General features: G+C 72.6%; 99 protein-coding genes, 1 tRNA gene and 4 pseudogenes (2 of these 104 running past the window's edge). 50 read left to right on the top strand and 54 right to left on the bottom strand.

Annotated elements, in window-relative coordinates; all coding sequences use genetic code 11:
- A protein-coding gene (locus IE308_RS27625) for a penicillin acylase family protein (protein ID WP_190220000.1) crosses the window boundary here: on the bottom strand, positions 1-2,570 show its 5' portion. It extends 241 nt beyond the left edge of the window; the window shows 2,570 of its 2,811 coding nt (coding positions 1-2,570); its start codon is at positions 2,568-2,570; its stop codon lies beyond the left edge, outside the window.
- A 221-nt stretch (positions 2,571-2,791) separates the two neighbouring features.
- Between IE308_RS27625 and IE308_RS27630 the strand changes: the two genes are divergently transcribed.
- The 6 genes from IE308_RS27630 (at position 2,792) to mscL (ending at position 8,642) form a co-directional block, all read left to right on the top strand.
- Positions 2,792-4,345: a potassium/proton antiporter gene (locus tag IE308_RS27630; protein ID WP_190220001.1), complete on the top strand. Its 1,554-nt coding sequence runs from the start codon at positions 2,792-2,794 to the stop codon at positions 4,343-4,345.
- 280 nt (positions 4,346-4,625) lie between these two features.
- Positions 4,626-5,918, top strand: a complete 1,293-nt coding sequence (locus tag IE308_RS27635) for an MFS transporter (protein ID WP_190220002.1) — start codon at positions 4,626-4,628, stop codon at positions 5,916-5,918.
- Between the two features lie 67 nt (positions 5,919-5,985).
- Complete coding sequence (locus IE308_RS27640; protein WP_110628735.1) at positions 5,986-6,297, top strand: FmdB family zinc ribbon protein; 312 nt, start codon at positions 5,986-5,988, stop codon at positions 6,295-6,297.
- 150 nt (positions 6,298-6,447) lie between these two features.
- Entirely contained in the window at positions 6,448-7,281 is an 834-nt protein-coding gene (locus IE308_RS27645) for an S-methyl-5'-thioadenosine phosphorylase (RefSeq protein WP_110628736.1), read from the top strand.
- Between the two features lie 164 nt (positions 7,282-7,445).
- Complete coding sequence (locus tag IE308_RS27650) at positions 7,446-8,030, top strand: hypothetical protein (RefSeq protein WP_190220003.1); 585 nt, start codon at positions 7,446-7,448, stop codon at positions 8,028-8,030.
- A 138-nt stretch (positions 8,031-8,168) separates the two neighbouring features.
- Entirely contained in the window at positions 8,169-8,642 is a 474-nt protein-coding gene (gene mscL, locus IE308_RS27655; RefSeq protein ID WP_110628738.1) for a large conductance mechanosensitive channel protein MscL, read from the top strand.
- A gap of 10 nt (positions 8,643-8,652) precedes the next feature.
- Here mscL and IE308_RS27660 read toward each other — a convergent pair whose 3' ends face one another.
- A complete protein-coding gene (locus tag IE308_RS27660; protein WP_190220004.1) occupies positions 8,653-8,829 on the bottom strand; it encodes a hypothetical protein in 177 nt (58 codons plus the stop codon).
- 85 nt (positions 8,830-8,914) lie between these two features.
- Between IE308_RS27660 and IE308_RS27665 the strand changes: the two genes are divergently transcribed.
- From IE308_RS27665 to IE308_RS27680, 4 genes are all read left to right on the top strand, one after another.
- Positions 8,915-10,153, top strand: a complete 1,239-nt coding sequence (locus IE308_RS27665; RefSeq protein ID WP_110628739.1) for a low temperature requirement protein A — start codon at positions 8,915-8,917, stop codon at positions 10,151-10,153.
- 138 nt (positions 10,154-10,291) lie between these two features.
- The gene (locus IE308_RS27670; RefSeq protein WP_190220005.1) at positions 10,292-11,317 is read left to right on the top strand and encodes a P1 family peptidase; all 1,026 of its coding nucleotides are present in this window, start codon (positions 10,292-10,294) and stop codon (positions 11,315-11,317) included.
- Positions 11,318-11,471: 154 nt separating this feature from the next.
- Positions 11,472-12,701 (top strand): L,D-transpeptidase, encoded by a 1,230-nt coding sequence (locus IE308_RS27675; RefSeq protein WP_190220006.1) that lies wholly within the window; start codon positions 11,472-11,474, stop codon positions 12,699-12,701.
- A gap of 186 nt (positions 12,702-12,887) precedes the next feature.
- Entirely contained in the window at positions 12,888-13,634 is a 747-nt protein-coding gene (locus tag IE308_RS27680; protein WP_190220007.1) for a DUF6227 family protein, read from the top strand.
- Between the two features lie 50 nt (positions 13,635-13,684).
- On the opposite strand, the gene IE308_RS27685 is transcribed toward IE308_RS27680, so the two are convergent.
- From IE308_RS27685 to IE308_RS27705, 5 genes are all read right to left on the bottom strand, one after another.
- Positions 13,685-13,948, bottom strand: coding sequence for a hypothetical protein (locus IE308_RS27685; RefSeq protein WP_190220008.1), 264 nt, complete (start codon positions 13,946-13,948; stop codon positions 13,685-13,687).
- Between the two features lie 130 nt (positions 13,949-14,078).
- Positions 14,079-16,208, bottom strand: coding sequence for a PTS fructose transporter subunit IIABC (locus IE308_RS27690; RefSeq protein WP_190220009.1), 2,130 nt, complete (start codon positions 16,206-16,208; stop codon positions 14,079-14,081).
- Positions 16,209-16,520: 312 nt separating this feature from the next.
- Complete coding sequence (gene pfkB / locus IE308_RS27695) at positions 16,521-17,486, bottom strand: 1-phosphofructokinase (RefSeq protein WP_190220010.1); 966 nt, start codon at positions 17,484-17,486, stop codon at positions 16,521-16,523.
- Complete coding sequence (locus tag IE308_RS27700) at positions 17,483-18,244, bottom strand: DeoR/GlpR family DNA-binding transcription regulator (RefSeq protein WP_110628746.1); 762 nt, start codon at positions 18,242-18,244, stop codon at positions 17,483-17,485. The genes pfkB and IE308_RS27700 overlap by 4 nt, the downstream gene beginning before the upstream one ends.
- A 252-nt stretch (positions 18,245-18,496) precedes the next feature.
- Positions 18,497-20,002 (bottom strand): MFS transporter, encoded by a 1,506-nt coding sequence (locus IE308_RS27705; RefSeq protein WP_190220011.1) that lies wholly within the window; start codon positions 20,000-20,002, stop codon positions 18,497-18,499.
- A gap of 62 nt (positions 20,003-20,064) precedes the next feature.
- Here IE308_RS27705 and IE308_RS27710 point away from each other — a divergent pair, with 62 nt between their 5' ends.
- A complete protein-coding gene (locus IE308_RS27710; protein ID WP_190220012.1) occupies positions 20,065-21,030 on the top strand; it encodes a helix-turn-helix transcriptional regulator in 966 nt (321 codons plus the stop codon).
- A 518-nt stretch (positions 21,031-21,548) separates the two neighbouring features.
- On the opposite strand, the gene IE308_RS27715 is transcribed toward IE308_RS27710, so the two are convergent.
- Positions 21,549-22,118 carry a TetR/AcrR family transcriptional regulator gene (locus IE308_RS27715; RefSeq protein ID WP_190220209.1) on the bottom strand — a complete coding sequence of 190 codons (570 nt, stop codon included), beginning with the start codon at positions 22,116-22,118 and terminating at the stop codon, positions 21,549-21,551.
- Positions 22,119-22,584: 466 nt separating this feature from the next.
- Positions 22,585-23,583 (bottom strand): sigma-70 family RNA polymerase sigma factor, encoded by a 999-nt coding sequence (locus IE308_RS27720; RefSeq protein WP_190220013.1) that lies wholly within the window; start codon positions 23,581-23,583, stop codon positions 22,585-22,587.
- A gap of 216 nt (positions 23,584-23,799) precedes the next feature.
- On the opposite strand from IE308_RS27720, the gene IE308_RS27725 reads away from it, so the two are divergent.
- On the top strand, positions 23,800-24,339 hold the full coding sequence (locus tag IE308_RS27725; protein ID WP_190220014.1) for a GNAT family N-acetyltransferase: 540 nt from the start codon (positions 23,800-23,802) through the stop codon (positions 24,337-24,339).
- Positions 24,340-24,428: 89 nt separating this feature from the next.
- Here IE308_RS27725 and IE308_RS27730 read toward each other — a convergent pair whose 3' ends face one another.
- Entirely contained in the window at positions 24,429-25,241 is an 813-nt protein-coding gene (locus IE308_RS27730; protein ID WP_190220015.1) for a dioxygenase family protein, read from the bottom strand.
- A 150-nt stretch (positions 25,242-25,391) separates the two neighbouring features.
- Between IE308_RS27730 and IE308_RS27735 the strand changes: the two genes are divergently transcribed.
- Positions 25,392-25,892 (top strand): MarR family winged helix-turn-helix transcriptional regulator, encoded by a 501-nt coding sequence (locus IE308_RS27735; RefSeq protein WP_190220016.1) that lies wholly within the window; start codon positions 25,392-25,394, stop codon positions 25,890-25,892.
- A gap of 146 nt (positions 25,893-26,038) precedes the next feature.
- On the opposite strand, the gene IE308_RS27740 is transcribed toward IE308_RS27735, so the two are convergent.
- Together IE308_RS27740 and IE308_RS27745 are read right to left on the bottom strand one after the other, a co-directional pair.
- Positions 26,039-27,592 (bottom strand): MFS transporter, encoded by a 1,554-nt coding sequence (locus IE308_RS27740; protein ID WP_190220017.1) that lies wholly within the window; start codon positions 27,590-27,592, stop codon positions 26,039-26,041.
- 162 nt (positions 27,593-27,754) lie between these two features.
- Positions 27,755-28,399, bottom strand: coding sequence for a TetR/AcrR family transcriptional regulator (locus tag IE308_RS27745; protein ID WP_110628753.1), 645 nt, complete (start codon positions 28,397-28,399; stop codon positions 27,755-27,757).
- Positions 28,400-28,689: 290 nt separating this feature from the next.
- Between IE308_RS27745 and IE308_RS27750 the strand changes: the two genes are divergently transcribed.
- Together IE308_RS27750 and IE308_RS27755 are read left to right on the top strand one after the other, a co-directional pair.
- The gene (locus tag IE308_RS27750; protein WP_190220018.1) at positions 28,690-29,991 is read left to right on the top strand and encodes a M6 family metalloprotease domain-containing protein; all 1,302 of its coding nucleotides are present in this window, start codon (positions 28,690-28,692) and stop codon (positions 29,989-29,991) included.
- 111 nt (positions 29,992-30,102) lie between these two features.
- Positions 30,103-31,689 carry a helix-turn-helix domain-containing protein gene (locus tag IE308_RS27755; RefSeq protein WP_190220019.1) on the top strand — a complete coding sequence of 529 codons (1,587 nt, stop codon included), beginning with the start codon at positions 30,103-30,105 and terminating at the stop codon, positions 31,687-31,689.
- A 31-nt stretch (positions 31,690-31,720) separates the two neighbouring features.
- Here IE308_RS27755 and IE308_RS27760 read toward each other — a convergent pair whose 3' ends face one another.
- Entirely contained in the window at positions 31,721-31,945 is a 225-nt protein-coding gene (locus IE308_RS27760; protein ID WP_229909173.1) for a hypothetical protein, read from the bottom strand.
- 364 nt (positions 31,946-32,309) lie between these two features.
- Between IE308_RS27760 and IE308_RS27765 the strand changes: the two genes are divergently transcribed.
- Positions 32,310-32,579: a GntR family transcriptional regulator gene (locus IE308_RS27765; RefSeq protein ID WP_190220021.1), complete on the top strand. Its 270-nt coding sequence runs from the start codon at positions 32,310-32,312 to the stop codon at positions 32,577-32,579.
- Positions 32,580-32,668: 89 nt separating this feature from the next.
- A tRNA-Arg gene (locus tag IE308_RS27770) sits at positions 32,669-32,741 on the top strand.
- 97 nt (positions 32,742-32,838) lie between these two features.
- Here the strand turns inward: IE308_RS27770 and IE308_RS37615 are convergent.
- From IE308_RS37615 to IE308_RS37070, 3 genes and pseudogenes are all read right to left on the bottom strand, one after another.
- A pseudogene (locus IE308_RS37615) lies at positions 32,839-33,692 on the bottom strand (tyrosine-type recombinase/integrase); the annotation flags it as partial.
- Between the two features lie 389 nt (positions 33,693-34,081).
- Positions 34,082-34,708, bottom strand: coding sequence for a hypothetical protein (locus tag IE308_RS27780; protein ID WP_190220022.1), 627 nt, complete (start codon positions 34,706-34,708; stop codon positions 34,082-34,084).
- Positions 34,709-34,892: 184 nt separating this feature from the next.
- Complete coding sequence (locus IE308_RS37070) at positions 34,893-35,660, bottom strand: DnaB-like helicase N-terminal domain-containing protein (RefSeq protein ID WP_229909174.1); 768 nt, start codon at positions 35,658-35,660, stop codon at positions 34,893-34,895.
- 165 nt (positions 35,661-35,825) lie between these two features.
- Between IE308_RS37070 and IE308_RS27790 the strand changes: the two genes are divergently transcribed.
- A complete protein-coding gene (locus IE308_RS27790; protein WP_190220023.1) occupies positions 35,826-35,972 on the top strand; it encodes a hypothetical protein in 147 nt (48 codons plus the stop codon).
- A 109-nt stretch (positions 35,973-36,081) separates the two neighbouring features.
- Here the strand turns inward: IE308_RS27790 and IE308_RS27795 are convergent.
- From IE308_RS27795 to IE308_RS27810, 4 genes and pseudogenes are all read right to left on the bottom strand, one after another.
- Positions 36,082-36,624 (bottom strand): annotated as a pseudogene (locus IE308_RS27795) (flavoprotein); the annotation flags it as partial.
- 433 nt (positions 36,625-37,057) lie between these two features.
- Positions 37,058-37,438 carry a hypothetical protein gene (locus IE308_RS27800; RefSeq protein WP_190220024.1) on the bottom strand — a complete coding sequence of 127 codons (381 nt, stop codon included), beginning with the start codon at positions 37,436-37,438 and terminating at the stop codon, positions 37,058-37,060.
- Positions 37,435-37,677, bottom strand: coding sequence for a hypothetical protein (locus IE308_RS27805; protein ID WP_190220025.1), 243 nt, complete (start codon positions 37,675-37,677; stop codon positions 37,435-37,437). Before IE308_RS27805 ends, IE308_RS27800 begins: the two co-directional genes overlap by 4 nt.
- A gap of 19 nt (positions 37,678-37,696) precedes the next feature.
- Positions 37,697-38,209 (bottom strand): hypothetical protein, encoded by a 513-nt coding sequence (locus IE308_RS27810; protein WP_190220026.1) that lies wholly within the window; start codon positions 38,207-38,209, stop codon positions 37,697-37,699.
- 98 nt (positions 38,210-38,307) lie between these two features.
- On the opposite strand from IE308_RS27810, the gene IE308_RS27815 reads away from it, so the two are divergent.
- Both IE308_RS27815 and IE308_RS37500 read left to right on the top strand, forming a co-directional pair.
- Complete coding sequence (locus IE308_RS27815; RefSeq protein WP_190220027.1) at positions 38,308-38,790, top strand: hypothetical protein; 483 nt, start codon at positions 38,308-38,310, stop codon at positions 38,788-38,790.
- Between the two features lie 167 nt (positions 38,791-38,957).
- Positions 38,958-39,596 (top strand): annotated as a pseudogene (locus IE308_RS37500) (SCO4225 family membrane protein); the annotation flags it as partial.
- On the opposite strand, the gene IE308_RS27825 reads toward IE308_RS37500, so the two are convergent.
- Positions 39,542-40,858 carry an MFS transporter gene (locus tag IE308_RS27825; RefSeq protein ID WP_229909183.1) on the bottom strand — a complete coding sequence of 439 codons (1,317 nt, stop codon included), beginning with the start codon at positions 40,856-40,858 and terminating at the stop codon, positions 39,542-39,544. The pseudogene IE308_RS37500 and the gene IE308_RS27825 overlap by 55 nt on opposite strands.
- A gap of 78 nt (positions 40,859-40,936) precedes the next feature.
- On the opposite strand from IE308_RS27825, the gene IE308_RS27830 reads away from it, so the two are divergent.
- The 3 genes from IE308_RS27830 to IE308_RS27840 all read left to right on the top strand — a co-directional run bounded on the left by IE308_RS27830 (position 40,937) and on the right by IE308_RS27840 (position 43,482).
- Positions 40,937-42,046, top strand: coding sequence for an ArsR/SmtB family transcription factor (locus tag IE308_RS27830; RefSeq protein ID WP_190220029.1), 1,110 nt, complete (start codon positions 40,937-40,939; stop codon positions 42,044-42,046).
- 9 nt (positions 42,047-42,055) lie between these two features.
- On the top strand, positions 42,056-42,562 hold the full coding sequence (locus tag IE308_RS27835; RefSeq protein WP_190220030.1) for a glutathione peroxidase: 507 nt from the start codon (positions 42,056-42,058) through the stop codon (positions 42,560-42,562).
- A 71-nt stretch (positions 42,563-42,633) separates the two neighbouring features.
- Entirely contained in the window at positions 42,634-43,482 is an 849-nt protein-coding gene (locus IE308_RS27840; protein ID WP_373314603.1) for a MerR family transcriptional regulator, read from the top strand.
- A 167-nt stretch (positions 43,483-43,649) separates the two neighbouring features.
- Here the strand turns inward: IE308_RS27840 and IE308_RS27845 are convergent, their stop codons facing one another.
- The 3 genes from IE308_RS27845 to IE308_RS27855 all read right to left on the bottom strand — a co-directional run bounded on the left by IE308_RS27845 (position 43,650) and on the right by IE308_RS27855 (position 45,991).
- A complete protein-coding gene (locus tag IE308_RS27845) occupies positions 43,650-43,841 on the bottom strand; it encodes a DUF397 domain-containing protein (RefSeq protein WP_110628766.1) in 192 nt (63 codons plus the stop codon).
- Positions 43,842-44,057: 216 nt separating this feature from the next.
- A complete protein-coding gene (locus tag IE308_RS27850) occupies positions 44,058-44,918 on the bottom strand; it encodes a helix-turn-helix domain-containing protein (protein WP_110628767.1) in 861 nt (286 codons plus the stop codon).
- Between the two features lie 323 nt (positions 44,919-45,241).
- Positions 45,242-45,991 carry a GOLPH3/VPS74 family protein gene (locus IE308_RS27855; protein WP_110628768.1) on the bottom strand — a complete coding sequence of 250 codons (750 nt, stop codon included), beginning with the start codon at positions 45,989-45,991 and terminating at the stop codon, positions 45,242-45,244.
- A 225-nt stretch (positions 45,992-46,216) separates the two neighbouring features.
- Between IE308_RS27855 and IE308_RS27860 the strand changes: the two genes are divergently transcribed.
- From IE308_RS27860 to IE308_RS27870, 3 genes are all read left to right on the top strand, one after another.
- A complete protein-coding gene (locus IE308_RS27860; RefSeq protein ID WP_190220032.1) occupies positions 46,217-48,631 on the top strand; it encodes a D-alanyl-D-alanine carboxypeptidase in 2,415 nt (804 codons plus the stop codon).
- Between the two features lie 169 nt (positions 48,632-48,800).
- Positions 48,801-50,681, top strand: coding sequence for a DUF8823 domain-containing protein (locus tag IE308_RS27865; protein ID WP_110628770.1), 1,881 nt, complete (start codon positions 48,801-48,803; stop codon positions 50,679-50,681).
- A gap of 175 nt (positions 50,682-50,856) precedes the next feature.
- Positions 50,857-52,422, top strand: a complete 1,566-nt coding sequence (locus IE308_RS27870; protein ID WP_190220033.1) for a sodium:solute symporter family protein — start codon at positions 50,857-50,859, stop codon at positions 52,420-52,422.
- A gap of 13 nt (positions 52,423-52,435) precedes the next feature.
- On the opposite strand, the gene IE308_RS27875 is transcribed toward IE308_RS27870, so the two are convergent.
- Positions 52,436-53,551 (bottom strand): ADP-ribosylglycohydrolase family protein, encoded by a 1,116-nt coding sequence (locus IE308_RS27875; RefSeq protein ID WP_110628772.1) that lies wholly within the window; start codon positions 53,549-53,551, stop codon positions 52,436-52,438.
- A 164-nt stretch (positions 53,552-53,715) separates the two neighbouring features.
- Complete coding sequence (locus tag IE308_RS27880) at positions 53,716-55,839, bottom strand: LamG-like jellyroll fold domain-containing protein (RefSeq protein ID WP_229909227.1); 2,124 nt, start codon at positions 55,837-55,839, stop codon at positions 53,716-53,718.
- Between the two features lie 205 nt (positions 55,840-56,044).
- Between IE308_RS27880 and IE308_RS27885 the strand changes: the two genes are divergently transcribed.
- Entirely contained in the window at positions 56,045-56,554 is a 510-nt protein-coding gene (locus IE308_RS27885) for a DUF2165 domain-containing protein (RefSeq protein WP_190220034.1), read from the top strand.
- Here IE308_RS27885 and IE308_RS27890 read toward each other — a convergent pair.
- Positions 56,551-57,123, bottom strand: coding sequence for a hypothetical protein (locus tag IE308_RS27890; protein WP_110628773.1), 573 nt, complete (start codon positions 57,121-57,123; stop codon positions 56,551-56,553). The genes IE308_RS27885 and IE308_RS27890 overlap by 4 nt on opposite strands.
- A gap of 105 nt (positions 57,124-57,228) precedes the next feature.
- Positions 57,229-59,814, bottom strand: a complete 2,586-nt coding sequence (locus tag IE308_RS27895; RefSeq protein WP_190220035.1) for a bifunctional FO biosynthesis protein CofGH — start codon at positions 59,812-59,814, stop codon at positions 57,229-57,231.
- Between the two features lie 241 nt (positions 59,815-60,055).
- On the opposite strand from IE308_RS27895, the gene IE308_RS27900 reads away from it, so the two are divergent.
- Positions 60,056-61,564, top strand: coding sequence for a CehA/McbA family metallohydrolase (locus tag IE308_RS27900; RefSeq protein WP_190220036.1), 1,509 nt, complete (start codon positions 60,056-60,058; stop codon positions 61,562-61,564).
- A 6-nt stretch (positions 61,565-61,570) separates the two neighbouring features.
- Here IE308_RS27900 and IE308_RS27905 read toward each other — a convergent pair whose 3' ends face one another.
- The 6 genes from IE308_RS27905 to IE308_RS27930 all read right to left on the bottom strand — a co-directional run bounded on the left by IE308_RS27905 (position 61,571) and on the right by IE308_RS27930 (position 66,225).
- Complete coding sequence (locus IE308_RS27905) at positions 61,571-62,041, bottom strand: protease inhibitor I42 family protein (RefSeq protein ID WP_190220037.1); 471 nt, start codon at positions 62,039-62,041, stop codon at positions 61,571-61,573.
- Positions 62,038-62,436: a hypothetical protein gene (locus IE308_RS27910; RefSeq protein WP_190220038.1), complete on the bottom strand. Its 399-nt coding sequence runs from the start codon at positions 62,434-62,436 to the stop codon at positions 62,038-62,040. Before IE308_RS27910 ends, IE308_RS27905 begins: the two co-directional genes overlap by 4 nt.
- Before the next feature lie 50 nt (positions 62,437-62,486).
- The gene (locus tag IE308_RS27915; RefSeq protein ID WP_190220039.1) at positions 62,487-62,984 is read right to left on the bottom strand and encodes a protease inhibitor I42 family protein; all 498 of its coding nucleotides are present in this window, start codon (positions 62,982-62,984) and stop codon (positions 62,487-62,489) included.
- An 11-nt stretch (positions 62,985-62,995) separates the two neighbouring features.
- A complete protein-coding gene (locus IE308_RS27920; RefSeq protein WP_110628779.1) occupies positions 62,996-64,573 on the bottom strand; it encodes a peptidoglycan-binding protein in 1,578 nt (525 codons plus the stop codon).
- Positions 64,574-64,592: 19 nt separating this feature from the next.
- A complete protein-coding gene (locus tag IE308_RS27925) occupies positions 64,593-64,985 on the bottom strand; it encodes a hypothetical protein (RefSeq protein WP_110628780.1) in 393 nt (130 codons plus the stop codon).
- 415 nt (positions 64,986-65,400) lie between these two features.
- Entirely contained in the window at positions 65,401-66,225 is an 825-nt protein-coding gene (locus tag IE308_RS27930) for an endonuclease/exonuclease/phosphatase family protein (RefSeq protein ID WP_190220040.1), read from the bottom strand.
- A gap of 139 nt (positions 66,226-66,364) precedes the next feature.
- Between IE308_RS27930 and IE308_RS27935 the strand changes: the two genes are divergently transcribed.
- From IE308_RS27935 to IE308_RS27955, 5 genes are all read left to right on the top strand, one after another.
- Complete coding sequence (locus IE308_RS27935; RefSeq protein WP_190220041.1) at positions 66,365-66,760, top strand: nitroreductase/quinone reductase family protein; 396 nt, start codon at positions 66,365-66,367, stop codon at positions 66,758-66,760.
- A gap of 170 nt (positions 66,761-66,930) precedes the next feature.
- Positions 66,931-69,885: an SARP-family global regulator AfsR gene (gene afsR / locus IE308_RS27940; protein WP_190220042.1), complete on the top strand. Its 2,955-nt coding sequence runs from the start codon at positions 66,931-66,933 to the stop codon at positions 69,883-69,885.
- A gap of 201 nt (positions 69,886-70,086) precedes the next feature.
- Positions 70,087-70,326, top strand: a complete 240-nt coding sequence (gene afsS, locus IE308_RS37505) for a regulatory protein AfsS (protein WP_373314605.1) — start codon at positions 70,087-70,089, stop codon at positions 70,324-70,326.
- Positions 70,327-70,517: 191 nt separating this feature from the next.
- Positions 70,518-71,441, top strand: coding sequence for a type IV toxin-antitoxin system AbiEi family antitoxin domain-containing protein (locus IE308_RS27950; protein WP_190220043.1), 924 nt, complete (start codon positions 70,518-70,520; stop codon positions 71,439-71,441).
- A 1,113-nt stretch (positions 71,442-72,554) separates the two neighbouring features.
- Positions 72,555-73,028: a DUF4333 domain-containing protein gene (locus tag IE308_RS27955; protein WP_229909185.1), complete on the top strand. Its 474-nt coding sequence runs from the start codon at positions 72,555-72,557 to the stop codon at positions 73,026-73,028.
- Here IE308_RS27955 and IE308_RS27960 read toward each other — a convergent pair.
- The 3 genes from IE308_RS27960 to kbpA all read right to left on the bottom strand — a co-directional run bounded on the left by IE308_RS27960 (position 73,025) and on the right by kbpA (position 77,123).
- The gene (locus tag IE308_RS27960; RefSeq protein WP_190220045.1) at positions 73,025-73,597 is read right to left on the bottom strand and encodes a hypothetical protein; all 573 of its coding nucleotides are present in this window, start codon (positions 73,595-73,597) and stop codon (positions 73,025-73,027) included. The two genes, IE308_RS27955 and IE308_RS27960, sit on opposite strands and share 4 nt — an antisense overlap.
- A 195-nt stretch (positions 73,598-73,792) precedes the next feature.
- On the bottom strand, positions 73,793-76,183 hold the full coding sequence (gene afsK, locus IE308_RS27965; RefSeq protein WP_190220046.1) for a protein serine/threonine kinase AfsK: 2,391 nt from the start codon (positions 76,181-76,183) through the stop codon (positions 73,793-73,795).
- 214 nt (positions 76,184-76,397) lie between these two features.
- Positions 76,398-77,123 (bottom strand): AfsK-binding protein KbpA, encoded by a 726-nt coding sequence (gene kbpA / locus IE308_RS27970; protein WP_110628789.1) that lies wholly within the window; start codon positions 77,121-77,123, stop codon positions 76,398-76,400.
- A 134-nt stretch (positions 77,124-77,257) separates the two neighbouring features.
- Here kbpA and IE308_RS27975 point away from each other — a divergent pair, with 134 nt between their 5' ends.
- Positions 77,258-77,893 carry a TetR family transcriptional regulator gene (locus tag IE308_RS27975; RefSeq protein WP_110628790.1) on the top strand — a complete coding sequence of 212 codons (636 nt, stop codon included), beginning with the start codon at positions 77,258-77,260 and terminating at the stop codon, positions 77,891-77,893.
- A gap of 67 nt (positions 77,894-77,960) precedes the next feature.
- On the opposite strand, the gene IE308_RS27980 is transcribed toward IE308_RS27975, so the two are convergent.
- On the bottom strand, positions 77,961-78,413 hold the full coding sequence (locus IE308_RS27980; RefSeq protein ID WP_110628791.1) for an Lrp/AsnC family transcriptional regulator: 453 nt from the start codon (positions 78,411-78,413) through the stop codon (positions 77,961-77,963).
- Between the two features lie 83 nt (positions 78,414-78,496).
- On the opposite strand from IE308_RS27980, the gene IE308_RS27985 reads away from it, so the two are divergent.
- The 3 genes from IE308_RS27985 (at position 78,497) to IE308_RS27995 (ending at position 80,346) form a co-directional block, all read left to right on the top strand.
- Entirely contained in the window at positions 78,497-79,117 is a 621-nt protein-coding gene (locus tag IE308_RS27985) for a LysE family translocator (protein ID WP_190220047.1), read from the top strand.
- A gap of 99 nt (positions 79,118-79,216) precedes the next feature.
- A complete protein-coding gene (locus IE308_RS27990; RefSeq protein WP_110628793.1) occupies positions 79,217-79,642 on the top strand; it encodes a pyridoxamine 5'-phosphate oxidase family protein in 426 nt (141 codons plus the stop codon).
- A 38-nt stretch (positions 79,643-79,680) separates the two neighbouring features.
- Positions 79,681-80,346: a pyridoxine/pyridoxamine 5'-phosphate oxidase gene (locus tag IE308_RS27995; protein ID WP_190220048.1), complete on the top strand. Its 666-nt coding sequence runs from the start codon at positions 79,681-79,683 to the stop codon at positions 80,344-80,346.
- A gap of 85 nt (positions 80,347-80,431) precedes the next feature.
- Here the strand turns inward: IE308_RS27995 and IE308_RS28000 are convergent, their stop codons facing one another.
- Complete coding sequence (locus tag IE308_RS28000; RefSeq protein ID WP_190220049.1) at positions 80,432-81,028, bottom strand: GNAT family N-acetyltransferase; 597 nt, start codon at positions 81,026-81,028, stop codon at positions 80,432-80,434.
- A 184-nt stretch (positions 81,029-81,212) separates the two neighbouring features.
- Between IE308_RS28000 and IE308_RS28005 the strand changes: the two genes are divergently transcribed.
- Positions 81,213-82,814 (top strand): subtype B tannase, encoded by a 1,602-nt coding sequence (locus IE308_RS28005; protein WP_190220050.1) that lies wholly within the window; start codon positions 81,213-81,215, stop codon positions 82,812-82,814.
- A 109-nt stretch (positions 82,815-82,923) separates the two neighbouring features.
- Positions 82,924-84,132 (top strand): flavin-containing monooxygenase, encoded by a 1,209-nt coding sequence (locus IE308_RS28010; RefSeq protein WP_190220051.1) that lies wholly within the window; start codon positions 82,924-82,926, stop codon positions 84,130-84,132.
- A gap of 51 nt (positions 84,133-84,183) precedes the next feature.
- On the opposite strand, the gene IE308_RS28015 is transcribed toward IE308_RS28010, so the two are convergent.
- Positions 84,184-85,479, bottom strand: a complete 1,296-nt coding sequence (locus IE308_RS28015) for an MFS transporter (RefSeq protein WP_190220052.1) — start codon at positions 85,477-85,479, stop codon at positions 84,184-84,186.
- Between the two features lie 117 nt (positions 85,480-85,596).
- Here IE308_RS28015 and IE308_RS28020 point away from each other — a divergent pair, with 117 nt between their 5' ends.
- The gene (locus IE308_RS28020) at positions 85,597-86,592 is read left to right on the top strand and encodes a GlxA family transcriptional regulator (protein ID WP_190220053.1); all 996 of its coding nucleotides are present in this window, start codon (positions 85,597-85,599) and stop codon (positions 86,590-86,592) included.
- Positions 86,593-87,018: 426 nt separating this feature from the next.
- Here IE308_RS28020 and IE308_RS28025 read toward each other — a convergent pair whose 3' ends face one another.
- Both IE308_RS28025 and IE308_RS28030 read right to left on the bottom strand, forming a co-directional pair.
- Positions 87,019-87,477: an ATP-binding protein gene (locus IE308_RS28025; protein WP_190220213.1), complete on the bottom strand. Its 459-nt coding sequence runs from the start codon at positions 87,475-87,477 to the stop codon at positions 87,019-87,021.
- A gap of 498 nt (positions 87,478-87,975) precedes the next feature.
- Positions 87,976-88,356, bottom strand: a complete 381-nt coding sequence (locus IE308_RS28030; protein WP_110628801.1) for an STAS domain-containing protein — start codon at positions 88,354-88,356, stop codon at positions 87,976-87,978.
- 355 nt (positions 88,357-88,711) lie between these two features.
- Between IE308_RS28030 and IE308_RS28035 the strand changes: the two genes are divergently transcribed.
- Positions 88,712-89,293, top strand: a complete 582-nt coding sequence (locus IE308_RS28035; protein ID WP_110628802.1) for a sigma-70 family RNA polymerase sigma factor — start codon at positions 88,712-88,714, stop codon at positions 89,291-89,293.
- Positions 89,290-90,868: pseudogene (locus IE308_RS28040) on the top strand (zf-HC2 domain-containing protein). The gene IE308_RS28035 and the pseudogene IE308_RS28040 overlap by 4 nt, the downstream one beginning before the upstream one ends.
- A gap of 209 nt (positions 90,869-91,077) precedes the next feature.
- Here the strand turns inward: IE308_RS28040 and purU are convergent.
- Together purU and IE308_RS28050 are read right to left on the bottom strand one after the other, a co-directional pair.
- Positions 91,078-91,959 carry a formyltetrahydrofolate deformylase gene (gene purU, locus IE308_RS28045; RefSeq protein WP_110628803.1) on the bottom strand — a complete coding sequence of 294 codons (882 nt, stop codon included), beginning with the start codon at positions 91,957-91,959 and terminating at the stop codon, positions 91,078-91,080.
- 47 nt (positions 91,960-92,006) lie between these two features.
- The gene (locus tag IE308_RS28050) at positions 92,007-92,507 is read right to left on the bottom strand and encodes an SCO4402 family protein (RefSeq protein ID WP_190220054.1); all 501 of its coding nucleotides are present in this window, start codon (positions 92,505-92,507) and stop codon (positions 92,007-92,009) included.
- Between the two features lie 117 nt (positions 92,508-92,624).
- On the opposite strand from IE308_RS28050, the gene IE308_RS28055 reads away from it, so the two are divergent.
- A complete protein-coding gene (locus IE308_RS28055) occupies positions 92,625-93,932 on the top strand; it encodes an ABC transporter substrate-binding protein (protein WP_190220055.1) in 1,308 nt (435 codons plus the stop codon).
- Between the two features lie 42 nt (positions 93,933-93,974).
- Here the strand turns inward: IE308_RS28055 and IE308_RS28060 are convergent, their stop codons facing one another.
- Both IE308_RS28060 and IE308_RS28065 read right to left on the bottom strand, forming a co-directional pair.
- A complete protein-coding gene (locus IE308_RS28060) occupies positions 93,975-95,966 on the bottom strand; it encodes a hypothetical protein (RefSeq protein WP_190220056.1) in 1,992 nt (663 codons plus the stop codon).
- A 121-nt stretch (positions 95,967-96,087) separates the two neighbouring features.
- Positions 96,088-97,473 (bottom strand): NsdA family TPR-like regulatory protein, encoded by a 1,386-nt coding sequence (locus IE308_RS28065; protein WP_110628807.1) that lies wholly within the window; start codon positions 97,471-97,473, stop codon positions 96,088-96,090.
- Between the two features lie 320 nt (positions 97,474-97,793).
- On the opposite strand from IE308_RS28065, the gene IE308_RS28070 reads away from it, so the two are divergent.
- Genes IE308_RS28070 through IE308_RS28080 form a run of 3 tightly spaced genes read left to right on the top strand, consistent with a single transcriptional unit; the run spans position 97,794 to position 100,897 of the window.
- A complete protein-coding gene (locus IE308_RS28070) occupies positions 97,794-98,456 on the top strand; it encodes a bifunctional DNA primase/polymerase (protein ID WP_110628808.1) in 663 nt (220 codons plus the stop codon).
- 54 nt (positions 98,457-98,510) lie between these two features.
- Positions 98,511-99,284 (top strand): ABC transporter ATP-binding protein, encoded by a 774-nt coding sequence (locus IE308_RS28075; protein ID WP_190220057.1) that lies wholly within the window; start codon positions 98,511-98,513, stop codon positions 99,282-99,284.
- Positions 99,281-100,897, top strand: a complete 1,617-nt coding sequence (locus IE308_RS28080; RefSeq protein ID WP_190220058.1) for a transporter — start codon at positions 99,281-99,283, stop codon at positions 100,895-100,897. The genes IE308_RS28075 and IE308_RS28080 overlap by 4 nt, the downstream gene beginning before the upstream one ends.
- Before the next feature lie 104 nt (positions 100,898-101,001).
- Here IE308_RS28080 and IE308_RS28085 read toward each other — a convergent pair whose 3' ends face one another.
- Positions 101,002-101,967, bottom strand: coding sequence for an alpha/beta fold hydrolase (locus tag IE308_RS28085; RefSeq protein ID WP_190220059.1), 966 nt, complete (start codon positions 101,965-101,967; stop codon positions 101,002-101,004).
- A 422-nt stretch (positions 101,968-102,389) separates the two neighbouring features.
- Positions 102,390-103,082, bottom strand: a complete 693-nt coding sequence (locus tag IE308_RS28090) for an iron-dependent transcriptional repressor DtxR (RefSeq protein ID WP_110628812.1) — start codon at positions 103,080-103,082, stop codon at positions 102,390-102,392.
- A gap of 224 nt (positions 103,083-103,306) precedes the next feature.
- On the opposite strand from IE308_RS28090, the gene IE308_RS28095 reads away from it, so the two are divergent.
- The 3 genes from IE308_RS28095 to IE308_RS28105 all read left to right on the top strand — a co-directional run bounded on the left by IE308_RS28095 (position 103,307) and on the right by IE308_RS28105 (position 106,543).
- Positions 103,307-104,059, top strand: coding sequence for an SIS domain-containing protein (locus IE308_RS28095; protein ID WP_110628813.1), 753 nt, complete (start codon positions 103,307-103,309; stop codon positions 104,057-104,059).
- Positions 104,060-104,117: 58 nt separating this feature from the next.
- A complete protein-coding gene (locus tag IE308_RS28100) occupies positions 104,118-104,975 on the top strand; it encodes a GNAT family N-acetyltransferase (RefSeq protein ID WP_190220060.1) in 858 nt (285 codons plus the stop codon).
- A 158-nt stretch (positions 104,976-105,133) separates the two neighbouring features.
- Positions 105,134-106,543 (top strand): PAS domain-containing protein, encoded by a 1,410-nt coding sequence (locus tag IE308_RS28105; RefSeq protein ID WP_229909186.1) that lies wholly within the window; start codon positions 105,134-105,136, stop codon positions 106,541-106,543.
- Positions 106,544-106,925: 382 nt separating this feature from the next.
- Here the strand turns inward: IE308_RS28105 and IE308_RS28110 are convergent, their stop codons facing one another.
- Positions 106,926-108,032, bottom strand: coding sequence for a citrate synthase 2 (locus IE308_RS28110; protein WP_190220062.1), 1,107 nt, complete (start codon positions 108,030-108,032; stop codon positions 106,926-106,928).
- A gap of 265 nt (positions 108,033-108,297) precedes the next feature.
- Between IE308_RS28110 and pdxH the strand changes: the two genes are divergently transcribed.
- On the top strand, positions 108,298-108,990 hold the full coding sequence (pdxH, locus tag IE308_RS28115; protein WP_373314608.1) for a pyridoxamine 5'-phosphate oxidase: 693 nt from the start codon (positions 108,298-108,300) through the stop codon (positions 108,988-108,990).
- Positions 108,991-109,018: 28 nt separating this feature from the next.
- Here the strand turns inward: pdxH and IE308_RS28120 are convergent, their stop codons facing one another.
- The 5 genes in view from IE308_RS28120 to IE308_RS28140 are tightly spaced (at most 43 nt apart) and all read right to left on the bottom strand, a layout consistent with a single transcriptional unit that may run on beyond the window.
- Positions 109,019-109,633, bottom strand: coding sequence for a TetR/AcrR family transcriptional regulator (locus IE308_RS28120; RefSeq protein WP_373314609.1), 615 nt, complete (start codon positions 109,631-109,633; stop codon positions 109,019-109,021).
- Positions 109,634-109,676: 43 nt separating this feature from the next.
- Entirely contained in the window at positions 109,677-110,411 is a 735-nt protein-coding gene (locus IE308_RS28125; protein ID WP_190220063.1) for an enoyl-CoA hydratase family protein, read from the bottom strand.
- Positions 110,408-111,979 (bottom strand): 4-coumarate--CoA ligase family protein, encoded by a 1,572-nt coding sequence (locus IE308_RS28130; RefSeq protein ID WP_190220064.1) that lies wholly within the window; start codon positions 111,977-111,979, stop codon positions 110,408-110,410. The genes IE308_RS28125 and IE308_RS28130 overlap by 4 nt, the downstream gene beginning before the upstream one ends.
- Before the next feature lie 31 nt (positions 111,980-112,010).
- Complete coding sequence (locus IE308_RS28135) at positions 112,011-113,141, bottom strand: acyl-CoA dehydrogenase family protein (RefSeq protein ID WP_110628819.1); 1,131 nt, start codon at positions 113,139-113,141, stop codon at positions 112,011-112,013.
- Positions 113,138-113,836, bottom strand: the final stretch of a protein-coding gene (locus IE308_RS28140) for an ATP-binding protein (RefSeq protein ID WP_190220065.1). It continues 1,224 nt past the right edge of the window; only the last 699 of its 1,923 coding nucleotides appear in the window; the start codon falls outside the window, past its right edge; the stop codon is at positions 113,138-113,140. Before IE308_RS28140 ends, IE308_RS28135 begins: the two co-directional genes overlap by 4 nt.

Genomic DNA, 113,836 nt, shown 5'->3' on the forward strand with positions numbered 1-113,836 from the left:
GTCGCGTTGACCGCCGCCTCGCCGCCGCCGAGCTTCCACGGGCCGCGGTTGAGGACGTACTGGATGATGCCGGGGCCCTCGGTGCCCAGCGTCTGGTTCTTCAGGAACAGGCGGTGCAGCCGGCCCCAGCTCCAGGTGTCGATGTCCTTGCCGAGCTTGGCCGTCAGCTCCCAGCGCGCGTCGATCATGGCCCGCTCGAACAGCTCGTCGCGGTTGTGCGCGGCCGGGCGGGTGCCCGAGCGGGGCGCGGTCCACCAGTCGCTCTTCTCGTCGTCCATGAGGGTGCGCACCACCTCGAACCAGCGGTCGCCGCCGTCGGGCTGCGCCTGGTCGGCGTCGCGCCGGCCGCACTCGCGCACCTTGTTCGTGTCGTCGACGGGCCCGGTGGTGTCGGCCGGGTCCACCCACAGGCACTGGCCCTTGACCCGCAGCTCCTTGGGCAGCTTGTTGCCGAAGGCCAGCTTGAGGATGTTGCGCCACACCGAGTTGAAGTAGGCCGCCGCGGCCGAGTCGGCGTCCTGGGTGTAGTCCCAGCCCTCCAGCAGCTTCTGCGCCTCGCGGACGTCCGGATCGTCGATGTCGATCTTCAGCAGGACCGGCACCAGCAGCTTGGCGATCTCGCTGCTGTTGTCGAGCTGCATCTGCCGCATGTCGTCCGTGGAGATCTTGCCGCCGCCCTTGATCTTCTGCTCGATCAGGTCGCTGATGCGCTGGCTGCGGGTGCCGTAACCCCAGTCGGTGGTGAGGGTGTACGGGTACGCGTCCGGGTCGACCACGGCCTGGTTGGCCGTGACGATGTAGCCGCGCTGCGGGTCGTACTCGTGGGGCAGCTTGTCGAAGGCGAGGAAGCCCCGCCAGCGGTACCTGGGGTCCCAGCCGGGGACGGGCACCGAGCCGTTCACGCCCTTCGCGCGCGTGGGGATCTTCCCCGGCAGCTGGTAGCCGATGTGGTTCTTCGTGTCGGCGTAGACGAGGTTCTGCGAGGGCACGTCGAAGAGCTTCGCCGCGGCCCGGAAGTCGTCCCAGTCGGCCGCCTTGTCCATGGCGAAGACGGCGTCCATGGAGGTGCCCGCGTCCAGCGCGGTCCAGCGCAGCGCGATGCCGTAGCCGTCGCCGCGGTCGGGCGCGGCCGTGTCGACGGAGGCCTTCCTGCCGACCTGCACCAGCTCGTCGCTGCGGTCGGACAGCAGCGGCATGCCGTCCCTGGTCTCCCGGACGACGATCTTCTTGGCGGTGCCGCCGGCGACCTTGATGGTCTCCTCGCGCGTCCGGAACGGGACGACCTTGCCGTCGTAGAGGTAGCCGTCGCCGGTGAGCTTCTCCAGGTAGAGGTCGGTGACGTCGACGCCGGAGTTGGTCATGCCCCAGGCGATGTCCTTGTTGTGGCCGATGACCACGCCGGGCATGCCCGCGAAGGTGTAGCCGGTGACGTCGTACTGGCACGAGGCCGAGATCGTGCGGCAGTGCAGGCCCATCTGGTACCAGACCGACGGCAGCGAGGCCGACAGGTGCGGGTCGTTGGCCAGCAGGGGCTTGCCGGTGATGGTGTGCTTGCCGCCGACGACCCAGGAGTTGGAGCCGATGCCGTTGCCGTTCACGCCGACGGCCGCGGGGACGTCGTCCAGGACCTTGTAGAGGCCGGCGAGCTGGCTCTGCAGGGCCGAGGAGGCGGAACCCGAGGAGGTGCCCGAGGCCGAGCCCGAGGAGGTGCCCGTGCCGGTGCCCATGGAGCTGCCCGTGCCCGTGCCGGTGCCGGTGCCGGTGCCGGTGCCCGTGGAGCCCTCCTGGTCGTACTCCCCGGTCAGCTCGCTGTACCCGCCCTCCTGGACGATCGGCCGGTGGCGGTCGTAGGGGTACTGCGGGTACAGCTGCGCGATCTGCTGCGGGCCGAGGCGGCTCGTCATCAGCGCGCGGTCGATCTCGTCCTGCATGTTGCCGCGCAGGTCCCACGCCATCGCCTTCAGCCAGGAGACCGAGTCGACCGGGGTCCACTTCTGCGGCTTGTAGTCGTTGGTGAAGCCCAGGGCCGCGTACTCCAGGGAGATCTCCTTGCCGTCCTTGCCGTCGAGGTAGGCGTTGACTCCCTCGGCGTAGGCCTGGAGGTACTTCTTCGTCGAGGCCGACAGCTTGGTGCGGTACTCCCGCTCGGCGATCCGGTCCCAGCCGAGCGTGCGCAGGAACTCGTCGTTGTCGATCTGGCTCTTGCCGAACATCTCCGACAGGCGCCCGGACGTCATGTGCCGGCGCACGTCCATCTCCCAGAACCGGTCCTGCGCCTGGACGTAGCCCTGCGCCATGAACAGGTCCTCGTCGGAGGACGCGTAGATCTGCGGGATGCCGTAGCCGTCACGCTTGACGTCGACGGGACCCGACAGGCCCTTGAGCGTGATCGTTCCCGTGGTCTGCGGGAAGGAGGCGCGGACGGTGCTGATGGACCAGTACGCCCCGTAGGCGACGCCTCCGATGAGCGCCAGCACCAGTACGAGCACGATCAGGCGGGCTTTGCGCCCCTTCTTCCTGCCGGACTTGCCGGGCTTGTCACCCGTTGTGGCGGTGGTGTTGGGGGGCATCGCTGTCCTTGCTGTCCTAACGCGAGCGGCAGGCGGTCTGTGACATTGAATGAGCGCTGGAGCAACCATAGGCGCAGGGCCCTGTGGCACTTGACGCGGAGTCGGGAACCAGCGCGGGCAGACGTTCGATCTTGCCTCGGCGAGCGTCAAGAAATCGTCAAGAGTTAGGTAAGGTAACGAAGTAGTTGCGTGCGGCGCGCGCGGCGTTGTGTCCGGAATATGTGCGCGCCCCCGCGAAATCGGCCCCGCGGTACGGAAGGGAAGCGCCGCTGACTGTCCAGCACCTCAACCAGCTTCTGCTCGTCTGCTCGCTCGTCCTGCTCGTCGCCGTCGCAGCGGTCCGGATCTCCTCGCGCAGCGGGCTCCCCAGCCTGCTCGTGTACCTGGGCATCGGCGTCCTCATGGGCCAGGACGGCATCGCCCACATCCACTTCGACAACGCCGAACTGACCCAGGTCATCGGGTACGCCGCCCTGGTCGTGATCCTCGCCGAGGGCGGTCTCGGCACGAAGTGGAAGGAGGTCGGGCCGGCCCTGCCCGCCGCGTCCACGCTGGCGCTGGCCGGCGTCGCGGTCAGCGTCGGCGTCACGGCGGCGAGCGCGCACTACCTGGTCGGGCTGGAGTGGCGGCAGGCACTCATCATCGGCGCGGTGGTCTCCTCGACGGACGCGGCGGCGGTCTTCTCCGTGCTGCGGAAGATTCCCCTCCCCGCGCGCGTGACGGGCACGCTGGAGGCCGAGTCCGGCTTCAACGACGCCCCGGTGGTCATCCTCGTCGTCGCCTTCTCGCACGCCGGACCGGTCGAACACTGGTACGTCCTGCTCGGTGAGATCGCCCTGGAACTGGCCATCGGCGCGGCCATCGGCCTCGCGGTCGGCTGGCTCGGCGCCTGGGGCCTGCGGCACGTGGCGCTGCCCGCGTCCGGCCTCTACCCCATCGCCGTCATGGCGATCGCCGTCACCGCCTACGCGGCGGGCGCCCTGGCGCACGGCAGCGGCTTCCTCGCCGTGTACCTGGCCTCGATGGTGCTCGGCAACGCCAAGCTGCCGCACTGGCCCGCCACCCGCGGGTTCGCCGACGGCCTCGGCTGGATCGCCCAGATCGGCATGTTCGTCCTGCTGGGCCTGCTGGTCACCCCGCACGAACTGGGCGACGACGTCTGGCCCGCGCTCGTCATCGGGCTCGCCCTCACCGTGGTCGCCCGCCCGCTGAGCGTCGTGCTGTGCCTGCTGCCCTTCCGGGTGCCGTGGCAGGAACAGACCCTCATGTCGTGGGCCGGGCTGCGCGGCGCCGTGCCCATCATCCTGGCGACCATCCCGATGGTGAACGGCGTCGACGGCAGCCGCCGTATCTTCAACATCGTCTTCGTCCTGGTCGTCGCCTACACCCTGGTGCAGGGGCCGACGCTGCCCTGGCTCGCCCGCACGCTGCGGCTGGGCCGCGGACCCGAGGCCGCCGACCTCGGCATCGAGTCCGCGCCGCTGGAGCGGCTGCGCGGCCACCTGCTGTCCGTCTCCATCCCCGAGGGGTCGAAGATGCACGGCGTCGAGGTCCACGAGCTGCGGCTGCCCGCCGGGGCCGCGGTCACCCTCGTCGTGCGCGACGGCACCTCCTTCGTGCCGATGCCCTCCACGGTGCTCCGGCGCGGGGACGAACTGCTCGTCGTCGCGACCGACCCGGTACGCGACGCGGCGGAGCGCCGCCTGCGCGCCGTCGGCCGCGGCGGCAAGCTGGCCGGGTGGCTGGGGACGGGCGACGAGGACCGGGAGGATTGAGACGGCCCGAGCGGCTCCCAGGCGTCGGCGCATTCCCAGGTGGGCCGGGGCATGGTGCTCGTTTTCACAGGAGCACATGCCGTTGATCCCTGTACGATGAAGGCGCACCCTGATCGAACCAACTCTGCCTGACGCAGAGCTGGCGCGACCGTATGGCGGCCGGGTGGCCCTCCGCAATGGGCGCCGGCATCTACCGCAGTCCGCGCAAGAGGACAGCTCTCGGCGCCCGCGCCCCCTTACAAGAGGGCGCGCGCTACCAGGCGGCGGAAAGGCACGGGCCGTGGCATCCACGGTCACCGACAGGCCGGAGAACTCGCCGGCCACCCCGCGTCCGGGGTACGGGCAGCTGCTGCGCACACGCGGCGCCTGGACGTTCCTGCTCCCCGGCTTCGCGGCGCGTCAGCCGTTCGCGATGCTGACCATCTCCATCGTGCTGCTGGTGCAGCACACCACCGGCTCGTACGGCGCGGCGGGCGCCGCCGCAGCCGTCACCGGCGTCTCCATGGCGCTGTTCGCGCCCTACAGCGGCCGGCTCGCCGACCGCTACGGCCAGCGCGCCGTGCTCCTCCCCGGCGTGATCGTGCACACCCTGTCGGGCCTGACCCTGACCTCGCTCGCCCTCGCGCACGCGCCCCTGTGGGCGCTGTTCGTGGCGGCCGTGCCGACGGGCGCCTCGGTCCCGCAGGTCGGCCCCATGGTGCGGGCCCGCTGGGGCGTGAAGCTGAAGGACTCGCCCCTGATGACCACGGCGGCGGCCTTCGAGTCGGTGACGGACGAGCTGACCTTCGTCGTCGGCCCGCTGCTGGCGACCGCGCTGTGCACGGCCGTCACCCCGGCCGCGGGCCTGGTGACCGAGGCCGCGCTCACCCTGGTCGGCGGTCTGCTGTTCGCGGCGCAGAGGAGCACCCAGCCCGTGGTGCGCGCCGCCGACGGCCACGCGCGCGTGGAGCACACCTCGGCCCTGCGGATCCCGGGCGTGCGGGTGCTGATCGTGACCTTCCTGGGCATCGGCTCCGTCTTCGGCGGCATGCAGGTCTCGCTGGCCGCGTTCACCGAGTCGATCGGCGAGCCCGGCCTGAACGGCGTCCTGTACGGCGTCTTCGCCGCGGGCAACATGCTTTCGGGCATCGTGTGCGGCGCGATCGCCTGGAAGGCCGCCCCGCACCGGCGCCTGGTGATCGGCTACGCGGCGCTCGCGCTGACCGCGTCCGCGCTGTGGACGGCCCACTCGGCGCTCCTGCTGGCCGGCCTCGGCCTGCTGGTCGGCATGTGCATCGCGCCCGCGCTGATCACCGGCTACACGCTGGTGGAGGGCCTGGTGCCGGCCGGTGCCCGCACCGAGGCGTTCACCTGGCTGACCGGCGCGGTCGCGCTGGGCCAGGCGGCCGCCGTCACGGTCGCCGGGCAGCTGGAGGACCACTTCTGGGACGGTGCCGGTTTCCTGGTCCCGATGGGCGGCACACTGCTGGCCCTCGGGACGCTGCTCGCGCTGCGCTCGCGGCTGGTGGCACGGCCCGGCGGCCGGACCGTCGTACGTGGCGTCGGTCACCGCGTGCCGGTGACGGTGGACTGATCCCGCGGAATACGTCACTATGGTTCGTCGTTAGCACTCATTGAGTGAGAGTGCCAGGAGGAAGACAGTGCCCACCTACCAGTACCAGTGCACCGAGTGCGGCGAGGGCCTCGAGGCGGTGCAGAAGTTCACCGACGACGCCCTGACCGAGTGCCCCAGCTGCGGTGGCCGCCTGAAGAAGGTGTTCTCCGCGGTCGGCATTGTCTTCAAGGGCTCCGGCTTCTACCGCAACGACAGCCGCGGCGCGTCGTCGAGCAGCACGCCGGCCTCGAAGTCGACGTCCTCCTCATCGTCGGCGTCCTCCTCGTCGTCGTCTTCGGACTCGTCGTCGAGCTCGTCGTCCAGCTCCGGCTCGTCCACCGGCTCCACCGCCGCCTGAGACAAGCCGTCTGAGACAGGCCGCCTGAGACCGAGACGGGCCGTCTGAGACACCGCACCGCTCTTCGGACCCTGCCGTCGCCGACGGCGGGGTCCGCGGTGTTTCCGGAGGCCGGGGCCGAGCCGCCGGGCGTCCGGCTACTGTGCATGCATGGCTGACGCAGAGATCGGTGTAATCGGCGGTTCCGGGTTCTACTCGTTCCTCGACGACGTGACCGAGGTCCAGGTCGACACCCCCTACGGGCCGCCCAGCGACTCCCTCTTCCTCGGCGAGGTCGCCGGCCGGCGGGTCGCGTTCCTGCCCCGGCACGGCCGCGGCCACCATCTGCCGCCGCACCGGATCAACTACCGCGCCAACCTGTGGGCGCTGCGCTCGGTCGGCGTCCGCCAGGTCCTCGGGCCGTGCGCGGTCGGCGGTCTGCGCCCCGAGTACGGGCCGGGCACGCTGCTCGTGCCGGACCAGATGGTGGACCGCACCAAGGCGCGGGTGGCCACCTACTTCGACGGGCTGCCGCTGCCCGACGGCACCGTGCCGAACGTGGTGCACGTGTCCCTGGCGGACCCCTATTGCCCCACCGGGCGGGCCGCCGCGCTGAAGGCCGCGCGGGGCCGGGACTGGGAGCCGGTGGACGGCGGGACGCTGGTGGTGGTCGAGGGGCCGCGGTTCTCCACCCGTGCCGAATCGTTGTGGCACCAGGCGCAGGGCTGGTCCGTGGTCGGCATGACCGGCCACCCGGAGGCGGCGCTCGCCCGCGAGCTGGAGCTCTGCTACACGTCGCTGACGCTGGTCACGGACCTGGACGCGGGCGCCGAGACCGGCGAGGGCGTCTCGCACGACGAGGTGCTGCGCGTGTTCGCGGCGAACGTGGACCGGCTGCGGGGCGTGCTGTTCGACGCGGTGGCCGCACTGCCGCCGACCGAGGAGCGGGACTGCCTGTGCGCCGGGGCGCTCGGGGGTATGGATCCCGGGTTCGCGCTGCCGTAGCCGGTGCCGCCAGGGGGTCGGGGCGGGGGAACGTCCGGGAACGTCCCGTTCGGGTGAGGAAGTTTTCCACAACCCGTGGATCGTCCACGGGCTCCGGCGAGCGGTCGCACGAGGCGTCATCGTGGCTTCGTCAGCCGGCCTCTCGTCACAGGTGGTGATCCACGGTGTCCTTTCCGACGCCCTCCTCCGCTCCGTCCTTTCTTCCTACGTCCGCGCAGCCCCCGGGCGCCGACGCTCCGCCCCCGTGCGAGGTGCCGCACTTCGCCCCCGTGCGGGTGCGCGGCGCGCGGGTCCGGCTGTACCGGCTGCTGCGGCACCGCCGACGTGCGGTGGCGGTCGGCCTGGCGGTCACCGCGGCGGCGCTGGTGGCGGCGGGTCCGCGGGCCGAGCCGGCCCGGGGGCATCCCGACGGGAGCCCGGCGGCGCGCGCCGCGGCGACCGGTGTGCCGCCCGGGCCTGAGCGGCGCGCCGCCGGGGAGGACGTGGCGGCGCCGGTGCGCATCGCCGATGCCGCGACGGTACGGCTGCTCAGGCCGGGCGACCGGGTGGACGTCGTCGCCGCCGGGGAGACGGCGGCCGGCGGTGGTGCCCGGGTGGTGGCACGCGGGGCGCTGGTGACGAAGCTGCCGGAGCCAGTGGACGATGTCCCCGAGGCCGGGGCGCTGGTCGTGCTCTCGGTGCCGCGGGCGACGGCGGCGCGGCTGGTCGGCGCGGGCGTGACGGCGCGGCTGGCGGTGACGCTGTGCTGAGCCGGGAGATCCGCACGACCCGCACCCTGCTGTCAAGTCCCTCGTTGGAGCTACGGAATTGGACAGGGCCGCCTCGCCGTGACGTAGGTTGCGGAGCGTTTCGTTCCACGACCCGTACATACGAAGAAAGGCCCCGAGGTGAGCGAGAAGAAGGAACCGGGCGTCTGGCAGGGCTTCAAGGCCTTCCTGATGCGCGGGAACGTCGTCGATCTGGCAGTAGCGGTGGTCATCGGCGCCGCCTTCACCAACATCGTGAACTCGGTGGTGAAGGGGATCATCAACCCGCTGGTCGGCGCGATCGGCACGAAGAACCTGGACAGTTACAGCTCCTGCCTGAAGTCCCCGTGCGTGGTCGCGAAGGACGGCACGGTGACGAGCGGCATCCCGATCATGTGGGGTTCGGTGCTCGGCGCCACGCTGAGCTTCGTCATCACCGCTGCGGTCGTGTACTTCCTGATGGTCCTGCCGATGGCGAAGTACCTGGCGCGCCAGGCCAACCGCAAGGCGGCACGCGAGGGCGCGAAGGAGATCGTGGAGGTGAGCGAGCTGGAGGTGCTCAAGGAGATCCGCGACGCCTTGGTCGCCCAGCGCGGCGCCGGCCACAACGAGTAACGGCCGCGGCTCAGAGGTGGTGGGGCGGCTTCTCGTCGAGGAAGCGCTTCAGGTCGGAGACGCTGTCGCCGCCCGACTGCTCGCCCCAGCCGCGGTCCGTGTCGTCCGATGACTGCTGGTCGAACGGATCGTCGAAGATCAGCGCGGCCTTCGGCTCGCGGGGCTCGGGGGTGGAGTCGGTGGTCATGCCTCCAGGGTACGGCGCCGCGAACGGCACCCCCGGGAAACCCATGCACAAGCACACCGGCCGGTTATCTGCTGTGCTTGGAAGCATGACCTCCGGTTCCCGTCAGTCGACAGCACCGTCCGGTCGGCCCGCACGTTCCGCCCCGCTGCGCAGACTGACGGCGCGCGGACGGGAGGAGTCGCACCGGGTCGCCTCTCCGCTGGAGCTCTTCTTCGACCTGTGCTTCGTCGTCGCGATCGCGCAGGCGGGCGTCCAGCTGGTGCACGCCCTCGCCGAGGGGCACGCCGGTCAGGGCATCCTCGACTACGCGATGGTCTTCTTCGCCATCTGGTGGGCCTGGATGAACTTCTCCTGGTTCGCCTCCGCGTACGACAACGACGACGCCCTCTACCGGGTCGTCACCCTCGTGCAGATCGCGGGCGTCCTGGTGCTGGCGGCGGGGGTCTCCCGGGCCTTCGACGACCACGACTTCCTCGTCGTCTGGCTCGGCTACCTGATCATGCGGCTGGCGATGGCCTCCCAGTGGCTGCGGGCCGCGAGATCGGCGCGGGGCTCGGAGAGAACGATGGCGCTGCGCTATGCCGGCGGTGTGCTGCTGTGCCAGGTCGGCTGGCTGGGCCTGGTGCTGCTGCCGGAGCCGGCCCGGCCGTGGGTGTTCCTGGTGATGGTGGTCGCGGAGCTGGCCGTGCCGGCGGTGGCCGAGAAGGACTACGCCACCTCCTGGCACCCGCACCACATCGCCGAGCGCTACGGCCTGTTCACGATCATCGTGCTCGGCGAGACGATCGCCGCGGCCACCGTCGCGGTGAAGTCGGCCGTGGACGAGCACAACGCGCTCGGCGAGCTGCTGCCGATCGCGGCGGGCGGCCTGCTGATCGTGTTCTCCGCCTGGTGGATCTACTTCGTGGTGCCGATCCACGGTCATCTGCGCTCCAACCGGCAGGCGTTCCTGTGGGGGTACGGCCACTACCTGGTCTTCGCCTCCGCCGCCGCGATCGGCGCGGGCCTGGAGGTCGCGGTGGAGCAGGCGGTCGGCAAGGCGCACATCTCCACGATGTCCGCCTCGGCCGCGGTGACCCTGCCGACCGCGCTCTACCTGATCAGCGTCTGGGCCCTGCACGCACGGCACTTCAAGGTGGGTATCGCCCAGCAGCTGGTCCTGCCGACGACCGCGCTGCTGGTCATCTGCTGCACCTTCCTGGGCGAGTGGGCGGTGCTCGCGGCGGGGCTGGTGTCGGCGCTCGCCGTGGTGGTCGGGGTGACGCTGACGGCACGCATGGTGGCCAGGGAGAGCGCGCCCCCGGAGACCGCCGAGGCGGCGTGACACGACCCTCGCCGCACGCCGGTGCGCTCTCCGGTGCGCAGGGCCGCGTGCGGCGGGGCGGGGCCGGCCCCGGCTGGGCACCACAGCGCGTCGCTGCGGGGACACTGTCGCGCGCGTCGCTGCGGGGACACTGCCCTCATGACAGTCGACGCTTTGACGGACGTTGCCGGGGTGCGGGTCGGGCATGCGACGCGGACCGGGGACGGCTGGCTCACCGGGACCACCGTCGTCCTCGCCCCCGAGGGCGGGGCCGTCGCCGCCGTGGATGTGCGCGGCGGCGGGCCCGGCACCAAGGAGACCGACGCGCTCGATCCCCGCAACCTGGTGCAGAAGGTGGAGGCGATCGTCCTGACGGGCGGCAGCGCCTACGGGCTCGACGCGGCCTCGGGGGTGATGGCCTGGCTGGAGGAGCAGCGGCGCGGGGTGCGCGTCGGCGCCGATCCGGCGCACGTCGTGCCGGTGGTGCCCGCCGCGTGCGTCTTCGACCTCGGGCGCGGCGGTGACTTCCGGGCCCGGCCCGACGCCGCCACCGGGCGCGCGGCCGTCGAGGCCGCCGCCGCGAGCGCGCCGGGCTCGCCGGTGCCGGAAGGGTGCGTGGGCGCCGGCACCGGTGCGGTGGTCGGCGGGATGAAGGGCGGAGTCGGCACCGCGAGCACGGTGCTCGGCTCGGGCGTCACCGTGGCGGCGCTGGTGGTGGCCAACGCGGTGGGGGACGCGGTGGATCCGGGGACGGGGGTGCTGTACGGGGAGCTGTTCCAGGGGCGTGCCGCGTATCCGGCGGCGCATGTCCACGAGGCCGCGCGGCAGCGCCTGGCGCAGGCCGCGGAGCGGAACGCGCCCCCGCCGCTCAACACCACGCTGGCCGTGGTCGCGACCGACGCGGAGCTGACGAAGGCGCAGGCGCAGAAGCTGGCCGGCACGGCACACGACGGGATCGCCCGCGCCGTACGGCCGGTGCACCTGCTGCACGACGGCGACACGGTGTTCGCGCTGGCGACGGGGACACACACCCTCGACGCCGGGGACCCGCTCGCGCTGAACGAGATCCTCGCGGCGGGCGCGGACATGGTGACGCGCGCGATCGTCCGCGCCGTACGCGCCGCGGAGCCGGTGGACGGACCGGGCGGGACGTGGCCGTCGTACGGAGCGCTGTACGGCGGCTAGGCCACGTCCGTCGCGGGCGGGCGGCCGGTGATTGTCCCGGTTCTGTCACGTGATGGCGTGCGCGGCGGTCGGCTGGAACCCCGTCGGCCGCCGTTCCCCTCTTTCCCCACGCACCGGAGCGGACCACGCACATCACACCAACGGGGAGCAGTCTGTGACAACGCCGGACAGAGCAACGCGGCGCGCACTGGGAACCTGTGCCGCCCTCATGGTCGGCGCGCTGGCCCTGACGGCCTGCAGCGGCAGCGCCACCGCCGAGGACGGCGGCGGCAAGGGCGGCGGGGGCGGCCAGGGCTCCGCCAGGACCTCGACGGCGAAGATCGTCATCTCGGCCCGGGACGGCTCGACCGGCGCGTCGATCAACTCCACCGGCGTGCGGGTCAGCGACGGCACGCTCACCGAGGTGAAGATGACGGTGGCGGACACCGGGCAGGCGGTGGCCGGCTCGCTGTCCGCGGACCGCCGCAGCTGGAAGCCGAAGGAGCAGCTGGATCGGGGCACCAAGTACCGCATCGCGGCGACGGCGAAGGACGCCGGGGGGCGCACCTCGGCGGCGAACTCGGTCTTCACCACGGTCACCCCGGCGAACAGCTTCATCGGGACGTACACGCCGGACGGTGGCACGACGGTCGGCGTCGGCATGCCGGTGTCGTTCACCTTCGACAAGGCCATCGGCGACAAGAAGGCCGTCCAGTCGCACATCACCGTCACCTCCAGCAGCGGGCAGAAGGTGGCCGGGCACTGGTTCGGCGCGCAGCGGCTCGACTTCCGGCCCGACGCGTACTGGAAGGCCGGCTCCAAGGTCACGATGAAGATCGACCTGGACGGCGTGGAGGGCGCGAACGGGGTCTTTGGCGTGCAGAAGAAGACCGTCACCTTCACCGTCGGCCGCTCGCAGGTCTCCACCGTGGACGCGAAGACGCAGACCATGACGGTGGTGCGGGACGGCCGGACCGTCCAGACGATCCCGGTCTCGACGGGCAGCCCGGAGTTCACCACGTACAACGGCAAGATGGTGATCTCCGAGAAGTTCACGCAGACGCGGATGAACAGCCGGACGGTCGGGCTCGGCGGCGAGTACGACATCGACGACGTGCCGCACGCGATGCGCCTGACGACCTCGGGCACCTTCATCCACGGCAACTACTGGTACAAGCCGGGCAACCCGCCCTTCGGCCGCTTCAGCAGCAGCCACGGCTGCGTCGGCCTGCGGGACGTGCGCGGGGCACAGGGGGACACGCCCGCCAAGTGGTTCTACGACAACTCGCTCGTCGGCGACGTGGTGATCGTCGAGAACTCCGCGGACAAGACCGTGGCGCCCGACAACGGCCTCAACGGCTGGAACATGCCGTGGAACGAGTGGGTCGCCGGCAGTGCCGCGTGATACCCCACGGGCGGTCAACTCGCCGCTGAGCAGGGCTTTTTGACGTGACGTCGGGCCGTCCGGGAACTTCCCGGGCGGCCCCCGCGTTTTCCCGGCGTACGTTTTCTCGGTTCCCGGACACGATGCCCTGCCGAGGGGCTACGGTATGCACCCACAAGGTGACATGCAGCAACGCCGGGAGATGCCTTGAGCGTTCCGTACGAGACCGCAGCGTACGAACCAGCCGAGTCGCCCGAGTCTCCGGAGGAGCACCTCGCGCGGCTGCTGGGCCGCGCCCTGAACTCGTTCGAGCTGCCCGACGAGACGATCAGGCGCCTGGACTGCGCGCTGGCGCACGACAGCTCGCTGCACTCCGCCCACCACAGCGCGGGCCTGCACCGGGAGACCTACCGGCACACATGGCTCCTCCCGGACGGCGCGGCGCTCACCCTGTGGGAGCTGGTCCACAACACCGGGCGCAGCGGCGAGCCGCAGCACGAGGTGTACGTGGACGAGGAGGAGCTGCGCGCGGCGACGGCACGGCTGCCGCTGCCGCCGGACGACTCGGAGTTCGAACTGCCGGCGCTGGTGCAGCTGTCGCCGGTGCCCCCGCCGCGGCATGTGTACGTCCCCGACGACTCGGCGGACCACGCGCGCCGGCTGCTGCGCCGGGCGGAGAACCCGGACCGGCCCGGGGCGGAGACGGCGGCGCTGCTGGCCACGGCGTCCGCGCACCAGATCACGCAGGCCTTCGGGCGCCCCTGCCGGGCCGGCCGCGCCGGGCTGGGCTTCTCCCTCTACGAGCACGCCTTCCTGCTGCGCGACGGCCGCGAGGTCGCCCTGTGGGAGGTCGAGCACACGGCGACGCCCGACGGGCGGCACATGTGCGAGGTGTACACGAGCGAGGAAGCGGCGCGGGAGGCGATGGAACGGCGGGCCGCACAGCTCTCCTGACAGCGATGCCGGGGGCACCCGGGGGCGTGCGTCTGCCGGGACGTAATCCCTCAGCGGCCGTCGTCGCTAAGCTGTCGTACCAGGCCCGCGAAGGCGGCCTGCTCGGCCGGGGTCAGTTCGACGGTCTCGCGGCGCGGCCCGGTCTCGCGCGGTCCGGGCAGAGCCGACAGCGGGGTGACGACGGCCGAACGCCCGGTCGCGGCCTCGAGGCGGGCGCTGCGCAGCATGCGGGTCATACCGATCAGCCAGGCGACGCCGGCCAGGGTGAGGACGGCCGCCCCCACCAGCTGAAGGGTCGAGAGATGCTCGGGCATGACTCCAGTAGACACCACGGTCCGGGACTTCGGCCCCGGACCGTGACGAATCTCGCAGGGTGCGCGGTGCCCCTCAATCCCGCACAGAGCGCGTGAACAACTCACCTTCCCGCAAAGGGTGCAGAGGCGATCACGCCGCCACCGGCTGCTTCGGCTCCGCCGCGGCGGCGGACCCGCCCTCCGGCGAACCGGCGGCCGCACCGGCCGTGGCCGGCTTGCGCAGCCCCTTCAGGACGACGACCAGCCCCGCGGTGACGCACACGCCGACGGCGATGGCGAGCAGGTACAGCAGCGGGTTGCCGATCAGCGGGACCACGAAGATGCCGCCGTGCGGGGCGCGCAGCGTGGCGCCGAAGGCCATCGACAACGCGCCGGTGATCGCGCCGCCCACCATGGACGCGGGGATGACCCGCAGCGGGTCGGCCGCGGCGAACGGGATGGCGCCCTCGGAGATGAAGGAGGCACCCAGCACCCAGGCGGCCTTGCCGTTCTCCCGCTCGGCCCGGGTGAACAGCCTGCCGCGGACGGTCGTGGCCAGGGCCATCGCCAGCGGCGGGACCATGCCGGCGGCCATGACCGCGGCCATGATCTTCATCGCGGAGTCGCTGGGGCTGGCGACGGCGATGCCCGCGGTGGCGAAGGTGTACGCGACCTTGTTGACGGGGCCGCCGAGGTCGAAGCACATCATCAGGCCGAGGAGGGCGCCGAGGAGGACGGCGTTGGTGCCGGTGAGGCTGTTGAGCCAGTCGGTCAGGCCCTTCTGCGCCTCGGCGATGGGCTTGCCGATGACCACGAACATCAGGAACCCGACGATCGCCGAGGAGATCAGCGGGATCACCACCACCGGCATGATGCCGCGCAACGACGCCGGGATGTTCACCTTCTGGATCGCCATCACCACGCCGCCGGCGATCAGACCCGCCGCGAGGCCGCCGAGGAACCCGGCGTTGATGGTCACCGAGATCGCGCCGCCCACGAAGCCGGGGACGAGACCGGGCCGGTCGGCCATGCCGTACGCGATGTAGCCGGCGAGGACGGGGACCAGGAACCCGAAGGACACCACGCCGATCTGGAACAGCAGGGCTCCCCAGCTGTCGGCCTGGCTCCACACGAAGTGGTCCATCACCGACGGCGCCTTGTTGATCTTGTAGCCGCCGATCGCGAACCCGAGCGCGATCAGCAGACCGCCCGCGGCGACGAACGGGACCATGTAGCTGACGCCGGACATGAGCCACTTGCGGAGCTTGGTGCCGTAGCCCTCGCCGGAGTCCCCGGCGCGCTCCACCGGCGTGCCCGAGCCGGCCGCCGTCCCGGTCACCTCGCCGCGCGCGGCCTTCTCGCGGGCCTCGGCGATGAGTTCGGCGGGCCGGTTGATGCCCGCCTTCACCCCGACGTCGACGGTCGGCTTGCCCGCGAAGCGGTCCTTGTCGCGGACGGGCACGTCGTGCGCGAAGATCACCGCGTCCGCCGCCGCGACGACCGCGGGGTCGAGCCGAGTGAACCCGGCCGAGCCCTGCGTCTCGACGACGACCTCGACACCCGCGTCACGGCCCGCGTTCTCCAGGGACTCGGCGGCCATGTACGTGTGGGCGATGCCGGTCGGGCAGGAGGTGACGGCGACGATACGGAACGGACGCCCGCCCGCGCCGCCGTCGGCCCCCGGCACCGGGGCGGTCGTGCCCGCTGCGGCGCCGGCGGAGGCCGCCACCGACGCCGCAGCGGAGTCCTGGGGGGTGGACGCGGCGGCACCTGACCCCGCGTCACGGTCCGCGCCCCGGGCGGATGCGCTGCCGTCCGCGCCCCGGGCGGCGGCGCCGGCGTCCTCGCCCCGGATCAGCGCCGCCGTGGCCTCCGCGTCGTCCGCGGCGCGCAGAGCGGCGGTGAAGTCGGCGTCCATCAGCTGGCGGGCGAGGGAGGACAGGATCGTCAGGTGGGCGTCGTCGGCGCCGGCCGGGGCGGCGATCAGGAAGATCAGGTCGGCGGGGCCGTCCGCGGCACCGAAGTCGATCCCGGCGGCGCTGCGCCCGAAGGCGAGCGTCGGCTCGGTGACATGGGCGCTGCGGCAGTGCGGGATGCCGATGCCGCCGTCGAGGCCGGTGGGCATCTGCGCCTCACGGGCCGCCACGTCGGCGAGGAAGCCGTCGAGGTCGGTCACCCGGCCGAGGGCGACCATGCGCTCGGCGAGGGCGCGGGCCGCGGCTTCCTTGGTGTCGGCGGACAGGTCGAGGTCGACCAGTTCCGCGGTGATCATGTCGCTCATCGCGGGCTCCTTAGCTCGCGTATCGCCCGGGAGGAGGGGTGGGCGCAGTGGGGACGGGGGTGCGGTGGGGGGCTGCGGGGGTGCGGGCGGGGGAGACGGGCACGGGGCCGGGGAAGCCCCGCCTCCCCCGGGCGGCGGACGGGTCGGGATGGGTCCGCCACCGCTCACGGGCGGCGAGTAACGGGGAGAAGCGTCGCCGCGCCGGGGACATCCGGTGCGCGGGGACCAGGGACCACCGGTGGGTCAAGGACACCCAGGGACTCGGGGCCGACCGTTCGACCGGCAACGACGGGGCCTCCGCCACGCGGGGAGTCATGACACCGGCTCCGTCAGAAGCACCGGCTCGGTCAGGAGGCGGTCGACCGGTACGTCGGCCGTGACGCTCACCGCCGAGGGGTCCAGGTCGGCCGGGGTCGGCATGACGCTGCCGGGCAGCTGGACGGCCGCGGCGCCGTGGGCGACGGCGGAGGCCAGGGCCTCGGGGCCGCTGCCGCCGGCGATGAGGAAGCCGGCGAGGGAGGAGTCACCGGCGCCGACGTTGCTGCGGACGGCGTCGACGTGCGCGCTGCCGAACCAGGCGCCCGCGTCGTCGACGAGCAGCTGCCCGTCGGCGCCCAGGCTGGCGAGCACGGCGCCCGCACCCATCCCGCGCAGTTCCTCGGCCGCCTTCAGTGCGTCGCCCACGGTGACCAGGGGCCGCGCGACGGCCTCCGCGAGTTCCTCGGCGTTCGGCTTCACCACGTCGGGCCGGGCGCGCAGCGCCTCCAGCAGCGCACGCCCCGAGGCGTCCAGGGCGATCTGCGCGCCGCCGGCGTGCGCCCGGGTGACGACATCGGCGTACCAGGAGGGCGCGAGCCCCCGGGGCAGGCTTCCGCAGCAGGCGATCCAGTCGGCGTCGCGCGACTGCTCCCGTACGGTCTCCAGGAGCAGCTCCTGCTCCGCGGCCGACAGCTGCGGCCCCGGCGCGTTGATCTTCGTGAGGACCCCGTCCGCCTCGGCGAGCGCGATGTTGGAGCGGGTGGCGCCGTAGACGGGGACCGGGGCGACCTCGATGCCCTGCGCGTCGAGCAGATCGGCGAGGAGCGCGCCCGGCGCACCACCCAGGGGCAGGACGGCGACCGTGCGCCGTCCGGCGGCGGCCACCGCGCGCGAGACGTTGACACCCTTGCCGCCCGGGTCCATGCGCTCCGTCTCGGCGCGGATGACCTCGCCGCGCTTGAGCGCCTGGACCTCGTAGGTGCGGTCCAGGGACGGGTTGGGGGTGACGGTGAGGATCATGCGCGCACTACTTCCGTGCCGACGCGCTCGATGGCGGCGGCGTCTTCGTTGCTCAGCCCGCTGTCGGTGATCAGCAGGTCCACGTCGCCGAGGTCGCCGAAGCGGGCGAAGTGCTCCTGGCCGTGCTTGGAGGAGTCGGCGAGCAGCACCACACGCCGCGCGGCGGCCACGGCCGCCCGCTTGACGGCGGCCTCGGCGAGGTCGGGGGTGGTCAGACCGTGCTCGGCGGAGAACCCGTTGGCGGCCACGAACAGCACGTCGGCGCGGATCTCGCCGTACGCCCGCAGCGCCCAGGCGTCCACGGCGGCGCGCGTACGGTGCCGTACGCGCCCCCCGACGAGGTGGAGCTGGATGCCGGGGTGGTCCGCGAGGCGGGCGGCGATCGGCAGGCTGTGGGTGACGACGGTGAGGGAGGCCTCCAGCGGTATGGCGGCGGCCAGCCGGGCGACCGTCGTACCGGCGTCGAGGACGAGGGTGCCCTCGACCGGCAGTTCCGCGACGGCGGCCTTGGCGATGCGGTCCTTCTCGTCGGCGGCGGTGCCCTCGCGTTCGGCGAGGTCCGGCTCGAAGTCGAGGCGCCCGACGGGGATGGCGCCGCCGTGCACGCGACGCACCAGGCCGGCCCGGTCGAGGGCCTTCAGATCGCGGCGGATGGTCTCCGCCGTCACCTGGAACTCCTCGGCCAGCGACACGACGTCCACCCGGCCGCCGTCACGGGCGAGCCGGAGGATCTCCTGCTGCCGCTCCGGTGCGTACATGTCCGTTCGCCTCCACCTTGATGTCCGACCACATCCGGATCATGCCCGAACTTGTGGTTTCGCTCGTGAGGCTACGCCCGGTTTTCGGGAAAGTAAACAGGTTCGGGCGCAATCCGGGCATGATCGGACCCAGAAACAGACAGGAAAGACAGGTGAGACAGGTGAGGCGGACAAACAGAGAGGCCCCGCGCCCCAGGGACGCAGGACCTCTCTCACCTCAGCGCGGAAGACCTCGCCGCCGCGCGGGCGGCCTCAGGGCACCAGCTCCGGCTCCTTGGCCTGGGCCACCGGGGCCTCCGCCCCACCCTCCACGTGCTGCGCCGGGCGACGCGGCAGGGCGAACATCAGCAGGAAGATGCCGGCCATGAGGGCGGCGACCCAGCCGAGCGCGTGCTGGAAGGCGTTGACGAAGGCGGGCCCGACCTGCTGCGCGGTCAGCCGGTCACCGATCTCGCCGAAGAACACCACGGACACCAGACCCAGGCCGAGCGCGTTGCCCATCTGCTGCACGGTGTTGATGAGCCCGGACGCCGAGCCGGAGTGCTCACGCGGCACCTCCGAGAGCACCGCGTCCGTCAGCGGGGCGACGATCAGGCCCATGCCCACGCCCATCACGACCAGCGGCAGCGCCATCTGCCAGGAGGCGATGGACAGGCCGTAGCGGTGGGCCTCCCAGATGTAGATCAGCACGCCCGCGGCCATGACCAGCGCGCCGGCCTGGAGCACCCCGCGGCCGAAACGCGGGACCAGCTTCTGCACGGACAGCCCGGCCGCCGTCGAGACGGCGATCGAGAACGGCACCCCGGTCAGCCCGGCGCGCAGCGGCGTCCAGCCGAGCCCGACCTGCATGTACAGCGTCCACACCAGGAAGAACACGCCGAGGGCGACACCGAAGACGGTCTGTACGGCGATACCGGCGGCGAAGCTCTTCACGCGGAACAGCGACAGCTCGACGAGCGGGGAGCCGTCCCGCGCGCCCTTGCGCCGCTCGTACACCACCAGCGCCCCGAACACCACGAGCGCACCGGCCATCGAGAGGTACCCCCACAGCGGCCAGCCCAGCTCGCGGCCGCGGGTCAGCGGGTACAGCAGCATGAGCAGACCGAGCGTCACCAGGGCGACGCCGACGAGGTCCAGCTTCAGCGCGCGCGGCGCCTTGGACTCGGTGATGAAGCGGCTGCCGAGGATCAGACCGGCGATGCCCACGGGCAGGTTGATCAGGAAGATCGGCCGCCAGGCCAGCCCGAACAGGTCCCACTCCGTCAGCAGGGCGCCCAGCAGCGGCCCGGACACCGCGCCCAGCCCGACGATGGCGCCGAAGAGCCCGAAGACCTTGCCGCGCTCGTGCGCCGGGAAGGTGGCGTGCACGATCGACAGCACCTGCGGCACCATCATCGCCGCCATGGCGCCCTGGAGGATGCGGGCGGCGACCAGCATCTCGGGGTTGGCGGCGAAGCCGCACAGCGCCGAGGCCAGCGTGAAACCGCCGATACCCACGAGGAAGAGCCGCTTGCGCCCGTGGATGTCACCCAGCCGCCCACCGGTGATGAGACCGGCGGCGAAGGCGAGGGCATAGCCGGCGGTGATCCACTGGATCTGACTGAAGGTCGCGCCGGCCTCCTCCTGTATGGAGGGGATGGCGATATTGACGATGGTCACGTCGACGAGGTCCATGAAGGCCGCGGTCATCACGATCGCCAGAGCGAACCAGCGGCGCCGGTCGGCCTGTACGGCGGCTGAGGTCTCGGTTGAGGTCATGCCATGAACCTAGACCCCAAGTAGGTCAGAACAGGTCCTACTTCTGCGGCATCCTGACCTCCATGACAACCGACACCCCGGCACGTCTCCTCCAGTTGCTCTCCCTCCTCCAGACGCCCCGCGAGTGGCCCGGCGGCGAACTGGCCGAGCGGCTGGGGGTGTCCCGGCGCACGGTACGGCGGGACATCGACCGCCTGCGCGACCTCGGCTATCCCGTGCAGGCCACGATGGGCGCCGACGGCGGCTACCGGCTCGTCGCCGGCAAGGCGATGCCGCCGCTCGTCCTCGACGACGAGGAGGCGGTCGCCATCGCGGTGGGGCTGCGGGCCGGTGCGGGGCACGCGGTGGAGGGCGTCGACGAGGCGTCCGTCCGCGCGCTGGCCAAACTCGAACAGGTCCTGCCGTCTCGCCTACGCCACCGGGTGAGCACCCTCCAGGCCGCCACGACCCCCCTGACCAGCGGGGACGGCCCCAGCATCGCACCCGAGACACTCACCGTGATCGCCTCGGCGGTGGCCGGGCACGAGCGGCTGCGGTTCGCCTACCGGGCGGCGGACGGGGCCGAGTCGCGGCGCGTGTGCGAGCCGTACCGGCTGGTGTCGACGGGGCGCCGCTGGTACCTCGTCGCCTACGACCTCGACCGGGCCGACTGGCGGACGTTCCGCGTGGACCGGGTCAGCGAGCCGTTCGCCACGGGTCTGCGGTTCGCTCCGCGGGAGCTGCCGACGGGGAGCGCGGCGGAGTTCCTGCGGCGCTCGATGCACCGACAGCAGTCGTCATACACCTTCGAGGTGGACTTCACCGCCCCGACGGAGACGGTCGCGGGCCGGCTCCCCCACTGGCTGGGCACCCCCGAGCCCCTGCCCGACGGCGGCTGCCGGCTGCGCGCCGAGGTGTCCGACCCGGTGGAATGGCTCGCGGTCCGCCTGGCGATGCTGGGCATCGACTTCCAGGTACGCGAGCCGACCGAGCTGACGAACTGCGTCCGCCAACTGGGGATGCGCCTTACGCGGGCCGCGGCGACCTGACCCTACGACCGGCCCGCTGAACTTCACCCTCTTAGGCACCCGGCGCTGCAGCCGGGCGGGGGCGGGCCGCGCGACCCGGCGCTACGGGGTGCCGCTGCGCCCACCCGTGCCGCCCCAGCGGCACGACTGCCCGCAGCTAGGCCAGAGGGGCGCTTCGGGGGTGCGGCTGCCCGCAGCTAAGCGGACTGGCGGCCGCTGCCGGGTGGGCGCCGGCTCAGCGGCGCGGCTGCCCGCTACCCCAGCGGGGCGGCCCTGCCGCGGTCACGGCGGCCGGTAGACGCGTACGGCGAGCAGGGGACGTGTCGGGGGGTGTCCGCCCGCAGCGGGCGCCGCAAAGAAGCGGCACGAATTTGACCGTACCCAGCGGCGCACCGAGGACGGATACCCCCCGGCGCGGCCCCGACCCACCCACCAGCACAACGCGCTACACCAGCCACCCACCCACAGAAACGGGCCGCCGCAGGCATATAGGGGCGCGGGGAACTGCGCGAGCAACCACCCACCCACCCGCACACGGCCTACTCCAGACCCCCCGACAAGAACCCCCGCACCGCCTCAAGGTTCCGCACCGCCGCCTCCACCGGCCCGTCACCCACCCCCTCCCCCACCGCCCACTCCTCCACAGCAACCCGCACCGCCGCCCCCACCACAGCCGCCGCAAACCGAACCCCGGGCCCGGGGGCAACGTTGTCGAGCCGCTCCGCCAACACCTCCGCCAGCTCCCCCTCCGCCACAAGGCACGTCTCGGCCCACACCCGATGCAACGCAGGACTCGCCTCCGCCAGCCGCACCAGCGTCCGCACCCACTCCCACGACGCCGCCGACACCCCACCCCCCGGCGTGAGTGTGTGCCGCACCGCATGCTCCAGCGCCTCCGGCAGCCCCAGCTCCTCCGGCGCCGACCGCACCGCCTCCGTCCAGCGTCGCGCCCCCACGGCGTAGAGGGGCGCGACAGCCTCCTCCTTCGCGGCGAAGTAGCGGTAGAACGTCCGCGGCGCGACCCCCGCCGCCTGGGCGATGTCCTCGGCCCGCGTACCCCGCAGGCCGTGCGTGACGAACAGCCGCGCCGCGGCGCGGGCGATCTCCATCCGGGTCGCCTCCTTGCGCCGCTCGGTCAGCGAACCGGGGGACGGAGACGTACTGCGCGCTGGGGTGGTGCTCACGTCCGGCAGGTTATGCCGGTGTGGCACAATCTGCCATTCGTGGGCCACCCCGTGGTTCAGGTACGGGGTGGCCCACGGCAGACAGCAACCGGCAACCGGCAACCGGCAACCGGCAGAGAACAACCGGATCCACGCACCCGGCACCCCGGCACCCGGCACCCGGCACCCGCAACCCGCCAAAAGAAGGAGCCGGGCCCCGGCACCGGGGGGAGGTGCCGAAGCCCGGCTCGGGGAAAGTCCCGGCACCGGGGGGAGTGCGTCGGGACTTGGCTGTGGTCCGGGCGGGAAAGGGCGCCCGGTCGATCAGACTCTACGACCGAACTCCCGTTCCCAGAAGTCTTGTTCCCCCGGCGTGCCCCATCAAAGCGACGCGACGACGCCACGTTTCGGACTACGCGGCCGCGTCGAACCCGGTGTCCCGCGCCAGCTTCTTCAGTTCGAGCAGCGCATGCTTCTCGATCTGCCGGATCCGCTCACGCGTGAGCCCGTGCTCCTTGCCGACCTCGGTCAGCGTCCGCTCGCGCCCGTCGTCGATGCCGTACCGCATCTTGATGATGGACGCCGTGCGCTGGTCGAGACGGCCGATGAGGTCGTCCAGCTCCTCGCTGCGCAGCAGGGTCAGGACCGACTGCTCGGGGGAGACCGCGGACGTGTCCTCCAGCAGGTCGCCGAACTGCGTCTCGCCCTCGTCGTCGACCGACATGTTCAGCGAGACCGGGTCGCGCGCCCAGTCGAGCACGTCGGTGACGCGCTCCGGCGTGGAGCCCAGCTCCGCGGCGATCTCGGCCGGCTCCGGGTCGCGGCCGTTCTCCCGGTTGAACTCGCGCTGGACGCGGCGGATGCGGCCCAGCTCCTCCACCAGGTGGACGGGCAGCCGGATGGTGCGGGACTGATCGGCGATCGAGCGGGTGATGGCCTGCCGGATCCACCACGTGGCGTACGTGGAGAACTTGAAGCCCTTGCGGTAGTCGAACTTCTCGACCGCGCGGACCAGGCCGGCGTTGCCCTCCTGGATCAGGTCCAGCAGCGGCAGGCCGCTGCGGGGGTAGCGGCGGGCGACCGCGACGACCAGGCGCAGGTTGGAGCGGATGAAGACGTCCTTGGCCCGCTCGCCCTCGGCGACCAGGGCCTCCAGCTCCTCACGGGTGGCGTCCGCCTTCGACTCCTCGTACCCGTCGAGGACCTGCCGCGCGAACACACCCGCCTCGATCATCTGGGACAGCTCGACCTCCTTGGCGGCGTCGAGCAGCGGTGTCCGCGCGATCTCGTCGAGGTACATGCCGACCAGATCGCGGTCGGCGATGTCGCCGCCGTGGGCGCGAACACTGCTTGCCGCGTCGGCCGTCTCGCCGGTGGCGGACTGACGACGGGCGACGGCACGGGTGGCCATGCGTGCTCCTTTGCGATGGTGGCTCAGCGGGTGGTCCAACGGACGCCGCGCACTTTCCCGAGCTCCCCCTTGAGCTCGGCCTCAAGCCCTGTCAGGACTCTCCTCGGGTGCCCTGCATCCGATGGAAACAACGACTGGAATCCGGACAGAATTCCCAACCCGCCCCCCGATTTTTCTGATCATGCAGTACCCTGTCCGGCCACACGAGGAGGCGTGATGCCCAGGGATTCCGCAGAGGTGCAGGTCAGGCCGGGGGTCGAGAGTGACCTGGAGGCCCTCACGGACATCTACAACCACTACGTACGTGAGACGGCCATCACATTCGACACCGCCGCCTTCTCCCCGGAAGAGCGCCGCCCTTGGCTGCTCTCCCACCCGGAAGACGGCCCGTACCGCCTGATGGTTGCCACGCAGGCGGCTCCCACAGGGAACTCACAGGAGTCACAGGAGATCCTCGGGTACGCCACGTCCAGCCCGTTCCGCGCCAAGCCCGCGTACGCGACCTCGGTGGAGGTCTCCGTCTACCTCCGCCCGGACGCCGGCCGCCGCGGCATCGGCACGCTGCTGTACAAGGCCCTCTTCGAGGCCCTGGCCGGGGAGGACGTGCACCGCGCCTACGCGGGCATCGCCCAGCCGAACGAGGCCAGCGCCCGCCTGCACGAGCGCTTCGGCTTCCGCTACGTAGGCACGTACCGCGAGGTGGGCCGCAAGTTCGACCGGTACTGGGACGTGTCCTGGTACGAGAAGGACCTCTAGGCGCTCAACCGCACCCTGACACCGCACCCGGCACCGCACCCGACACCGAACTCGGCACCCGCCCCCGCCCCCACCCCCGCGGGCCCGCCTCAGCCGAACTGCACCGACCGCTTGGCCAGCCCCATCCAGAACCCGTCGATCACGGACCGCACGGACTTCCGCTCCCCCAGCTCGCCGGCCGCGTCCGCCGCGCCCATCGTCACGAAGAGCGGTGCGAAGTGCTCGGTACGGGGATGGGCGAGCCGCCCCGCCGGCGACTTGTGGGTGAAGTCGAGCAGCGCGTCGACGTCGGCGCCCTCCAGCGCCCGCCGCCCCCAGTCGTCGAACTCGGCGGACCAGCCCGGCACCCCGCCCGCGTGCCGCAGTGCGGCGAGGTTGTGGGTGAAGAAGCCGGAGCCGACGATCAGCACGCCCTCGTCGCGCAGGGGCGCGAGGCGGCGGCCGATCTCCATGAGCCGGACGGGGTCGAGGGTGGGCATGGAGACCTGGAGGACGGGGATGTCGGCCTCGGGGAACATCTCGACCAGCGGTACGTACGCCCCGTGGTCGAGCCCGCGGTCCGGGATGTCCTGGACGGGTGTGCCGGGGGCGCGCAGCAGCTTGCGCACGGACTCGGCGAGCGCGGGGGCGCCGGGGGCGGGGTAGCGGACCCGGTAGTAGTGCTCGGGGAAGCCCCAGAAGTCGTAGACCAGCGGCACGGTCACCACCGCGCCGAGCGCGAGCGGGGCCTCCTCCCAGTGGGCGGAGACCATGAGGACGGCCTTGGGGCGGGGCAGCCGGGCTGCCCAGGCGGCGAGCTGGCCGGGCCAGACGGGGTCGTCCGCGAGGGGCGGCGCGCCGTGGCTGAGATAGAGCGCGGGCATGCGCTCCGGCACCGTGCGGTGGTCCTCGGTGACGGTCATGACGGCGACTCCCTCCGGACTGCTCGGACTGCCTCGGACTGCTTCGGACCGCTTGGAATCCAAGACTGCTTGAAATCTAAAACAACTACAGCCCTCACCCTACGCCCCGTTTGTTTAAAGTTCAAGAATGCTTCTCGTAGAGTGGAGTGCATGAACACGGCACCCGACCAACCGCGCTGGCTGACCGACGAGGAGCAGCGCGTCTGGCGCGCCTACCTGCACGCCACCACCCTCATGGAGGACCACCTCGACCGCCAGCTCCAGCGGGACGCCGGCATGCCGCACATCTACTACGGCCTGCTCGTCGGGCTCGCCGAGGCACCGCGCCGCCGGCTGCGGATGACCGAGCTGGCCATGCAGGCGAAGATCACCCGGTCCCGGCTCTCCCACGCGATCGCCCGCCTGGAGAAGAACGGCTGGGTGCGCCGCGAGGACTGCCCGTCCGACAAGCGGGGCCAGTTCGCGGTGCTGACCGACGAGGGCTACGAGGTGCTGCGCCGCACCGCGCCCGGCCATGTGAGCGCCGTACGGCAGGCGATGTTCGACCGGCTCAGCTCCGAACAGCAGAAGGCCCTCGGCGAGATCATGCAGATCGTCGCCGAGGGCCTGCAGCCCGACGAAGCGGGTGCGGACCTGCCCTGGCTCCGCTGAGCCGCTCACTCAGCGGAGCCGGGGCAGGCCCCGGGACCGCGCCTGCGATCCCGGGACCGTGCGTACGAGGCGTCCCCTTCCCCGTACGCACGGACGAACCGAAGGGGTACGGCCGGACAGCCTCCGAGGTGCCCGGAGGGGCGCCGTCAGTGGGCGACCACCGGCACCGGCACCTCGTCCTCGGCGCCCTCGCCCTGGCCGGAGCCGGCCACGGTGCCCATGTTCGGGCGGCCGGCGTTGATGAGGGTGACGGCGATCGCGGCGGCCGCGACCAGGATGCCCACGGCGAACCAGATGGCGCTGGTGTAGCCGTGCACCATGCCCTCCAGCTGGACCAGCTGCTGCTGCGGCCGGGACCCGGCGGAGGCGATGTGGTCCTTGATGTACGACGTCGTCGCGGACGCGGCGATCGTGTTCAGCAGGGCCGTACCGATGGCGCCGCCGACCTGCTGCGAGGTGTTGACCATCGCGGAGGCGACACCGGCGTCCCGGGGCTGCACGCCCAGCGTGGCCAGGGACATCGCCGGCATGAACGCCGTGCCCATGCCGAGGCCGAGCAGGACCATCGCCGGCAGCAGCAGGGTGGCGTAGGAGGAACCGATCTCCAGCTGGGTCAGCAGCAGCATGCCGAGTGCGGCGACCAGGAAGCCCGGGCCCATCAGCAGCCGGGGCGCGACCCGCGTCATCAGCCGGGTGCCGATCTGGGTCGAGCCCGTGATCATGCCCGCGATCATCGGCAGGAAGGCGAAGCCGGTCTTGACCGGCGAGTAGCCCTTCACGACCTGGAGGTAGTAGGTCAGGAAGAGGAACAGGCCGAACATCGCGATGATGGCGAGGCCCAGCGAGAGGTAGACACCGCCGCGGTTGCGCTCGGTGACCACGCGCAGCGGCAGCAGCGGGGTCTTGACCTTGGCCTCGACCAGGACGAAGGCGAGCAGCAGGACGCCGGAGGCGACGAACATGCCGATCGTCAGGGAGTCGCTCCAGCCCTCGGACTCGGCGCGGGTGAAGCCGTAGACCAGGGAGACCAGACCGAGGGTGGACAGCAGCACGCCGGGGATGTCGAGCGGGTTGCGGTTGCGGCCGCCCTCCGGCTCACGGATGACGAAGTACGCGCCCAGCGCGGCGACGATGGCGAACGGGATGTTCACGAAGAACGTCCAGCGCCAGTCCAGGTACTCGGTGAGGAAGCCGCCGAGGATCAGGCCGACGGCGCCGCCGCCACCGGCGATGGCACCGTAGATGCCGAACGCCTTGGCGCGCTCCTTGGCGTCGGTGAACATGACGGCCAGCAGCGACAGCGCGGCCGGTGCGAGCAGCGCGCCGAACACGCCCTGCAGGGCGCGGGCACCGAACATCATCGCCTCGTTGGCGGCGGCACCGCCGAGCGCGGAGGCGAAGGCGAAGCCCGCCAGGCCGGTGACGAAGGCCCGCTTGCGGCCCCACAGGTCGGCGATGCGCCCACCGAAGAGCAGCAGGCCACCGAAGGCGAGGGCGTAGGCCGTGACGACCCACTGCCGGTTGCCGTCGGATATGCCGAGGTCCTGCTGGGCGGAGGGCAGGGCGATGTTCACGATGGTGGCGTCGAGGACGACCATCAGCTGGGCGAGCGCGATGAACGCGAGCGCCTTCCAGCGGTTGGGGTCACCGGAACCGGATGCGGCCGGTGCGCCGGGAGCCTTGGAGGCTGCTTGAGACATGGGGGTACCCACTTCGGGACTCTGTGACGGAAAAAAGGTGTCGTAAGGGGACGGCGGTCGTACGTGCGTGTCACGCGGGCGACGGCCGGTGAAGGGAGACCGGTCGGTCGTAGGCAGTAGGACTGCGGCGGAGCCCCGGACTCATCGGTCAGGGCTGATCGTTCAGGCCTTGCGCAGGTCCTCCATGGTCAGGGCCGTACCCGGCAGGGCGGAGCGGGCGGGGGCCCGCAGCCCGTCGAGGAACAGCTGCAGATGGCGGTGGACGAAGTCGTCGACGCGGAAGCACGGCGTGCCCGCCGGGGGCCTGCTGAGCTGGGCGATGGCGATCATGACGTCGCCGACGCCCACGTCGGGCCGGAGCTGCCCGGCCGCCTTGGCGCGGTCCATCAGCGCCACGACCAGCTGCTCGCACCGCAGGCGGGACGCCTCCAGGTCCGGGTGGTGCTGGTCGAAGGTGCTCTGGATCATCGGGCACAGCGCGCTGATCCGCTCGTCGGCGGTGGCGTGCACGAAGCGCTCCAGGGCCTCGAAGGCGTCCCCCGTCTCCGCGAGCGCGGCCTCGGCGGCGGCGGTCGTGCGGTCCATGACGGAGCAGACGACCTCGCGGACGAGGGCGTCGCGGTCGGGGAAGTTGCGGTAGACCGTGGCGTTGCCGACGCCGGCCCGGCGGGCGATCTCGTCGAGCGGCACGTCCGGGCCGTGCTCGACGAACATCTCCCGGGCGGCGGTGACGATCCGCTCCCGGTTGCGCAGGGCGTCGGCGCGGGGCCGGGTCGCCTTGCGCTGAACGGGAAGGGCGGTCTGCACGGCGTACTCCTTGGCGTCGTCTCGTCTGGTGCCGGCTATCCGGGGACGGGTTCCCCGTTTCGCGCGGACACAGGGCTAAACGGGGAACGGATCCCCGGTTATTTCCCCGCCGCCGACTTTCTTCCTGTGACCTGAGTCACAGACTCGCCTCCTCCGTGGTCGGGCCACCCCGCTACTCACCGGAAACCCACGATCGGCCCAGGCCAGCGCGCGCCCGCAGGTCCTCCCCCCGAGGGTGATCGCAAGGGTGCAGCCGGGGACCGGCGGCTGCCTGGAGCGAAAGGTCCTGCATGCAGCCGCAGCCTGAGCGATCCCGGAACCGCCGTCGGATACGCCCGCGCCGTGTGGCCGCCCTCGCCTCCGTGTCCGCGCTGACCCTGGCGGTCAGCACCTCGGCCGGAACCGGGCATCTGGCGCCGGGCGGCACGGCCGCCGGGGCGGGCCCGGTCGCCGCGCTCGACCGTTCCTCGACGCTCGGACCCTGCCTGATCAACGGCCACCCGGCGGTGCAGATGTCGGAGGGCATCCCCACCCCCGGCGGCTACGCCCGCTCCACCGGCACCGTGCGCGCCCTGACGGTGATGGTCGACTTCCCGGACGCGCCGGGCCAGGGGAAGGCGATGGACCGGTTCCACGAGTTCTTCCCGCAGACCCGCAAGTGGTTCCGCACCAGCTCCTACGGCCGCCTCGACTACCGCCCCTCGACCCCCATCCAGGACTGGCTGCGCATGCCGAAGGCGTTCCTGGACTACGGCATAGACCGCGGCGCCCCCTTCGACCCGGGCTACCGCGAGCTGGTGCAGGACATCATCGCGGCGGCGGACGCGAAGGTGGACTTCCGGGACTACGACCTGCTGAACGTGCTCGTCACCCCGAACGCGGGCCCGTCCGCGCTGGACACGGTCCTGTCGGTGACGTTCGCGGGCAACGCCGACGCGCCGGTCGCCGACGGGGTCCCCGTGGCGAACGCCTCCTTCGTCTACTCCCGGCAGGACGACGGCTCCGGCACCTACGACCGCACCGGCTACCGGGTGCTGCCGCACGAGAACGGCCATGTCTTCGGCCTGCCCGACCTCTACACCCAGGAGGGCGGGGGCGCCGTCGGCCACTGGGACATCATGAGCGAGGACTGGGGGGCCAACAACGACCTGCTCGGCTGGCACAAGTGGAAGCTGGGCTGGCTGGACGCCGGCCAGATCAGCTGCGCCTCGGGCACCGGCACGGCCGAGTTCACCCTCACCCCGCTCGCCCGCCCGGGCGGCCGCAAGCTGGTCTTCGTCCCACTGGACGCCCGTACCGGCTACGCCCTCGAACTGCGCACCCGCGAGGGCAACGACGAGGCGGTGTGCCGGCCGGGCGTCCTCGTGTACCGGGTCGACGCGGACATCGACACGGGCATGGGCCCGGTCACCGTCTTCGACTCCCGCGAGGACAGCGGGGGCTGCACCCGCAGCCCGAACGTCCACGCGGAACTCTCCGACGCCACCTTCACACCCGGCGAGACCTTCAAGGACCCGGCCCGCAAGATCAGCGTCGAGGTGGCGTCGGCGGACGTGTCGGGGACGTACCGGGTGCGGGTGACGCGGGGGTAGGCAGGGACCGTCGGGCCGACCGTCGGGTCACCGACGCCTGTCGGATTACGGTAGGACGCACCGCCCGTCGACAGGAGCACGCCGGGCTGCCCCACCGGAGAGCCGATCCCTATGCCCGCGAAGACCCCGACGGAGCCCGCCCAGGCGACGGCGCCGAGCGCGCCGTCCGCCGTACCGGACGAGGCGGTGACTCCGCTGATCCGCGGAGTGGCCGTACTGCGGGAGCTGACGGAGGCGGGCGGCACGCTCAGCCCGAGCGCGCTGGAACGGGCGACCGGCCTGGCCCGCTCCACGGTCGACCGGATCACGGCGACGCTCGCGCGCATGGGCTACGTCCGCGTAGACGGCCGAGACGTGACCCTGACCCCCCGGGTGATGGAACTGGGCAACGCCTACCTGGCCGCCCTCCGCCTGCCCGCGCTGCTGTCGGCCCGGGCCGACGCGCTGGCCGACGAGCTGGACGAGTCGGTGTCGCTGGCGGTGGCCGACCGCGACGGCATCCGCTTCATCCACCAGGCGACCCGCCGCCGCGCCCTCTCCCTCAGCTTCAGCATCGGCGACCTGCTGCCGGCCGAACGCACCGCGCCGGGCCCGCTGTTCGCGACGGAATGGACGGACACCGACTGGCACCGCTGGCGGGCACGCCGGTCCGCGGACCCGCGGGACCACGGCTTCCCCGCCGTACCCCCGCGCGAACGCCCGCACGCCGACGATGACTTCGTCCGCCGCACCCGGCAGGCGGCGCGGGACGGCTGGGCCCTCGACGACCAGCTGATCGAACCGGGCCTGGTGGCGATCTCGGCCCCCGTCCGGGACCCCGGGACCGGCCGCGTGGCGTGCGTGGCGAGCGTGGTCAGCCACACGAGCCGCCACGCGGCGGACGACCTGACGACGACCCTCCTCCCACGCCTGCGGGAGGCGGTGACGGCGATGGAGGAGGACCTGCGCACACCGCCCGCGCCGACCCCGCCCCCACCCCACGCTCCCCTGGCCACCTGGGCGGCGGCGACGAAGCACGCACTGGGCCGCGGTTTCATCGAGTCCCTGGCCCGGGGTCTGACGGTCCTGACGGCGTTCGGCGAGGGCAGAGGCCGGCTGACCCTGACGGAGGTGGCGAAGGCGACGGGCCTGGCCCGGGCCACGGCCCGCCGAGCCCTCATCACTTACGAGCACATGGGTCTGGTGTCCCAGGAGGCCGCCGCGTTCTCCCTGACCCCCCGTGTCCTCGCCCTGGGCTTCCCGCCCCTCTCGCGCACCACACTCCCGGAGATCGCCACGCCGCACCTGAACGACCTGACGGCCCGCATCCAGGAATCCACGGCGCTGGCGGTCGACACCCCCAGGTCCGGCGAGATCGTGTACGTGGCCCGCGCCACGCACCACAGAGTGATGAGCGCGGACCTCCCCTTGCGCCACCCACTCCCCTCCACGGAAACGTCGGCGGGCCGCGTCCTGCGCGCGGCCCTCCCCCACGCCGTCGAGGACGCGGAACTGGAAGCGGGTCTGCGGACGCTCTCGGTCCCCGTGCACGACACGAGCGGCACGGCGATCGCGGCCCTGACGACGGCCACCCACGCGGCCCGCCGCACCCGGGAGGAGTGCGAGCGGACCCTCCTCCCGGAACTCCTCACCACGGCACGCGCGATCGAACAGGACCTGCACACGGCGTCCCGCTTCACGCGGGTACGCCTGACCTGACGCCCAGGAGCACCCGCCGACCCACCCCCTCTCAGCCCCACTCGGCCATCACACCGACACACTCCTCAAGGGCGGCGTGCAACGGCCGCACAAAGGCGGCCAGTTCGACATCGCAGGCCCTCCCGTCCTCCAGTACGGACCCCACGACGGCCACGAGCACGGCGGCGGTCTCGAGGACATGCCGATCGGCCAGCCCCTCGAGAAACCCACCGGGTTCGGCGACGACGAAGGCCTCCTTCCCGGTGGCGGGGTCCACACCGATGCTCCGGGGCCTCGACCGGGAACTCACACGACCACCCCCCATTCGGCGAGGAGGACATAGGGCCGGACCAGCGGAAGCCCGTCGACGAACACGACCTCGACAGGGGGCCGCGCGGGGCGCGGGGGCGGGCAGCCAAGGTCAACCGCCCCCGAGGGCACTGCTACGGAGAGGCTCCGATGGGCCCCTCGGGCAGGGAACAGTAACTGCAGAACCGCGGCCACTAGGCTGCGCATAGGTCGACTCCTACTCAGTCGGCTGAGGCCCCGGCCAGGAAGTAGCCGCTTCCTCCCGGGGCCGCTGTGTGTCCGCTCCAAGATAGCGTGGATAACCGTGGATAACTACGGATGCGCGGAAGTCCGTGGTCACCCACGCTGGCGCCATAGATCTCGACCGCACCCGCCCGCTCTGGCGACAGATCGCAGCGGAGATCATCCGGCGCATCAAGAGCGGCACGTATCCACCCGGCAGCCGCGTGCCGTCCACCTTGGAGATCGCCCAGGAGTTCGGCGTGGTGAACGCCACGGCGGCGAAGGCCATGCGGCACGTACGGGAGCAGGGCTGGACACGCGGCGAGGTCGGCCTGGGAACGTTCGTGGCGGACCCCCTGCCGACGGAGGCCTCCGAGTAGAGCCCCGACGAGGCCACCTCGCTCCATCCCCCGCCCGGACGCATCCGCTACCCTGTCCTAAGTCAGCCGGGCACCCGGCTGCCGGCCACGCCTTCGTAGCTCAGGGGATAGAGCACCGCTCTCCTAAAGCGGGTGTCGCAGGTTCGAATCCTGCCGGGGGCACAGGCAGAAGGGCCAGCTCAGGAGGGGTTTCCTCCCAGGCCGGCCCTTCGTCGTTTCAGCGGTCGTGCCACACGCGTGCCACTAGTGTCCACATCCCCTAGCCGGAGGCCGCTCCCCCACCGCCCCGGATCATGGCCCCGAGCCGGTCGGCGATGGCCCGGTCACGGTCGCTGGTCATGTGCTGGTAGATCAGCGCGGCCCGTGAGCTGCTGTGGCCCATGCGGGTCATCCGCTCCCGCGTGCTGGCCCCTGCCGTGGAGGCCAGCGTGTTGCCCGTGTGCCGAAGATCGTGGAAGTGCAGCTCGGCCGTGACGCCCGCGGCCTTCCGGGCCTTGACCCAGTCGTCCCGGAAGTTGCTTCGCCGCAGTTGTCCGCCCTGGGGGCCGATGAAGACGTGTCCGTCACTGCCGGGAGCGGCGAAGTGCTCCAGGTGGTGCGTGACCGCGTCGAGGAGTTCGGCCGGGAAGGAGACGGAGCGCACCCCGGCCGCGGATTTGGCGCCTTGTCGAAGAGCCGGCCGTCCTGCAGCTCGGCCTGAGCGCGGCGCACGGTGACCGTCAGCCCGTCCAGGTCGATGTCCCGGCGCCGGAGGGCCGCCAGCTCCCCGAACCGCAGGGTGGTGAAGGCCGCCAGGAGCACGAGCAGCCGGTAGCGCGGCGCAATGGAGTCGGCGACGGCGAAGACCTCCGCGACCGTGAGGACCGGCCGCTCGGGCACGTCGTAACGGTCCGCACCCTTGATGCGGCACGGGTTGCGCCGGATCAGCTCGTCGTCCACGGCCGTGTTCATCAGAGCCCGCAGCAACTGGTACGCCTTGACGACCGACGGCTCACCGACGCCGGCCGCCAGGAGCTTGCCACGCCAACTTCGCACACGAGCAGTCGTCACGTCGGCCACCGTCCCGGCCCCGAAGGGGGGCAGGATATGCAGCCGCATCACCGACTGGTTCCGCGCTGCACACAGCTTCAAGCCCCACCGCACAGACTGAGTTACAACTTTCTCTACGGGTTCGCGGCGGCTCGCTCCGCTCACCGCGCGCGGCCCGGCCCCCGGCCCGCCTGCGCTCCTGCCTCCGTCCCACTCCAGCCCGGCCGGCACCCGTGCCGCGCTCACGGCAATCAGTCGCCTGATGCCAGAGAAGGGGTACGTCGTGGCTTGGGCGGTCGGCTTCACGGCTTTAGGCAGCCACTTTGGCGCGAGCCTCGAAAATCACGGCCCCAACGTCGTGTTTTACCGGGCAGGTCCACAGACTGCCCGACGCGCCGGAAGCTTACGGGGCCATGATCACTCGCGCCAAAGCAGCTCCAGCCCAAAGCCGCTCCGCCGACCTTGGCACTCGATCAGGAGCTTTGTCGCGGGAGTCTCGCTTGAGGCCAATCCGCCCCGAGGAGCACATCGAGCTTCTGGGCGTACTCGAAGAGCAACCGTGCGTCCTCCTCCAAGCCTTCGAAGGAGCCCACGATGCTGGCGCCGTCCTGCTTCCGAAAGAATCGCGACCTGATCACGCCCACGCCGTCCCAGTTCCACCACGACGCATGAACGGCATCGTCACGGCGTCGCTTGAGCTCGTGGTCGTCGCCCCACTTGAGGACCTCTGCCAGCGCAGCGGCCTGTGGAATGCTTCGGCGCGATTGCGTCACCAGCAGCTTGTGCAGGTCCGTCCAGGTCTTGTCGACCACCGAGAAACCACCTTCGTCCCCCTTGAGAAGCAAGATGAGACGCTTCATGGCCGCCTCTACGTGGCCCCCGGCCACCACGATGGCTCCGATCAGGCTGTAAAGACGCTCGCGGAACGCGAGGTCTGATTCGTTCGGCCCGCCATGGCGACCCAATCTAAAGGTGGAGATGTCAGCCGTTGGTCTGGCACTCGGAAGCGCAACGTCCATGCTGAAGGACGGCCCACCATCTAGGTGGGTATCCATGCGGTAATAGAAGGAGTGCCCAGGTGGGGGCCAGTCGTCCGACATACACACATCTTGCCGGTTCAGGCTGCCCTCGAACCATCACTTTTGCTGTCGGCCGAGGTCACCCAGCGTCTCCATGTCCGCTTCGAGGCCAGACTGGGAACCGGCACGGGCTCAGTCGTTGCTGCGCGGGCCGAACTGCTTTCGTGCTGCAGCGGGTTGGCGACGCGGCCGCCCGAAAGCGGAGTCATGCCAAAGTGCCGTTCCCACCCTGTTGGCGGCCCCAGTGTGGATGTAGCTCCGTAACCCGGACCAAAGCTTCGCGCACTCGCTCAGCGTCCGAGCCGTGCTGGAACACCGAGATCAGCAGCTCTTCTCGCGCTTTGGCCGCAAGATGCACCTTACGCGCATTCAGGGCAGCGAAGTCCGAGATATTCATCCCCGCGTCGTATGCGCCCTTGGTGGAGACCTTCACACACTCGAACAAGTAGTCTTCACCACCACAGAATTCGAGCTGTCCTCGCCTGTCGAGCTCTGCGGCGACTTGAGGTACACCCACAGGCTTCCCCGCCCTATGGAGGTCGACGATGGCCTCGTAAATCAACCGGTTCCGGTTGAGAAGCGCACCGGGGAGGGATGTCGAGCGAACCGTCCCGGAATCGGACGCCTGCAGGCTCACTGGTGGTGCCACCGGCTCGCCAACTTTTGGTGAGGCCGCAACCCAGACATGCGCCTCGTCCCACAGAGCCTTGAAGCGGTTGACCTCTGCCTCAGCCGCAAGGCGCGGGCGAGCCTGGAGAGCCAACTGCTCAACGATCACCTCGACCACTCCCCACGAGGGCAGAGCGGGCTTGATGAAGGCGTGGTGGATGTTGGTATGGCTGACGACCTTGTCCACGGCCAGGTAGAGCTTCCGGGCCGAGGGGTATCCCGCCTTGCCATGCAGCACATGGAGTTCGCGGTTGAGGTTCCGAAGGGGTCCTTCGGGAAGCTTTGGCCTGAGCCACTGTGGCACGCGATCCCCCTAGTCGTCTCCCACGTGTGACCTGCCCATGATGTCACCGGGCGTCATGATCTGTCAGGAGCTGTAAAAGATCACGTGGGGCCGTAAAAACCTGTAATGGGCGTCCCGCGGGTGCTGACGATGACTCCAAGTGAATGACCTACATGGAGAGGCCAGATGAACAAGACCAGCACCCGAACCCTCCTGCTCATGCTCGTCGCGGCCTTCACGGTCTATGTGGTTTTGGAGCACCCGGCACTAGGGGCGGCCCTTGGTACGGCCGTTGCCGTCGTCGCCCTTCTGCACGAGCTCTTGCGCAGGTAGTTCCAATAGGCTCGGCTAGCTCAGCACGGACCTGAGGCAGCACGGGGCCGCAACCGATTCCCCGATCCGGTCGCGGCCCCGAGTCTCCGGGTGTTGAGACTGGTCACGATCAGCAGCAGCCGCCCGCCGCCGCTTCTTCGGCAGGTGTACCGGCCCCGAGCTGGATCAGTTGGGCTGCCGGGGCGCAGCATCCGCCGCCCGTCTGGGCTGCCTCGGGGCGTCGAACAGGCCCGCTCCGCCGCGCACCCCGCCCGGTTTCTGGGAGGATGAGTTCGACGCGGTTGGCGGACTCGAGGTCGCCGGCGAGGGCGGCCACGACTGAGCGGACCTGCTCATAGCCGGTCATCGCGAGGAACGTAGGGGCTCGGCCGTAGGGCTTCATGCCGACCAGGTAGGCCCCCTGTTCCGGATAGGCCAGCTCCTGGTGGCCGTGCGGGTAGACGGTGCCGCAGGAGCGCTGGTTCGGGTTGATCAGCGGAGCGAGCGCGGTCGGCGCCTGAAGGCGTTCGTCCAGGCCGAAGCGGATCTCCGAGTGGAACGAGAGGTCGGGGCGCAAGCCGGTCAGCACGATCACCTCGTCCACCGGCTCCAGGCGGCGGCCGTCCTCGGCGACCAGGACCAGGCGGCCGTCGTCGCGCTCGATCACCTCAGTGCAGGCGTCGATAGCCATCCTCCCCAAGTCAGTCCCGCAGCGAGTCCTTGAATCACCTCAATTTCCCAAGCTGAAGGCTCAGGCGCCGTCATAATGTTCCGACCGTCGTGGCTTGCTCTGGTGGACGGCGTCGGCACCGGGGGTGCAGCGAGACATACGCGCGCCTGATTGGTCGTCCCACCCGCCGTCGTGGCTGACTGTCGTCGGCTGAGGTTCGTGCCACAACCGTGCCAGATGCAGGGGTCAGCCACGGTCAACACGGGTGCCCCGCAGTCGCGTAGCCGCCCGCTTCCTCGGCCAGCGAAGCCGCAGCTCAGCCCGCAGGTCACCCAGCCTCTCTCCTAAAGCGGTTTCGCAGGTTCGAATCCTGCCGAGGGCACCACCGACGAGGCCTCGGACCGATCATGGTCCGGGGCCTTTGACCTCTCCCCGGCTAAGGGGTCTCGGACCGGCCTTGTGGTCTCACCGCGTCGAAAAGCGGCCAGCCGTCCGTCTCCACCAGGCCGCTCGTGGGAAGCAGTCCGCGGGCCACGGCCTCGTCGAGCAGCGACCGTACGCTGCCCGGCTCGTGGAGGTTCAGGTATGCCCGGTCTGTCAGGCGGACCACCGCGCCCTCGTCGAAGTAGCCGTCGGCTATGGCGCGGTCGGGGGACGGACGGAACACCAGACGCAGGCAGGACCGGTCCCCGGCACGCCACAGCGTCAGCGTGGTGCTGCATCCGGCGTAGCCCCGCAGCCGGTCGTGCCGGTGCCCGAAGCACCAGGCGTACTCCGTGCCGCCCACCAGCATGCGTCGTACTCTGCGCCTCGTCATGCGCGTGCCCGTACGTGCCCCAGGGCGACCAGGCCGACGCCGACCACGCACAGGGACGGTGAGATATTGCCGCCCATCAGCATGAGCAGGGCGCCGGCACCCCACAGTCTGGGGTGCCTCACCAGCCGGGCAAGCCGCCGGCCGGGCATCCGGCCGAGCAGCAGCGCATGCAGTCCCAGCACGGCCCACCAGATGACCAGGCTGAACAGCATGAGACCTATCGCCAGGAATAGGAGCATTCCTTTCCCCCTTCGACGCCTAGGCGTCCGTTCCCTGCCGTTCCAGTACGTACGTGCTGCGTGAGTCCGGGTCGCCGAAGAAGAAGTACAGCTGGAGTGCCTTCTTTTCCGGGCGTCTCAGTTCGAACGTCCAGGTGTAGGTGCTGGGGGCGGGGGCGGTGCGCGGCGTCGGCTCCGGGCGGGTTGTCGACTCCGTGCGGGTCGTCAGGGTCAGCTTCACGTGCTGGCCGTCGTTCCAGCCGGTGCGGTGGGTCGTCAGTTTCCAGGTTCCTGTGCCCGATACGCGCCAACCCTCGTCGAAGTCGAATTCCTGGCCGTCCAGGAGGCTGATCGTGGCCTTGCCGTCGGGGGTGAGGGTGACCGTCGTGTGGTCGTAACCCAGCCAGGTGCCCGGCAGTTCGGTGGGGCGGGCGTCGTGGACGGCCGGGACCTCGTCGTATTGGTGCGGGTTGCAGGCGGTCAGGGGGAGGACGCAGGCCGCGAGCAGGACGGCTCGCCTCTTCGCCGCCGTCCCCGCTCTCCAGGGAGTCATGGGCGGCATCCTGGCAGGTTTTTTGAACGTGTTCAATATGCCGCAGATGAGTACGCGTGCTCATGCGGGCGGCACCTTGTCGCCCCCACTCTGGACGTATGGGAAAACGGGGAACACATCTCACGCACCTGACCTTCGTCGCCGCCGTCCTGCTCGTCGTCGGCGCTCCCGTCGCCGTATGGGGCCTGATGGGGCAGCAGAACGCGCAGGGACTGCCGTCGTCTGAGCTGGATTACGCCTTTCAGCCTCCGGACATCTCCGACGGCACGGCAGCCGCCCTCGGGGGTGTCGCGCTCGTCCTCGCCGTCGCCGGTGCGGCACTGCTCGTCCTGGCGTCCCTGCGCGGCGCCTTCGACCACCGGTGGTGGGGGGTGCTCGCCCCGCTGACCGTTGCGGGGGTTCTCGCGGGCGTCGGCTGGCGCCTCCTGACGGCCGGTGTCATCGGCGCCAACATCGGCGCCGGTTTCGTCATCATGCTCGGCGCCCCGCTCGTCGCCGGCCTGTTGCTGTGGGCCCTCGCCCGAGCCTTGTGGCTGGCGTGGGAGCGGGTGGGGCGGCGGGACTCCGCGTCGGCGGTCTGACTCCGACGGGTCGGGTCGGATCCGATCAACCGGCCCGGCGGGCCAGGCGGGACTCCACCCACGTGCCTACCCGCCCCCGGACCGCCGTTGAGTAGCCGTACTCATGTCTGGGCGCGGCCCGTGGTCCACCGTGGAGATCACCAACGGACCGAACCGAGGAACCACCGATGCCGAATGCGTCCCACAGCCCCCGCCGCCTCCCGCGCCTGCGCCGACTTGTTGCGCTCGCATCGGGCAACTGGCTCGCCCGGGGCTATCTCGCGGTGTTCGCCGTCGCTTTCGCAGTCATGTTCCTCTTTCCGGAGAGCCCCTTCGCCGGGGGCCCTCTGCTGCTGACCGCGCCACTGTCCTTCCTGGGCGTGTTCCTCCCTCTCGACCCCGGCGCCGGGATCGAGGGGGCGGCCGACGTGGCGGCGGTCGTGGTCTTCAGCCTGTGGCTCCTCCTGTGCGCCCTGGTGAACGCCGCCGTGCTCGGCGCCCTCGTCACGAGGAGGACCGCGACCGCCGCATCGACCGGCGCGCGTGCGCCCCTCCCGCACATCACGGCCCCCGCTGGGGTGCGGGGGCTGCTGGCGCCCGCCGTGGACAACTGGCTCGCTCGTGGGTACCTCGCCGTGGTCGCCGCGGCGCTCGGGTTCTTCCTGTACGCCGAACTCGTGCTGCAGGACCCCGGGTTCGCCGGGATCTGGCCGCTCATGACCACGGCTCCGTTCGGCATCCTCGCGATGGCGGTGTCGTCGCCCGTGGCGTACTACTCCCCGGTCGCCTGGTTGAGCCCACTGGTCTTCTCCCTCGGGGCGGCACTGTCCGGGCTGGTCAACGCCGTGCTGCTCGGCCTGCTCGCCCGCAGGCTGCGAGCGGCGCGGGAACCCCACCCCGCCGCCTGAGCGGAGCACTGACCGGTCCTCTCGTCCTCCCCCTTCCCCGCCCACGTCAGCGCGCCCGTCACCGCGAGCGACGCCGCCGCCATCACCGTCATCGCCACCCCGGGCGAGGTGACCTGCGCGACCGTGCCCGCCAGTGCCGCGCTCACGCCCTGGAGGGTCATCGTGCCGGACGACTGCAGGCCCAGGACGTGGCCGGCCAGGTGGTCCGGGGTGAGGGCCACCAGCCGTTCCTGCTGGACGAGGCTCGCGCCGAAGCCGATCGAGGCCAGGGCCGCGGCGGCCGCCGCCAACGGCACCCCGGGGTCCAGGGCGAAGAAGAGGTACGGCGTCGCCAGCAGGAGCAGGAGCGGCACCCCCAACCGGGGCCGCCGGCCGGGCGGTACCAGGCGGCCCACGGTCACGTCGCCGACGAACATGCCCAGCGCCGCGCTCGCGTACAGCGCGCCCGCGGCGCCGGGGTCGTAGGAGACGTAGAGGGATTCGCAGCCGACGACCAGGCCGTTGGGCACCCACAGGCCGAGGAGGGTCAGGCGGCGGGGGCGCGAGGACCACAGGAGGGCGTTGGTGCGCCAGGTCGCGGCGACCGACGGGCGGCCCGAGGCGCGCGGCGGGCGGGCGGTCAGGCCGAAGCGGGTGACCAGGGCCGACGCGACGGACAGGGCCGCCGCGAGGAGCAGGCAGGCCTGCGGGGACAGGAACGTCAGCAGGGCGCCGCCGGTGGCGTAACCGGCGACCTGCATCAGGCCGGTGAGCATGTTGAACACCGACCGGCCCAGCAGATACCCCTCCTTGGTGAGGATCTCGTTGAGCAGGCCCCAGCGGACCCCGCCGCCCAGGGAGGCGATCAGGCCCTCCGCGAAGACGACCGCGAAGACCACCCCGATCGGCAGACCGGGCAGCGCGAGCAGGGCCGTGCCGGCCGCGGTGGCGAGCTGGATGCCGGTCAGAGTGGACCGCGGGGGCAGCCGGTCGGCACCCGACATCAGGAAGGTCGCGCCGAGCATCTGCGCCAGTTGCGGGCCGAACATGCTGACCGCGGACAGCAGCGGGGAGCCGGTGGCCCGGTAGACGAGCGTGCCCAGGGCCAGACCGCTGATCGTCTGGGCGGCGGTGCGGGCGGCGGCGGAGACGAAGAACGGCGTGAACTCCGGGGTGCGGAACAGCTCTCGGTAACTGCGCATGCACCGGAGTCTCGGAGCCACGTTCTTCCGGCCGTTACTGTTTCGCACAGGCGCGAAACCCCAGAGAGGCGGTGCACTGTGGGCTGGTGGCAGATCAACGCCGAGACGCTCGCCCGCAGCCGCTTCCTGATCTCCCCGCTCGCCGAGACCTTCGCCTGTCTGAAGCTGCTGCACGCGGGGACCGGGGCGCACCCCGGGGAGCAGGACTGGCTGCGGCTGCACCGGCCCGGCTACCTGGCGCTGCTGGCCGCCGATCCGCTCACCGCGCGGCTCGTGCGGGCCGGGCTCGGGCGGGACTGGATCGCCGACTTCCTCACGCCGACGCCCCGCGACGGGGAGACGTTCGCCGACGGGCTCGCCCGGATCCGGGCGGCCGACCCGGCGGCGGCCCGCGCGCACGTGCGGGTCTCCCTGGCCGGCCCGCTGCCCGCCGCACTGGAGCGGGACGACCTGCCCGAGCGGGCGGCGGCGCTGCTGGAGTGGGTGTGGGAGCAGACGGTACGGCCGACCTGGGACCGGCGCCGGCGCGTGCTGGAGGCCGATGTGGTCGCGCGGACCGCGCAGGCCGGGCGGGCCGGCTGGGCGGCCGTACTGGACTCGCTGCGGCCGGGGACGCGGTGGCTCGGCGAGAGCCGGTGGCAGATCAACCTGCACGAGTACCCGCCGCGTGAGGTGGCCGACGCGGAGCTGCTGCTGGTGCCGGTGACACCGCAGACCGGGTGGGTGTCGTGGGAGGAGCCGTCGCGGTCGCGGTACGCGGTGGTGTACGCGTGCGCGGGCGCCCTGGCCGGCGACCCGGCCCGTACGCCGGTGTCCGCGGCCCTGTCCGCGCTGCTCGGCCCGGGCCGGGCCCGGGTGCTGGTCCTGCTCCGCACCCCGCTCAGCACGACCCAGCTGGTCGCGCTGACCGGGCAGGGGCTGGGCTCGGTCGGCCGGCATCTGCGGGTGCTGCTGGACGCGGGCCTGGTGGAGCGGGGGCGGGCGGGCCGCTCGGTGCTGTACGCGCGGACGGCGGCCGGGAACGTCCTCGTCGAGGCGGCGGAGGGGACGACGACCGGGGCGGCGGAGGGAGGGGCTGAGGGGACGGCGGTCGACGGGACGACCGAGGGGGCGGAGGGGGCGACCCAGGGGGCGGCCCACGCGCCGGCGGACGGCTCGGCCCGGGAACGCCCCGCCCCCGGGAGTTAGCATCCGCCCATGACCACTGACATCAGTTCCTCTCCCCTCGGCGTCGAGATCGGCGCCCTGACCGGCGGTTCCGCCGACCTCGCGCAGTACGCGGGCCAGGTCGTCCTCATCGTGAACGTGGCCTCCAGGTGCGGTCTGACCCCGCAGTACGCCGGCCTGGAGAAGCTGCACGAGCAGTACTCCGGCCGTGGCTTCACCGTGCTCGGCGTGCCCTGCAACCAGTTCCTCGGGCAGGAGCCGGGCAACGCGGAGGAGATCGCCGAGTTCTGCTCGGCGACGTACGGCGTGACGTTCCCGATGACCGAGAAGGTCGAGGTCAACGGCGAGAACCGGCACCCGCTGTACGCCCGCCTGGTCGACTTCCCGGACGCCGAGGGGCACACCGGCGACATCCGCTGGAACTTCGAGAAGTTCCTCCTCGGCCGGGACGGGTCGGTCGTGGCCCGCTTCTCGCCGCAGACCGAGCCCGACGCGGACGAGATCGTCACCGCCGTGGAGGCCCGGCTCTCCGCTTGACCTTGCCCCTGGGGCAGGCAGGAGCGTCCCTGCCACCGGGCGATCGGCGTCCGGTGGCGGAGGATGAGGGCGTGGACGACGATCTGCTCACCATCGGCGTGTTCGCGGCGCGGGCGCGCCTGTCGGCGAAGGCCCTGCGGCTGTACGACCGGCTCGGGCTGCTCGCGCCCGCGTACGTCGACCCGGTCAGCGGCTACCGCTACTACCGGGCCGGGCAGATCGAGCGGGCCCGTACGGTCGCCCTGCTGCGGCGGCTCGACATGCCGCTGGCCGTCGTCGCCGAGGTGCTGGCGGCGGCCGAACCGCTCGGCGCGGAGCGGCTGGCGGCGTACTGGGCGGATGCTGAGGCCCGGTTCGCGGCGCAGCGCACGCTCGCCGCATTCCTCCGTGCGCGTCTGTCAGGCAGGAGTGCGGAGATGTACGAGAAGTTCGCGGTGGAGACGGTCGACGTGCCCGCGCAGGTGGTGCTCTGCGAGAAGCGGCATGTGCTGGCCGACGAACTGCCCACGTGGATCGGCGCGTCGATGGGCCGGCTGGAGGCGGCGGCGCGGGAGTGCGGTGGCGTCGCCGGGGCGCCGTTCGTGGTCTACCACTCCGATGTGTCCATGGACAGCGACGGGCCGGCGGAGTCCTGCGTGCCGGTCGCCGACGAGGCGGCCGCGCGGGCGTGGGCGGAGCGGCAGGGGCGGGCGAGGGAGACGACCGTGCGCGTGGAGCCCGCGCGGCGGCTCGCCTTCACCCGGATCGGCAAGAGCCAGGTCGCCTTCCCGCAGATCCTCGCCGCGTTCGAGGCGGTGGAGGCGTGGATCGGGACGCGGGGGCTGTCGTACGACGGTCCGTGCCGGGAGGTCTACTTCGCGGACTGGGAGGCGGCCGGGCCCGAGGACCCGGTGTGCGACGTGGCGTTCCCGGTGAGGTGACCGTCGCGGCCGTGCGGTGAGTACGGCGGCCACGCCGTCAGTACGGCGGCCGTGCGGTGAGTACAGATGAGCCCCCTCGGCTAGGACGGCGATTCTGGTCGAGAGGGCTCGTTCTGTCGTGCTTATCCAGTTGTGTGCGAGCGGCGAGTCTCAGACAGACCCGCCCCCTACGCCTTGACCGATGCGACGAAGACGTTCCACGCCTCGGCGGGGAAGGACAGGGTGGGACCCTGGGGGACCTTGGAGTCCCGTACGGCCATGGCCTCGACCACCGGCGACTTGATCTCGACGCACGCGCCGTTACCCGTGGAGTACGAGGACTTGGTCCAGGTGTCCGTGGCGCCCTGACGAATTGCCATTTTTGCTCCGTGTTACCTCTGGTGAGTTGCTCGGTTTCCGCCAACCTTGTTGCTCGATGGCGTGATCGACGCTACTCGCCAACATCGGCCTACGAAGCGACTATTCACTCGTTGGATGGCATATTCCAGTGGAGACTTCCATCCGAGCCGGGCAAGGGTGTACTGTGCGGCGCCACCCGGACGGGAGCCTCCTCAGCCGTCCCCTCAGCCGCGCCCTCAGTCGTCGGCGTACTCCTTCGCGATCTTCTGGATGAACTGCAGGGACTGCTCCACGTTCAGCGCCTGGGCGCGCAGGTGCTCGTACATCACGCTGTACTTCTGCACGTCGTTCGCCTTCTCCAGGTACAGGTCGCTGGTGACGCCCTCGATGTAGACGACGCTGGAGTCGGCCGCGTCCGGGAACTCCAGGATCGCGTACTGGCCGTTGAGGCCGGGATGCGCGCCCATCTCGAACGGGATGACCTGCACGGTGACGTGCGGCAGCTGCGACTGCTCCACCAGATGCTCCAACTGCTCCCGCATCAGCGCCTTGTTGCCGACCACCCGGCGCAGCGCCGCCTCGTCCAGGACCGTCCACAGCCGCAGCGGGTTCTCCGGGGCGGTGATTCGTTCCTGCCGGCGCATCCGCACCTGCACCCGCTTCTCGATGTCCGCCGGTGCCGTCTCCGGCAGCGCGCCCGCGATGAGCGCCTCCGCGTACTGGCGGGTCTGGAGCAGGCCGGGGACCACCTGCGGGTCGTACACGCGCAGGCTGGCCGCGTCCGTCTCCAGGCCGATGTAGACGCTGTAGGGGATGTCGCCGAAGGTGTGCCACCAGCCCTGCTGCCGGGAGTCCTTGGCCATCTGCATCAGCGAGTCGACGATCCGCTGGTCCTCGACCTCGTACACGTTGCACAGGTCGCGGACGTCGCGCTGGCTGATGCTGCGCCGCCCGTTCTCCAGCCGGCTGATCTTCGACTGGGACACGAGCAGCCGCTCGGCGACCTCTTCGGCCGTCATGCCCTTGAGCTCGCGGAGCCTGCGCAGCTCCTGGCCCAGCCGGCGCCGCCTGACGGTGGGATTGACATTGGACGCCACGGGACGTGCACCTCCGGCTGCATGCCTGTACTCGGGTGTACTGGCTTGTACTTGCAACTATGCGTATCTGCTGTTGAGCAGACTGCCACCAAGGTGCTTCCTACCGCTGGGAAACCCGGGATATGCGGCTGAGGTGTCCCGGACATGCGTCCGCGCGGGGCGGCGGGCCGTGTCCTGTCGGACGTACGGCCGTGCCGCCCCGCGCGGCGCGCGGCTCCCGAACGGGTCTGTGCGTCGTGCTGGGTCGTGCCGGGCTGTGCTGAGGGTCGTGCTGTGCGGTGGACCGTCCGTGCCATGGACCGTCCGTGCCGTGGGACTGCGGCTCAGTGGGCCACGGCGCGGGCCATCGATCCGCGGTGCGGCTGCACCGGAACGCCACGAGCGGGTTCCGTCGCCGCCCTGCCCCCGGCGGCGGCCTGGCGGCCTGCCGGAGAGCGGCGCGGCTGGGCCGCCACACCGTTCTGGACGTCCATCACGGCGTGCGCGACGAGGCCGCCCATCGGGTCGTGCCGGATCAGGTCCCTGAGCCGGGAGCGGGACGAGCGTCCCTCGTTGCCCGGGTACAGGTGCTTGCCGAGTCCGACCGCGTGGGCCAGCGCGGCGAGCGCGGCGGTGCGCGGGTCCGGCGGTACGCCGGTCCGGATCGCCGAATCCAGCCGGGCCCTGATCTCCCGGCTGATCGCCGTGTCCGTCGCCTGGTAGCGCGTCGTCGGCAAGACCCCGCACATCTGGCCCGCCACGGCATGCACCATGCCGCACCGCTCCAGATGCGAGAGGTAGGTCTGGCGGAGCCCGAGACGCGGCCCGCCGATCCAGTGGACGGCACGCACCGGAGCGCCACGCCTTCGCAGCAACTCCAACGCGCAGTCCAGTGTCGGATCTCCAGTCGGCCGTGGGGACACCACGGCGATACGATCCCCGTCTGGGGCTATCCGTCCGGCCAGCGCCAGCTCCACTAGCTGTGCTCCGGCCAGACCGAGGTCGAGCGACTGCGGCTGTGCAGTGGTACCCGTGGCCGGGTCCAGTGCCAGCAGCAGAAGCTCCTCCGGAAGTGTTCTGCGGCTCCTGCCCATCCATGCCTCCCCGCGTGGATGAATGACAGGGTGACCCCTCTCACATTGGTCTGTCGAGGGTGCGTGACCTGTTTGTGAGGGAACCGGCAGGTATGTCGTTCTCGTCTACCGCAGGAGCCAAGCCCTCACACAGGACACTGGTACATGGTTCGGACAGTGTCGTACGACGGTGTCCGGGCCGGCGATTCACGGTTGGGTTCGGTAGCGCGCCAAGGCGTGCGGCGCATGGAGGAGGCATCGGTGGCGGGCGAGTCCCCCGACAGGTCGAAGCAGCGCGAGTCGTCGGCGGAACCGACGTCGGGGAGCGCGGTTCCGGTTCCCGAGGCCCGGGACGGGGAGCGCGGGGACTCCGGCGATCCGCGCCTGACCCTCTCCCGCGAGGAGGCGGCCACGGGGTCCCCCCGCGGGGGCGTGGACACGGCCACCCGGGTGCTGTCGATCCCCGAGCGGACGGAACGGACGGCGGAGGCGGGGGCCGGGGACTCCGGTCGCGCCGGTGACGCCGAGGACGACGACGAGGACGCCGAGGAGGACTCCGAGGCGGAGGCCGGTGCCGGGGAGGATGCGGAGGACGCGGACTCCGCGAGTGCCTCCGGCGCGGACGAGGCCGAGGACGGCTCCCGCGACGGTGACCCGACGGACGGCGACTCGGGGAACGCGGAGCGCGACGAGCGCCTGCGGGCGGCCGTGGCCAAGTGGGTGACGTCGACGCCGGACGGGAAGGGCGAGAAGGGCGCGGAGGACGCGGAGGACGCGGAGACGGCTGAGGGCGCCGACAGCGCCGACAGCGCGGAGACCGCCGAGGACACCGACGACGCGCAGACCGCCGAGGACAGCCAGGACGACCAGGGCGACCAGGACGACCAGGACGCCGGCGAGGACAGCGAGGCGCCCGCCGAAGCCGACGGCAAGGGCACGGACTCCCCCGCCCCGGAAGCCGCGGGCACCGAAGGCGAAGCCGAGGACGACGTCGAGGACAACGCCCCCGAAGCCAAGGGCACCGACAAGGGCACCGGCAAGGGCACCGCCAAGCCCGCCGTCGACCAGCCCACCACCATGCTCAAGCTCGGCCCGCCCGCGAAGCCCGCGAAGCCCGCCAAGCCCGCCGTCGACCAGCCGACCACCATGCTCAAGGTCGGCAAGCCGGGTGAGCGCGACAAGCAGGACAAGCAGGACAAGCCGGCCCCCTCCGAGCGGGACAGCGAGCGCACCAGCAAGTTCGTCGCGCTGAAGCCCCTCGATGAGCCGGCCACCAGGAAGCCCCCGCAGAGCCCGCAGACCCCCAAGACCCCGAGCCCCGCCGACGCCACCGCCGCCCTCCCCCAGGTCGGCCCGGAGCGCACCACCCAGCAGCCGCTTCCCCCGAAGCCGCCGCTGGACCTGCTGGCGGAGCTGACCAACACCCCGCCGCCCCCGCAGACGCCGCTGCGCACGCTGGCCCGCCGGGTCAAGATCTGGACGCCGCTGGTGCTGCTGCTGGCGATCGTCTTTGCGGTCGTACAGGCTGTGCGCCCGCTGCCCGCGCCCGCCCTCGTGCTCACCGGGCAGGAGGCGTACACCTTCGACGGCGGCAAGGTGAGCCTGCCGTGGTCGGACAAGGGCCAGGGCTGGCTGGAGGTCGACGGCGTCGGCAGGATGGACGGCTTCGGCGAGCAGAAGCCCGTGCCGATCGGCTCGGTCGCCAAGACGATGACCGCGTACCTCATCCTGCGCGACCACCCGCTGAAGGTGGGGCAGGAAGGCCCGAAGATCGAGATCGACGCGCTGGCGGAGAAGGAGGGCGGCTACAGCGACGACGGCGAGTCGACGCTGAACACCGTCAAGGCGGGCCAGACCCTCACCGAGAAGCAGGCCCTGTCGGCCATCATGATCCCGTCCGCCAACAACATCGCGCGGCTGCTCGCGCGCTGGGACGCGGGCTCGGAGGCGGCGTTCGTCAAGAAGATGAACGACGCCGCCAAGGAGCTGGGCCTGACCCACACGACGTACACGGACCCCTCGGGGCTGAAGGAGACCACCGTCTCCACGGCCCGGGACCAGGTGAAGCTCGGCCGTGAGGTCGTGAAGATCCCGGCGCTCGTGGACATCACCAGCAAGGCCAGCTGGACCGACCCGTCGGGCAAGTACCACGACAACTACAACCAGCTGCCGTTCCGCATGGGCGCGATCGGCATCAAGACCGGTTCCACCACGGCCGCCGGCGGCAACCTGCTCTTCGCCTCCCGCAAGGAGGTCGGCGGCCGGACGGTCACGCTCGTCGGCGCGGTCCTCGGCCAGACCAAGCCGTCGATCCTGGCGACGGCCAACAAGGTCAGCGAGGCCGCGCTGCGCGCCGCGCAGGACGCGCTGACCTCGGCGAAGATCGTGAAGAAGGGTGACGTGGTCGGGTACGTCGACGACCAGCTGGGCGGTCGTACGCCGGTCGTGGTCACCGAGGACGTCACGGCGGTCGGCTGGTCGGGGCTGAAGGTGAGGCTGTCGTTCGCCGCGGGTGACGTTCCGCACGCGGCGGCGGCCGGCACGAAGGTCGGCACGCTCACCGTCGGCGACGGCACCAGCGGCGCGGTGAAGGTCCCCGTGGCCCTGCAGAAGGACCTCGTCGAGCCGGGGTACCCGCAGAAGCTGACGCGCGTCTCCTGACCCCCGGGCCGCCCCCGGCCGCCCCGGGCGCGGGCGGTCTCGGCCGCACCTCGCCGGTGTCCACCGCCGGCGGGGTGCGTGCTAGCGTCACGAAACAGGACAGGTCGAAGCCGACGTAAACGGAGCGCGGCCGAGAGAAGAGAAGACGGGACACGGGGAGTGCCTTCAGGTGGCCACTGCGGAGCCGACACGCGCCGACGACACCGGTCCGGGCCCGGGTGGCGGCCCGCGAATACCGCTGTCTGAGGCACCGGAAAAGCCCTCGGCGGACCAGCACGGACCGCGCAAGCGGACGCCCGGGGAGCGCGCGCCGGAGCCGGGGAGGCGCTCGCCTCTCATGGCGCTGCGCGCGCGGATGCTCCGGCATCCCGTGCTGTCCGTGACGGCCCTCTCCGGGGTCCTGCACATCGTGTGGTTCTTCACGTTCGCGAACAGCGGCGGGGACCTGGCGGCGCAGGACGCGTGGGCCGAGTTCGTCGGCCGGCATCCCGACTCGGCGTACAACCTGGCCTGGTACGGCGGTATGCACCCGGTGTCGTACAGCGTGGTGTCGCCGTATCTGATGTCGGTGCTCGGTGTCCGTACGACGATGATGATCGCCGGGACGGTGTCGGCGGGGCTGCTCATCCTGGTGCTGATCCGCAGCCGGGTGGTGAGGAACCCGCTGTGGGCCTCGCTCGCCGGCGTCTTCGCCTTCCTGTGCAACGCGATCTCCGGCCGGGTCACGTTCGGGCTGGGCACGATGTTCGCGCTCGGCGCGGTCGCGGCCGTCTTCTGCTGGCCGTACCGCTGGCGGCACAAGCGGTGGGCGAAGGCGCTCGTCGCGGGTCCGCTCGCCGCGCTGGCGACGATGGCCTCGCCGGTGGCGGGCCTGTTCGTCGGGCTGGTCGCGGTGGCGCTGTTCCTGCAGAAGCGGCGGCCGGGCGCGTGGGCGCTGGGGCTCGCGCCCACCGCGGTCGTCGCGGTGTCGGCGTGGCTGTTCCCCTTCTCCGGCACCCAGCCGATGTCGTTCGGCTCGGCGATCCTGCCGCTGCTGTTCTCCGGGTTCGTCTACTACCTCGTGCCGCGCACCTGGAAGACCGTGCGGATCACGGCCGCGGTGTACGGGCTCGCCGTGCTGCTGGTGTGGCTGATCAGCTCGCAGATCGGGTCCAACATCACGCGGCTGGCGATGCTCTTCGCGGGCGTGGCGCTGATCGCCGCGCTGCCGTTCACGGTGCCGCGCTCGCGCAAGTGGTACGCGGCCGTGGTGGCCTTCGTCGGGTTCGTCGTCTGGATCGGCTTCAAGTCGGTCGACGACATCGTGCACACCGCGCCGGCCGCGTCCTGGTCGCGTGAGCTGGCGCCGCTCGTCAACGAGCTGCAGCAGGTCGGCGCCGAGAAGGGCCGCGTCGAGGTCGTACCGGCCCGCTCCCACCGCGAGGCGTCCGCCCTCGCGCCGTACGTGAACCTGGCCCGGGGCTGGAACCGGCAGGCCGACATGGAGCGCAACCCGCTCTTCTACGACGACACGCTCAACTCCGCGAACTACCACGAGTGGCTCCAGCGCTGGGCCGTGCACTACGTGGTCGTCCCGAAGGACGAGCCGGACGGGGACGGCGGGCAGCGGGAGCGGGCGCTGGTGCGGCGCGGGCTGCCGTATCTGACGCAGGTGTGGGGCGACGCGAACTGGCAGCTGTTCCGGGTGACCGACCCGGCGCCGCTGGCCGAGCCGAACGCCGTGGTGACGCGGGCGGACCAGGGCGAGTGGACGATGGAGGTGCGCGAGCCGGGGCGGATCCTGGTGCGCATCCCGTACTCGCCGTGGCTGAGCCTGGTCGACGCCGAGGGCAAGAAGCTCAAGGCCCCGCAGGAGACGGAGGCCTCGAAGAACCGTCCCGAGGGGACGCCGAAGACGTACGACAACGTCAACGGGTGTCTGACGGAGACGGAGGAGGACGCGCTGGGCGACAGGTGGACGCTGCTGGTCGCGCCGAAGGCGGGGACGTACCGTCTGGCGGCGCCGTACACCGTGCCGCGGGGGACCCCGTGTCCGGACGAGCTGAAGTGAGCGCCGTACGGAGCTGACCATCGAACGAGACTGAGCGTCGGTTCAAGTACGTGAACACAGGACAGTAGCCCGAACGATTTTACTGTCCCTTGACCTGACGCCAACTTGTCGTGCCCTGTTCACCGTACCCACCATGGGCGAGCCGTTCACAGGACGGAACCCTGGAAGGGAACACATGAACAGTCTCGACTGGGCCGTACTCATCGGCTACTTCGGTGTGATGGTCGTGATCGGCGTCTGGTCCCACAAACGGGTCGACAACGTCAGCGACTTCTTCACCGCCGGCGGGAAGATGCCGTGGTGGCTGTCGGGCATCTCGCACCACATGTCGGGCTACAGCGCGGTGATGTTCACCGGGTACGCGGGCATCGCCTACACCTACGGCGTCACGTCCTTCGTCACCTGGTCGTTCCCCATCGCCCTCGGCATCGCCATCGGGTCGAAGCTGTTCGCGCCCCGCATCAACCGGCTGCGGTCCAAGCTCCACGTGGCCTCCCCGCTGGAGTACCTGAAGAACCGCTACAACCTGCCGACCCAGCAGGCGCTCGCCTGGTCCGGCATGCTGCTGAAGATCGTCGACGTGGGCGCGAAGTGGGCGGCGATCGCCACCCTGCTGTCGGTCTTCACGGGCCTCAGCCTGAACCAGGGCATCCTCATCACCGGCGCGATCACCGCCGTGTACTGCACGATCGGCGGACTGTGGGCGGACGCGCTGACGGAGCTGGGGCAGTTCGTCATCCAGCTCCTCGCCGGGGTCGCCATGTTCGTGGCGGTCGTGATGAAGCTGAACGACAAGGGCCTCGGCATCGTCAGCGCCTGGGACGAGCCCGCCCTCGCCGGCCACGAGAAACCGCTGGTCGGCAACTACGGCACCGTCTTCCTGCTCGCCTTCCTCTTCATCAAGCTGTTCGAGTACAACGGCGGCATGCTCAACCAGGCCCAGCGCTACATGGCCACCGGCAGCGCCCGCGAGGCCGAGCGCTCGGCGCGGCTGTCGGCGGTGCTGTGGCTGGTCTGGCCGCTGGTGCTGTTCTTCCCGATGTGGATGTCGCCGCTGCTGGTCACCTCGCAGAAGCCGGACGGCTCCGACTCCTACGCCCTGATGACCGAACAGCTCCTCCCGCACGGTCTGCTGGGCCTCGTCATCGTCGGGTTCTTCTCCCACACCATGGCGATGTGCTCCTCCGACGCCAACGCGATCGCCGCCGTCTTCACCCGGGACTGCGCGCCGGTGGTGTGGCGGCGGGCGCGGGCGTGGAACGAGCGCAGCGGCCTGATCGCGGCCCGGGTGACGACCGTCGTCTTCCTCGGCCTGTCGATGGCGGCGGCGACGCAGGTCAACTCCCCCGCGTTCAAGGACATCATCACCGTCGTCATCAAGTGGGTGGCCGGTCTGATGGGCCCGATGGCGATCCCGATGATGCTGGGCCTGCTGCGCCCGTTCCGCCGCTCCGGCCCGACCGCGGCACTGATCTCCTGGGCGCTGGGCCTGCTGGCCTTCTGGCTGGTCAACTACCCGATCAGCTGGCAGATCGACGGCGGTGTGCCCCTCCAGTACCAGGTGTCCATCCCGCTGGCGGTCTCCCTCGTCCTCTACATCCTCATCGGCTACCTCAAGCCGGAGGACACCCCGGAGCGGATCGCCCTGATCGAGCGCATCAACGGCGGCGACGACGCGACGGCGGCGGCGATCCCGGCCCCGGCGGGTGCGGTGGAGGACGCGGTGCCCGCGAAGGACTAGCTCAGCCGGCGTCTTACGCCCGCGGATACCGCGCCAGCCACCCCGGGGAGGCCGCCGCCGGTCCGTGCAGGGCAGGACCCTGGGTCATCTCCATGGCGAAGTCGTCGGCGAGTTCCAGGATCGTGGGACGGCCCTCCAGCTCGGCCAGCCAGGCCGGCGGGAGGGCCGTCTCGCCGTGCAGCGCGCCGAGCAACCCGCCGGCGAGCGCGGCGGTCGCGGCCGAGGGGCCGTCCTGGTTGACGGCCAGCCGCAGACCGTGCCGTACGTCCTCGCCGACGAGGGCGCAGTAGACGGCGGCGGCGAGGACCCCGTCGGCGGCGCCGTTCCCGGCGAGCCCGGCCACCCGGGCGGGCGACGGGATGCCCTGCCGCACCGCGCCCAGCGCGTGCTGCAGACCGTCCGACACCGGCTCGTGGCCCGGCCGCTGCGCGAGCAGCGCGAGCGCGTGCTGCACGGCACCGTCGAGGCTCTCGCCGCGGGCCAGCCCGTGCACGACGGCGGCGTACGCACCGGCCGCCAGGCAGGCCACGGGGTGCCCGTGGGTGTGGGTGGCGCACTCCAGCGCGAGCTGGACGACGAGCTGCGGCTCCCAGCCGACGAGCAGCCCGAAGGGCGCGGAACGGGCGACGGCCTCGGGCCCGTCGGCGCCGGGATTCTTCGGCGCGCCGGGCGTGCCCATACGGTCGTCCCCCAGCCCGAGCAGCAGGGCGCGGCTCGGGTCCCGCCGCGCGTACAGCCACTCCTCCCGGGCGAGCCACCCGTCCTCCTTGCGCCGCTCGTCGGGCCCCCAGTCCCGCTGGGTGGCGGCCCACCGCAGGTACGCCCGGTGCAGATCGGTCGGCGGATGCCAGGCCCCGGTGTCCCGCCGCACCTGGGCCCGTATGAGCCCGTCCACGGTGAACAGCGTCAGCTGGGTGAGGTGGGTGACGGCACCGCGCCGCCCGTACGCCGGTACGAGATCCACGACCCCCTCGGCCCCGCACCGCTCCCGGATCTCCTCGACCCCGTCCGCGTCGACCGGCGCCCCGAGCGCGTCCCCCAGGGCCGCCCCCAACAGGGTCCCGCGCACCCGGCTCCGAAAGTCCTGCTGCTCGACCCGCCCCCAGACGGCCCCGGCTGCCCCACCCACCACGACCTCCCGGGAACCGTCCGCATGTACGACGCCAGCACTGTAATCGAACGGGAACGGTCGGTTGAGGGCACCGAAGAAAGGGAGACACCGCCGGAACGGTCAGGAGAGGGCCGCCGGGTCTCCTGCATGCGAGAGCCGGCGGCCGTCGGGTGATGCTCGGTTCAGCCGTACCAGCACAGGCACGGCTCGGTGCCCCAGCCCAGCTGGCTGATGTCGTGCTCGCCCAGAACGCCGGAGAAGGCCTGCACCTCGTCCACGTCACCGTGCAGGTACTCGCCCCACCACCCGTCACCGGTGTGACCCCGGCCGACCTGGAGAGGACCCGAGCTGCGCCAGCCGTCGGGGAGGTCGGCGGTCGAGCCGATCGTGGCATGCCCGTCGAGGTAGAGCGTGATCTTGTCGGTGGCGTCGTCGTACACGACGGCGATCCGGTGCCCCTGTCCCTCGCCGTCGTCGGCCATGGCGGTCTGGGCCACCACGCTCCCGGGAGCGCCCTGCTCGTCCCGCTGCGGCATCACCAGCTGCCAGGCGTGTGCCGACGGCTCGTAGCGCACCTTGAAGGCGTCGGTGTGCTCGCCGGCCTGCGACAGTAGGGTCACCGGGTGCGCCGGTTCGGAGTCCGCCAGCCGCACGACCACGCCGAGGGTGAAGCTGTCCGACGTGTCGACGACGGGACCTTCGGTCGCCGCGTACGCGGACTCGCCGTCGAGCGTCAGATGGCCGTCGCCGACCAGCGCGTAGGGGATCGCGGGGCAGTCCGGGTCGATGTCCGGGATGCAGGAGCCGTCCGGCCCGCGGTGGATCGTCGCGCCCGGCCCCAGCCGCAGGGGGGTCCCGCCGTACAGTTCCGGACTCGTTCCGTCCGCTGCCGTCTCCAGGGACCAGTGGCCCAGCAGCCGGGGCTTGCGGGAGGACAGTTCGGTGGCCTCGCCCGGCACGACCACGCGGTCGTGGACCCGGACGTCTCCCAGCTCACCGTGCCAGCGGTCGTGGTATCCCTGGCCGTCGCGGACGCGGCCGAGCTGGAATGCGCCGGCCGTCGCGGCGGGCGCGGCCTGGGCCTCGGTTCCGGTCTGGTGGCCGTTGACGTACAGCCGTGCCCGGCCGGTCTCGGCGTCGTACACGCCGAGCAGGTGGGCCCATTCGCCGGTCTCCGGTGTCCCGCCGGTCAGCTGGACGCCGCCCACGGTGAACGACCAGGTCGGTACGCCGTCCCGGGCACGCAGGCCGAGCGCGAAGCTCGCGGACTGGCCCGCGTCCTGGCTCGCGACGGTCATGTTCCGGTCGGTCTGGGCGGGGCGGACCCAGGCGCCGACCGCGAAGGTCCTGCGCGGGTCGGCGACGGCGGGGGCGTCCGGGGTGAGGTAGCCGTGGCTGCTGCCGTCCAGCCTCGCCGTGGAGGCGAGGGCGGTGCCCTGGGGCGCCTGGGCGCCGAACGTCACGCCGGAGCCGGCCCGCGCGGCGGTGCCTGTCTCGGCGCCCGCGCTCGTGGAGCCGGCGGGGTCGGCCAGCGTCCAGTGGGCGACGGGGGCGCGACCACGCCGCACGAAGAATTCGTACCTGGACGCGGCACTGCGGTGTCCGGCACGGTCGACGGCCATAACCGTCAGCGTCTGCGGGCCAGTGCGGTCGGGCAGGAAGGAGATGGTGGCGCTGCCACCGAGCCGGTCCGGCCGGGCGGTGCCGTACGGGCCGCCGATGAAGTTGTAGTCATAGGCCACGACGTCGTCGGAGGGTGAGTTCACGGTGAAGTGCCCGTACACACCCACGCCGTCGACCGACCACGCGTCCGGCGGGTAGTCCAGTGCGTCGATCGCCGCCTTCTGCGGTGCCTCGTCGTCGTACACGAACTCGCAGACGGTCCCGTCGCCTTCGGAACTCCACGGCGAGTACGCCGTGCCGTCGAAGGCGCGGACGTGCCACGAGACGACCGTGTTCGCCGGGATGCCGTCGGGCACCTGCCACGGCTGCCGGAACCCCGAGGGCATCCCGGGCATGGTGTGGGTGAGCCGCTGCTCCACCCCGTCAGGGCCCGTCCACCACACCTCGTACTCGCCCTTGACCATGGTGACCTCACCGGGCCGGTCGTCCTCGACGGGGTCGTACAGTGCCGCGCTCAATCGCGGCGCCCCGCCGACGTACGCCTTTTCGTCCCCCGTCCCGCACGCCTTGCTATCCGTCTTCAGGTCGCCGACCAGCGGCTGCTTCGGCGGCAGGTTGTCGACTGCCGCGGCGACGCCGGACGTGCCCGCCACGAACGCCACCGCGGCGCAACCCGCCGCCAGAAGTCTTCCGCGGCCGGATCTCCACCGTCTCACCGTTTCTCCCCTCCCCTGGACCTTCCGGCGGTCCCTGGATCTTGTGAGCCGGTGCAAACTAACAGCGGGCACCGACATCCTCGAAGGCGTTTTCCGGATCAACTGCCCGGCAAGAGAGCCGTTCTGGCTCAATGCCTCCCTCTCCCGCCCCGACGTGCGGTAAATGATCTGCATGACCACCCCCACCACACGCATAGTCCCGCTCGCTGCCGGGCTGTTGACCGGGACGCTCGCTCTCTACATCGGGCTCGTCGCCTTCGGGAACATCACCGACTTTGGGACCAATCAGGCGTTCGTGCAGCATGTTCTGGCCATGGACACCACGTTCAAGGACGACGACCTCATGTGGCGGGCCGTCACCAGTGAGGGGCTGCAGAACGCCGCCTATGTCGCGATCATCGTCTGGGAGACCGTGGCCGCCCTCGTGCTCGTCGCCGGGACCTGGTTCTGGGCGCGGGGTGCCCACGGGAGGGGCCGGCAGTGGGCCACGTACGGGCTGCTCATGCTGATGCTGCTGTTCGGGGCCGGGTTCATCGCGATCGGCGGTGAGTGGTTCGCGATGTGGCAGTCGAAGGACTGGAACGGGCTGGATGCCGCCACCCGGATCTTCCTGATCAGCGGGGTCGTGCTGCTCGTCAATCAGCTGCCCGCGGGTGAGCGCGGGCCGGGCCGGCCGGACTAGCCGACCACCGTCACCGTCGTGCCCGTCGTCGCGAACGCCCACAGGGCCGTGCCGTCGGGCTTGCCCATGCGGATGCCGCCCGTCCTGGTCCCGGAGGCCGGGGCGGGCGGGGAGGCGCCGTCGACGGCGTTGGAGAAGGCTATGGACAGGCCGGACTTGGCCGTGAAGTAGACGATGTGCTCGATCGGCACGCCGTCGGAGCCGGTCGTCGCGTCCCGCCGGACGGAGACCGTGTACGTGCCCGGGTCGGGGCTGACCGTGCCCGGCCAGACGGCGAAGGTGCGGCGCGGGGCGTCGCTCGCGTCGATCAGCCAGACCCGCTTCTGGCCGAGGGAGTAGACGATACGGCGGCCGGTGCCGGAGCCGTCCGGGACCTTGACCGCGGTCGGCGCCGGGTTCGGCCGCGCGGACGGCGACGCCGTTGCCTGTGCGCTCGGACGGGTGGCCACCGCCGTCGGCTTCGGGCCCTGGTCGGCCTGGACCGCCAGGACCGCGACCGCGGCGACCGCACCCACGGTCAGACCGGTGACCCAGGCCCACGAGGGAAGCCGCAGGGCAGGCACGGGCACGCATCTCCTCAGTCTCCGGCCCCGGTACCGGACGGCACCGAGGGTCGGATCATCGTACTGCGCGGTGCCTGCCCGGTGGCCTCGGCCGGGGCCCGGGGCCGTGCGTCAGTCCAGTACCGGCAGGAGTTCCGGCAGGTGCCCGTCGGATGCCGCCGCCGTCCGCTGCCGTTCCTCCGGGACCTCGCCGTAGAGGGTGGTGCGGGGCTTCGCCGGGCGGCCCGCCGCGTCGGCGACCGCGATCAGGTCGCGGACCGACTTGTAGGAGCCGTAGGAGCTGCCCGCCATGCGGGAGATCGTCTCCTCCATCAGCGTCCCGCCGAGGTCGTTCGCGCCGGAGCGGAGCATCTCGGCCGCGCCCTCCGTGCCCAGCTTCACCCAGCTCGTCTGGATGTTCGGGATCCAGGGGTGGAGGAGGAGGCGGGCCATCGCCGTCACCGCGCGGTTGTCGCGGAGCGTCGGGCCCGGACGCGCGATGCCCGCCAGGTAGACCGGCGCGTTCGTGTGCACGAAGGGCAGCGTGACGAACTCCGTGAAGCCGCCCGTGCGCTGCTGGATGCCGGCCAGGGTGCGCAGGTGGCCCAGCCAGTGGCGGGGCTGGTCCACGTGGCCGTACATCATCGTCGAGGAGGAGCGGATGCCCAGCTCGTGCGCGGTCTCGATGACCTCGATCCAGGTGGCCGCGGGCAGTTTGCCCTTGGTCAGGATCCAGCGGACCTCGTCGTCGAGGATCTCCGCTGCCGTGCCCGGGATCGTGTCCAGACCGGCCTCCTTGGCCGCCGTCAGCCACTCCCGGATCGACATCCCGGTGCGGGTGGCGCCGTTGACCACCTCCATCGGGGAGAAGGCATGCACATGCATGCCGGGGACGCGCTCCTTCACCGCCCGGGCGATGTCGAAGTACGCCGTGCCCGGCAGGTCCGGGTGGATGCCGCCCTGCATGCACACCTCGACCGCGCCGACCTCCCACGCCTGCTGGGCGCGGTCGGCGACCTGGTCCAGGGAGAGCGTGTAGGCGTCGGCGTCGGTGCGGCGCTGGGCGAACGCGCAGAAACGGCAGCCCGTGTAGCAGACGTTGGTGAAGTTGATGTTCCGCGTGACGATGTACGTCACGTCGTCGCCGACCGCCGACTTCCGGACGTCGTCGGCCACCCTGCACAGCGCGTCCAGCGCCGGGCCGTCCGCGTGCAGCAGGGCCAGGGCCTCGGCGTCCGTCAGCCTCGTCGGGTCGTCGGCCGCCGTCGCCAGCGCCTGCCGTACGTCCGCGTCGATGCGCTCCGGCGCCATGCCGGGCGCCGCCGCCTCGCGCAGCGCCTCCCAGTCGCCGTACACCTCGTCGAAGTCCGCGCGCCGGTCGCCGCTGCGGCCCTCGGTGTCGATCGCGCTGTGCAGGTCGGTGCGGCCGGACGCCACGAACACCTCCTCCGGCTCCTGCCAGGGGCGGCCCTCGACCACCGCGTCCGGGAGGGCCAGCCCGGTCTCCGGGTCGGCCAGCGCCCGCACGTGCGGCAGCAGCCGCGGGTCCAGCCAGGGCTCGCCGCGCCGCACGAACTCCGGGTAGACACAGAGGCGTTCGCGCAACTCGAAGCCGGCCGCCGCCGAGCGGGCGGCCAGCTCCTCGATCTGCGGCCACGGCCGCTCGGGGTTGACGTGGTCGATGGTCAGCGGGGACACCCCGCCCCAGTCGTCGATGCCCGCGCCGATCAGCCGCTCGTACTCGGCGTCGACCAGGTTCGGCGGGGCCTGGAGGCAGGCGGACGGGCCCATGATGTGCCGGGCCACGGCGACCGTCGCGACCAGCTCGTCGAGTTCCGCGTCCGGCATGCCGCGCATCGCTGTGTCCGGCTTGGCGCGGAAGTTCTGGATGATCAGCTCCTGGATGCCGTGGTAGGCCCGGGAGACCTTGCGCAGGGCGAACAGGGACTCCGCGCGCTCCTCGTACGTCTCCCCGATGCCGATCAGCAGCCCCGAGGTGAAGGGCACGGACGAGCGGCCCGCGTCCTCCAGCACCCGCAGGCGCACGGCCGGTTCCTTGTCCGGGGAGCCGTAGTGCGGGCCGCCCGGCTCCGACCACAGGCGGGTCGCCGTCGTCTCCAGCATCATGCCCATCGACGGCGCCACCGGCTTCAGTCGCTGGAAGTCCGTCCACGACAGCACGCCCGGGTTGAGGTGCGGCAGCAGGCCCGTCTCCTCCAGGATGCGGATCGAGACGGCACGGACGTACGCGATCGTGTCGTCGTAGCCGTGCGCGTCCAGCCACTCGCGCGCCTCCGGCCAGCGGTCCTCCGGCTTGTCGCCGAGCGTGATCAGCGCCTCCTTGCAGCCGAGCGCGGCACCGCGCCGGGCGATGTCCAGCACCTCGTCCGGCGACATGAACATCCCGTGCCCGGCGCGGCGCAGCTTGCCCGGCACGGTCACGAACGTGCAGTAGTGGCACTTGTCCCGGCACAGCCGGGTCAGCGGGATGAAGACACTCTTGGAGTACGTGATCACGCCGGGGCGGCCGGCCTGTGCGAGGCCCGCGTCCCGCACCCGGGCGGCCGACGCGGCCAGGTCCTCCAGGTGCGCGCCGCGCGCCTGGAGCAGCACCGCCGCCTCGGCGACGTCCAGGGCGACGCCGTCCCGGGCCCGTCTGAGGGCGCGACGCAGGGCGTTCTCGGTCGGGCCGGTTCCGGAGGTCGCGGAAGTCGTCATCCTTCGAGCATACGAGCGCACTGATCGTTTCCCGGGGCCGTACCGCCGCCCGACCGGCCGCCGCGTCCGGGACGCGTGTGCCGACCCGCCCGCTCCCGGCCTGTCCGGCATCCGCCTGCCGGTCCGCCGAAAGGCGCCGATTCCCTTCCCTTGCACGGGAGTTCACGGCTCAATACGAGGGTTGCACGCACCACCCCCGCACCACCCTGCCCTGTCCTTGACGACACCTGGGAGACGCAGCATGTGCGAGGACGACCGCGGCCTGGGCCGACGCGCCCTGTTCGTGACGGGGGCCGCCGCAGCGCTTACGTTGGGAAGCGTGAGCTTCGCTGCAGCGGCCGACGGCGACCGGCAGACGAGGACGATCCGCGGCACGCTGCCGCCGGGCGCCCCCGACTTCGTGTACGTGCCCCTCGAAGTACCCTCCGGCGTATGGGAGATCAGGGTCTCCTACACCTACGACCGGCCCGCCGTGCCCGCCGGCACCCCGGGCAACGCCCTCGACATCGGCCTCTTCGACCAGCGCGGCACCGCGCTCGGCGGGGAGGGCTTCCGCGGCTGGTCGGGCGGGGCGCGCACGGAGTTCTTCGTCCGCGCCGACGACGCCACGCCGGGCTATGTGCCGGGCCCGGTGCGGGAGGGCACCTGGCACATCGCGCTCGGCCCGTACACGGTCGCCCCGCAGGGTCTGTCGTACGAGATCACCGTCACGCTCACCCACGGCGACCCCGGCGAGACGCCGGAGCCGGTGTACCCGCCGGAGCGGGCCCGGGGGCGGGGCCGGGCCTGGTACCGCGGGGACTGCCATCTGCACTCCTGGTACTCCGACGGCCGCCGCACCCCCGCCGAGATCGGGGCGCTGGCCCGCGCGGCAGGGCTGGACTTCATCAACAGCTCCGAGCACAACACGCACTCCGCGCACCCGCACTGGGCCGACGTGGCCGGGGACGACCTGCTGGTGATGCTGGGCGAGGAGGTCACCACCCGCAACGGGCACGTCGTCGCGCTCGGCACCGACCCGGGCACCTTCGTCGACTGGCGCTACCGGGCCCGCGACAACCGCTTCGGCCGGTTCGCCCGCCGCATCCGCCAGGCCGGCGGGCTCGTCGTACCGGCCCACCCGCACGCCACCTGTGTCGGCTGCAACTGGAAGTTCGGCTTCGGCGAGGCGGACGCGGTGGAGGTGTGGAACGGGCCGTACACGCCCGACGACGAGGTGGCGCTCGCCGACTGGGACGGCATGCTCGTCGCCTCCGTCCGGGACGGGCGCGACTGGATCCCGGCGATGGGCAACAGCGACGCGCACCGCGACCCGGACACGGTCGGGCATCCGCAGACGGTCGTCCTCGCCGACGACCTGACCCGCGAGGCGATCCAGGAGGGCATCCGGGCGGGCCGCTCCTACGTCGCCGAGTCCTCCCGCGTGTCGCTGTCCTTCACCGCGAGCGGCGGCCGCGGTGAGCACGCCGGGATCGGGGAGCGGCTGGAGACCGGCCGGGACACCCCGGTCACCGTCCGCCTGGAGGTCACCGGGGCCCCGCGCTGCACGGTCCGCCTGGTCACCGACCAGGGCGTCCTGTTCACGTCCGCGCCGCTGCCGGTGTCCGGGACGGGGGTGGTGGAGTGGCGTACGACGCCCTCGTACGCGGCGTACGTCCGCGCCGAGCTGCGGCACGAGACGGCGGCGGGACCGGTGCCGGGGGCGCTGGCCGCGTTCACCAACCCGATCTTCCTGGGGCGCCGGCGGTGAGCCGCGTCAGCCGACGGTGACGGTGTAGACGCGGCGCTCGGGGCGGGGGGTGGGGCTGGCGGTCGGAGTGGGGGTCACGGTCGGAGTGGGGGTCGAAACCGGCGTACGGCCGTCGCAGGGTGCGGCGAAGGTGCAGTGCAGGAGCACAATGCGGGCGCTGCCCGGGCCCGCGGCCTCGAACGTGAAGACGACGGTGTGCGGGGCGCCGTCCATCTCCTCGGTGCCGGGGTCGGTCTCGGTGCGGGAGCCGCCGCCGCGGACCACCGGCGCGGACGGCCCCGGCGCCACCAGGTGCCACTCCTCGCGGGTGGAGGCGTTGGCCTGCACGGCGATCTCGAAGCGGTCGCCGACGTGGGCGGTGATCCGGGCGTCGGCCGGGCCGTAGCGGGCGGGCGCGGCGGGGCCGTCGTCGCATCCCGCGGTGAGCGGCAGGAGGAGTGCGGCGGCGGCCGTGAGCCGGCGGGCCGGGCGCCTCACGGCCGGCGGCCCGCGCCGCGGCTGTCCACCCGCATCCCCATGATCTCGGCGACCGCGGCCAGCCAGCGGGCGCCGTGCCGCTCCCCGTCCGGGGTGGTGGCGGCGCGCGCCGCCGTCTCCAGCCAGTCGCGCAGCACCGCCGACGCGCGCGGCGAGGGCAGCGGCTCCGGCAGGGCGGCCGCGTAGGCCAGGCCGCCGGCCCGGGCGACCTTCGCGACGAAGGCCATCGAGCGGGGCACCACGCCCATCCGGTCCAGGGTCACCGCGGCGGCGACGGCGCCGTCCCCGAACAGGGCGGGGCGGAAGGCGTCCTGGGCGAGGCCGTAGCGGAGCAGGACGCCGACGTCGGTGGCGGCGAGGAGTTCGTCGTCGGTGCGGGAGGCGGAGGGCGGCATGGCGGGCTTCCGGTCGTCTCGTCGTCGTGAGGTCGGGGCAGGCGGAGGGGTCAGCGGACCGTGACGGTGTAGACGAAGAACGCGGGCCGGTCGTCCGGGGTGCCCGTCGCCGTCGGGAAGGGGCTCTCGGAGGGGCCGCCGGGCGTGACGGACGCGCTCGGGTACGGCTTCGCCGACTCGGTGCCGCTGTGGCAGCTCGCCATCGGGCAGTGCAGCAGCCGCACCGTGGCCCTGCCGGGCTTCAGCGCCGTGAAGTCGAAGAACTGGGTGCCGTCACCGGCGCCGGTGAGGTCGCCGCCGCCCTCCTCCTCTTCCCGCTTGCCGCGGTACTTCAGGACGTCGGCGGCGGGCTGCGGCTCGGCCAGGTACCAGTTCTGGCCGAGCGCCGGGTTGGCCGGCACCTTCAGCGTGAACTCGTCGCCCGCGTCCACGGTGATGGCGCGGTCCTGGGTGCCGTACTCGTCGCCGGCGCCCGAGGAGCCGCAGCCGGTCAGCAGGAGGACGCCGGCGGCCGCGGCGGCGGCCAGGGAGGTCGGTGCGGTGCGCATGGTCACGGTGCTCAGCCCTGCTGGATGTAGACGGTGTCGACGTTGCCCTTGTGCGCGGCCGAGTAGCGGTCGTCCGCCGCCGCGCTGAGGTCGCCGCTGATGAACTGGTCCTCGGTGACCCAGGTGGTCGTGCCCCAGGGGTTGTAGATCTGGAGCTTGTCGCCCTCCTGGCCGATGATCATCATGCTGTGGCCGTGCCGGTTGCCGTCCTCGTCGTACCGCTCGATGTTGATCGGGACGGGCTTGCCCTCGGCGACGGACTTCTCGATGTCGGGCAGCACGTTGCGGCGGTCGTCCGCGCCGTCCATGGACTGCTGCTCGTAACTGTCACCGGTGTGCGGGCTCAGGTTCTTGTTCGAAATCTCCTCCTGCCCGTCCTTGTCCATGCCGGACGGGTGCTCGTCCCACCACCAGCCGGAGTTGTCGCCGTCGCCCTGCTCGTGCAGGCGCAGCTGTTCGTCCGTCAGGCGCTTGCGGAAGTGCTCGGGGTCGTCGTCCGTGCCGTCGGGCCCGCCGGTCAGCTCCAGCGCGTACACCGGGTCCACGATGGCGCGCGCGGTGACGGTGGAGGACGGCACGCAGGTCTCGCCGTCCTGGTCCCACAGCTTGCCGTCGAAGTCCTGGTTCTCCTGGCCCGTCTGCGAGGGGTCGTTGCCCGTCGTCACCGGCGCCAGGTGCTCCTGGAGCCACTTGGGGTCCTTGCCGTGGATCTTGCCGCCGAACGTCTCGACCTCGTCGACGGAGTACCCGGAGGCCAGCGCCTTCATCAGGTACGCCTTCTCCTGCGGGGTCTTCGCGTCGTGCAGCAGCTTCTCCATGCGGGCCCGGTCGGCCGGGGACAGCTTCTCCATGGCCTGCCCGGAGCGTTCCAGGTCGTTGGCGCTGAGGATCTCGTTGTACTCGGGGTCGCCGTCGATGTTGCTGGTGTCGGCGAGCATCAGCCGGTCGACGGCGGTCAGCTCGTCGGTGTCCATCTTGCCGGTACGGGCCTCGGCGGCCCACTTGTTGAGGTCGCGGGCGGCGTCGCGCGCGGCGTCGTCGGCGGTCACGGCGGCGTCGTGCCGCAGCTTGACGCCGACCGAGGCGAGGGAGCGGGCCTTCAGCCGCAGCGACTCCTCCTCGTCGTCCTCGTGCAGGTCGTCGAAGAAGCCGTCCTTGCCGCCGAGCATGCCGCGCGCCTCGCTCAGCTTGGCGCGGCCGTCGCCGTCCTTCTTCTGGGCGGCCTGGAGCTGGTCGGAGAAGGTCAGCAGGGCCTTGCCGCCGCCGGTGAACGCCTCGGACATCTCGGCCGCCGCCCGGGCTGCCGCGTTGACCGCATCGGCGGCGAGCACGCTGGTGTCGCCGACCCACACGTCGGGGATGCCCTGCGCGGCGACCTTGGCGACCCGCTCGGACAGTTTCGTGGCGTCGTCGGCCTGGTCCTTGTAGCGCTTGCCGAGCATCTCCAGCGTGGTGGGGTCGCCCTCGGGGGCGGACACGCCGAGCGCGGCGTCGATCGCCTCGATCAGGTCGTTCTTGCTGCCGGCCGAGTCGATGTCGCCGGTCAGCTCGGCCAGCCGCTTGCGGCGGTCGGTGGAGGACTCCGTCATCGGGGTGGGGTCACCGGCCTCAGTAGCTGGACAGGACCGAGGGGCGCTCGGCGTAGGCGGGCATGGTGGAGACGCGCGGGTCGGGGCCCGAATTCGGCGTGTTCACGCGGACGTTCGCCGCGTTGGTGCGGACGAGGCCGTCGCTGCCGCCGTAGGCGCCCTTGGCGGCCCGCACCTTCTTCGCCAGCTCGTGCAGGGCGTCTTGAAGCGTCTTGGCCTCGGCCTCCCAGGCGGCGGCGTACGCGTTGAACGCAGGGCCGGAGTCGGCGCCGCCCAGCACTTCCTGGGGGTAGCAGAGGGTGGGGTTGACCGCCTGGGCGATCTTGCCGGCGTCGTCGCCGGAGCCGTCCAGTTCATGGGCCTGGTCGCCCAGGCCGGACTTCACCTGATAGCCGCCCGACGGCGTGGCCATCGCGTTCCCCCGTTCCCCGTTCCCGCCCCTGCCGATCGGTGCGCGCGAGCGCGGGATCCGGCCGGGGACGGTGAGTGATCACACCGGCGGGGAGGCTAGCACGCGGGGGTGCGGGGGCGGTCGGGGTGTGCGGAGGACGGGGTCTTCCTGCGCGAGGGCTTCACGGGGTGGGCACGGGGGCTGCACAGGGGACAGGGGTGGGCACGGGGGCTGCACAGGGGGGTTGGCCGGGGGCTGCACAGGGGTGGGCGCGGGCGCCGCACTGGAGTGGGTCTGGGGGCTGCACAGGGGGGTTGGCCGGGGGCTGCACAGGGGTGGGCGCGGGCGCCGCACTGGAGTGGGTCTGGGGGCTGCACAGGGATCAGTCCCGGGGCTGCACAGGGGGTCGGCACGGGGGGACGCACGGCCCCGTGCCTCAGTCCGCCAGGTCCGCGACGACCGCCGCGTGGTCCGACGGCCACACCCCGTCCACCGGGCCGTCCCCGGCCCGCCGTACGCCGAGGACCCGGCCGAGCCGGTCGGGGCCCGGTGGGGCGACGTGGACGTAGTCGACCCGGACGCTCGGCGAACCGCCCCGCGCCACGTACGGGTTGGCCCGGTCCCAGGTCGCGGACGGCGCGGCCGGGTCGGCGTACTCCCAGGCGTCGTGGAAAACCTGGCCGGGTACGGCGGGGGCGGTGCGGTAGCCGCCGAACAGCCGTATCTCGTCGGAGTCCGGCCAGGCGTTGAAGTCGCCGGTGACGACCGGCGGGAACGCGGTGCCCTCGCGGTGCCGGGCGACGAACCCGGCGAGCGCCGTGACCTGCCGGCAGCGGACGCTGGAGGCGTGCAGCGCGGAGGTGAGGTGGACGGTGAAGAACGGCACCTCGTGGCCGGGCGCGGCGAGGCGGGCGTACAGCGCGAGGCGGCCGTCGTCGAGGCCGGGCGGGGCGGGCAGCGGCAGCACGTCGTGGTCGCTGACGGGCCAGCGGCTCAGGACGGCGTTGCCGATCTGGACGGTGGCGGCGAGGGGTTCGTCGAGCCGCCGCTGCCAGGGGGCGGGGGCGGGGGAAGGCGCCCAGGTCCAGTGCAGGCCGAGTTCGCCGGCCAGCCACTCGGCGAGGTTCTCGCCGCCGTCCGCCCACACCTCCTGCAGGCCCACCACGTCGGGGCGTAGCTCCCGCAGCACCGCGAGGATCGCCTTGCGGCGCTCCTGCCACGGCCCGAAGCGCCACCACAGGTTCCACGTCACGACCCGCATTCCGGCCACCCGCCCCGCTCTCCGGAGGAACGCTCCCCGGGGGACCATTGAACCAACGGCCCCGCCGGTCCCCCAGTGCCGGCCGCGGCCCGACCGCCACTGTTCATCTGAAACGCCTCTCCCGAGGAGTCCGCCGCCGATGTCCCGCCGCTCCGATCTCCGCTTCCGTGCCGCCACCGCCTTCCAGCGCCGTGTCGGCAACCCCGTCCTGCGCCGGCTGCCGCTGCAGACGGTCCTGGAGACCACCGGCCGGGTCTCCGGCCTGCCCCGGCCGACGCCGGTGGGCGGCCGGCGGGTGGGCAACTCCTTCTGGCTGGTGTCGGAGTTCGGCGAGCGCTCCCAGTACGTCCGCAACATCAAGGCCGATCCGCGGGTACGGGTGCGGATCCGCGGCCGCTGGCACACCGGCACCGCCCATCTGCTGCCCGACGACGACCCGGTGGCCCGCCTGCGCTCGCTGCCCCGCTTCAACAGCATGGGCGTACGGGCCTTCGGGACGGACCTGCTGACGGTGCGGGTGGACCTGGACGGCTGACGACTGGGAAGCCCGCAGGGTTGGGCGTTGTTGTGCGGGTATGGGGAGGGCGTGTGGGGGCTTTGTGACCTCCCGTGCGTCCGGCTGTGATCGGCATCTCGCGCGGCTGACGGGCCCGCCGCCGACAGGGCAAACTGACAGGGTTGCTCAGGTTGTCTAGGGGGACGGCGATGGACGGAGTACCGCGAGTGCCGCAGCAGAGGCGTCCTGACTCCGGGGCAGGGGCGGACCCCGCGCTGCTGCGGTTCTCTGTGCTCGGCCCGGTGCGCGCCTGGAGTGGCGACGAACCGCTGCCGACCGGCTCCCCGCAGCAACGCGCGCTGCTGGCGGCCCTGCTGCTGCGTGAGGGCCGTACCGCGACGGCCGCCGAGCTGATCGACGCCCTGTGGGGGGAGGAGCCGCCGCAGCAGGCCCTCGCGGCGGTACGGACGTACGCGTCACGGCTGCGCAAGGCGCTGGGCGCCGGGGTCCTGGTGAGCGAGTCCGGCGGCTACGCGGTGCGCGGCCTCGGCGACGGCGCCCTGGACCTGGCGCGGGCGCAGGAGCTGGCCGCGGAGGCGGACAAGGCGCGGGCGGGCGGGGACCTGGGCCGGGCCCGGGAGCTGCTGGGCGGCGCGCTGGCGCTGTGGGACGGCGAGGCGCTGGCGGGGGTGCCGGGGCCGTACGCGGAGGCACAGCGGGTCCGCCTCGAGGAGTGGCGGCTGCAACTCCTCGAATCGCGGCTGGACATGGACCTGGAGCAGGGCTGCCACGCGGAGGCGGTGTCGGAGCTGACGGCGCTCACTGCGGCGCACCCGCTGCGCGAGCGGCTGCGGGAGCTGCTGATGCTGGCGCTGTACCGCAGCGGCCGGCAGGCGGAGGCGCTCGCGGTGTACGCGGACACGCGGCGGCTCCTCGCCGACGAGCTGGGCGTGGACCCGAGGCCGGGCCTCCAGGACCTCCAGGAGAGGATCCTGCGCGCGGACCCGGCCCTGGCGGAACCGTCCGCCCCCACGAAGGAACCGTCGGTGACGCGGGTCCGTCCGGCGCAACTCCCCGCCACGGTCCCCGACTTCACGGGCCGCTCCTCCTTCGTCCGCGAACTGAGCGAGATCCTCTCCTCGGCCGAGGGCAAGGTGATGGCGGTCTCGGCGCTGGCCGGCATCGGGGGCGTGGGCAAGACGACGCTCGCGGTCCACGTGGCGCACCAGGCCCGGTCGGCCTTCCCCGACGGCCAGTTGTACGTCGACCTGCAGGGCGCGGGCCCGCGCGCGGCGGAGCCGGAGACGGTCCTGGGCTCCTTCCTGCGCGCGCTCGGCACGGCGGACTCGGCGATCCCCGACACCCTGGAGGAACGCGCGGCGCTCTACCGCTCGGTCCTGGACGGCCGCCGGGTCCTCGTGCTGCTGGACAACGCGAAGGACGCGGCGCAGGTACGTCCGCTGCTGCCCGGGACGGAGGGCTGCGCGGCCCTGGTGACGTCCCGGGTGCGGATGGTCGACCTGGCGGGGGCGCACCTGGTCGACCTGGACGTGATGTCCCCGGACGAGGCGCTGGCGCTGTTCACGAAGATCGTCGGCGAGGAGCGGGTGGCGTCGGAACGGGAGGCGGCCCTGGACGTGGTCGCGGCCTGCGGCTTCCTGCCGCTGGCGATCCGCATCGCCGCGTCCCGCCTGGCCGGGCGCCGCACCTGGACGGTCTCCGTCCTCGCGGCCAAGCTCGCGGACGAGCGCCGGCGCCTGGACGAGCTGCAGGCGGGCGACCTGGCGGTGAAGGCCACCTTCGAACTCGGCTACGGCGCCCTGGACCCGGCCCAGGCCCGCGCCTTCCGCCTCCTCGGCCTGGCCGACGGCCCCGACATCTCCCTCGCCGCGGCGGCGGCCGTACTCGACCTCGACCCGGAGTCGACGGAGGACCTCCTGGAGTCCCTGGTCGACACGTCCCTCCTCGAATCGGCGGCCCCCGGCCGCTACCGCTTCCACGACCTGGTCCGCCTCTACGCGCGTGCGTGCGCGGAACGCGACGAGTGGCCCCCCGAGGAGAGGGGCGCGGCCCTGTCCCGCCTGCTGGACTTCTACCTGGCGACGGCGGCGGGGGTCTACGCGATCGAGCGGCCTGGGGACCGGACGGTCGAGCATCTGGAGAAGGGCGGACGGGAGGGCCGGACGTTCGCCGACGCGGCGGAGGCACTTGACTGGCTGCACGCCGAAGCCGACTGCCTGCTTGCCTGCGCTCAGCAATCCCTCCAGGGACCGACACTGCGCCGGGCGGTGGACCTGCTGCTGGCCGCGAAGGACCTCGCCGAGTCAGGTGTGAGCTCCCGCAGGTACGAAAGGGCCACCCTGGCCGCCTGTACGGCCGCCCATGCCGCGGGGGACGCGCACGCGGAGGGCCGGGCCCGTGTCACGCTGACGCAGGTGCTCAGCAACGCGGGCCGTTTCGAGCAGGCCGAGGCGGAGGCCCGTAAGGCGATCGCCCTCGCGGCGACCTCGCAGGACCCGTGGACCAGCAGCAACGCCCCCAATGAGCTGGGGATCATCGCGAACTGCACCAACCGCTATGCCGACGGCGAGATTCACCTGATGCAGGCGATCGAGGCCTTCCGGGCCGACGGCAACCGTCCCGGCGAGGCCAGCGCCCTGTGCAATCTGTCCCGGGTTCTCGCCCCCATGGGCCACTTGTCCCGCGCCGTGGAACTCGCACGCGAGGGGACGCGGATCTATGACGACCTGGGACTGACCGTCCGGCTGGCCAACGCGCGGTACGCCCTGGGCATCGTCCTGACGCAGTCCGGCCTGCTCAGCGAGGCGATGCGGGAACTCACCGAGGCCGTGCGGATCTTCGGGGAGAACCGGCAGCGGCTCTGGGAGGGGACCACCCACTTCCGGATCGCCCAGGTGCATCTCCTGGCGCACCGGCCGGCCCAGGCCGCACAGCACGCCGAACAGGCCCTGGCGACCGGCTGCATCGGCGGTGACTGGATGCGGGGTAACGCCCTCACGCTCCTGGGGAGGTCGCTGAACGCCCTCAACCAGCCCGATCGCGCGCGGGCTTGCTGGCGGGAGGCGCTCGCGATCTACGACGCGTCGGCGGCCCCGGAGGCTGAGGAGGTCCGCGCGCTGCTGGCGCCTCTTGCCGCGGCGTAGGACGCCTCCTGGTCGTTCATCGAACGTTTATGAGGGCCTGCCAGTCTCTGTCCATCGACCCGTCGCGTCGGGGGGCAGACGGATCGTCAGGGCCCTCATCGTTACAGTGAGCGCCCTGGAACGCCCGTTCGGCGACCCTCGGGGGAGTTGCCGAACGGGCGCTTCCACTAGACGAGCTTGGTATCCCTGGGAGTTTTGATCATGAGTGACGTTACGAAGGACGAGGCAGTGACCTCCGGCGGTCAGGGCCATGCCGTCGATGGCAAGGACAGCACCGACGCCATCACCACGATGGACAGCCACTCTCCGGCACCGCCGAGCGACGGCGCCGTCACCACGATGGACAGCCACTCGCCCGCACCGCCGAGCGACGGCACCGTCACCACGATGGACAGCCACTCTCCGGCCCCGCCCGCCCTGGACCTCGACGGCTCCAAGTAAGCCTCACCCAACGGGGATCGGCCGCGGCGGCGCGGAGGGGGAGCCGCCGCGGCCGAGGCGTTCACACTCGCGGGCAGAACACCGGGGGGCTCCCGGCCGGACTAGCCGTTCGAGCCGCCCCCGGCGTTGAGCTGCGAGGAGTTATCCACAGGCCCGAGCGGCGCTGAGGCTTCCTCCCTCACAGTTGTGCCGTGAAGCGTACGGACTTGAGCGCGCTCGCCGACGGGGGCCTGCTGCTCACCGCTCGGGCCCTGCAGGCCGGGTGGAGTCCGGCCACGCTCAGCCGGCAGTTGCGCCGCGAGGGATGGCTGCGGATCCGGCGCGGAGTCTGGGCCGAACCGGGCAGGCCAGTCGACCTCACGCCACGACTGCGGGCCACCCAGCTCCTCAACCCCCGACTCGTCGTGAGTCACGTCTCGGCAGCCCACCTCTGGCAGATCGAGACCCTTAACGCCCGTACCGCGGACCAGCAGCCCCTCGACTTCACCGACCCCGACCTCACCTTCCGGCAGAGCCTCGCCGACGCCCGCGTGCACCGGATCCCCCTCAGCCAGGACGAGGTCGTCACACGCCACGGCCTGCGCGTCACCGACGTACCCCGCACCCTCGCCGACCTTCTCCGGTCCGGGCCCAGAGACGACGCGCTCGTCGCGGTCGAGTCCGCGCTCGGCTTCCGACGGGCAGGCGGGCAACGGCGTCCCCCACTCGTCACCCTCGCCTCCCTCTCCCTCGCCCTGGAAGCACCGCTGCGGGGCGGGCGACGGGGGCGTACGTGGTTCGGGCTCGTCGACCGAACCTCTGGCTCACCGGCCGAGACGATCGCCCGCCTGCGCATGCTGGACGCGGAGCTACGGCCGGAGACACAGGCGGAGGTGCGGGGGCCGGACGGACGCCGGTACTACCTGGACTTCCTCTTCCGGGCCGAGGGACTGGCTGTGGAGGTGGAGGGCTACGCCTACCACGGCACCCGCGACGCCCACCGCCGGGACATCGCCCGCTACAACCAGATCGCGCGGTGCCCCGAGGTCAGGCGGCTGCTGCGCTTCACGGCCGAGGATGTGTTCCACCGGGGGGCGTGGGTGATCGAGGAGATCCGCGCGGCGTTGGCCGCCTAGTTGCCGTGGGGGCCGCCCGCTTCTCGGCCAGTGTCGTGCTTCCACGACCCGAGTCAAGGGCGCTCCACTCCGCTGCGCTGCGTTCCGCGTCGCCTACGGCGATCGGCCTACCGGCCGACCCTTGACACGGGTCGCGGAACCACGGGGAAGAAGCGAGCGAGCGGCCCGGAAAGCGGGTGGCCGAGCCACGTCGGGCCCCAACCGGCGCTGCCAGGTCACCGCCGGTTGGGGATGCGCGGTTCCGCCTCGCCAGCACGCCGGGCAGGCTTGGCGGCTGACGGCCGGTGGGGCAGGAGGGAGAGCAGCGCGGTCGCGCGTCGACGTACGTCAGGTGGTTTGGCGGCGAGCGGCCGGTGGGGCGGGTTCGGTTCGGGGGTGCTTCTGGGTGGGGCGGCGGAGTTGGGAGCGAACGTTGCAGATGGCCGCCCATCGCGGCGGGGGGCGGGCGAGCGGTATGAAAGGTTCGCTCCGAAAGTCCTCAATCCCCTCCATCCGCTGGATGTGCCTAGCGTGGGCCGGCTCCAACAGTTCCCCTCAGCTCTCCGGCTCTCCGGTCTTCGACTCTCCGGCTCTCCGGTCTTCGGCTCTCCGGCTCTCCGGCGCGCCCCATCCCACCCCACCCCCCCCCACAAGCCCTCCGCCGCCAAACGGCCCGGCGTGCTGGCGAGGCGCGGCCGCGTTTCCGCAACCGGCGGTGACTACGCAGCGCCGGTAGGGGTGGGCTCGCCTTGGCCACCCGCTTTCCGGGCCGCTCGCTCGCTTCTTCCCCGTGATTCCGCGGCCCGTGTCAAGGGTCGGCCGGTAGGCCGATCGCCGCAGGCGACGCGGAACGCAGCGCAAGCGGAGTGGAGCGCCCTTGACTCGGGTCGCGGAATCACGACACTGGCCGAGAAGCGGGCGGCCCCCACGGCAACTGACCGGCTCGCCCCAGCCGTTAGGGTGACCCGTATGGGTAGGAAGATCTTGGGCGTGGGGTTGGTGGTCGTCGGCGTTCTGGTGAGTGCCGGGTGTTCGTCGAGCGGGGGCGACCGTGACGCCAGGGGGAAGGGGGCCGCCTCTCCGGCCGCCTCCGTGTTGCCGCAGAAGTTGGCGAAGCCCGGCGGTGGCGCTCCCGTGTTGGAGGCCGATGCCTCTCCTGCCGCCGGTGCCGCCTTCTCCGAGCAGTTGGAGTACGAGCTGCGGGGGCGGACGCTGAAGATGGCCGGGGCTCCGGGGGCCACCACCGCCACCTGCCCCGACGGGCTGGAGTCCAGCAAGGGGACCACCACGACCTGTTCCGTCACCTATGACGGGCTCAAGGTGGAGTGGACCGTGCGGATCGGCGACAACGCCGCCTGGTCCGACCAGTACGTGCAGTACGAGGCGACCCCGAACTCCGGCATCCTCACCAGGGACGGCGTCGCCCGGCTGCTGTACGGCAACTACTCCACCATGGACTACGCCCTCTGCAATGACATTCCCGCCGCCGCCCTCGTACCGCTGAACACCGAGTCCAAGTACCGGTGCGAGATCGTGTTCCCGGGCAAGCAGCCCACCGGCTACGCCAGCCCCGTCCGCGCCACCGAGGCCGGACCCCGGGCCGCCTAGGAGTTCGCCGGCCGGGCCAGGTCGGGGACCTTGCAGCGGGTCACCTTCGTCGCGGCCTTGCCGCCGACGTACTCCTTGACCGTCACCGTCTCGTTCGCCGGGACGTCCACGTCGTCCGTCTCCGCGTCGAGCAGCCTGCCCTTCGCGTCCAGGAAGCTGATCGTGAGGTCGAAGGTGCCGTCCTGGTCGTTGGGGTTGTGCAACTGGACGGTGGCGTACGGGCGTTTCTTCGACGCGCAGCTCACCAGCGTGACGATCGCGTCCTGTTGGGGCATCCCGGTGGCGGTCGCGGTCGCGTCCGCGGGCGCTCCGGCCGCGTCGTCCCCGTAGGTGTCGTCGTATGTGTCGTCGTGGCTCGTGTCGTGGTCCTGGCTGGAGCTGCTGCAGCCGCCTCCCCCGCCGCTCCGGCTCTTGCTGCCCCGGCTCGTGCTCGACTTGCTCTTGCCGGTCTTGCCGGTCTTGCCGCTGCCGCCCGTGCTGCCGTGGCTGCCCGTGGAGAAGCCGGTGAGCGCCAGGACCACCAGGGCCGACACCGCCAGGAACCTGAAGTTGTGCCCCCATCTCTGCATGCCGCCACCTTAGGGCGGGCCGATCACGGGCCGGTCACCGCGTGGCGACCGGCCCGTACCGGGCGTAGCGTCTGGGGTGGGAGTGACGGACGAGGGCATCGTTCGCCCCCGTGCGCTCCCCTTGGACGACGGCCGCCGTCTGGATTCCCTTCCGTGCGCCCCATACGACGGCCGTCCCCCACCCGGGTGAGGGCGTCAGGCCGTGCGGGCCGTGCCCGTTCCCTTCTCCGCGTCGAGCGCGTACACGCAGCGGTCCTTGCTGCACGCGTACACCACGCCGTCCCGGACCACCGGCGAGCCGGTGATCTCGCCGCCGGTGGCCAGCTTCCAGCGCAGGCGGCCGTCGTCGGCCTTCAGGGTGTAGAGCAGGTGGTCGGTGGAGCCGAAGTGGATACGGCCCTCCGCCACCGCCGGTGCGCCCACGATGTCGCCGCCCGCCTGGAAGCGCCACTTCGGGGTGCCCGTGACGGCGTCCAGGGTGTAGAGGCCGCGGCCGCTGCCCACGTGGACGTGGCCGGCCGCGACGAGGACGGGTTCCACCGACGCCCTGGACTCGGTCGCGATGCGCCAGCGGTCGCGGCCGTCGGTGGCGTCGAGGGCGTAGACCGTGCCGAGGTAGTCGGCCAGGTAGACGCCGCCGCCGGTCACCGCGGGGCCGGGGACGAAGGCCGGCGGGGAGAGGAAGACCGCGGGGGCCTCGAAGTGCCAGCGGACCATGCCGCTCGCCACGTCGACGGCGAGGACGCGGGTGCCGGCGGCGACGTAGACGTAGCCGTCGGGGGCCTGGCTGACGCGGACCGGTACGCCGCCGCAGGAGGCCGCGTCGCCGATGGGGTACGACCAGCGCTCCTCGCCCGTGCGGGCGTCCAGGGCGCGCAGCCGGGCGTCCTGCCAGACGTACACCGTGCCCTCGTGCAGGGCCGGGCCCGCCTCGGGGGACTCGAAGTCGGTCTGGCAGCCGGTGATCTCCCACAGCTTCTGGCCGCTGGAGGCCTCCCAGGCCTGGACGCCGCCGCCACGGGTGCCGGTGACGACGGTGCCGCGGTCGGCCTTGAGGGAGTACACCCAGGCGTCGGTCTGCAGCCGCCACAGGTCGGTGCCCTCGCGGGCGTCCAGCGCGTACAGCGTGGGCCCGTCGGAGGCGTGGATACGGCCGTCCGCGACCGCCATCGACCAGGCGACGTCCCGGGTCTTGAAGCGGCGGCGGCCGGTGGCCACGTCCAGGGCGTGCACCTCGAAGGAGGTGACGTAGACCAGGTCGCCCGCGACGGCCGGGGTGCCCCAGACGTCGTTGGACATGCGGAAACGCCAGGGGCGCCAGCCGCTCTGCTGCGCTTCCGGGGCCGCGGGCGCCGGGCCGGGTACGGCGGGGTCGGCGACGCCCACGCCCGGGCGGGGCTTGGACCAGGAGGCGGCGAGGGCGGCCTCCGGCGCGGGCGCGCGGACGGCGGCGGCGCGTACGTCGGCGACGCGCGGGCCGGGTCCGATCGGCACGGCGGCGCCGGCGAGCCGGACCGGCCCGGTGTCGGGGGAGGCGGCCGGGGAGCCGGCCTGGGCGCCCACGGGCGCGGGTACGGCGGGCGCGTGCGACGGGGGCGGCGGGACCGCGGGTGCCGCGGCACCGGCGCCGCCTCCCGAGCCGCCCCGGCCCGCGCCGCGCGCCCCGGCCGCCGGCTGCTGGGCCGCCGTACGGCCGCCGCGGCGGGTCTCGATGAGGGCGACCGCCTTCTCCGGCAGCCACGCCGACGCCGTACCGCTGTCGTCGGAGCCGGAGCCGAACAGGTGGGGGGCGAGCTGGGCCTGGAGGTCGGCGGGGGTGGGGCGGGCGGCGGCCTCCATCTGCATGCAGGACTCGATCAGCGGGCGCAGTTCCTCGGGCAGGCCCTCCAGGTCGGGGCCCTCGCGCAGCAGCATGAAGACGGTCTCGACCGGATTGGCGCCGTGGAAGGGCGGGTGGCCGGTGGCCGCGAAGACGAGGGTGGAGCCGAGGGAGAAGACGTCGGAGGCGCCCGTCACGCTGCGGGAGTCCTTCGCCTGCTCGGGGGACATGTAGGCGGGGGTGCCGACGGCGACGTTCGTCATCGTCAAACGGGTGTTCGAGACGCCGGACGCGATACCGAAGTCGATCACCCGGGGGCCGTCCTCGACGACGAGGACGTTCGACGGCTTGAGGTCGCGGTGGACCAGTCCGGCGCCGTGGATGGACTGCAGCGCCTCGGCGACGCCCGCCGCCAGCCAGCGCACCGCCTGGGCCGGCAGCGGCCCGCACTCGTTCACTATCTCTTCGAGGGAGGGGGCGGGGACGTAGGCGGTGGCCAGCCAGGGCACGGCGGCGCGGGGATCGGCGTCGACCACGGCGGCCGTGTAGAAGCCGGAGACCGCGCGGGCCGCCTCCACCTCGCGGGTGAAGCGGACGCGGAAGAGCTGGTCCTCGGCCAGCTCGGTGCGGACCGTCTTGATCGCCACGCGCCGGCCGGACGCCGAGCGCGCGAGATAGACCAGCCCCATGCCGCCGGCGCCCAGCCGTCCCAGCACCTCGAACGGCCCGATCCTGCGCGGATCGTGCTGCGTCAGCTGATCCACCACTTGCCTGCCACCTCCCCGTACGAGCCGCGCCACCCACTTATGCACGCGGCCGAAGTGCAGCGTCTCACCACCGCACCGCCGTGGCGGCACGCACCCCGATTCTTCCTGGCCGGGGCGCCCGTTGCGAACCCGGTGACAAAGGGGGTGTCTCGCATTATTTCAGGACGGTTCCACCGGCTCGTTCACCGCTGCGCCCCGGCTCGTGCACCTCGGCTCAGCGTTGCAGCAGCGCGAACGACGCCCCCTGATTGTCCGTGACCACGGCGACCGTCCCGTACGACGCCTCGAAGGGCCCCGCCTGCACCCGCCCGCCGAGCCGCTGCACGGTGCCGAGGACGGCCTCGCAGTCCTCCACGCCGAAGTGGACGACGAAGTGCGGCGGCATCTCGGCGGGGAAGACGTCGGCGACCGGCGCCCGCCCGAAGTCGGGGTCGGCGTCCGGCCCGAAGAGGGCGTCGTGGAAGAGGTGGCCGTAGAAGGCGTTCACGGCGGCGGTGTCCCGGGCGTACAGCTCGGCCCAGGCGAAGGTGCCCGGCTCGTGGCGCCGGCCGAACCCGGGATGGGTGCCGGGCTGCCACAGGCCGAAGACGGCGCCCTCGGGGTCGGTGGCGAGGGCGGAGCCGCCGAGGCCGTCGCCGACCGGGAGCGGGGCGGTGACGATCTGCCCACCGGCGGCGAGGATGCGCCGGGAGGTGGCCTCCGCGTCCGGGGTGGAGAAGTACACCGTCCATACGGTGGGCAGGCGGCCGTCCGCCTTGTGCGCGAGCGCGGCGACCGGCTCGCCGTCGAGGCGGGCCCACACCGTGGAGCCGTACGCGTCCTCGTACGTCCATCCGAAGAGCTCACCGTAGAAACGTTTGCCCGCCTCCACGTCCGGCAGCTGTGCGTCCACCCAGCAGGGGACGCCCTCTCCGTACGCGGATGCCCTGTTTTCGGCCATAGCGCCAAAGTAACGGGCGCACCGACAGCCCGCAGACCAGGCACACCAGCCTCCGCGCCCCCGTGCACCCCATTTGCAGTCGGCCGAATCGCGCTCAGATCACCCGTCGGTAAGCTGACGGCATGACAGGACAAGTGCGTACCGTCGACGGCCGGGTGGCCGGCCGGCGTGGGCAGGCGACCCGGCAGAAGCTGCTCGACTGCCTCAGCGAGATGCTCAGCTCCTCCCCCTACCGGGACGTCAAAGTCATCGATGTCGCCCGGAAGGCGGGCACTTCCCCCGCGACCTTCTACCAGTACTTCCCGGACGTCGAAGGCGCCGTCCTGGAGATCGCCGAGCAAATGGCCACCGAGGGCGCCGGGTTGGCGGACCTGCTGGAGGGCCGGTCCTGGGCGGGCAAGGCCGGCTGGCAGACGGCGCAGGAACTGGTCGACGGCTTCCTGGAGTTCTACCGGAAGAACGACGCGATCCTGCGCGTGGTCGACCTCGGGGCCGCGGAGGGCGACAAGCGGTTCAACAAGATCCGCCTGAAGATCCTCAACTCCGTGACCACCTCCCTCGCGGAGTCGATCGGAGCCCTGCAGTCCAAGGGGCGCATCGACAAGGACGTGAACCCGGCGGCGATCGCCGGCGCGCTCGTCGCGATGCTCACGGCCGTCGCCTCGCACCAGAAGGGCTTCTCCACCTGGGGCGTGAAGCAGGCCGAACTCAAGCCGAACCTGGCCCTGTTGGTGCACCTCGGCGTGACGGGCAAGAAGCCGACGAGGTAGCCCCCTCTTCTCTTTCCCGCCCGCGGCCCTTCGCCCAGCGAAACCTTTCCTCAAGTCCTGTCAGGCCTTACGCCGGCAGCGGGCGGTCCTTCACCACGTGCTTCATCACCAGCGTCGAGGTCAGCCGCTGCACGCCCGGCAGGGTGGCGAGCCGCTCGTCGTACAGCCGCTGGTAGGCGGCGAGGTCGGCGGCGACGACCCGCAGCAGGTAGTCCGGCTCGCCGAACAGCCGCTGCGCCTCCACCACCTCCTCCACCTCGCTGAGCGCCCGCTCGAACCCGGCGACCGTCTCCCGGTCCTCCTGCCGCATCGAGACGAAGACCAGCGCCTCGAAGTTCAGGCCGACGGCCGTCGGGTCGACCAGTGCCCGGTAGCCGCTGATCGCGCCGGACCGCTCCAGCTCGCGCAGCCGCCGGTGGCACGGCGAGACGCTGAGGCGCACCCGCGCGGCCAGCTCGGTCACGGTCAGCCGCCCGTCCTGCTGCAGCTCGGCAAGGATTTTCCGGTCCACGTCGTCCATGGGGAAGATTCTCCCCCACCAGCGGGGCCTCGCGGAGAAACTTCGGCAACACTTTCGGCCGTATCGCGCCTAATCTCGCCGATATGCACTCGGGAACCCTCCTCTCCTTCCTCGCCGTGGACTTTCTGCTGGTCTGCGTGCCGGGCGCCGACTGGGCGTACGCGATCGCAGCGGGGCTGCGCGGCCGGTCGGTCACCGTGGCGGTGGCGGGCCTGGTCGCCGGGTACGCGCTGCACACGGTGCTGGCCGCGGCGGGCCTCGCCGTCCTGGTCGCCGGGTGCCCCGAGCTGCTCACCGCGCTGACGGTGGCGGGGGCGGCGTATCTGCTGTGGCTGGGGTGGGGCGTGCTGCGCCGGCCGGGTGTGCCCGGGGCGGGCGAGGCGCCCTCGGCGGACGGCCGCCGCGTCTTCGCGCGCGGCGCCGCGATCAGCGGCCTCAACCCGAAGGGCCTGCTGCTGTATCTGTCGGTCCTGCCGCAGTTCCTCACGCCGCACGGCGACCGGCTGCCGGTGCCGGTGCAGACGGCCACGCTCGGCCTGCTGCACATGGCGTGCTGCGCCGCCGTCTACCTCACGGTCGGCCTCCTCGCCCGCGTGGTCCTGTCCGCCCGTCCGGCCGCCGCCCGCGCGGTGACCCGGACGTCGGGGGCGGCGATGCTGGGGATCGGCGCGCTGCTGCTGGTGGAGCGGCTGGCGACGCTCTGACGGCCGTACGCGATACGGCAGTTGGCGGGCGCGGGGATGGTTCTGCGGCGCCGGGGCGTTGGACCAGGGTGGAAGGTAGGCGACGGAGAGGACGCAGGCATGCCCCTGACCCCCGAAGAGCGCGCGCTGTTCCTGGCCGAGCCGCACGTCGCGGCGCTCGCGGTCGACGCCGGAGCCGGACGGGCTCCGCTGACCGTGCCGATCTGGTACCAGTACGCGCCCGGCGAGGACGTATGGATCATGACCGGGCTGCACTCCCGCAAGTACGAGCTGATCAAGGCGGCGGGCCGGTTCTCGCTGATGGTGGACCGGCTGGAGCCGACGGTCCGGTACGTGTCCGTGGAGGGCCCCGTCGTCGCCGCCGAGCCGGCCACCGTCGAGCAGTTGAGGGAGCTGTCGGCCCGGTACCTGCCCGCCGACAAGGTCGACGGGTATGTCGACTTCTCCTGGAAGAACCACGGGGAGCAGGTCGTGGTGCGGATGCGGCCGGAGCGCTGGGTCTCCTCCGACCTGGGGCAGGTCTGACGCCGTAGCGCGGAGCGGCCGTGCCCCAGAATCGGGGGATGAGCACCGATCTTCATCAGCTGCTGCGGTCCCTGCGGGTGTGGGATCCCAAGGTGACGTCCCTGCCGGAGTTCGACCCGGGGGCGGCGCCCGCGGATCCGGTCGCGTTGTTCACCGAGTGGTTCGCCGACGCGGTGGCGGCCGGGCAGCCGGAGCCGCACACGATGTCGCTGGCCACCTCGGACGCGGAGGGCCGTCCGGACGTGCGGACGGTGATGCTGCACGGCGCGGACGCCGACGGCTGGGCCTTCGCCACGCACGCCGGCAGCCGCAAGGGCCGCCACCTCGCCGCCCGGCCGTACGCCGCGCTCGGCTTCTACTGGCCCGCGCTGGGGCGGCAGGTGCGGGTGCGGGGGCCGGTGGCCGTGGCGCCGGCCGACGAGGGGCGGGCCGATCTGCACGCCCGGTCGACCGGCGCGCTGGCCGCCGCGCTCACCGGACGCCAGAGCGAACCGCTCGGCTCGGTGGAGGAGTTGCGGCAGGCGTCGGAGGCGGCGTGGGAACGGGCCCGCCGGAAGCCGGACGCCGAGGCGGCGACCTGGACGCTGTACCGGGTACGGCCGGAGGAGGTCGAGTTCTTCCAGGGGGACGCGGCACGGCGGCACGTGCGGCTGACGTACCGCGCGGAGGGCACGGGCTGGACGAAGGGCCTGCTGTGGCCGTGATCCGGCGTCAGCCGGAGACCGGGTCCGGCGGGCCGTTCGGGTCCACCGGGTCCGCCGTGCCCACCGCGCCCATCGGGTCCGCCGTTTACACCGTGTCCACCGGGTCCGTCGCCAGCCGGGCGTGCAGGTGCGCGTCCCGGAAGGCGTCGCGCCGCCCCGCCTCGAAGATCGAGCCGCGCAGCGTCCCCTCGTAGCGGAACCCGCAGCGCTCGGCGACCTTGCAGGAGGCCTCGTGGCCGACGGCGTGGTCGAGCTCCAGCCGGTGCAGCCCGAGGTCGGTGAGCGCCCAGCGGGCGGTGAGGGCGAGGGCGCGGGTGGCGACGCCGCGGCCGCGGGCCTCGGGCAGCACCCAGTAGCCGACGCAGCCGGAGCGCAGGGCGCGGTCGATGCGGCTGACGCCGATGTGCCCGAGGGGCGTGCCGTTCACCGCGTCCTCGACGCAGTACGACACCCCGGTGCCGTTCCGTGCCGCCTCGGCCCGTTTCCGCAGGGCGGTGCGGGCGGCGTCCAGGTCGTCGACGGGGGTGATCGGGGTGTTCCAGCGGCGGAACTCGGGGTCGCTGTACCCGCGCAGGAAGGTCTCGGCGTCGGTGTCCCGTTCCGCGTCCCACGGGCGGAGCCGCAGGCCGTCTCCGTGGAGGTCGGGGAACGGGGTCGCGTGGGGTGCCGGAGCCTCGGTCATCCGGTCATTCAACACCAGCGCGCACAGCGGCTGTGAGCCTTCCATGAATCCCCAGAAATTGTTGACGATTTTGTTGGCGTCCGCCTACGTTCGCAAGCGCAGACCCCCGGAGAACCCCCGGAACCCCACGCAGGGAGAGGCGATCAACGTGCGGCACAGGGCAGTCAGGCGCAGGTCAGTGGTGATGGGCATAGGTGCGGGTGCCGGTGTGGCGGCGGTCGGCGGGGTCGCGGTGACCGCGCGGGCGTCGAGCGGCCCGGACTCCTCGACGCAGGGCACGACCGGTAGCGGATCCTCCCTCGCCTTCGACCCGGACGCCCACACGACGCTCACCACCTCGGTCACCGGCACCGACGGCACCACCCACTCGGTGACGTACCGCTTCTGGAAGGCGATCACCTATGTCGCCCGGCCGGTCGACGAGACGTACCAGAGCCTGAACGTCAGCGTCCCCGTCGAGATCGACGGCAGGGCGGTCGACGCGAGCGACGCGCCGATCCTGTTCGCCAACTCCGTCGGGGGCTACATGCCCTCCTCGGTCGCCGGCGCCACCGGCATCGGCGGCGGAGGCATGGGCGGCGGCGCGCCCGGCGGCGGCGCCCCCTCCGGCACCCCGTCCGCCTCCGCCGCCCCCTCCGCGCCCGGCGCCAACGGCAACACCAACGCCACCGGCGGCGCCCTGGCCACCAACCAGCTCCTCGCGCTGGCCGCCGGGTACGTGGTCGTCGAGCCCGGGGCGCGCGGCCGTACCCTCAAGGACTCCGCCGGGGAGTACTACGGCGTCGCCCCGGCCGCCATCGTCGACCTCAAGGCGGCGGTGCGGTACGTGAGGGCCAACCGGGGCCGCATCCCGGGGAACACCGACCGGATCGTGTCCGCCGGCACCAGCGCGGGCGGCGCGCTGTCCTCGCTGCTGGGCGCGTCCGGCGACAGTGCGCTGTACGAGCCGTACCTGAAGGAGCTGGGTGCCGCCGACGCCTCCGACGCCGTCTTCGCGGCCGGCGCCTGGTGCCCCATCACCGACTTGGAGCACGCCGACGGCGCCTACGAGTGGAACTGGGGCGGCAACGCCGTGCAGTCCACCGGCAAGACAGCCGACCGGACGGTGTCGCAGCAGCTGAAGGCCCAGTTCGCCGAGTACCAGGCGGGCCTGAGACTGCGCGGTCTGAACGGCTTCGGGCCGCTGACCGCCCGCAACTACGACGCCTACCTGCTCCGGCAGTACCTGGAGCCGTCGGCCACCGCCTACCTGGCCGGGCTGACCGACTCCGCCCGCGCGGCGTATCTCGCCGCCAACTCCTTCCTCACCTGGGACGGGAGGAAGGCGACGTTCACCTGGGACGGCTTCCTCGCCCACGTCGGCGCCCGGAAGAAGACCGCCCCGGCCTTCGACGCCTTCGACCTGTCGACCGGCGAGAACAACCTGTTCGGCGCCGGCACCACCGCGGCCCGCCACTTCACGGCGTACGGCGCGAGGAACGACACCACCGGCCTGAGCGGCAGGCGCGTCGCGAGCGACATCCCGGCGCTGCTGGACCTGATGAACCCGATGTACCACCTGCTGACGGAGCGCAACCCGCGCCGCTGCAAGCACTGGTGGATCCGTCTGGGCACGAAGGACACCGACACCTCGCTGACGGTCTCCGCCAACCTGGCCGCCGCAGCGGCCGGTCTCGGCGACGACGTGAACCACCTCTACTACTGGGACCAGGGGCACGGCGCGAACACCGACCCGGGCGACTTCATCGCCTGGATCGCCGAGGTGACGGGGTACCGGAAGCGGTAGCCGGCCGCGGGGGCGTGGCAGCGGCCGCGCCCCCATCCGTGACCGATCCGCAATCAATTCCGGTCTTGACCGAGACCCATCAAACTGATGGGTGATTACGCTCGCGCTCATGGCCGACTCCACACCGTCCGCGACCCCGGCACACCCCGCCGCGCAGCCCGCCGACCGCCCCGTCTACGTCATCGGCGGCGGGCCCGGCGGTCTCGCTGCCGCGTACGCCCTGCGGGCCCGGGGCCTGCGCGCCGTCGTGCTGGAGAAGTCCGACCGGGTGGGAGCGTCCTGGCGGCGCCACTACGACCGGCTGCACCTGCACACCACCCGCCGGCTCTCCGCGCTGCCCGGGCTGCCGATGCCGCGCCGCTTCGGCCGCTGGGTCTCCCGCGACGACGTCGTGCGCTACCTGGAGAAGTACGCCGAGCACCACGCGCTGGAGATCGTCACCGGCGTCGAGGTCTCCCGCGTCGACCGCCTGCCCGACGGCACCGGCTGGCTGCTGCACGCCTCCGGCGGCCGGGAGCTGACCGGCGCCGCCGTCATCGTCGCCACCGGCCACAACCACACGCCGCGCGTCCCGGACTGGCCCGGCCGCGCCGGCTTCACCGGCGAGTTCCTGCACGCCTCCGCCTACCGCAACGCCGGCCCGTACGCGGGCCGGGACGTCCTCGTCGTCGGCGTCGGCAACACCGGCGCGGAGATCGCCGTGGACCTGGTGGAGGGCGGCGCGGCGCGGGTGCGGCTCGCGGTGCGCACGGCGCCGCACATCGTGCGCCGCTCGACGGCCGGCTGGGCCGCCCAGTACACCGGCGTCCTGGTACGGCGGCTGCCGGTGCCGCTGGTCGACCGGCTGGCGAAGCCCCTGGCGCGGCTGAGCGTGCCCGACCTGTCCGCGCACGGGCTGCCCCGCCCGGACACCGGCCTGTACAGCCGGGTCACCGAGGGCGCGATCCCGGTGCAGGACGTGGGGCTGATCGACGCGGTGCGCAAGGGCCGGGTGGAGGTCGTGGCCGCCGTCGACTCCTTCGAGGAGGGCAAGGTCGTCCTCGCCGACGGCAGCCGGATCGAGCCGGACGCGGTCATCGCCGCGACCGGGTACGTCCGCGCGCTGGAGGACCTCGTCGGCCACCTGGATGTGCTCGACGAGCGCGGCAGACCCGTCGTGCACGGCGCCCGCTCCCCGCGGCAGGCGCCGGGCCTGTACTTCACCGGGTTCACCAACCCGATCAGCGGCATGTTCCGCGAGATGGCCCTGGACGCCGGGAAGATCGCGAAGGCGGTCGCCGCGCACGCCGACGGGCAGGTGTCGCGGCTGCCGTCCTGAGCGGCCGCCGACGGCCGGGTCAGGCGTCCCGGCGGAGGCTTGGCTCCCGGGTCAGGCCGCGGCCACCAGTGCCCGCGGCTGCCGCCGGATCACCAGCGCCATCAGCGCCGCCGCCGCGCACAGCGCGCCGGACGCGTACCAGACGACGTCGTACGCGCCGAAGGCGTCCCGGGCGACGCCGCCCAGCCAGGCCACGGCCGCCGCGCCGACCTGGTGGGAGGCGAGGACCCAGCCGAAGACGATCGCGCTGTCCTCGCCGTACTGCTCCCGGCACAGGGCCAGGGTCGGCGGGACGGTGGCGACCCAGTCGAGGCCGTAGAAGACGATGAAGAAGATCATCGGCGGGTGGACGCTGGGCGCGAGCAGCATCGGCAGGAACAGCAGGGAGACGCCGCGCAGGGCGTAGTAGACGGCGAGCAGGCGGCGCGGTTCGAAGCGGTCGGTGAACCAGCCGGAGGCGATCGTGCCGGCCACGTCGAACACGCCGATGACGGCGAGCAGCGAGGCGGCGGCGGTCACGGGCATGCCGTGGTCGTGCGCGGCGGGCACGAAGTGGGTCTGGATCAGGCCGTTGGTGGAGGCGCCGCAGATCGCGAAGGTGCCGGCCAGCAGCCAGAAGGGGCCGGTGCGCACGGCGGACAGCAGCACGCCGACGGCGCGGCGGGCGGCGCCGGGCACGGGGGCGGGCTTGGGCACGAACTGCCGTGCGCCGTACGGCGCGAGGCCCACGTCGGCCGGGTGGTCGTGCAGCAGCAGCCAGACGAACGGCACCACGGCGAGGGCGGCGAGCGCGACCGTGACGGCGGCGGGGCGCCAGTCGTGCTTCTCCACCAGCCAGGACAGCAGCGGCAGGAAGATCAGCTGGCCGGAGGCGGACGCGGCGGTGAGGATGCCGCTGACCAGGCCCCTGCGCTCGGTGAACCAGCGGTTGGTGACCGTCGCGGCGAAGGCCAGCGCCATCGAGCCGGAGCCGAGGCCCACGAGCACGCCCCAGCACAGCATCAGCTGCCAGGGCGCCGTCATCCACACGGTCAGGCCGGAGCCGAGCGCGATCACCGTCAGGGCGGCGGCGACGATACGGCGGATGCCGAACCGGTCCATCAGCGCGGCGGCGAACGGGGCGGTGAGGCCGTACAGCGCGAGGTTCACGGAGACGGCGGCGCCGATCGTGCCGCGTGACCAGCCGTACTCCTCGTGCAGCGGGTCGAAGAGCAGGCCGGGCAGCGAGCGGAAGGCCGCCGCGCCGATGATCGTGACGAAGGTGACCGCGGCGACGAACCACGCGCGGTGGACGCGTGTCCGCCGCTGCGGGGGGACGGCGGTGGCGGCTTCGGTTGTCTGAGTCACGTCATAGAGCTTCGGGCCCGCGCCCGAGGTGATCGAGTGGCCCGGAGGACAGCATTCGCTAGGATCGGGCCATCAGTCGGCCATCAGTCGGGCGAGAAGACCGGGGAGGAGAGCGGGATGAGCGAGGGCCGGGAGTTCCGCCCGCACCGGGTCGCCGTGCTGGCGCTGGACGGGCTGCTGCCGTTCGAGCTGGGCATCCCGCACCGGATCTTCGGCCGCCCCCGGGACGGGCTGCGGCGCCGACTGTACGACGTCGTCACCTGCTCGGTGCGCCCGCCGGGGCCGGTGCAGACGGACGCGGACTTCGCCATCGACGTCCAGCACGGCCCCGAGGTCCTGGCCACCGCCGACACGGTGATCGTCCCGGCGTCGTACGAGCTGGGCCCGGTCTACGACGACGGCGTGCTCACCGAGGAACTGGCCGCGGCGTTCGCGCTGATCCGGCCCGGCACCCGGCTCGCGTCGATCTGCACCGGCTCCTACGTCCTGGCCGCCGCCGGCGTCCTCGACGGCCGCCCCGCCACCACGCACTGGGCCGACGCCGACCGGTTCCAGCGGATGTTCCCGCGGGTCAGGGTGGATCCGGACGTGCTGTTCATCGACGACGGTGACGTGCTGACGTCGGCGGGCGTCGCGGCCGGTCTCGACCTGTGCCTGCACATGGTGCGCCGCGACCACGGCACCGCCGTCGCCAACGAGGTCGCCCGCCGTACGGTCGTACCGCCGTACCGTGACGGCGGGCAGGCGCAGTACATCGAACGCCCGGTGCCGGATCCGCAGCAGGCGACCACGACCGCCGCGCGGGCCTGGGCGCTCGGCCGGCTGCACGAGCCGATCCAGTTGCGGGACATGGCCGCCCAGGAGGCCATGTCCGTACGGACGTTCACCCGGCGCTTCCGCGAGGAGACCGGTGTCAGCCCCGGCCAGTGGCTCACCCAGCAGCGGGTCGAACGAGCCCGGCAGCTGCTGGAGTCGACCGACCTGTCCGTCGACCAGGTGGCCCGGCAGGCGGGGTTCGGTACGGCGCAGTCGATGCGGCAGCATCTGCAGGCGGCGCTCGGGGTGACCCCCACGGCGTACCGGCGTACGTTCCGTGCGGGCAGCGTGGTCTGACGTCCCGTCCTCCACAGCCTGTGGACAGCAGTGCGGCCGGCGGTGCGCGACTCCGCCCCGAGCACGGCACCGCGCACCGCCGACCGACTCCGGCGTACCCGCCCCGACTTCCCTTCGCCCCGAGCGCCCCGTGAAGGGAACCGACGCCGTCCGCGATCCGCACTCGCCGAGGGCCCGTCAGCGGGGCCCTCGCCGTCCCCTCGCGGCGAATCGCTGCCCACAAGCGTGATCAAACGGACACGTCACGTCAACAGGCGAAAGGAAAATTGTTACTTACGACCCATTTGTCGCGGGCGCGCACAGGAGCACACCACGGGCGCACAGCCCGGCCGGGGACGGCCGGAACAGCGCTTCCTGCGACCGTGCCCCACTGCGGGCGCCGGTCGCGACGGCGCGCGTCACACGCGGTGGGCGGGCGGGCCGCCGTCACACCGCTTCGTACGCCAGGCCCCCGTACAACGGCAGCGCGGTGCCGCAGGTCCGGGCGGACCGCGGCGGTGTGCAGCGGTCGAGTTCGCACCAGATGCGCTTGCCCGCGCCCTCGGGACTCCAGCCCCACCGGTCGGCGAGCCCGTCGACGAGGGCCAGTCCGCGTCCGCCGGTCGCGTCGCCGTCCACGCAGCGCGGCACCGGCGCGCGCCCGCTGAGGTCGGCGACCTCCAGCCGGACGGGGGCCGGTTCGGCGGCCGCGCCGGGCAGGGACAGCCGCAGCACGGCCGGACAGCCGGTGTGCACCACGGCGTTGGTGACCAGTTCGGACACGAGCAGGATCAGCGTCTCGGCCAGCGGGTCGTCGGCCGCTATGCCCGATCCGGCGAGCCGCGAACGGGCCCACCGCCGGGCCCGCCCCACTTCAGCGGGGTCGGGCCGGATCTCCAGCTGCACCTGTAGCACCTGCACCGCTCACACCATCCGAACCGGCGGACACATGGCCGCGCGCCACGCGAGCACCACGACGACGAGGGCCACGATCGTAGCCATCTTCTGCATGGCCAGGACAATGGCCGGAGCCTGGATCACGGAACGTGAAACCCTTGCAGGACAGCTTGGTTGACGTACAGTCACCCCAACAAGCGCTTCGGGCATATTCCAGCGCGAAGGAGTACCCGTGCGGCATACTGTGCGACGCTCTTCGCGGGGAGTCGAACAGGCAACACCGGCATGGCTCTTACCGGGAACCACTCGCATCTCACCCAAGGTACCCGAGGGCACCCCCGACTCCGGGCCGTGACGAGTCGCGGGAAGGACACAACCCGGTATCGACGCTCCGTGACAGCGGTATGCCACATTCCGCGACATCGCGAGGCCCCGCGGCCCGCGCTGAGTGCCGGTCGGGGAACGGCCTTTCGGGCCGGCCGTACCGTCGGCGCCGGCCCTTCGCCCTCACGCCGACAGCGGCGGCTCCTCCTCGGTGACCGCGTCGGTGAGATCGGGGTGCACATCGAACAAGCGGCGCACGCCGAGGGCCCCGAAGACCCGGTTGACGTGGGAGCCCTCCACCGAGCCGCCGTCCGGCAGCACCAGCCGCAGCCGGCCCCGGCACGAGCGCAGCAGACGGCGGGCGGCGATGAGCACGCCGATGCCGCTGGAGTCGCAGAAGTACACCTCGGACAGGTCGAGGACGAGGTCGTGCCGGCCCGCCGCGACCACGTCGTGCACCCGCTGCCGCAGCACCGGGGACGTCACCAGGTCCAGCTCTCCCGACACCTGGAGCACGGCCCACTCGCCGCGCTCGCCGTCGGTCACTTTGAACGTCACCACCACGCCCTTCGCTCACCAACCGGAAGCAGTCCCTACGCTTCCTTGCAGCGCGGCTGCCCACCGGCCGTTCCCCGAAACCCGGGACATAAAACCGCAGACGATCAACAAGGGGCTTGTTTCAGTCACCCTCGATCCTGTTCGATCGAGACAGGTCAGACGGAAATCAGTTCTGGTCGGAAGGTGAGGGGGTAGGCGGCCGCCAGGGGTGAAAACTCCGGAAGCGTCCCCATACCACCTCCGGCACAACTGGGGGCGCACATTGGCACAAAGGGGCGTGCGTTGTCAGACGTGCCGACTACATTCGAGGAGACGACGGGCGCAGGCTGGACCAGGGCGACGGGCACCGGGAGGGGGCCGAATGGCGAAGAAGGACGCACCGCCCCGCTGGGACCGCAAGATGCAGCAACGGCTCGCCCGCGGTGAGGCCGCCGCGCTCGGCGAGCTGTACGACCGCTTCGCCTCGCTCGTCTACAGCCTCGCCCACCGGGTCCTCGGCGACGACCGGGCCGCCGACGGCATCACCCGCGAGGTCTTCGCCCACGTCTGGGAGCACCCCGACACCTACGACCCGAAGACGGGCCCGCTGCGCACCTGGGTCGCCTCGCTGACCCACCGGCTCGCCGTGCAGCGGCTGCGCGCCACCGAGACCGCCGCGCTCGCCCAGGGCGGCCAGGGCTCCGCCGAGGAACTGGAGCGCAAGGTCCGCCACGCGGCCGTCGCCGCCCGCGCCGACTACATCGTCCAGGCCATGCCCGCCCCGCTGCGCGCCGCGCTGGAGTCGGCGTACTTCCAGCGCCGGGACTACCGGCAGACCGCCGTCGACCTCGGCGTCACCGAGGACGAGGCGCGCCGCCGCCTCCGCCTGGGCCTGCAGCTGCTGTCCACGGCGCACGACACCGCGACGCCGGGCGCGCCACCGGAGTACGGGGGTGCGGTGTGACCGAGCTGAACCACTTCGAGGAGCCGGAGGGCCCCGAGGAGGGCACGGAGGACGGGCCGGACGGCACACAGGGCCGCGAGCCCGGGGGGACGGCGTACGAGGTGCCGGAGCAGGGGGGCGACGACCGGGAGGGGGACGCCGGGCGTTACGGCGACGAGCGGGACGGCGACACCGGACATTACGGCGACGATCGCGGGGGCGATGGCCGTCACCACGGCGACGAGCGGGACAGCGACGGCCGTCACCGCGGCGACGACGGGGGCAGCGACGCCCATCAGCCCCGCGACGACCGGGACGGCGACGCCGGTCTCGGCAGCGGCGCAGGTCACTACGGCGGCGGCGACGATGACGGCGGCGCGGGGGACGGTGCGTCTCCGCTCCCGGACCGCGAGCCGCGGATACCGATGCCCCGGGCCTCCGTCGAGGACAGCGGGCGGCCGCTCCCGCCCCCGGCCGTCCCGGTGCCGCTGCGCCTGGAGCACGGCGTGCTGAAGTCGCTGCTGGGCGCGTGGGCGCTGGCGGCGTGCTCGGCGGAGGAGACCGCGGCCGTGGAGGAGCACCTCGGCTCCTGCGGCGCCTGCGCCGACGAGGCGCGCCGGCTGCGGGAGGCGGTGGGCCTGCTCCAGCGCCCGGAGAGCCTCGACCTCGACCCGGCGCTGCGCACCCGCGTCCTCCAGGGCTGCCTGGACCGGCGGCCGCCGCGCATCCCGGTGCCGGAGTGGGCGCGGGCGTACGACGCGGAGACGGCCCGCCTGGACGCGCTGCTGCAGGACTTCGGGGACGCCGAGTGGCACGCGCCCGTGCGGCTGCGCTGGTTCGCGGGCGAGGAGGCGACCAGCCGCCGTACGACCGTCGCCGGGGTCATCGCCCATCTGCTGGCCGTCGACGGACTCGTCGCGCTCGCGCTGGGCCTCGACGACCCGCTGGAGGGCGCCGGCGCCGAGGCCCGCACGCCCGGCGCGCGCACGGAGGCGTACTGGCGGGCCTCGCACTTCCCGCCCACGCGCACGGTGCGCGGGCCGTGGCGGGAGCAGAGCCACGCCATCGTGCGGACGGCCTCCTTCACCGGCAGCACGGCGGGCGGCATGGGCATCTCCTACGGCGACTTCGAACTGCCGTTGCGGGACGCGCTGCTGGACCGCGCCTTCGAGTGCTGGGTGCACGCCGAGGACATCGCCGAGGCCGTGGACTACCCGTACGACCCGCCGGCGCCCCGCCATCTGCGCGGCATGATCGACCTCGCCGCCCGGATGCTGCCCAAGGTGCTGGCCGCCCGCCGCCAGGCCGGCCTCGCCCGGCCCCGGCCGGCACCTGGTGGCCGCCGGTGAGCCGGGCCGCAGTCTGCGGCTGGAGATCGAGGGCCTGGGCGGCGGCGAGTGGTTCATCCCGCTCGACTCCCCCGCCGCGCTGGGCTCCGCCGACCACGAGGTCGCCCACATCGCCCTGGACGGCGTGGAGTTCTGCCGCCTGGCCGCGGGTCACGTGCCGCCGACGGAGGCGGCGGCGGGCCAGATGGGAGACAAGGAGGCGATCCGGGACGTGCTGTACGCGGCGGCGGCACTGAGCCGGATGTGAGGGGCGTCGCCTTCGAAGCGAAGGCAACTGCCCTAGGGCGTGTCCGCAAAGTCGCGTCGTCCGCCCGGAGGGCGGGCCGAGCGGCGTCCGGTGTGTGCTCTCGCCGTGCCGGACGGGCGCCCGCGTACTGGTTGTAAGCGGGAGACCGGCCGGTGCGGCGAGAGGACGTGCCGGGCGTCGGGCGGCAGACGGGACTTTGCGGACACGCCCTAGGCGAACACGACCGTCCGGCGCCCGTTGAGCAGGATCCGGCGCTCCGCGTGCCACTTCACGGCCCGCGCCAGCGCCTGGCACTCCACGTCCCGGCCGATCGCCACCAGCCCCTCGGGCGAGACGTCGTGCCCCACCCGCTCGACCTCCTGCTCGATGATCGGCCCCTCGTCGAGGTCGGCGGTCACGTAGTGCGCGGTCGCGCCGATCAGCTTCACCCCGCGCGCGTGCGCCTGGTGGTACGGCTTCGCGCCCTTGAAGCTCGGCAGGAAGGAGTGGTGGATGTTGATGATCCGCCCCGACAGCTGCTTGCACAGGTCGTCGGAGAGGACCTGCATGTAGCGGGCGAGGACGACGAGCTCGACCCGCTCCTCGCGGACCAGCTCCAGCAGCCGCGCCTCGGCCTCCGGCTTGTTCTCCTTCGTCACCGGGATGTGGTGGAAGGGAATGTTGTACGAGGCCACCAGCTCGGCGAAGTCGGTGTGGTTGGACACCACCGCGGCGATCTCGACGGGCAGCGCGCCGGTCCGGGCGCGGAACAGCAGGTCGTTCAGGCAGTGCCCGAACTTGCTGACCATCAGGACGATGCGCATCTTCTGGTCGGCCCGGTGGATCTGCCAGTCCATGTGGAAGGAGTCACCGATCGCGGCGAAGCTGGCGCGCAGCTTGTCCACGGTCACCGGCGCCTCCGCCGAGAAGTGGACGCGCATGAAGAACAGTCCCGTGTCGTGGTCGCCGAACTGCTGGCTGTCCTCGATGTTGCAGCCGGTCATGAACAGGTAGCTCGACACGGCGTGGACGATGCCCTGCTTGTCGGGGCAGGAGAGCGTCAGGACGTACTGGTCGGCCGGGGCCTCGGCTCGGGGGGACTGCTCGTTCATGCAGGACAGGGTCTCATGTCCGGCGCCGCCGGACGGAGCGCCGTCCGCTACGCGGACCGGGTGAGGATCTGCAGGACCTCCAGGGTGCGCGGCGGCGCGTCGGGGTCCTCGCCGTCGCTGGTGGCGAGGCGTATGTGCGCGTCGCGGGCCGCGCGGACCGCCTCCGGCCACGCCGGGTGGTCGATGTAGGCCGAGACCGGGGCGTCCGGGCCGACCTGGTGCACGATCCGCAGCACGCGCAGCACGGCGGTGTCGACGAGGGCCGCCTCCTGCGAGTCGCGGAAGATCGTGCCGACGTACTTCTCGGCGGACCAGTGGTCGAGCCAGGTGTCCTCGACCAGCCGGTACACGGCGTCGGTGACGTCGCCGTACCCCTCCACGCCGGCCAGCCAGACGTCCCGCTGGAAGCCGGGGTCGGAGAGCATGTGCAGCGCCGAGCGCACGTTGCTGCGCCACCGCCACCACGGCATGTCGTTTACAGGCATGCCGCCCATGGTGGAGGAGCGACGGCCGCGACGGGAAGAGTTCTCCGGAGCTTGCACAGTCATCGATCGTACGATCCGCCGCGGACCGCCCGTGACGCCCCCCGTAATTCACCTCCGCGTCACCATCCGTTGACCGGTGGTCACTCCGGGGTTGGCTGTGTGGCGGAATCGTGCGGATCCATGACCGGCAGGCGACACACGCGAAGCACCTTCCTCCCCACCCGCACCGACCCCGTCACCAGAGCCCTCCGCGCCGCGGCGGCAGCGGTGGCGTGCGCGTCCCTCGCCGCCGGATGCGGGGTCGTCCCCGGTGCCACGGGGGGCTCCGGGGATGACCCGATCAAGGTCATGACCTGGGCGCCGATGGACACCGGCGCCACCGACAAGCCCGGTATGCCCGCCTTCGCGCAGGCCTACGAGCGCTGGATCAACGCCCACGGCGGCATCGACGGCCGCAAGCTGAAGGTCCTGGTCTGCAACGAGCACAACGACATGGTGGGCGCCGCGAAGTGCGCCCGCCGCGCCGTGCAGGAGGAGGTCGTCGCCGTCGTCGGCTCCTACAGCCAGTACGCCGACTCCTTCTTCCCGCCCCTGGAGGGCGCCGGCATCCCGTACATCGGCGGCTACGGCATCACGACCGCCGAGTTCACCAGCCCGCTGTCCTACCCGGTCAACGGCGGCCAGCCCGCCCTGCTCGCGGGGCTCGGCCGCAAGCTCGCCGCGGCCTGCGGCCCGGTGACGCTGGTGCGGCCCGACTCCATCGCCGGCGACGAGCTGCCCGCGCTGCTCGACTCGGGTCTGAAGGCCGGCCGGCACGCCGCCTCCGGCGACCAGCGGGCCGCGGAGGACGCCACCGAGTACTCGGCCCAGTCGGAGCGGGCGCTTCAGCGGTCCACGGCGCACTCGGGCGAGGAGGGCTGCGTGGTGCCCGCGCTGGGCGACCGCACCGACATCTTCATGGACTCCTTCCGGCGCGTCCGCGACGACTATCCGCGGGTGCGCGCGGCGACCGTCCTCGGCAGCGTCGACCAGACGGTGATCGACGCCTCGGGCGGCCGGTCGGGGCCGTACGAGGGGGCGTACATCACCGGCTGGTACCCCGTCGCGAGCGATCCGCGCTGGGAGGGGATGAAGAAGGTGATCAAGGAGCAGGCCTTCCTCGACAACCGCATCGACCCCGCGGACGCCGGGGTGCAGACGACGTCGATCGCCTACACCGCGTTCACGCAGGTGGTCGAGAGGCTGGGCGACGGCGAGGTGACCGCCGACACCGTGCGGGGCGCCCTCGACAAGGGCGTCACGGTCGACACCGGCGGGCTGACCCCTCTGCTGCGCTGGGAGTTCTCCGGCAAGCTGGCCGCCGTGGGCTTCCCCCGCCTGGTCAACGCCGACGTGACGCTCCAAGTCGTCCGGGACGGCCGGCTGGTCGCCGCCGAGAAGGGCTTCGTCGACGTGACGCGGACCCTGCTCGACGCCGACCTCGGCTGACCGTCCCCGGTCCGCGTCACAGAGCGGGCCCCGGCCCCGCCGTCACAGCTGGGTCGGCTGCCGCTCGCTCAGCCCGTACTGCCGGGCGATCGCGTTCCACAGTCCGGCGGCCGTCTTCTTCTCCGTGCTGGCGGTGCCGCTGGCGCGGTTGCCGGCCGCGGCCTGGTTGGTGGCGCGGGCCTGGCCCTTCTTGCACAGCTTGCCCTTGCTCGCGGCGACCTGGTCGGCCCACGCCGCGTAGTGGTTGTCCGCCGACGCGGACGCCTTCCACGCGTTGGTGAGCGCACCGGTCAGGGCGGCGTGGTCCGGCAGCTTGTCCACCTGGAGCGTGCCGAGCCGGGTGACCAGGCCGGTGCGCTGCTGGGCGGCGGCGCGCAGGTCGGTGGCGGCCTGTCCGAGGTTGCGGCAGCCCTTCACATCGGCCACCGCCTTGATCACGGCGGCCCGGCTGCTGCCGCTGTCCGCCAGCAGCTTGTCCAGCGCGACCGCCTGCTCCTTCGCCGGATCGGCGGACGGCGACGGGGAGGCCTGGGTCGCGGGCGCGGTCGCGGACACGTTCGTGCTCGCGTCGCCCTTGCTGTCGTCGTCGTCCCCGCCGGAGCTGCCGAGGAGCGCGCCCGCGCCGACACCCAGCACGGCGATGCCGACGCCGATCGCGGCGATCAGGGGCAGCCGCGAGCCGGTACGGCCGGCCCGGCGCCGCTCGTCGCCGCCGTCCTCGTCCCGGCCGGGGCGCGACGGGATGAACGCGGGCGGCGCGGCCTGCGGGGCGTACCCGGGGGCGCCGGCGCCCTGGTCGATGCGGGGCAGCTGCTGGGTGGCACCGGCGGGGCCGTCGGCGCCGGGGCCGCTGCGGAAGAGGTTGTCGAACTCCGTCGGCGGCTGCCGGTCGGCCCCGCCGCCGTACGCCGCCGCCGGGTCCGGCTGTCCGGGCACGGGCGCGATGTACTGCGTGGCCTCGGCGTCGGGGCCCCCGGCCGGCGGCAGCGGCCCGGGACCCGGCGGTACGGCCCGCCCGAGCAGCTGCGTCGACTCGGCACCCCGCTCCGGCGGCAGCGCACCGGGGCCGACGGGGCGGATGAGGTGGGTGGCGGGGTCGGTGGGGGCACCGTGCGGCTGCGCGGAGGCCTGCGCCGGCTGGGCGCCCGGGGTCTGCGAGGCCTGGGGGTGGTGCGCCGCGGGGGCGGCCGGACCGCCCTGCGCGGGGGGCATGCCCTGCCCCTGGGGGGCCTGGGGGTGGTGCGCCGCGGGGCCGGCGGGGCCGCCGTGCGCGGGAGGCATGCCCTGGGCCTGGGGAGCCTGGGAATGGTGCGCTGGGCCGGCCGGGCCGCCGTGCGCGGGAGGTATGCCCTGCGCCTGCGGGGCCTGCGGGGCCTGGTGGTGTGCGGGGCCGGCCGGGGTGCCGTACGGGCCGGGCGCGCCCTGGGTGCCGGGCGCGCCGTGGCCGGGCTGGGCCGGGACCGGCGGGAGGTACTGCGTCGCGCCCTCGTCGCCGCCCGGAGCGGCCACGGGCGGCAGGTACTGCGTGGCGCCCTCGTCGGCCGGGGGCAGCGGGGCGCCCGGTACGCCGCCGGCGGCGGGCGCGGGCGGGTAGCCGTAGGCCGGGGTGTGCGGGTCGGGTGCCTGCGGGGCGCTCGGGTAGGCGTAGGCCGCGGTCTGCGGCGCGCCCTGGCTGCCGTACGCCGGGGGCTGTGCGCCCTCCTGGGGCAGCGGCCCGGCGCCCGCCCAGGTCTGCGGCTGGGCAGGCTGCTGCTGCCACTGCTGCGGCGCCTGCTGCTGCGGCTGCTGCTGCGGCTGCTGCTGGCCGGGTCCCCACGCTCCGCCCCACGCCTGGCCGCCCGCGGGGGCGGCGGCGGAGGGGTCGGGGCCGTACGGGCCGGGCTGCGGCCCGCCGGGGTACGGCCCCGGCTGCGGGCCGGGCTGTCCGCCCGCGTGCGGGCCCGGCAGCAGGGGCTCGCCCCCGTCGGAAGGCAGCACTATGCCTTCGCGCGCGGGCTGCGCCGAGGGCTGATCGCCCTGTCCACTCTGCGTCACCGGGACTCCTACGAATGGGGGACCTTCGGAATCGTCGGCTCACGCTACCGGGTCCCCCGAGCCGGGTGCCACGCAGCTCAGGACGTCGCCTCCTTCCCTGTGACCGCCGTTACAGACTCGGTCACGCCGCGGTCTGCAGGTCCAGCCGCGCTCCGAACTCCCGTACCACCGCCTCCTCTCGGTACGGTTCGAGGCGCTGCTGGAAGTCCTCCAGGTACTCGGCGCCCCGGTTGGAGCGCAGGGTTTCGAGGAGTTCCACCGCCTTCAGGCCGGTGTGGCAGGCCTGTTCGATCTCGCGTTGCTGCACCTGCGCGGTGGCGAGGAGGACATAGCCGATGGCCCGGCGGCGCGCCCGCGACTCCGGGTGCCCGGCCAGCGACTGCTCGGCGTACCGGGCCGCCGCCTCGGCCTGGCCGAGGTCGCGGTGGCAGTGCGCCAACTCGTCGGCGAGATAGGCCTCGTCGAAGTGCGCGATCCACACCGGGTCGTCCCCGGACGCCGGGTCGGCGGCCTCCATCGCGCTCAGCGCCCGCCCGGCGGCCGCCTGCGCGGCGCGCGCGTCACCGAGGAGGGCGTGCCCGCGGGCCTCGGCGGCGTGGAACATCGACTCCGCGCGCGGTGTCACCCGCCCGCGCGCCCCTTCCTGCGCCGCGCGCGCCAACTGCGCGATCTCGCGCGGGTTTCCGAGCTGCGCGGCGAGGTGGCTCATGGAGGCGGCGAGGACGTACCCGCCGTAGCCGCGGTCGCCGGCGGCCTGCGCGAGCCGCAGCGCCTGGATGTAGTACCGCTGGGCGAGCCCGGGTTGGCCGGTGTCGACGGCCATGTAGCCGGCCAGCTCGGTCAAGCGGGCGACCGCGGCGAAGAGTTCCCGGCCGACGGCCTCCCGGTACGAGCCGGCCAGCAGCCCGGAGACGACGCTGTTGAGGTAGTGCACGACGACCGGGCGCACATGCCCGCTGCCGTACTGATGGTCCAGGTCGACCAGGGCCCGGGTCATGGCCTTGACGGCGGCCACGTCGGACTGGCCCACGCGCGGCCCCGCCGCCCGCGCCACCTGCGCGTCGGGCGCGGAGATCAGCCAGTCGCGGCTGGGCTCGACCAGCGCGGACGCGGCGACGGACGAGCCGGAGAGGAAGTCGCGGCGCCCCACGTCGCTGCGCCACAGCTCACACACCTGCTCGATGGCCCCCAGTACCGTCGGCGAGAACTGGAGACCGACACCCGACGCGAGGTTCTTGCCGTTGGCCATGCCGATCTCGTCGATCGTGACCGTACGGCCCAGCTTGCGGCCCAGCGCCTCCGCGATGATCGCCGGGGCCCGGCCCCGCGGCTGCTGCCCGCGCAGCCAGCGCGCCACGGACGTCTTGTCGTACCGCAGGTCCAGGCCGTGCTCGGCGCCGCACATGTTGACCCGGCGGGCCAGGCCCGCGTTGGAGCAACCGGCTTCCTGGATGAGCGCCTGCAGCCGTTCGTTCGGCTGCCGCGCGACGAGAGGCCTTGCGGCCATTGGCATAACCCCCTGTGGCTGCGGTGCCTGCCCACGCACCGGGTTGACGAGTCTTCCGCGACCGGACCCCTTCACGTCCCGGCGTGCCGATCCGGTCGTGAAGATCGATGCCCCACCGACATGTCGAAAATGCACGTCATGCGAGGCATGTTGAGGATTGCCGGGGTACCGGCGGCAGCCGGCCCCTCCCGTGGCTACCCGCACACGCCCCTCGTTCCTCCCGCGCGCCCCCACCCGTGCACCCATGCGCCCCGGACGCGGAATCGATGCTCCTCCCCCGCGCGCGGTCGCGGCCGTAACCAGAGGTGGGTGCGGGAGTTGTGTTCCACGTGGAAGAGACGATCCCGGGCACCGAAGCCGCACAGATTCCGAAGCAGCGCGGGGAATCGCTGCTGGAGACCGCCGTTCGCTATGCCGAGGAGCGCCACTGGGACGTGTTCCCCGGCACCTGGCTGGAAGCCGTCGACGGGGTGCAGCACTGCTCCTGCGAGGACGCGGCGTGCGCCGCCCCCGGCGCACACCCGGCGCGCGCCGACTGGGCGACGCAGGCGACGGGCAGTGCGACCGTCGCGCGCCGTATGTGGCAGAAGCAGCCGACGGCGTCGATCCTGCTGCCGACCGGGCGGACCTTCGACGCGATCTCCGTGCCGGAGACGGCCGGGTTCCTCGCGCTGGCGCGCATGGAGCGCATGGAGCTGACGCTCGGGCCGGTGACGCTCACGCCGGACCGCCGGATGTTCTTCTTCGTGCTGCCGGGCGCGGCCGTGAAGATGCCGGAGCTGGTCCGCAAGATCGGCTGGTCGCTCTCCTCCCTGGACCTCGTGGCGCTGGGCGAAGGCGCGTACGTGGCCGCGCCGCCGACGCGGTACGGGTCCCGGGGGGCGGTCCAGTGGGCGCGTCGGCCCACTCCCGCGAACCGGTGGCTGCCGGACGCGGAGGAGCTGATCTCACCGCTCGCGTACGCGTGCGGACGGGATCGGTGACGGCAGCCTGTCGTCTGCCGGGTCCCGTGGCCCTGCGGGGCTAGGTTGGCTCCCATGACGTCGGCCGTAAGTGTGCGTGGGCTCTGGAAGCGGTTCGGGCAGCAGGTTGCCGTGGGCGGGATCGACCTCGAACTGCCCGCGGGGCGGTTCATCGGGCTCGTCGGGCCGAACGGGGCCGGCAAGACCACCACGCTGTCCATGGTGACGGGGCTGCTCCGGCCCGACCAGGGCAGCGTCGAGGTCGTCGGGCACGACGTGTGGCGCGACCCGGTCGCCGTGAAGGCGCGGATCGGGGTGCTGCCGGAGGGGCTACGGCTGTTCGAACGACTGTCCGGGCGTGAACTGCTCGGCTACACAGGGCGGTTGCGCGGGCTGCCCGGCGCCGAGGCCGACAGGCGGGCCGCGCAGCTGCTGGACGTCCTGGACCTGGCCGGGGCGCAGCACAAGCTGGTCGTCGACTACTCGACCGGCATGCGCAAGAAGATCGGCCTCGCCGCGGCCCTGCTGCACAATCCCGAAGTGCTCTTCCTCGACGAGCCGTTCGAGGGCGTCGACCCGGTCTCCGCGCAGACCATCCGGGGCGTCCTGGAGCGGTACACCGCCTCGGGCGCCACGGTCGTCTTCTCCTCCCACGTCATGGAGCTGGTCGAGTCCCTGTGCGACTGGGTGGCCGTCATGGCCGCCGGCCGCATCCGCGCGCACGGCACGCTGGCCGAGGTGCGCGGCGACCAGCCGTCCCTCCAGCAGGCGTTCCTGCACCTGGTCGGGGCGACCGGCCGGGACGCCGGCACCGATCTGGACTGGCTCGGCGGCGGGGCGGACCGGTGAGCGGCACCTCCGGCACCCCGGTCACCGCCGTCGTCGTACGGCTGAAGCTGTCGCTGCTGCGCAACGGGCTGCGGCAGTCCGGCGGGCGGCGCGCCGCGTACGTCGCCTCCGCCGTCGTCGCCCTGGTGTTCGCCGCGCTCCAGCTGATCGGTCTGATCGCGCTGCGCGGCCACGCGCACGCGGACGCGCTGGTGGTGCTGCTGGCGGCGGTGCTGGGGCTGGGCTGGGCGGTGATGCCGCTGTTCTTCCCCGGCGGCGACGAGACGCTGGACCCGACGCGGCTGGTGATGCTGCCGCTGCGGCCCCGTCCGCTGGTGCGGGCGCTGCTCGCGGCCTCGCTGGTGGGGATCGGTCCGCTGTTCACGCTGCTGATGCTGGTGGGGTCGGTGATCGCGGTGGCGCACGGGGCGGCGGCGTACGCCGTCTCGGTCGTCGCCGTGGTGCTGGCGCTGCTGCTGTGCGTGGCGCTCGCGCGGGCCGTCGCCGCCGCCAACATCCGGCTGCTGACCAGCCGCCGGGGGCGGGATCTGGCGGTGCTGAGCGGGCTGGTCATCGCGGTCGGCGCGCAGGTGGTGAACTTCGGCGCGCAGCGCCTCGGTTCGGCCGGGCTCGGGCAGCTCGACCCGGCCGCGGACGTGCTGCGCTGGGTGCCTCCGGCGGCGGCGGTCGGCGCGGTGCACGCGGTGAGCGACGAGGCGTACGGGCAGGCGGCCGCCCAACTGCTGCTGTGCGTGGCCGCGTTGGTGGCGCTGGTCAGAGTGTGGGCGCGGAGTCTGGAGCGGCTGATGACCGCGCCCGACGGTTCGACCCTGCACGCCGCCGTGCCGGACGGGCGGGCGCGGGACGCGTCCCGGGGCGCTTCCCATGGCTGGGAGCGGCTGCTGCCCGCCGGGCGCACCGGCACGGTGATGGGCCGCAGCCTGCGCTACATCTGGCGGGACCCGAAGACCAAGGCGGCCTGGGTGACCTCGCTCGCGATCGGGGTGATCGTGCCGGTGTTCAACGCGGTGCAGGGCACAGGGTCGGTGTACTTCGCCTGTTTCGCCGCAGGGATGCTCGGCATCCAGATGTACAACCAGTTCGGGCAGGACACCTCGGCGTTCTGGATGGTCGCGATGACGATCTCCGGTGCCCGGGACGCGTACGTCGAGCTGCGCGGGCGGGCGCTGGCCCTGCTGGTGGTGACAATGCCGTACGCCGCGCTGGTGACGGTCCTGACGACGGCGCTGCTGGACACCTGGGGGCGGCTGCCGGAGGTGCTGGGCCTGTCGTTCGCGCTGCTCGGGGCGATGCTGGGGACCGGCGCGTGGACGTCGGCGCGCTTTCCCTACTCGATCCCGCAGGAGGGCCACAAGAACGTGGTGCCGGGGCAGGTGGGGCTGGCGTGGATGTCGATCTTCGGCGGGATGGTGGCGGCGGCGCTGCTGTGCGCGCCGGTCATCGTCCTCACCGTCTGGCTGCACGCCGGGCCCGGCGCCGACGCGTACGGCTGGCTGCTGCTGCCGGCGGGCCTGGTGTACGGCGCCGCGCTGACCATGCTGGGCCTGCGCCTCGCGGCCCCGAGAACGGCGGCCCGCCTCCCGGAGATCCTCTCAGCGGTGAGCAAAGGCTGACACCCTGAGCATGCCCGGGTACGGGCATGCGGCCCAGGGGCGCGGGGAACTGCGCGACCGGCCCCACACAAGCCGCACCCGCCGGACGACGAAGAGCACCCCCCTCAAGAGGCGCCCGGCCCGGCCTCACGCAGTGCCCCGTCGAGGAACGGCTCGATCGCCGCCCGCCACCCCTCCGGCTGGTCGTAGTGGACGAGGTGCCCGGCGTCGGCGACCTCCGCGTACTGGCCGCGCGGCAGCACGCGGACCATCTCCTGCGCCTCCGCGCGGCCCAGTTCTCCGTCGAGGCCGCGGACGACGAGGGCGGGGCACCGCACCTGGGCCAGCTCCTCCCAGTGGGCGTCGTACACCCAGGTCTCGCGGGAGCGGAGCATCTGCTCGGGGTCGAAGACGGGGCGCCAGCCGTCGGCCGCCTCCTGCATGACCTCGGCGTAGAAGGCGCCGCGGGAGGGGTTGGGCCGCTCCACCCAGGGGTCGTCCTCGCCGAACCACTTGCGGACGTCGGCGAGGGTGGCGAAGGGCAGGGGCCAGGCCTTGAACCAGTCGGCCCACTCGCGCTGCGAGGCCGCGCCGAGCGCGGAGGCCCGCATGTCGCAGATGACGAGGCCGCCGACGAGGTCGGGGCGCTGGGCGGCGAGCTGCCAGGCGGTGAGGGCGCCCATGGCGTGGCCGATGAGGACGGCGGGGGCGAGGCCGAGCTGTTCGAGGGCGGCCTCGGCGTCGGCGACGTAGGCCTCGCGGGTGAAGGCGGCCTGCGGGGGCTTGGCGCTCTGGCCGTGGCCGCGCTGGTCGAGGGCGACCGCGCGGTGCCGCTCGGAGAGCCAGCGGGCGGTGGACGCCCAGTGGGAGGCGCGGCCCATCAGACCGTGCAGTAAGAGCACGCCCGGTGACCGTCCGGGCCCGCCGCCGGGCTCCTGCGGGGCGCCGCCGGGTGGGCGGGGCCGGGCGTGGCCCTCGGGGCCCGCCTGGGCGGGTACGAGGATCCCCGGCTCGCCCTTGGGAGGGTCGCCGAACTCCCAGGCCGCGAGGCGGACCCCACCCGCCCCGGTCACGTCGATGCGCCGCGTCATGCTCCTGGCACCCCCCAAGCTCCGCGTTGCCGCTTGCCGTCGTACCGCTGTGCCCTGCCGCTGCCCTGCTCTGTCCTGCCGTGCCGTGTGTTCTCGTGGTCGGTGCTCCGCGTTCCGCTTCCGCTTCGCGCGGCTCTACGGGCCGTACCGTGCCGTGCACCATGTGTAGCGCACGTTCCGCGTGGCTCGTCACCCGCACACTATCGAATGCTCGTTCGGAAAACGGTGTCTCCCCGGGCAACACCCCTCGTTCGAGTGACCGCCCTCAAGGATTGATCGCCGCTGCCGAGGGGAGATCTTCAACGGGAGGCGGACCGCTCGGGGAAAAACGGTCCGAGGGGGACGACCCTGGGAGCTCGGGGCTCCGGGTCGCAACAGGGGAGGACAGGGCCCCGGCGTCGCTCAGCGCCGGGGCCCTCCGCTCACCGCTTGGCGACGAAGACGTGGGAGGCGACGTCCGCCTCCAGCTCGGCGGCCTCGCCGCCGCTGCCCACCAGCACCCCGCCGGGCGACTCCGTCACGCTCACCACCGAGCCGGGCTGCACGCCCGCCCGCCGCAGCGTGTACATGAGCTGCGCGTCCGTCTGGATCGGCTCGCCGATACGGCGGACCACGACCGTCTTGCCCTCGGTGCCCGGGTCCAGCTCGGCCAGCGACACCATGCCCTCGTCCAGGAACGGGTCGGCGCCGTCCTTCTCGCCCAGCTCCTCCAGGCCCGGGATCGGGTTGCCGTACGGCGACTCGGTCGGGTGACGCAGCAGCTCCAGCACGCGGCGCTCCACGGCCTCGCTCATCACGTGCTCCCAGCGGCAGGCCTCGGCGTGCACCTGCTCCCACTCCAGGCCGATCACGTCGACGAGCAGACACTCGGCCAGGCGGTGCTTGCGCATCACGCGCGTGGCCAGTCGGCGGCCCTCGTCGGTCAGCTCCAGGTGCCGGTCGGTGGCCACGGACACCAGGCCGTCGCGCTCCATCCGGGCCACCGTCTGGCTGACCGTCGGCCCGCTCTGGTCGAGCCGCTCGGCGATCCGGGCGCGCATGGGGACCACACCTTCCTCCTCCAGCTCGAGGATGGTGCGGAGATACATCTCCGTGGTGTCGATCAGTCCGGACATACGTGCCCCTCGATGAGATCTGCCGAAGGCCCGAGGCGCCTCGGCGCGTGCGCTGGCCCTGCCGTCAATTCTGCCGGATACCACTGACAACCGTGCCGCCGCGCCGAAACCGGGGGCCGTGGCGGCGGCCGTACCGGGACAGGGCGGGGCCGTATTGACACCGCACTGGTCCAGACCGCACCGTGATCCGCGACACGGACCGCACTGTGCGAAGGAGCCCGCGGATGAGCGACCGGCTGGCCGACCAGTTCTTCGACGCCGCGATCGGCCTTCTGCAGCGCGTCCGGGACGAGGAGGGGGCCGCGATCGAGGCGGCCGGGGCGCTCCTCGCCGACACCGTCGCGGCCGGCGGGCGGCTCTTCGCCTTCGGCGCCGGGCACTCCTCCCTCGCCGCCCAGGACGTCGTCTACCGCGCCGGCGGCCTCGCCCTGATGAACCTGCTCGCCGTACCGGGGGTCGTCGGCGTCGACGTGATGCCCGCGACGCTCGGCTCCGCCCTGGAGCGCGTCGACGGTCTCGCGGCCGCCGTCCTGGACAGCTCGCCGCTGCGCGCGGGCGACGCCCTGGTGATCGTCTCCCTCTCCGGCCGCAACGCGCTGCCCGTGGAGATGGCCATGAACGCCCGCGCCCTCGGCGTGCGCGTCATCGGCGTGACGTCGGTGGCGTACGCGACGGAGACGAAGTCGCGGCACTCCTCCGGCACGTTCCTGAAGGACCACTGCGACCTCGTGCTCGACTCGAAGATCGCGGTCGGGGACGCGGAACTCACCCTCGACAGCGTGCCCGCCCCCTTCGCGCCGGCCTCCACCGTCGTCACCGCGGCCCTCCTCCAGGCGGTCGTGGCCACGGCCGCCGGGGCCCTCGCCGACCGCGGCATCGAGCCGCCGCTGCTCCGCTCCGGCAACGTCGACGGCGGCCACGAGTGGAACGGGCGGATCCTGGAGCAGTACCGGGACCGGATCTTCTACCGCAGCTGAACCGGCGTCCCCGAGAAGGCGTTAGACCTTTCGACGGCCGGGCCATAGCGTTCGACGCATGACGGATCAGGTGCGGCGGGCGATTCTCAGCGGTTCGGTGTTCGAGGAGGAGATCGGGTACGCGCGTGCCGTGGTCGACGGCGACCGGGTGCACGTGTCCGGGACGACCGGGTACGACTACGCGACCATGACGATCTCCGACGACGTCGTCGAACAGGCCGGGCAGTGCCTGCGCAACATCGGCGCCGCGCTCGCGGAGGCCGGGTGCACGTTCGAGGACGTCGTGCGGGTGCGGTACCTGCTGCCCGCGCGGGAGGACTTCGAGCCGTGCTGGCCGGTGCTGCGCAAGACGTTCGGGCAGGTCCGCCCGGCCGCGACCATGATGGTGTGCGGGCTGGCGGACCCCCGGATGAGGATCGAGATCGAGGTGGACGCGCGGCGCGGGCCGGTGGGCTCCCGGCTGCGGATCGAGCAGGTGAGCGGTACGGCGATGCTGGAGCAGTGGCGGCACGTGCACAACGTGATCGTGCCGCCGGCGGAGATGTCCCTCGCGGAGGCCGAGGAGCGCCTGGGCCGGTACCGCCTGGAGAACGCCTACCTCGGCGACGTCCTCGTCGGCTGCTCGACCGTACGGCCGCCGGAGGGCGACGGCGGGGCGGCCACCGTCATCGCGCGCGTGCTGCCCGCCTACCGCGGCCGGGGCATCGGCACCGCGCTGTACGAGAACGGTCTCGCGCACGCGCGCGTGCTCGGCGCCGAAGCGATCGAGACGTGCGTGCTGGCGGCCAACGAGGACGGGCTGCGCTTCGCGAAGGCCCGCGGCTTCACCGAGACCGAGCGGTACGTGCTGGACGGGGAGGACGACGAGTGGGTCGACCTGAGCCTCGCCCCGGCACCGGCTCCCGGTCCCCGTTAACCGCCCGTACAGACCGGGTCGACGTCGAGTTTCCGCCGTACAACGATTCTCGCAATCTTGCGGGAACCCTATGTGGGCTGCGTCACGTTCGAGTTGAATGAGGGCAAGTGAGCGAACCGACGCGCCGTAACTGCGGACGCAGCCTGCAGGGGGTTCAGGTGAGTGCTTCCCGGCGTAGTGGGACGACCGACGAGCTGGGGCCGGACGAGCCCGAGCCGCCGGAGCGGGACGGAGCGGATCTGCTCGCCGCGCTCCTGGACGGCATGGACGCGGCCCTGTGCGCCTTCGACGCGGACGGCGTCGTCACGCACTGGAACCGCGAGGCCGAGCGCATCCTCGGCTGGAGCGCCGCCGAGGCCGTGGGCCGGCAGGGGCTGGCCGGCTGGGCCGTGCGCAGCGCCGACGCCGAGGAGGTCGAGGCGCGGCTGATGTCGGCGATGCGGGCGCCGGGCCGCCAGGTGCACGAGTTCGCGCTGCTGACCAAGGACGGCGGCCGGGTGCTGGTGCGTACCCAGTCCGCGGCGGTGCGCGGCCCGGACGGCAAGCCGGCGGGCGTGTACTGCGCGTTCAGCGAGGTGCACGCGCAGATCGACCTGGAGCGGTCCATCGCGCTGAGCGAGTCGCTGTTCGAGGACGCCAGCTGGGGTGTCGTCCTGGTCGACGCGGACCTGCGCCCCGCGGTCGTCAACGCGCACGCGGCCCGGCTGCTGGGCACGGGGCGTACGGCGGTGCTGGGCCGCCCGCTCGGTGAGCTGCTGTCGCAGGGCGTGGAGGAGCTGGAGAGCGCCCTCACGCATGTGCTGGCCGAGGGCGCGCCGCCCGCGCCGGCCGAGGTGTGGGTGGCCGTGCGCACGCCGGAGGGCGAGCGGCGGCGCTGCTGGCGCAGCGGCTTCCTGCGGCTGGCCTCGCCGCTCGCGGAGGAGCCGGTGCCGCTCGGGGTCGGCTGGATGTTCCAGGACATCACCGAGTCCAAGCAGGCCGAGCAGGAGGCGTCGCTGCTGCGGTTCCGCACCAACCAGATGCACCGGGCGGCCCGGGCCGCCGCCGAGTGCGAGGACCCGGCCGAGGCGGCCACCGTCCACCTGGACTTCGCGCTCGCCGGGTTCGCCGACCACGCGGTGATCGACCGGGTCGCGGGCGGCGCGCGATCCGCCGACGCGGACGCCACCGGGCCGGTGCGGCTGGTGCGGGTCGCCGCCACCCCGTCCGGCGCGCCCGGCCCCAGCCTGCAGGACGGCGGGGCGGGGCTGCCGGTGCGGTACGGGGAGGGGCATCCGGCGGTGCAGTGCGTGCAGCGGGCCGGGTCCGTGCGGTCGAGCGCGGGCTCCGGGCCGGCCGAGGAGGCCCGGGAGTGGGCGCTGGCCCGCCAGTGGCCGGCGGACACCCGGCACGCGCTGTGCACGGTGCTGCGCAGCCGGGGGCGCACGCTGGGCGTCGTGACGTTCCTGCGCGGCGGCGGGCGCAACGGCTTCGAGCGGTCCGACACGACGTACGCGGAGGACGTGGCGGCGCGGATCGCGCTGGCGCTGGATCTGGCCGGGGTGGTGAAGGCGGGCGAGGACGGGTGAGAGCCGGTGCGCGTCGCCCCGCCATCGGGGCTCCCATCAGCGCTTTCGCCTTGCTGCCGTCCGCATCGCGAAAAAGCTGTTGAATCCCGGCGAACCGCTTCCTAGGGTGGCGGTACTTCGGAAAGGAGGTGGTTCGGCAGATGTATGCATACCGGACGGAAGAGGTGGCTGCGGGCTAGCGGCCCGTCGCCGTACTCGGTTCGGCGCCGGACCAGCGCGTGAGCGATGCGCGCAGCCGGCCAGTTCCACGCAGTCACCCGACCCGCGAGTCGCCGGTACGTCCGGCCGGCTCCTCCCCAGGTTCTCCTGGAGAGGACCAGACTCGCGGGTCGTTTGCGTTCTGCGGCGGCTTGCGGGCCTTACCGCTGCCCGCTTGCGGGCCCTACTCCTGCCCGCTGATGTCCGCGTAACCCTCGATCTCGCGCGGGCTGCGGACGCCCGGGCCGACGTAACGGGCGGACGGGCGGACCAGGCGGCCGGTGCGCTTCTGCTCCAGGATGTGCGCCGACCAGCCCGCCGTACGGGCGCAGGTGAACATGGACGTGAACATGTGCGCCGGGACCTCCGCGAAGTCGAGGACGATCGCCGCCCAGAACTCGACGTTGGTGGCCAGGACCCGGTCGGGGCGGCGGTTGTGCAGCTCCTCCAGGGCCGCCTTCTCCAGCGCCTCGGCGACCTCGAAGCGGGGGGCGCCCAGCTCGCGGGCGGTGCGGCGCAGGACGCGGGCGCGGGGGTCCTCGGCGCGGTAGACGCGGTGGCCGAAGCCCATGAGGCGCTCGCCGCGGTCGAGGGCGTTCTTGACGTAGGCCTCGGCGTCGCCGGTGCGCTCGATCTCCTCGATCATGCCGAGGACGCGCGAGGGGGCGCCGCCGTGCAGCGGGCCGGACATCGCGCCGACGGCGCCGGAGAGCGCGGCGGCCACGTCGGCGCCGGTGGAGGCGATGACGCGGGCGGTGAACGTGGAGGCGTTCATGCCGTGCTCGGCGGCGGAGGTCCAGTAGGCGTCGACGGCCTTGACGTGCTTGGGGTCGGGCTCGCCCCGCCAGCGGATCATGAAGCGTTCGACGACGGACTGCGCCTTGTCGATCTCGCTCTGCGGGACCATCGGCAGGCCCTGGCCGCGGGCGGACTGGGCGACGTAGGACAGGGCCATGACGGCGGCGCGGGCGAGGTCCTCGCGGGCCTGCTCGGCGTCGATGTCGAGGAGGGGTTTCAGGCCCCAGACCGGCGCGAGCATGGCGAGCGCGGACTGGACGTCGACGCGGATGTCACCGGAGTGGACCGGGATGGGGAACGGTTCGGCGGGCGGCAGGCCGGGGTTGAAGGCGCCGTCGACGAGCAGGCCCCAGACGTTGCCGAAGGAGACGTGGCCGACCAGGTCCTCGATGTCGACGCCGCGGTACCTCAGGGCGCCGCCTTCCTTGTCGGGTTCGGCGATTTCCGTCTCGAACGCGACGACTCCCTCGAGTCCGGGTACGAAGTCGGACATCAGGCGGCTCCTCGTGATGTGTGCGACGGATCGTGGTGCGGGTGGGGTGCGGCCGGTGCGGCCGGGGTCGGTGCGGGTGGCTGATGTCCGCGCCGGTGCGTGGGCCGGTGTGGCCCTGTGATGCCCCGTCCGGCGGGCGGTCACCCCACGGTCACCCCGCGGGGTGGCATCAGCACCATATCCCCGAGTGCCAGCCTTGGGGAGGTTTCACGGCACTCAGTGCCAACCTCTGGGGTGCGGCGGCGGCATACGGCAAGATGACCGCGTGACCGACCGAGACGCCGTCCCCCTCGATCCGACCGACTCCCTCGCTCCCGACCCCGCGTCGATGCGCAAGCAGTACCGGGCGGAGGGCCTCGCCGAGTCCGAGCTGGCACCCACCCCGGTGGAGCAGTTCCGGCGCTGGTTCAAGGACGCCGCGACGGAGGCCCACCTGTTCGAGCCGAACGCCATGATCGTCTCCACGGCGGACGCCGAGGGCCGGCCCAGCTCCCGCACGGTGCTGCTGAAGCAGTTCGACGAGCAGGGCTTCGTCTTCTACACCAACTACGACTCCGGCAAGGCCCGTGACCTGGCGGTCAACCCGTACGTCTCGCTGCTGTTCCCCTGGCACGCGATGGCCCGGCAGGTGATCGTGCAGGGCGTGGCGCGGCGGACCGGGCGGGACGAGACGGCCGCCTACTTCCGCACCCGGCCACACGGCTCGCAGCTCGGCGCGTGGGCGAGCCCCCAGTCGTCGGTGATCCCCTCCCGCGCCGAGCTGGACGCCTCGTACGCGGAGCTGGCGGCACGCTACCCGGAGGGCGAGCAGGTGCCGGTACCGCCGCACTGGGGCGGTTTCCGGGTGGCCCCGCAGCGGGTGGAGTTCTGGCAGGGCCGCGAGAACCGCCTGCACGACCGGCTGCGCTACGTGGCGGAACAGGACGGGAGCTGGAGGGTGGAGCGGCTGAGTCCGTGACGGACGGACCGCTGGGGGCTCCCGGCGGTCAGGACGGGTCCTGTCCCAGCGCCGCGTCCAGCAGATCCGCCCACTGGGTCACCACGCGGTCGCGGCGGGTGCGGTCGTCGGTGAGGAGGTTGGCGAGGCCGAGGCCGCGGGCCATGTCGAGGAGGCCCTGGACGGTCTCGCGGACGCCGGGGCGGGTCTCGTCGGCGGCGAGCAGGTCGACGGCTATGCGGTGCGTCTCGCGGCCGACACGGGCCTCCAGCTCGGTGACGCGGGGGCCGAGCTGTTCCTCGTTGGAGGCGGCCACCCACAGGTGGAGGGCGGCCCGGAAGAGGGGGCCGGTGTAGAGGTCGACGAGGGCCGCGACGACGGCCCGGCGGTCGGCGCCCTGGGCGCCCTCGGGGAACAGGGCGCGCAGGGCCTGGGAGCGCTCCTCGGCGACGTACTCGACGGCCGCGGTGAACAGGTCCTCGCGGGTGGGGAAGTGGTGCTGGGCCGCGCCGCGGGAGACGCCCGCGCGTTCGGCGACGACGGCGACCGTGGAGCCCGCCCAGCCGCGTTCGGCGAGGCAGGCCACGGCGGCCTCCAGCAGCCGCTGCCGGGTGGCGCGGCTGCGGTCCTGCTTGGGGAGGCGGTCGACGGTCGTCATGTCCATACCGATCTCACTGCTGGTGGCGCTGGTGGTGGCGCTGCGGGTGTCACAGGGCCCATACCGGGTCCCGTCGTTCGAGGAAGGCCGTCATCCCCTCGCGGGCCTGCGGGGTGGCGAACAGCCGGGCCGAGAGCGCGGTCAGGTCGGCCGCGTCCCGGTCGAACGCTTCCAGCACCCTAGCCGTGAGCAGTGCCTTCGTCTCGGCCAGGCCCTGGGGCGCGGACCGGCGCAGGCCGTCCAGGACCGGGGCCAGTGCCTCGTCGACGTCGTCCCCGTACGTGGTCAGCAGGCCGGTGCGGGCCGCTTCGGGGGCGGTGAAACGCTCTCCGGTGAGGTAGTAGCGGGCCAGCGCGCGCGGGTCAGCGCGCGGCAGGACCGTCAGGGAGATCACCGCGGGGGCGACGCCTATGCGGACCTCGGTGAAGGCGAAGGTGGCGTCGCGGGAGGCGGCGGTGATGTCGCAGGCGGCGAGCAGTCCGAGGCCGCCGGCCCGGACGTGCCCGGTGACCCGGGCGACGACGGGTTTGCGCAGCTCGACGATCTGCCGCAGCAGGGCGACGAGGGCGTCCGGCGCGGGCGGGTCGCGCAGGTCGGCGCCCGCGCAGAAGGTGGTGCCGGTGTGGGTGAGGACGACGGCGCGGACGTCGCCGTCCTTGCCGCAGTCGGTGAGGGCGTCGGCGAGTTCGCCGACGAGGGCCGCGGACAGGGCGTTGCGGGTGGCCGGGGAGTCGAGGGCGAGGGTCTCGACGCCCCGGTCGCGGCTGCGGGCGACGAGGGTCATGCGGTGCGCTCCCTGAGCTGCCGGCGCAGGATCTTGCCGGAGGCGGCGCGCGGGACGCCGTCGATGAAGGTGACCCTGCGGATGCGTTTGTACGGGGCGACGCGTTCGGCGACGTACATCATGACCTCCCCTTCGGAGAGGCCGGGCGCGGTGGGCTGGCGGACGACGAAGGCGTGCGGGATCTCGGTGCCCTCGTCGTCGAGGGCGCCGATGACGGCGGCGTCGGCGATGCCGGGGTGGGTGAGCAGCAGCGCCTCCAGTTCGGCGGGGGCGACCTGGAAGCCCTTGTACTTGATGAGTTCCTTGACGCGGTCGACGACGAACAGCCAGCCGTCGTCGTCGACGTGGCCGACGTCGCCGGTGTGCAGCCAGCCGTCGGGGTCGATCATGGCGGCGGTGGCGTCGGGCCGGCCCAGGTAGCCCTTCATCACCTGCGGGCCGCGGATGAGGATCTCGCCGGACTCGCCGGGGCCGAGGTCCTTGCCGGGGTCGTCGAGGGAGACGATGCGCATCTCGGTGCCGGCGATGAGCTTGCCGACGGTGCCGGGCGGCGCCTGGTGCATGGCGTCCAGGGGGACGACGTGGGTGCCGGGGGACAGTTCGGTCATGCCGTAGGCCTGGCCGACGGGCGGCAGGCCCAGGCGGCGGGAGCAGGCGGCGGCGAGCTGGGCGTCCAGCGGGGCGGCGGCGCTGACGACGTACTTCAGCGACGACAGGTCGTACCGCTCGACCAGCGGGTGCTTGGCGAGGGCGAGCACGATCGGCGGCGCCACGTACAGCCCGGTGATGCGGTGGGTCTGGATGGCGGCGAGGAACGTCTCCAGGTCGAAGCGGGGCAGGACGACGACGGTGGCGCCCTGCCGCAGCGGCGCGTTCATCAGCGCGGTCAGGCCGTAGATGTGGAAGAACGGCAGCACGGCGAGGATGCGGTCGCCGGGTCCCGCGCTGATCGCCGGTGCGAGCTGGGCGAGGTTGGTGGCGATCTGCCGGTGGGTGAGCATCACCCCCTTGGGGATGCCGGTCGTGCCCGACGAGTACGGCAGCGCGGCGACGTCCTCGGCGGGGTCGATGGTGAGGTCCGGCTCGGGGGCGGTGGTGGCCAGCAGGTCGATGAGGGAGCGGTGGCCGGGCGCGCTGTCGCAGACGAAGATCTCCTGGATGCCGCCCGCGAGTTCGGCGGCCCGGCGCGCGGCCTGCAGCAGCGGCGAGACGGTGACGATCCAGCGGGCGGCCGAGTCCTCCAGCTGCTTGGCGAACTCCTCCGGCGTGGCGAGCGGATGCACGGTGGTGACGGAGGCACCCGCGCGCGTGGCGCCGTAGAAGGCGGTCGGGAAGGCGATCGTGTTCGGGCTGTGCAGGGCGAGGACATCGCCCTTGCGGACGCCGGCCTCGGCGAACGCGGCGGCGATGCGGCGGTGGAACCGGTCCACCTGCTCGTAGCTGAGGGTGGTGCCGTCGGTGCCGTCGATCAGGGCGGGCGTGTCCCCGAAAGCGGCGGCGCCGCCCAGGGCCGCCTCGTGGATGGGGAGTTCTACGGGCGGGACGTCTGCGTACTCGCTGCGGAACACGGTTCCTCCTCACGCACGCCGTCGTGCGTCGTCAGTACGACTTGGGCAGACCGAGGGTCTGGTGGGAGACGTAGTTGAGAATCATCTCCCGGCTCACCGGGGCTATACGAGCCACGCGCGCCGCCGTTATCAACCGGGCCAGCCCGAACTCGCGCGTGAGGCCGTTCCCGCCGAGGGTGTGCACCGCCTGGTCGACCGCCTTCACACAGGCCTCCCCCGCCGCGTACTTCGCCATGTTGGCGGCCTCGCCCGCGCCGACGTCGTCTCCCGCGTCGTACAGATGGGCCGCCTTCTGCATCATCAGGCGGGCCAGTTCGAGGTCGATGTGGGCCTGCGCGAGGGGGTGGGCGATCGCCTGGTGGGCGCCGATGGGGGTGTCCCACACCGTGCGTTCGCGCGCGTACTCGATCGCGCGGGTCAGTGCGTGGCGGCCCATGCCGATGGCGAAGGCGGCGGTCATGATGCGTTCGGGGTTGAGTCCGGCGAACAGTTGCAGCAGGCCCGCGTCCTCGTCGCCGACGAGCGCCTCCGCGGGCAGCCGTACGTCGTCCAGGACCAGCTCGAACTGCTTCTCCTCGGCGCTCAGTTCCATGTCGATCGGGCGGCGCGAGAAGCCCTCCGCGTCGCGCGGGACGATGAACAGGCACGGCTTGAGGCGGCCGGTGCGGGCGTCCTCGGTGCGGCCGACGATGAGCGTCGCGTCGGCGATGTCCACGCCGGAGACGAACACCTTGCGGCCGGTGAGCAGCCAGTCGGCTCCGTCCTTGCGGGCCGTGGTGGTGATGCGGTGGCTGTTGGAGCCGGCGTCGGGCTCGGTGATGCCGAAGGCCATGAGGCGGCTGCCGTCGGCGAGGGCGGGCAGCCACTCCCGCTTCTGCTCCTCCGTGCCGAAGCGGGCGATCACGGTGCCGCAGATCGCCGGGGAGACGATCATCATGAGCAGGGGGTTGCCGGCGGCGCCCAGTTCTTCGAGGACGAGGGAGAGTTCGGTGATGCCGCCACCGCCGCCGCCGTGCGTTTCCGGGAGGTTGACGCCGATGTAGCCGAGCTTGGCGGCGGCTTGCCACAGCTCCTTGTTGCCGAGGTGGTGGTGGCTCCTGGCGAAGGCCGCGACAGCCTTGCGGAGGGCCTGGTGCTCTTCCGGTTCCGTGTGCGTGGTCATCGGTCTCCTTCGGGCTGTCCGTCGTCGGTGGTCGCTCGCGCAGTTCCCCGCGCCCCTTCCAGGTCGGTCTGCTCGACCACCGCCAGGAGGGCGCCGACCGTCACCTGCTGTCCCGGCGTCACCGGGAGTTCCGTCAGCACCCCGGCCGCCGGTGCCGAGATGACGTGCTGCATCTTCATCGCTTCGAGCCACACGATCGGTTCGCCGGCCTCGACACTCGATCCGGTGATGAGACCGTCGGCGATCCGGACGACCGTGCCCGGCATCGGCGCGAGCAGCGAGCCGGGGGCGTGCTGGGCGGTGGGGTCGGGGAAGCGGGGCAGGGCGGTGAGGCGGTCGGCGTTGACGTGGACGTCGGCGGCGTCCGCGCCGTAACGCGCGACCTCGTAGCGGCGGCGCACGCCGTCGACGTCCAGGACGACCAGGTGTGGCCCGGCGTGCACGACCCGCACACCGGCCCCCTCCGGCTCGTAGCCGTCCCGGGTGTGCCGGTAGCGGACCTCGTGCTCCTCCCCCGCCATCCGGTACCGCTTGACCTGCGGCCCGGAGGGCACGTTGCGCCAGCCGCCGAAGCGGGAGCGGCCGTGCGCGTCGGCGAGGGCGGCGGCCAGCGGGGCGTACGGGTCGGGGGCAGGTGCCGTCAGGGCGGCGAGGTGGCGGTCGTAGAAGCCGGTGTCCATGCGGGCGGCGGTGAA

The organism is Streptomyces griseosporeus, from assembly GCF_014656055.1.
In the GTDB taxonomy this organism is placed as follows: Bacteria; Actinomycetota; Actinomycetes; order Streptomycetales; family Streptomycetaceae; genus Streptomyces; species Streptomyces griseosporeus.

What these genes read in the sequence shown, in the direction of transcription:
- IE308_RS27645 (WP_110628736.1), top strand. Translation starts at nt 6,448, where the DNA reads ATGGCTGACGCAGAGATCGGTGTAATCGGCGGTTCCGGGTTCTACTCG.
- IE308_RS27660 (WP_190220004.1), bottom strand. Translation starts at nt 8,829, where the DNA reads ATGACCACCGACTCCACCCCCGAGCCCCGCGAGCCGAAGGCCGCGCTG.
- IE308_RS27665 (WP_110628739.1), top strand. Translation starts at nt 8,915, where the DNA reads ATGACCTCCGGTTCCCGTCAGTCGACAGCACCGTCCGGTCGGCCCGCA.
- IE308_RS27670 (WP_190220005.1), top strand. Translation starts at nt 10,292, where the DNA reads ATGACAGTCGACGCTTTGACGGACGTTGCCGGGGTGCGGGTCGGGCAT.
- IE308_RS27685 (WP_190220008.1), bottom strand. Translation starts at nt 13,948, where the DNA reads ATGCCCGAGCATCTCTCGACCCTTCAGCTGGTGGGGGCGGCCGTCCTC.
- IE308_RS27690 (WP_190220009.1), bottom strand. Translation starts at nt 16,208, where the DNA reads ATGAGCGACATGATCACCGCGGAACTGGTCGACCTCGACCTGTCCGCC.
- pfkB (WP_190220010.1), bottom strand. Translation starts at nt 17,486, where the DNA reads ATGATCCTCACCGTCACCCCCAACCCGTCCCTGGACCGCACCTACGAG.
- IE308_RS27700 (WP_110628746.1), bottom strand. Translation starts at nt 18,244, where the DNA reads ATGTACGCACCGGAGCGGCAGCAGGAGATCCTCCGGCTCGCCCGTGAC.
- IE308_RS27705 (WP_190220011.1), bottom strand. Translation starts at nt 20,002, where the DNA reads ATGACCTCAACCGAGACCTCAGCCGCCGTACAGGCCGACCGGCGCCGC.
- IE308_RS27710 (WP_190220012.1), top strand. Translation starts at nt 20,065, where the DNA reads ATGACAACCGACACCCCGGCACGTCTCCTCCAGTTGCTCTCCCTCCTC.
- IE308_RS27715 (WP_190220209.1), bottom strand. Translation starts at nt 22,118, where the DNA reads ATGGAGATCGCCCGCGCCGCGGCGCGGCTGTTCGTCACGCACGGCCTG.
- IE308_RS27720 (WP_190220013.1), bottom strand. Translation starts at nt 23,583, where the DNA reads ATGGCCACCCGTGCCGTCGCCCGTCGTCAGTCCGCCACCGGCGAGACG.
- IE308_RS27725 (WP_190220014.1), top strand. Translation starts at nt 23,800, where the DNA reads ATGCCCAGGGATTCCGCAGAGGTGCAGGTCAGGCCGGGGGTCGAGAGT.
- IE308_RS27730 (WP_190220015.1), bottom strand. Translation starts at nt 25,241, where the DNA reads ATGACCGTCACCGAGGACCACCGCACGGTGCCGGAGCGCATGCCCGCG.
- IE308_RS27735 (WP_190220016.1), top strand. Translation starts at nt 25,392, where the DNA reads ATGAACACGGCACCCGACCAACCGCGCTGGCTGACCGACGAGGAGCAG.
- IE308_RS27740 (WP_190220017.1), bottom strand. Translation starts at nt 27,592, where the DNA reads ATGTCTCAAGCAGCCTCCAAGGCTCCCGGCGCACCGGCCGCATCCGGT.
- IE308_RS27750 (WP_190220018.1), top strand. Translation starts at nt 28,690, where the DNA reads ATGCAGCCGCAGCCTGAGCGATCCCGGAACCGCCGTCGGATACGCCCG.
- IE308_RS27755 (WP_190220019.1), top strand. Translation starts at nt 30,103, where the DNA reads ATGCCCGCGAAGACCCCGACGGAGCCCGCCCAGGCGACGGCGCCGAGC.
- IE308_RS27780 (WP_190220022.1), bottom strand. Translation starts at nt 34,708, where the DNA reads ATGTCGGACGACTGGCCCCCACCTGGGCACTCCTTCTATTACCGCATG.
- IE308_RS27790 (WP_190220023.1), top strand. Translation starts at nt 35,826, where the DNA reads ATGAACAAGACCAGCACCCGAACCCTCCTGCTCATGCTCGTCGCGGCC.
- IE308_RS27800 (WP_190220024.1), bottom strand. Translation starts at nt 37,438, where the DNA reads ATGACGAGGCGCAGAGTACGACGCATGCTGGTGGGCGGCACGGAGTAC.
- IE308_RS27805 (WP_190220025.1), bottom strand. Translation starts at nt 37,677, where the DNA reads ATGCTCCTATTCCTGGCGATAGGTCTCATGCTGTTCAGCCTGGTCATC.
- IE308_RS27810 (WP_190220026.1), bottom strand. Translation starts at nt 38,209, where the DNA reads ATGACTCCCTGGAGAGCGGGGACGGCGGCGAAGAGGCGAGCCGTCCTG.
- IE308_RS27815 (WP_190220027.1), top strand. Translation starts at nt 38,308, where the DNA reads ATGGGAAAACGGGGAACACATCTCACGCACCTGACCTTCGTCGCCGCC.
- IE308_RS27825 (WP_229909183.1), bottom strand. Translation starts at nt 40,858, where the DNA reads ATGCGCAGTTACCGAGAGCTGTTCCGCACCCCGGAGTTCACGCCGTTC.
- IE308_RS27835 (WP_190220030.1), top strand. Translation starts at nt 42,056, where the DNA reads ATGACCACTGACATCAGTTCCTCTCCCCTCGGCGTCGAGATCGGCGCC.
- IE308_RS27845 (WP_110628766.1), bottom strand. Translation starts at nt 43,841, where the DNA reads ATGGCAATTCGTCAGGGCGCCACGGACACCTGGACCAAGTCCTCGTAC.
- IE308_RS27855 (WP_110628768.1), bottom strand. Translation starts at nt 45,991, where the DNA reads ATGGGCAGGAGCCGCAGAACACTTCCGGAGGAGCTTCTGCTGCTGGCA.
- IE308_RS27860 (WP_190220032.1), top strand. Translation starts at nt 46,217, where the DNA reads ATGGAGGAGGCATCGGTGGCGGGCGAGTCCCCCGACAGGTCGAAGCAG.
- IE308_RS27870 (WP_190220033.1), top strand. Translation starts at nt 50,857, where the DNA reads ATGAACAGTCTCGACTGGGCCGTACTCATCGGCTACTTCGGTGTGATG.
- IE308_RS27885 (WP_190220034.1), top strand. Translation starts at nt 56,045, where the DNA reads ATGACCACCCCCACCACACGCATAGTCCCGCTCGCTGCCGGGCTGTTG.
- IE308_RS27895 (WP_190220035.1), bottom strand. Translation starts at nt 59,814, where the DNA reads ATGACGACTTCCGCGACCTCCGGAACCGGCCCGACCGAGAACGCCCTG.
- IE308_RS27900 (WP_190220036.1), top strand. Translation starts at nt 60,056, where the DNA reads ATGTGCGAGGACGACCGCGGCCTGGGCCGACGCGCCCTGTTCGTGACG.
- IE308_RS27910 (WP_190220038.1), bottom strand. Translation starts at nt 62,436, where the DNA reads ATGCCGCCCTCCGCCTCCCGCACCGACGACGAACTCCTCGCCGCCACC.
- IE308_RS27915 (WP_190220039.1), bottom strand. Translation starts at nt 62,984, where the DNA reads ATGCGCACCGCACCGACCTCCCTGGCCGCCGCCGCGGCCGCCGGCGTC.
- IE308_RS27920 (WP_110628779.1), bottom strand. Translation starts at nt 64,573, where the DNA reads ATGACGGAGTCCTCCACCGACCGCCGCAAGCGGCTGGCCGAGCTGACC.
- IE308_RS27925 (WP_110628780.1), bottom strand. Translation starts at nt 64,985, where the DNA reads ATGGCCACGCCGTCGGGCGGCTATCAGGTGAAGTCCGGCCTGGGCGAC.
- IE308_RS27930 (WP_190220040.1), bottom strand. Translation starts at nt 66,225, where the DNA reads ATGCGGGTCGTGACGTGGAACCTGTGGTGGCGCTTCGGGCCGTGGCAG.
- IE308_RS27935 (WP_190220041.1), top strand. Translation starts at nt 66,365, where the DNA reads ATGTCCCGCCGCTCCGATCTCCGCTTCCGTGCCGCCACCGCCTTCCAG.
- afsR (WP_190220042.1), top strand. Translation starts at nt 66,931, where the DNA reads ATGGACGGAGTACCGCGAGTGCCGCAGCAGAGGCGTCCTGACTCCGGG.
- afsS (WP_373314605.1), top strand. Translation starts at nt 70,087, where the DNA reads ATGAGTGACGTTACGAAGGACGAGGCAGTGACCTCCGGCGGTCAGGGC.
- IE308_RS27960 (WP_190220045.1), bottom strand. Translation starts at nt 73,597, where the DNA reads ATGCAGAGATGGGGGCACAACTTCAGGTTCCTGGCGGTGTCGGCCCTG.
- kbpA (WP_110628789.1), bottom strand. Translation starts at nt 77,123, where the DNA reads ATGGCCGAAAACAGGGCATCCGCGTACGGAGAGGGCGTCCCCTGCTGG.
- IE308_RS27980 (WP_110628791.1), bottom strand. Translation starts at nt 78,413, where the DNA reads ATGGACGACGTGGACCGGAAAATCCTTGCCGAGCTGCAGCAGGACGGG.
- IE308_RS27985 (WP_190220047.1), top strand. Translation starts at nt 78,497, where the DNA reads ATGCACTCGGGAACCCTCCTCTCCTTCCTCGCCGTGGACTTTCTGCTG.
- IE308_RS27990 (WP_110628793.1), top strand. Translation starts at nt 79,217, where the DNA reads ATGCCCCTGACCCCCGAAGAGCGCGCGCTGTTCCTGGCCGAGCCGCAC.
- IE308_RS27995 (WP_190220048.1), top strand. Translation starts at nt 79,681, where the DNA reads ATGAGCACCGATCTTCATCAGCTGCTGCGGTCCCTGCGGGTGTGGGAT.
- IE308_RS28000 (WP_190220049.1), bottom strand. Translation starts at nt 81,028, where the DNA reads ATGACCGAGGCTCCGGCACCCCACGCGACCCCGTTCCCCGACCTCCAC.
- IE308_RS28005 (WP_190220050.1), top strand. Translation starts at nt 81,213, where the DNA reads ATGGGCATAGGTGCGGGTGCCGGTGTGGCGGCGGTCGGCGGGGTCGCG.
- IE308_RS28010 (WP_190220051.1), top strand. Translation starts at nt 82,924, where the DNA reads ATGGCCGACTCCACACCGTCCGCGACCCCGGCACACCCCGCCGCGCAG.
- IE308_RS28020 (WP_190220053.1), top strand. Translation starts at nt 85,597, where the DNA reads ATGAGCGAGGGCCGGGAGTTCCGCCCGCACCGGGTCGCCGTGCTGGCG.
- IE308_RS28035 (WP_110628802.1), top strand. Translation starts at nt 88,712, where the DNA reads ATGGCGAAGAAGGACGCACCGCCCCGCTGGGACCGCAAGATGCAGCAA.
- purU (WP_110628803.1), bottom strand. Translation starts at nt 91,959, where the DNA reads ATGAACGAGCAGTCCCCCCGAGCCGAGGCCCCGGCCGACCAGTACGTC.
- IE308_RS28050 (WP_190220054.1), bottom strand. Translation starts at nt 92,507, where the DNA reads ATGACTGTGCAAGCTCCGGAGAACTCTTCCCGTCGCGGCCGTCGCTCC.
- IE308_RS28055 (WP_190220055.1), top strand. Translation starts at nt 92,625, where the DNA reads ATGACCGGCAGGCGACACACGCGAAGCACCTTCCTCCCCACCCGCACC.
- IE308_RS28065 (WP_110628807.1), bottom strand. Translation starts at nt 97,473, where the DNA reads ATGGCCGCAAGGCCTCTCGTCGCGCGGCAGCCGAACGAACGGCTGCAG.
- IE308_RS28075 (WP_190220057.1), top strand. Translation starts at nt 98,511, where the DNA reads ATGACGTCGGCCGTAAGTGTGCGTGGGCTCTGGAAGCGGTTCGGGCAG.
- IE308_RS28085 (WP_190220059.1), bottom strand. Translation starts at nt 101,967, where the DNA reads ATGACGCGGCGCATCGACGTGACCGGGGCGGGTGGGGTCCGCCTCGCG.
- IE308_RS28090 (WP_110628812.1), bottom strand. Translation starts at nt 103,082, where the DNA reads ATGTCCGGACTGATCGACACCACGGAGATGTATCTCCGCACCATCCTC.
- IE308_RS28095 (WP_110628813.1), top strand. Translation starts at nt 103,307, where the DNA reads ATGAGCGACCGGCTGGCCGACCAGTTCTTCGACGCCGCGATCGGCCTT.
- IE308_RS28100 (WP_190220060.1), top strand. Translation starts at nt 104,118, where the DNA reads ATGACGGATCAGGTGCGGCGGGCGATTCTCAGCGGTTCGGTGTTCGAG.
- IE308_RS28110 (WP_190220062.1), bottom strand. Translation starts at nt 108,032, where the DNA reads ATGTCCGACTTCGTACCCGGACTCGAGGGAGTCGTCGCGTTCGAGACG.
- IE308_RS28120 (WP_373314609.1), bottom strand. Translation starts at nt 109,633, where the DNA reads ATGGACATGACGACCGTCGACCGCCTCCCCAAGCAGGACCGCAGCCGC.
- IE308_RS28125 (WP_190220063.1), bottom strand. Translation starts at nt 110,411, where the DNA reads ATGACCCTCGTCGCCCGCAGCCGCGACCGGGGCGTCGAGACCCTCGCC.
- IE308_RS28135 (WP_110628819.1), bottom strand. Translation starts at nt 113,141, where the DNA reads ATGACCACGCACACGGAACCGGAAGAGCACCAGGCCCTCCGCAAGGCT.